Raw genomic sequence first — 115,343 nt, 5'->3', positions numbered from 1 at the left:
AGGTGTAATAACATCTTTCGTTGCAGAAAGTAGCGGCAACACAGCCCGCACATAACCACGGCTGAGCTGTTCAAGTTCTTGATAGGACAGTTCCGAAGGGTTGCAAATGAGTGCACCACTCGCCCCGCTGTATGGGAGATCGAGCATGCCAGCTTGAAGTGACGTGCGAATCGCTAATGCTTGTACATCGGTTTCATGAAACGTAGGATGTAAAATTACACTTCCAATAGCTGATCCTGCAGCATCATTATGTTGCACACGATACCCGGTAAAGACTTCCGTGCTTCCATCGTCCATCTTTACAGGAATGGATACTTTATAAGTACGAAAAGGCGAGGTCAAGATCTTTGTAAGGTCACTGGAATAGCCAAAAGAAGAAAGAGCATTCGAGACAATCTGTTGAAAGGCTTCTAATCTAGAGTTCACAGCCTTTTTTTGACTCGAGTCTGGATCCAGAACTGCCTGTTCTTGTTTTTGTTTATTCCCCATTGTGGGCCACCTCCATATAGTTAAGCCGGAGTCAAGGCTACTCCTGTAACTCCGGACGAGCACACCAATACACATCAATAAAAACACTATAATCTTACTATATTAAAGATCGATCTTTTTTCCACTTGTTTGTTTGGTTTATTATTAAAAAACACCATATTTAACCGGTCAACTGCTCCTGTTTCTATAAGCTGTCTGCCGTGTTCCTCAACAGCTACATGAGAGTAAGCACATACATCTCCGTATTCAGATATGATGGCAATAAAGCGATCATATCCTAAAAATCTTGTCGCTGTTGATGGAAAGTATAAATAATAACGATCTTGCATTGTGAGTAGCTTCCCGCTTTTTACACCTAAACGATGCAGCTGTTTCACGAGCTGAAGTACCGCTTCAAAGTCTTGAAATTTATAAAATAAGTCACGACGTTCGTCAACGGTAATATCCATTTCAATCATATCGTCTTCTTCTGAAATATCTTCTTCATTTTTTGATATGTGAATGACCATCCCTTGAGCAGGCAAAGAAAATACTTCTACCGATAATGCTCCATCTACTTTAAACCCAAAGGTCACATCTGCTTCAAGAATTAACTCTCGGAACAATTGATGAACTTTCGGTCGATCTACCAAAGATCATCTTTTGTCAGGCCGCGTTCTTTAAGATCATCAAACGTTAAAAATACCTTTATTTTATTGGCGGCAATTCTTTCAAGACGCATCGCCGGCCCTCCTTTTCCCTGTAGCAAATCGTGAAAGCAGTTCATTTCTATAAGCTATTCACGATGCCTTATCCGTGTTCTTTAACAGGAGGACATTGAAAGGCCCTTTTTACTCAGGAGGAGCGATCCGAATCAAGTGTACTTCAGCGGGAGCACCGAGGCGAAGAGGCAGTCTGCGTGTACCAAAGCCGTTACTAATTAACAACTGTCCAGCCCCAAACGGTTGCCATTTACCTGCCTCGCGAATGCCAAAACCGAAAATACGAATTTGCCCTCCGTGTGTATGCCCACTCAAAATCAAGTCATAGTCTTGGCTGTCCCTATACATTCTTGGTACGTTAGGATTATGACTGATAAGGACATTAATCGATGCACGTTTTGAAATTGGCTGCACAACGGCTTGTGAAGAGGTATGATCTTTCGTCCCAAAAACATGCAAACTGCCTTCGTTCATCCACGCATGTTCATTCTCCAATGTGCGCACACCATGCTTTTGAAAAAGACGTACGAGTGACGGTTTCGGAACATTCATGTCATGATTGCCATACACAAAAAATACGTCGTCAGCAATTTGTGAAAGTACACGCAAGTTTTCATCTGTTCTCGACAATGGAGTCCCTCTCTCTAACAAGTCGCCACCAATAATTACGACATCAACTTGTGACTCGATTACCTTGTTTACCCAATGCTCTTTAATGACCCGTCGGTGCACATCACTGATGAACAACAACGTTACCGGTTGAGACTGACCCGCAACAATGAGGTGATGTGTGCGAACACGGCAGCGCTTCGCTTCAACACCCATATATACGAGTAAACCGATCCCCATCACCAGCAGTAGCGCCCCTACGCCGAACATCTTATGCTACGCCCAGCGATCCATAAGTTGTCGCATTCCTTCACTAGCACTCATCTCCATCCACTTGTCAAAAGGGAAATCACTTGACTCGTGGTTTATATAAATTGTGTAACTACGGGCATATCCTGGCAGTTGATTTACCGGACTTACTTGCATACTCGTTCCAATCACGATCAAACAATCTGCTTCTTCAATTTTTTGGATAGCTTCCCCCCATACGCCTTGGGGGAGCATTTCCCCAAACAAAACGACATTCGGTCGCAACATTCCCCCGCACACCCGACAATGGTCACCTTGCATGAATGCTCCCTTGTCATGCGAAGTTTCACAATCATGGCAACGTATCGTTTGGATGTTTCCGTGCAACTCTAGAACGTTTTCATTACCCGCTTGTTGATGAAGACCGTCGACGTTTTGCGTAGCAAGCATATGTAATTTCCCTTGTTCTTCTAACTGGTTAATCAATCGATGTCCATCATGCGGTTCGATCGTCTCTAATTTTTTCATCCGTTCTCGATAAAAAGATTGAAACACATCTGGATGGTTCGATAGTGCTTGAACACTCGCCACTTCTTCGGGGCGAAATGACTGCCATAACCCTGTCTCAGATCGAAAATCTGGGATCCCCGACTCTGTAGACATTCCTGCACCGGTTAGAATTGCGACTCGCTTTACATCTGTTGGTATCATCAAATCTTCTCCTTCAGCCGTTCATGAAATTGCCATCACCTAACACTGGATGAGATAGGTCATTTCTCTTATAATTAAACTATGACAGAGTCAGTTTGAGGTGTGAGATGGAATATTTGATTTTTATTGTCGGAACAGCTCTTTTTGGGATTGGGTTTTTTTTATTGCTCTTATTAGTATACATGAAAAAAAAGATGACGGTTCCATTCATTATGATGGGTGCCGGCGTACTCTTATGCTTTGCCGGTCTTATACTCGCCCAAGATTTTTCTGCTAAATGACATAAAGCAACGAGGGTGGCAACCGTGCCACCCTCGTTGCTTTGGAAAACCAGGCATATGTCCGCTTTTGAATTATTGAATATTCAGTTATAATGAATGTATTGCACGGTAAGGAGGCGACACGATGAGACAGATGCTTATTTTTAATGAAGACTTACAATTTAATCAACGAGTCGGAATGCCAGTAAAAGTCTACTGCCGGACAAGGCAAAAGACACTTGCCCTTGGAGGATTCAGGCGATCACTCCGCACTTCATTAACGTTTCAAAAACGTGGTTCATGCGCCGAGATTATCTAATTATCGGAATTGCGCCAACAGAATGATTATTGATGAAAAAGGTTCACCCCATGCACACGCTCTAGCCACTCTAACGTTTCATAGCGATGATTCGGCTCGACGGTGGTTGGCCATAATTCATCGTACCGTTCGATGATTTCATTACGCAATGATTTATAATCTTTCTCCGCTTCATCGTACCGTCTCTTCACAATGGTTAAGTAGAAAGTCAACCCTCCTGCTATGACGAAGAGCGGGAGCACATACGGAGAATTCATCATGTATTCAATTACCGTGTACTCTCCTTGATTTGCAGCGAGAAAAAAGGTGCCTACCAAGATAGCCCAAGCAGCAGTAGATACCCATCCACAGAAGATGACGCGCTTTTCTTGCTTCTTTTCTTCATGTTTTCTCGAAATTAATTCTGTAAGTAAACGTTTAGCAAATGGTGACATCTGCTTGTTCACATCCACGACCACCCTAACCACCTCTTCCTATACTATATGCTGGCTAGGACAATGTATGAATGCTACTGAATGGCAAAAACGAGCGTGACAAACACAAGTAGAACAAAAACAATCGTAAGAATTTGTATGAGTCTTGGACTCTTTTTTTGTACCCTTCTTGTCGTTTCGAGTTGTTCGTTCTCATCCACGTCTTGGTCATCATAATTTGATCTTCTGGACTGCTTGCGATACGTATCCATTCTTCTGGGGGTGAGCGTTGCCGAAACTTCTTGCTCACTTTGTTCATTGTACTTTCGACTTCGGTACTTTTCCGCCAAGTAACCCACCCCTTTCGTTGCCATAAGTTACTTGTACAGTAACGTATTCCCGGTAATTTGACAAATATCCTGTTTCATCGTTTGTGTGAACACGTTGAAAAAAAACGATAATCATCATAAAATAGAAAGGAGACCAATTGTGGAGGGATAGTGAAATGAACATATACTCGATCGTTGACAAGGATACATGTATCGCTTGCGGCGCTTGCAGTCTATCTGCTCCCAACCTTTATGATTACGATGAAGAAGGCCTCGCCAGTTTCACACCTGACGATAATCAAGGAACAACCCCGATCTCTGAATCAGATGAAGATTGTTTCATGGACGCTTATGAAGGCTGCCCGTCAGATTCAATTAAATATGCGAATGAGCCTTTTTTCGGAGACCCTCTCCGATATGAATGACAAAACCCATCGAAACACTACCTCGAAGACGAGGTATTTTCATTCCCATTTTACTTTCGTGCGTCAGTGAATTAAACACATAGAGAAAAAGGAGATGGACCGATTGAGTCAGACCATTTACGTACTTGTAGCAGATCACATGAGCAAGGAAGGTTTAAAACCACTACACGATGAGCCTTTCATAGAGGTCGTGGAAAGTTCCCCAGATCAAGTTGAATCACTCGAAAAGTTCACTGCTTTGATTGTACGTAGTGCCACTCAAGTTGATGAAGCACTACTCCAAAGATTGCCGAATTTAAAAATTGTAGCCAGAGCAGGTGTCGGGATTGATAATATTGACCTTGACGCTGCCACAAAACATGGCGTAATCGTCATTAATGCTCCTGATGGGAACACCATTTCTACCGCTGAGCATACATTTGCGATGATGATTTCCTTGGCAAGGAATATACCGCAAGCCTATGTGTCTGTGAAAGATCGTGAATGGAATCGAAAAGCTTTTCAAGGAATGGAACTTAGAGGTAAAACACTCGGCATTATTGGCTTCGGCCGTATTGGTTCAGAACTTTCAAAACGAGCGTCCGCGTTCCAAATGAACGTCATCGTATTTGATCCTTTCTTAACGCCAGAACGAGCAAAAAAGGCCGGGGTGTCCCTCGTCACGTTTGATGATCTCTTACAAGATGCCGATGTCATCACTGTACATACCCCCCTTACTAAAGAAACAAAAGGGTTACTTGGTGAGAAGAACCTCGCGAGAACGAAGAAAGGTGTGTTGCTTCTTAACTGTGCACGGGGCGGCATCATTGATGAAGAAGCATTGCGTAAAGCGATTGAATCGGGTCATATTAAAGGTGCTGCACTCGATGTTTTTGAAAACGAGCCGACCGACCATTATGAATTAATTTCCTTGAAAGAGGTTGTGGCAACACCTCATATTGCGGCCTCTACAGTTGAAGCCCAAGAAAGTGTCGCCTCACAGGTTTCTGAGGAAATTGTACACGTCTTGCAAGGGGCGCCAGCCATTCATTCTTTGAACTTACCGGCAATTTCTGAAGACTTGTATGACAAAATTAAACCGTATTACAACCTTACGAAACTGATGGGGCACTTCGCTTCACAATGTGTGAAAACAGCAGTGAAGCATATTGATGTAACATTTAGTGGAACGATTGCTAATGAAGAAACTTCGGTACTCACGAGAAGCTTTATGGCTGGGTTCTTGTCGCCAAGAGTAGACGCAGGGGTCAATGAAGTGAACGCAGGGGTGATTGCAAAAGAACGAGGAATTTCATATAGCGAAATCCATAGCTCAGATGCGCACGGATATGCAAATATCGTAGAAGCTAACATTTCAGGCACAGCTGGAGAGTTTCTTGTTCGAGGAACACATGTCGATGCATACGGACCACGAATCGTACGCATCAATGAATTTAACGTTGACTTATTTCCTTCAGGTCACCTTCTCTATATTCGTCATAACGACCAACCAGGTGTTATTGGGGAAATGGGACAATTGATTGGAGAACACGGGTTGAATATTGCAACAATGCAAGTAGGAAGAAAAGAGGAAGGCGGAGACGCAATTATGATGCTGTCTGTCGATAAAGAAGTCCCTGATGCCGCCCTTCGTGATTTATTATCAATTGATGCCATCCTGGCGGCAGACCTTATTGAGTTATAATTTTCTTTTTAACGATACAAAAAAGACTCCTTTGCGGAGTCCTTTTTGTTGAACATATGCGTTGTGCGTTTTTACGGTTCAGGAAAGAAGTGATACAGAATCACAGCCAGTTGTGCTTCCTTTTTTTGCGATAAAAATCGCTCCGCTTCTTCTGTCAAATAGGCATGCTCGCTTGTCAGGAGGAGCCATTTTTCCTGATCTGCGACGCGATGGAAAAATTGATATAAGTTTACAGCCTTTGGCTTTTTATGCTCGAGCAACGAATACTCTAATCGTTCTTCGATGTGTTTCCAAAAGGATGCAGTCAATAAGCCATCTGTGTCTAAACGAACCGGTTGTTGACGACGAATCATCGTGAGCACAGAACGGAATAGAATTAATAGCCACGCTTCTTCGCTGTTTTTCTCCTGATCATTTAACCAGCGAAGCATTGCAGCCGGCATGTTCTGGGCTTCCATCCACTCTGACTCCTCTCGTACTTTTACTCGTGCAATATACTTCGCACCAAGCTTCCATCAATAATCGTCGTTTTCCCTACCCATACTTCGGTCGAGATGTAACTAAACTCTGGCTCTTCAATGAGTAGCACAAAGAAGTTCAAAAGAGACAAAAGTATTGATGCAAAAACAAACACCACGCACATTCTTTTTACATAATCCAGCACCTCATGCAGCTCCTCTACAACACACTTTACAACAGTGATGTATATGCAGCGTAAGCATGAAACATTAGTCTTTAAACACGATTGCACTTCTCTCATATGGAATATCGGCAACATCGAGGGAATGGTTAACGAACCTGGCAACAGTAAAGAAATAATCTGATAGTCGATTCATATAGGCAAGTACGGGCATATGAATCGTTTCAATTTCAGCCAGTGCAGCCACTTCACGTTCTGCTCTCCTCGTTTCCGTTCTGCAAACGTGTAAATTCGCTGACGCTTCACTGCCTCCAGGTAAAATAAATCGTTCAATTTTAGGGGAAAGACTCGTCCAATGGTCAATCCACTCTTCTAATTGAGCGGCGTTTCTTGCTGTTACTTTATACGCAGGGCCTTCCTTCACCGTTGCAAGATCACTCCCACAATCAAAAAGTTCGTGTTGAATGACGAGGAGTTCGCTCTCTATCTTATGAAATTCACTTTTTTTGGGCTACGGAGTGGCGCGCCTTTGCAACAAAGCTGTTCACTTCATCAATGCTCCCATAAGCTATAATTCGTTGGTCGTGCTTCTTTCGACGTCCACCGATTACACTTGTTTTGCCTTCGTCTCCGCCTCTAGTGTAGATCCGCATCAATCACTGACCTCCTATAATCACTTATGGCTTATATAGCGTCATCGTAAACGTCGTCCCTTTTCCTTCTTTACTTTGTACGACAATATCGCCACCGTGACCATCCACAATATTTTTCACAATCGCTAGACCTAACCCCGTTCCAGCGTTGCCCCTTGTTCTCGCTTTATCTGCTTTGTAAAAGCGTTCAAATACGAACGGAAGGTCGCTTTCAGGAATACCGCTACCCGTATCAATCACTTCAAATCTAACCGCGCTGTCTACATCCGTAATCTTACACACGATTTCTCCGCCTTCGGCTGTATGTCTTACCGCATTTGAGAGAAGGTTTGTTAACACTTGTTCTAGTCGATCGGGATCAGCGTGCAATTGGATGGGTGGGTCAGGAGAGACAAATCGCAATGTTACTTTTGCTTCCTCAGCCATTTTATTGAACTTAACCATCACTTTTCTCGCCAATTCGACAACTTCAATGTCTTGCTTCTCCAACGTTATATGCCCAGATTCCATTCTAGCAATATCCAATAGCTCATTAACGAGTCGACCCATTCGCAAGGATTCATCATAAATAATCTGAGTGATTTCATCTTTCTCTTTGTCTGTTTCAGCCACACCGTCCATCAAGCTTCGCTATACCCTTGAAGCATCGATATGGGTGTGCGCAGTTCGTGAGAAACGTTGGCAATAAAGTCTTTTCGCAGTTTATCGTGTTGGCGCTCTTCAGTCATATCACGAATGACGAGCACGACTCCGCGTACGTGAGATTGATCATATAAAGGCGTCATAAGAGACGCATACGTTCTGCCTTGAACCGTCACTTCTACCCATTGCTCTTGCTCTTGAGTAACGACTTTTTTAAACAACGCATCTAAACGGTCTGGTAAACGTGTCGTCTTGTCGTGATCTTCATACATGAACGCTTCTAAAAACCGTTCCGCAGGCGGATTCGTCACCATCATATCGCCACGGCGGTTTAATGTTATGACCCCATCAGCCATGCTGCTGAGAATTCTCGTAAGCTGCTCTTTTTCTTGATTCAGAGCATTAATATTATTATTTAACTGTCTACGCATCCGATTAAAAGCAATTGCCAATTGGCCAATCTCATCGTGTGTGAGCATCGGCACAGACGTATCAAACTTGCCTTTCGCAACTTCTAACGTCACTTGCCGCATTTTTCGCAAAGGTGCAGTTACCCTGCTTGAGAGGAAAAATGCAAAAAAAGTAGTCAACACAAGTCCAATCGCAGCTGCTAGTAAAATTAATCGTTTCGTTTCATCGGTTGACTCCTGCATCAACTCTAAAGAATTGTATAAGAAAATGGAATAGTCCTCAGACTCTGTAGATGCCGGGGCGCCGACGACGATGTATTCTGATGGGTCGCCACTGTATTGAGATTCGTAGGAAACGCGACTAATGACACGATCTTCCCCAGCAAAAACCGGCCGGAAACTATCATGATTGGAAAAGAACAACGGAGGGATGTACTGCCCTTCAGCAAGCGTTGCGTCCGTTGTCCAATACGGCACCTCGTCCCTAAAAATGACAATCTTCATTCCGTGAGTTCGCTCTAGTTGCCTGACTGAGCGAAAAGACTGGGGCTGGCCTTCGCCTTGCTCAATTGTTGAAACAATATATGAAGCATGGTTGCTTAAGCCATCTTCCATTTGTGAGAGGTGAAAGTTTTCGAAAAACTGATAAAGGAGTATTCCTAAAATCCCTAGGACGACCGTAACAAGAAGGAGAATGGTCATCCACAGTTTTCCGACGATACTCCTCCAAATCATTGCTTTTGTTTCACGTTTTCAAATTTGTAACCGATTCCCCAAACCGTCGTAATCATATCTCCCGCTTCTGTCGAGATGCTGTTGAGTTTCTCACGAAGCCGCTTTACATGGGTATCCACCGTCCGAAGGTCCCCAAAGAATTCATATTTCCAAACGTCTTTGAGTAGCTTTTCTCTAGAAAACACTTTGTCAGGTGAGCTTGCCAAATAATGCAACAACTCGTACTCTTTTGGTGTGAGCGATACTTCTTCATTTTGAACACTCACCCGGTGAGCATCGTGGTCAATCGTAATATAATCAAAAGCAAGTATGTTTTTCGTTTGTGTGTTCGTTTGTAAATACCGTGTTGATGACGTTCTACGCAGTAGTGCTTTCACACGTAAAATGACTTCTCTAGGGCTGAATGGTTTGACGATATAATCGTCCGTTCCTTCCTCAAACCCTTGCACACGGTTGGCTTCTTCGCCTTTAGCGGTAAGAATGGCTACTGGCGTCGCCTTTTCTTTACGCAGTTGTTGCAACACTTCAATCCCATCCATGCCAGGCATCATTAAATCAAGCAATATCAAATCATAATCTTGTTCTTTTGCAAGTTGCAAAGCGGCTTCACCGTTTTCTGCCTCTTCAACGATATAATGCTCTCTCTCAAGATACATCTTTAGTAACCTGCGAATACGATCCTCGTCATCTACGACTAAAATTTTTACATCATGGTCCATGTTACTTCCTCCTTCACACATCCAGTTAGAAACGTTATACAAGAAAGGGACGATCGATATGAACGCCCCTCCCATTTCATTCTTTTCTCATCCGATACCCTCTACGCGTACGAGTGCAAACCTGCAATCACGAGGTTAACAAAGATGAGGTTAAACATGATGATGGCAAAACCGATAACGGCGAGCCAAGCAGAACGTTCTCCGTGCCAGTTTCTAGACAACCGCAAATGTAAGTACGCGGCATAAAAGAAGAACGTGATGAGCGCCCACACTTCTTTAGGATCCCAACCCCAGAACCTTGTCCATGCAATTTGTGCATAGATCATTGCAAATGCGAGTCCACCAAGAGCGAACAGCGGAAAACCAATGGCAATGGCTCGGTAGCTTAACTCGTCCACAGTTTGCGGCTTAACACCTTTAAGTAATGGTTGCAGCATTGCACTAATGCGACGGTTTTTGCCGATAAGTCGAATGATCCAATAAAGTACGAAACCACTACCGAATGCCAGATGACGGTGTTTAAATCTTCACTAATGATCCAATCTGGCATGTTTACAAGGGGTGACATACGATCCTCCGTGAGGAGCACCCCTTCGTTAGGGCCCACAATGGCAGGAAGCCCGTACAATTTCTCTGCTTCTTCTCCATACTCGTTAATATACATAAACTCGGCTTCATAGTTAACCGCTTCAAACACGTTCGTAACAATGACGAAAGCAAGTGCTGAGAGCAACGTATACATAATGAATTCTATACCAAACGTTCGCTTCGTCATCTTCTTGCCACTAAGGTCTAACGTACGAACGAGATACACTAGACCCGCACCAAAACTAACAGCCAAAATTCCTTGAGCAACGGCCGTCGTGATGACGTGCAACGCGAGCCAGTTTGATTGTAAGGACGGAACTAGAGGCGCAATATCTGTTGAAAATACAGATGCATACGCAATGATTAGCATAACGATCGGAATGGTGAACAATCCGAGAACGTTAGACTTGTAAATGCCGTTAATGATAACAAATGCCAAACTAATACAAATCGCTAGAAACGCTGTATATTCAAACATGTTACTTACAGGCGGATGACCACCTGCAGCCCAACGTGTAAAGAAATAACTAAAGGCAAATACAACCGCAATAATTGTCGCAATGTAACCCCATGTACCCCAGCGATTGTTTTTAAATTCACCTTCTTTATTGCGAAATTTTCTTCCTGTAACCGAAACCGCATAACAAATGGTCGCGATTAGGTAGAAAACAAACGCAATGTACAGCAGATTACTACTCAACTCTGCTAATGAATTCATACAGGTACCTCCTAGTCATTGACGTATCGTCAATCACTGCCTTTTATAATCGATCTCTTTCCTCGTATTCCTCTTCATACTCTTTATCTGTTTGATCGAGTGGTTCTTCAAGTTCGGTCTCGTGTGCGAGTTCACGAATTTCTTTTTTAATGGACTCCCAGTTTTTATTCGTGTGAGCTGCAATCATAATGTTTTGTTCAGCGTCACGTTGGAGCCAAATTCTTCGGTGCGGCCAATAAGAACCTTGAACTAAACCAATTAAGAAAATAGAACCTCCGACAATTAAGAACGGGAGCGTTAAATCTTTTCGTACTTTGAGTCCAGTGACGTGGTTCGTGTCAATGCCTGCGAATGAAAAGGCGTACTGGTGGGGATCATCTTCCTCATCACGAATTTCGAAGTTCCGTTGAATCCGAATAAATGTCAGCTCTTCTTCGCCAGCATCATTTTCTGTTTGGAAAATAAAGGCCGGGTTATCAGGCACATTGTTCTCGGTTGTTGGAACGCCCTCGTCATTAATCATGAAGTTTGCAAAATAATCATAAATGTACACTTGATCGCCGTTGTCGAGCTCATAATAGTCTTCGGGGTTATTCAAGTCTACCGTAAACGTCCCTGCCGCTTCACCACTCTCTTGATCTTCCACCTCAAATGTCATCGCTTTAAGCTCATTCATTTTGTAATCCAGTTGGTAGATGGAGTAATTATCAAAGTAGAGTGGTTGATTCACTTCAATCTCGTCTTCAGAAAGAAGTTCTAGCTCACGTTCAGCACCTACGGTCGTATCTTCTTGTGCAAGATAGAGTGACGAGTGTGTTCGGAACGTCTCAATATGTTCTGCATCCGAGCCTTCCATTACACCTTGAAAACGCTCATCGGCTTCATCGTATAATTCCAAATCAAATTGTTTGTTCTCTAAGTAGTATTCTTTGGAAGTTCCTGGAATTGGCACGGTCTCTCCTTCACGAACCCACATGTTTTCGTCAATGTACATGCCTGGAAAGAACCGTAGCATTGCCCCGACAAGAAAGATGATAAGACCGATGTGATTCACATAAGGACCCAACGTGCCCAACGGCTTTTTTCAGCTAGGATATTGCCATTTTCTTCATAGATGTTGTAACGCTTCTTCTTAAGAAGCCCTTTTGCCTTGTTCATCGTTTCATCCGCATCTTCTACAGCGCTTGTACCAAATACTCTTTGGCGTTTCATGAAATTATGATGCCGGGTTACACGTTGTGATTTAAGCGCCTTGTATAATGGGAAAAATCGATCAATACTTGCAATTAAAATCGATACACCGAGTGCGGCGATTAAAAGCATGTACCACCATGATCCATACAAGTTATGGAAGCCGAGCATGTAGTACAACTCCCCAGCCCAACCGTATTCATCATAATAGAACGTTGCTGCATCTTCCCCTGGTGGAATAAATAATTCTTGTGGGAATATGGTACCGAGCGCAGACGCAAACAGCAAAATGACAATAATGGATATCCCTACTTTTACTGAAGAAAAGAAATTCCATATCTTGTCAATCATCGAGCGGTTATACGTTTGCGATCTTCTAGCAGCACCTTCATACCGCATGTTTAATAGTTCCTTGTTATCACCTGTAAGCGGTTTACCGCACGACGCACATACTTCTGTGCCGTATGGATTCGTGTGGCCGCATTCACATTTCACCTGTTCCAAAAAATCACCTCGTTCAGACTCGAGATGGCGAATATCCCAAGGAATATTATACCTGCAAAAACCCTGTCGTACCGCCTTTTTTCGCTAGTTTTTATGACGTTTATGTGACAGCCATTTCACGAAGTCTGGCGACTTCATATGGTTTTAATGGTCGGTAATCTCCGGGATTTAACTTATCTAATGTTAGAAAAGAATAGTGCTCTCTTTTTAACTTTAAAACGGGATGTCCGACAGCTTCAAGCATACGTCTAACTTGGTGATTTCTTCCTTCCGTAATGACAAGCTCAATAATGGACGTGTCGTTTTGCTTATTTCCAGACTTGAATGATGCTTTTGCTGGTAATGTTTTTCCATCCTCAAGCGTCACACCAGACGCTAGCTTTTTGAGCGTATCTTTAGAAGGCTTCCCTTGTACTTTCGCAATATACGTTTTTTTGATTTTGCTTTTTGGGTGCATCATTAAGTTTGAGAATTCACCATCGTTTGTTAAGAGAAGAATGCCAGACGTATCATAGTCAAGTCGCCCGACAGGAAAAATTCGTTCTTCCACGTCGTCAATGAGATCGGTCACGACTTGCCGGTCTTTATCGTCACTTACTGCTGATATTACTTTTCTCGGTTTATAGAGTAAATAATAAACAGGTGCTTCTTTTGTAATGAGCACACCATCTACCTCTATTTCTGCTTTCGCAGATACTTTTGTTCCTAATTCTTTGACCACATCTCCGTTTACTTTTACGCGACCTTCCGTAATGAACGTTTCGGCTTTTCGCCTTGATGTGATGCCTGCTTGAGCGATTACTTTTTGCAAGCGTTCCATCTTTTCACCCCAAGTTCTAAAATCTTGCTTTACTAAAGCTAAAGTTCCATTTTATCATACGCTTCATTTCTTGTTTTCACAAGCGACGGCGTTGAATGGGAAACAGTGCAAATCTTCCGTAAAAAAAGCCGACCCTAGGGTCGGCGACGATTACATATTACCAAACACGAGCATAACGAAGAAAATTGCTGCACATAGTCCACAAATATCAGCGAGTAAACCGACTTTTAATGCATCGCCGATTTTCTTAATGCCGACTGCACCGAAATAAACAGTAATGACATAGAGAGTCGTGTCGGTGCTTCCTTGCATCGTGGAAGCTAAACGACCGATGAAAGAGTCAGGGCCGTGCACACGAATCAAATCGCTCATAATGCCTAAAGCTCCTGTGCCTGATAATGGACGCATAATCGCTAGCGGAACAATATCTGCAGGGACACCAATGAATGCAAGCACAGGTTGGATGGCTGATAGCAAGAAATCTAAAGCTCCTGACGCTCGAAACACAGAGATGGCAACTAACATGCCGACGAGAGGAGGAATGATGGAGATGGCCAGTTGGAAACCATCTTTTGCGCCTTCAACGAATGTTTCATATGCTGGCACCTTCTTGTAAATGGCCACGACAAGGATTGTAAATAGTAAAGCGGGGATGAGATACATTGAAATGATGGAAAGGATATACATCGCTTACCTCACCCTCCCTAGCCGTGTCCGGCGCCAATGAAAATAACGGTCAATCAGGATCGCACTAGTTGCTCCTACAATTGTTGCGGCAATGGTCGTACCGATAATCTCACCAGGGTTTGCAGAACCGTACGTCATGCGAATGGCGATGACTGTCGTTGGAATGAGCGTAATGCTTGCCGTATTAATCGCAAGAAAAGTAATCATGGAACGACTGGCCTCGTCCGTGTTTCCATTTAACTTCTTTAGTTCTTCCATCGCTTTTATGCCCATCGGTGTCGCTGCATTGCCTAACCCAAAGAAGTTGGCGGTCATGTTTGACAAAATATACCCCATCGCTGGATGATCTTTTGGCACTTCTGGAAAAAGCTTACCGACGACGGGTGATAGTCGTTTTGAAAGAAATAAAAGCAAGCCTCCTTCTTCGGCAATCCTCATCATTCCAAGCCAAAATACGAGGATGCTTATGAGTCCAAAACAGAGCGTCACCGCTTGTTCTGCCCCTTCAAAAACGGCCGCGTTCACTTCTTCCATTCTACCAGTGAACACCGCGAATACTAGGCCTATGATCAACATACTCATCCATATCCAATTAATCATCTGCTCACCTCAACATCTGATGAATCCTCGACTTCAAGCGATCCCACCAAGAAGCAGCGGGCTCTTCTACAAGCGGTCTGTAAAGCGGCGCTTGGGTAATGACTTCACCGTCGAGCATGAAGCGTATGTCCGCAGCATGAGGATCTTCAGACGTTTCGTCTATCGGTTTAATTCTTGGTACAACTCTAGGCATCTCTTCCTCTGTCAGAGGAAAATCAATTTGGTCGTGCACTTCATAATCAATCGATTCATCGGAAGGCTGATGTTGCCGACTTAATGGGCCCTCTTTTACGAGTGTTTTCATTTGATACGTATCAAAACCAAATTCAAACATCCGAATGTGATCGTCCCAATCAGAAGGGGCATTCAGCGTGACCGCAATGAGCTCCATTCCATCTTTTTCTGCTGAAGAAACGAGTGTTCGACGAGCGCGCTTCGTGAAACCCGTTTTTCCCCCCGTACTATATTCATATCTTTCGGTTAACAACCGGTTTTTGTTCTTCCATACACGGTCCCATGACTCGTTCTCATTCGGTGCTCGGTGCACTTCTGTTCCCGATATATCACGAAACTCGTCCGATTGCATGGCGGCTTGCATAATGATTGCCATATCATGGGCACTTGAGTAATGCTCTTCATGATCATCTAACCGTGGGGGTTTGCAAACGTTGTGTGCTCTAATCCAAGCCTTCTAACTTGGTCATTCATTAAATATACGAATCCCTCAACACTTCCCCCGATATGTTCAGCAATCGCAACGGCGCTATCATTACCAGACCGTAACATGAGCCCATAAACCAAATCACGCAGGGTTACTTTCTCCCCTGCACGAAGGTACAAAGACGATCCTTCGGTACCTTCAGCATTCGTCGATACCGTCACGACATCATCCAAGTTCCCTTGTTCTACCGCAATCATCGCTGTCATGATCTTTGTAATACTTGCAATCCGCTTTTCACTTTCAGCATCTTTTTCATATAACACGCGACCCGATTCAACCTCAATAAGAATTGCCCCTTCCGCAGACACTGAAAATGGGGCTTCTTCCGCTTGTTCAGCTGTCGCTTCTGCACTCACGAACAACATCCCTACACAAACTAAAATCACATGGAATAATCGACGCTTCATGTTACGACCTCCTGCCGTCCTCACGACCGCTACTGTTACTGAAAATGTATGCAGGCTTGGCCAAAGTATGAACGAAGAATGAAAATGCAATTAAAAGGAACGATAGATTAGACATCGTTTTATAGAGAGGGAGTTTGAGATGGAAAATATATTTGCAGAAACAATTATCGTTCTTTCTCGAATAATTACGATCTTACCGTTACTTCTCATCATTACGCTATTCATGGGCAAACGATCCATCGGTGAACTTCCAGTATTCGATTATTTGATTATCATTACACTCGCTTCCGTTACCGGTGCTGATATAGCCGACCCTTCCGTTCCTCATTTCCATACCGTGTTTGCGATCATCGCTATCGCTGCTTTACAGAAAATATGGACAAACCTCTCCCTTCGCTATCCGAAGTTCGGTAAGAAAGTAACCTTTGCCCCAACAGTCGTGATGGTTCATGGGAAGTTTCTACCAAATAACATTCGCTCAATACAATATTCGATCGACAATGTGATTTGTATGCTTCGTGACAAAAATGTTTTCTACTTTCAAGAAGTGCAATACGCCATCATTGAAGCAAACGGTCAACTGAGCGTGATGAAAGAAGAACATGCGCAACCTGTGACGAAAGAAGACATGAACCTCCCAAATAACCCATCAAACATTTCATATCCTTTAATTTTAGATGGTCAGTTCGAAGATGAAAATGCGATGCGCTTTTCCATGAACGAACGAAACTTGATCGATCTGCTCGCCCGCCGAGGCATTAAACGACTAAAAGACGTCTATTATGCGGAAATACATACAAATGGCAACGTCGTTATTACGACACAAAACGGGGAATTGACACGGACGTCTATTCATCATTAACTTTTCTTTGATCTTTAAAAAGGTCCTTGCGCGCGAATTGAGGTGACAGGAAAACGGGAGTCAGGAGAAATGTTCGGTGTGTGAGCGCACACAGATTTAGAAGATGCAACATCCACCGTGTTTTCTTTACATTCCAAAGTACAAGGGCGACATCCGTTGGCTGGTAGCCGCACCTCAGCTCGCTAAGGCTTTATAGAGAGGCTCCAATCGTCACAGAAACTGATTTTTGTTACGGTTGGTCAAGAAAACAGTCATCATTCTCCCCCGAATGCTCAGATAAACGTCACCAACTGTCACAATAAGAAATATATGAGGCGTTTTGAACCTTAAATCAACCCGTTCACATAAAATATTCAGAGAGTAACAGTCCTTGTCCTTTATGATAGGATCACAGTTCATATCTTTTTTACAGGTGGACAAAAGTAGTACGTGTGCCTACAACGAACTCGGGAACTAGCAACGGTTAGTACCGAAGGTGTTGAAGTGAAGCTAGAAGGGTTTAGTTAGCAATCATGTTAGCGTTTAACACCGTAGTTCAGTGAATTTATTGAATTGAACTCATATAGGTTCAGACGCTTAAACATCATCACAAGATACCCGTTAGCTCGTTCCGTTTCCGAGCACGCGCACAATGGAGATAGATTAAATCCGAGGGGCTATTCCACTCCCTTACATTCACTTACAAAAAATGAACAGCCTTCGTGAATTAACCCAAGGTTGATTGACACCCACTCTTTTTCAGCACCGCGCAAAAGACATTGCATTCACTAACCGTTTTAACCCATCAAAAAACAACACGCCTTCCTGAATCGGAATGCGTGTTATTCATTGTGCTGTTATCCTTTCGGACGAAATACGAGTGCCGCTAAAAATGAAAAAATGATGGCGGCAGAAATACCTGCACTTGTAATCTGAAAGATCCCGGTAACGACACCAATGAGTCCTGTTCTGTCAGCTTCTGCTAATGCACCGTGAACGAGCTGATTGCCAAAGCTTGTAATCGGAACGGTTGCACCGGCACCAGCAAAGTCGATCAGTCGTTCGTAAACACCAATTCCATCGAGTATTGCTCCGACAACAACTAAAGTGGCCATCGTATGTGCTGGCGTGAGTTTCAGTCCGTCCATTAACAATTGACCACACACACAGATGATTCCACCAACGATAAACGCCCAGAGAAAGATCATGAGTTATCCCCCTCTCTTCTCAATTGCAACCGCATGAGCGATACAAGGGATCGATTCTTTTTGCTGAAACGTAAGCGGTGATAATAACGCACCTGTTGCACAAACAAGGATACGGTTATACACCCCTTTTTCCATGTCTTGAAGGATTTTGCCGAAAACGACTGAAGCTGAACATCCTGTGCCGCTCGCCCCTGACATTGCTTCAGGTTCATCGTCATAGATCATCAGCCCGCAATCTTGAAACTTACTTTCAGCCAAATGTACACCTTGTTGCCGAAACCATTCTAGTGCGATTGAGCGTCCAAGTTGACCGAGGTCACCTGTCAGTATTAAATCATAAGCACTCTCATCAATCCCAAAATCCTGGAAATGTGCTTGAATTGTATCAACCGCTGCAGGAGCCATCGCTGCCCCCATGTTAAAGGGGTCTTTAATGCCATTGTCCACGACTTTTCCGATTGTCGCTTTCGTTACGACAATGTCCGAGCCTTCAGAAGCGACAACGGCAGCTCCTCCTGCTGTAACGGTTCTTTGTGATGTAGGGGGGCGTTGCGCTCCGTATTCAATTGGATAACGAAATTGTTTTTCTATGGCGCCGTAATGACTTGCGGTACCGGCAAGCACCGGGGATGCCCCTTGCTCAACGGTGAGTGCGGCCAAAGCCAAAGCTTCCATTGATGTTGAACACGCACCAAACAATCCGAAGTACGGAATCCCAAGTGTTCTAGAAGCAAAACTTGTTCCGGTAATTTGATTAATCAAGTCCCCTCCAAAAAGAAAAGCGATGTCTTCGGGCGTTTTTCCTGCTTTTTTAATCGCTTGTTGGCACGCTTCTTCCATTAGCTTTTTTTGCGCTTGTTCGAAACTGTCTTCATTCATCCACAAGTCGTCGTACACTTTATCAAAGGTTTGACGTAAGGGCTTTCGCCTCTGTAGGCCCTGCCACCACACCTGTAGAGAGGATACAAGGAGATGTTGGATAGGCGAAACTTCTCTGTCCTGTAAACACTACATCCCCCCCCATTGCTGTGTGGCAATCGTATAGATTACACCAATAACGAAAGCGGCGACAGTACCAAACACAATGACCGAACCAGCAAGCTTAAACATGTTACCACCCACACCGAGAACATATCCTTCAGTCTTATATTCAATGGCTGTTGAAGCCATCGAGTTTGCAAAACCTGTAACAGGAACTGCCGTACCTGCACCGGAAAATTGGGATAACTTGTCATATACACCAAACCCTGTTAAAAGCACTGAAATAAAAATCAATGTAGCGACTGTAGGTGCACCAACTGTCGCTTCACTAAAATTGAAAAACGACAAATAAAATAAAGAGATGCACTGCCCAATTACACAAATGAAACCCCCCACGAAAAATGCTTTCAAACAATTGAGGAAGATCGGGCGTTTAGGCTCCAACCGACTGGCCACTTTTTGGTAGGCTTCCTTTTCCATTGACTCCTTAGTTTGCTTCTCTTCCATATCATTTACACCCCTTTCAAACCGGTTTCATGAATTCTTTTATTTTTAGTAACCGTTCATGCAAATGCCATCCGTCTACTTTCTGTTCAACAATGTCTTCTTCTAAGTTCTTGAGCTCCTTAAAAGCTTTCAGATCCGTTGAAAAGTGTATATCTGCATCAGACGGCAACTGTTCTTCGAGCTCGGTTTCGGCTTGTTTTTGTACATCTTTTAAGTTCCACCTCGCATGGTGCTCCACTGCTGCGGAGATGAATACATGATTCTCCAAAGATACAGCATGAATTTCGGTAATATGTTCCATTTCAGAAATTGCATCTTTCGCTGCGTCAGCGAGCTGTTGCTCTTTTGCTGGTGTTGCATTTTCATGAGGGGAATTCGTCAATTCGACGACGTGAGGGTGTTCCGTATGATGGGAGATTGCACTTTCCCCGCTTTCTTCACTGTCGTTTGTGCACGCACTCATCATGAGACACAATGCAACGGCAACGGTTGTTGATAGCACGCGTGACACACGCATAACATCAAACCTTTCTATCAGTCATTTCTGTTATTATTTGTGAACAAAGATCTTCAATACATAGCAATCATTTCCTCAAAAAAAAGACTGAACACGGTAGGTTCAGTCTTTTTCGTCATCAAGTTGTTCTTTATAGTTGGAAAGAAACAGATCCATCTGTTCTTCTCCTTCATCACTTGCCGATTCATCAATCTTTGGAAGCGACTCTAAGGATTCGAGATGAAACACATCGAGAAAGCGCGTCGTCGTTTGATATAATATCGCCCTGCCGGCACCTTTTACTCTACCCGCTTCTTCAACGAGCCCTCTGTTCACTAATGTATGTAATGCCCGGTCTGCTTTGACCCCGCGCACCTCTTCAACATCAAGCCGGGTTACGGGTTGGCGATAAGCAACAATCGCCAACGACTCAAGCGCCGCTTGGGACAGTACAGATCTTTCAGGTGGTTTTGCGTATTTCTCAACATAAAGAGAAAATTCCGGTCGTGTCGTCAGCTTAAACGTTTCGCCTACTTGAACAATTTGAAGTGTTTCTCCGTGCTCTTCATATTCTTGTTGCAACCGTTTTAACTCGCTAACAATTCTGGATTGATTGGTTTCTAATGACTCAGCTAAACGGAGCGTATCTAGCCCTTCGTCACCACTGATGTAAAGAATCGTCTCTACAATGCCTGTGAGATCTTGCTCCATGCTACACAATCCGCCTTTCAATATAAATATCGGAAAAATTATCGTCTTGGTAACAAGATACGCGTCCATCTTTCATGAGTTGTAACAGCGCAATAAATGTTGTGACTTGTTCATTCACCGGCCCGTTTGTAAATGTCTCTTGAAAAGATACACGCGTATGCACTTCTGAAATACGTGATACAATTGTGTTCATTTTCTCTTCAATGGTCCATTCCTCTGCCTGCATTGTTGCCTCTCTTGGCTTCTCAAATCGAATGCGCTGATTCATCCGTTGAAAGGCTTGAATGAGGTCGGTCATCGATACATCTAACGGGTCATTCATTTGCTCGGTTTCAGACACGTCAATGTCAACATCTGTTGGCGACTTGCTATATAATTTGGCCCGTTCCATCTCTTTTTCTTTTAGATGTTGGGACGCTTCTTTATACTTTCGGTACAACACAAGTTGCTCTGCTAATTCTTCTCTTGGATCCTCTTCCAGCCACTCTTCGTCTACGAATTGTTCGTCGTACAAGTCAGGTTTTGGCAATAACATCTTGCTTTTGATCGCTAGGAGTGTTGAAGCCATGACTAGATATTCACTTGCCACATCCAACTCCAGCTGTCTCATAGCACGTATGTATTTCATATATTGAGCGGTAATTTCAGCGACCGGTATGTCATATAAGTCAACTTCAGCTTGTTGGACAAGGTGCAACAACAGATCTAGGGGGCCTTCAAAGCCTTGCAGCTTCACATGATAGGGCTCCATGTGCATTCCTCCATCGGAAAAGCTCCTCGTTTACATACGCAACGGGGAGCTTTTATAGTTACGTTTCTAAATTTGTACGATGGCTTTGGCAATTGTTTAGAAATGGCTCTGTACTTTCGTTTCCAATGAACTTTGCATCTAAACGGTCTTCTAACGTACACACCATTTTCACACCAATACCTTCGGAACGAATGATGGGTTCACACACACGTGCTCCAGAAGTCGAGTTCCGTCTGCTTGTTCAGTGAACCCGATGACACCGACAAAGTCATCGTCTTTTTTCCATAGATACAACTTGCTTTTCTCATCTTCTTCATAACGATGAATGGTTTCGGTTAGTGTTTTTATATCTTTAAGATCCGGCATATAGGATAATAACCCCATCGCGATCTTTTTAAAGGCTGATTTGTATTTGACTAGCATCGGCCTTACTCCCCCTCTTTACCAAGAGATCACATTCAATACATTATTCCCGTTTCAAAAAAAACGAAAACATGGACACGCCATGTTTTTCGCAAATTTATCTTAGTCAATAATGTTCTATTATACAGATGCAAGGCTCGAACCTCAAGTTTTCTTCATTTCCCTTATAAATGCAAGTCGTATTGTGTTAGATCTTTGTAAGATTCTCTTCTCACGACAAGCTGATGCTTGCCGTCTTTAATGAACACAACAGGTGGTCTTGGCAAACGATTATAGTTACTTGCCATGGAATATCCATAGGCACCTGTAGAATATACAGCCAACACATCCCCAGGTTGCGCTTCTTTGAGTTGAATACGGTCAATGAGCATATCCCCACTCTCACAAGCTTTTCCAGCAATCGCATACGTCCGCATTTCTTCGGTATCACGATGATGAAACAACGTCGCTTCGTATTTCGCATCATAAAGTGCTGGTCGAATGTTATCACTCATTCCACCATCAACACTAATGTAATGTCGAACATCTTTAATGTGTTTCTCTGCACCTACTGTATATAAGGTTGTCCCTGCCTCTCCTACGAGAGAACGCCCAGGCTCAATCCATATTTCAGGTATTGGAAGTTGCAAGCGTTCACTTTCTGATTGGATTTCTTTCACAACCGCATGAACGAATGCTTGCGGATGAATAGGATTATCTTCATTCGTGTACCGAATGCCAAACCCTCCGCCTGTGTTCATTACTTCAGGCACAAAGGAGAATTCGTCATTCCAACTCTCAATATGTTTGTACAATACTTGAACAGCTTCTTTAAACCCAGCTGTCTCAAAAATCTGTGATCCAATGTGGCAATGAAGCCCAAGTACATGTAGATTCGTATCATGAGTTGCTTTTTTCACAGCTTCCAAGGCTTGCCCACCCGTGAGATCGAAACCAAATTTCGAGTCTTCCTGACCGGTAGATATATATGCATGCGTGTGTGCCTCGACACCAGGCGTAACACGGAACAGCACGTTGGCAACACTCCCCAGCCGTTTGCTTTCTTCAGATAATATGTCGAGCTCATGGAAATTGTCGACGACAAAACAACCAATATTTGCCTCTAAAGCTTCAACAATCTCTTGTCTGCTTTTGTTATTTCCATGAAAATGGATCTTTTCTGGTGGGAAACCTGCCAATTGCGCAGTGTATAGTTCACCACCGGAGACGACATCTAAACTAAGACCAAGCTGGTCGGCAAGCTCGACCATTGCTACACAACTAAATGCTTTGCTGGCGTATGCCACTTGATAGCTTACACCTGCTGTTTCAAACGCTTCTTTAAATGCTTTTGCCTTCTCTTCGATCATTGCCGTGTCATATGCATACACAGGCGTTCCATAAGAGGCGACGATCTCATCTACATCCACGCCTCCGATCGTTCGTTCAGTTTTTTCTACATTTTTGGACATGCCCTCACCTCTTACATTTCATGCCCATTATTGTATCATCTCCACATCTCAAAAAGAAGCGTTGTTACTTGTTCCCTTGTTTGACCACATCTTTTGGATTCACAATCTTTGGTCGCAACTTCATACTGGGTACGGTCGTTCTCGAAACAATTTGCCACATCCCAACAGGATCAAACGGTAAAAACGGCCATAAATACGGTTTGTGAAAGGGTTTCATTCGTACCATCCAAATAAAGGCAATCGTGAGTGACAACACGAAACCATATGCGAAAAACAAACCAGTTGCAATAATAAAGAAAGATCCTCAAGATCTTTAGCGCCACGCCAAGCTCCGCACTCGGAACTGCAAAAATCCCGACAGCCCCTAAGGAGATGTACAAAATAACTTCAGGAGTTAACAGCCCGACTTGAATCGCAATATCGCCAATGAGTAATGCAGCAACGAGACCAAGAGCTGTCGCAAGGGGGGACGGTGTGTGGATGGCTGCCATTCTTAACAGTTCAATCCCAAATTCCCCAATGAGTACTTGGGCCAATAAAGGAACATTGTTTTCCTCCTCCACCCCTAAATAACTGAGTGTTTCTGGAATCATATCCGGTTGCAACACGAGCAAAGTCCATAACGGTACGATTAATACAGCGGAGAGTATACCGATAAATCTTACCCAGCGCAAAAACGTTCCGACCGCTGCAGACTGTCGGTATTCCTCTGCGTGCTGTACATGATGAAAAAACGTAACCGGTAAAATAATGACAGACGGTGATGTATCAACAAACAAGACGATGTGACCTTCTAATAGATGCGTGGATGCTACATCGGGTCGTTCCGTATATCTGACGAGTGGAAATGGATTCCACCCTTGGTCAACGATGTACTCCTCGATCGTTTTGTCAGCCATTGAAATTCCGTCAATATCAATACTCTCAAGCTCTTTTTTTAGAATGGTTACAAGATCTGGGTCTACAATTCCGTGTATGTAGGAAATGCAGATATCGGTTTTTGAACGCACACCGACTTGCATAATTTCATTTCGTAAATTCTCATCACGAACGTGCCTTCTCGTAAGCCCTGTGTTCTCGATGATGTTTTCTGTGTACCCGTCTCGTGCACCACGAACGACACGCTCAGTATCTGGCTCTTGAGGGGAACGTCCTGGATAATTTCTAACATCTACGACGAACGCCTGATTTTCCCCTTCTAGCGTGATAAAGATCAAACCAGAAAGCATGTAAAAAATACAATCCTCAATCGTTTCCGTGTACTCCACTTGCAAATGAGTGAGGTGATTTTCGATCGTCTCTTGAACTGTCGTTGCCTCAGCATCTAAATGATCGAGATGCATGAGTTCTTTTAACACTTCAATAACGTTTTCAATATTCGTAAGTCCGTTACAATAGTAGATTTGAATTTCTTTTTCTAATACATTGAGTTTACGTACGCCGACATCAAAACTTTCTTCCATACCGAGCCGTTGTTTGAAGATCTTTTCATTTTTATGAATGTTGGTCGAGAGCGGTGTATGTTCTCGTTTTGATTTTTCTTCCATCGATTTAGCCACTCCTTTCCAATATTAGACTTAACGCTCGCTGCGTGACAGGTGAGCCGTGATGAGGATGATCTTTGCCGCCCATTTTCCCTAAATCACCTACACCAACGATAATCGGTAAAGCCAATTGATCTAAGATGTAGACTGTATCCCCGTATACTCGGTGGTCATCAAGCTCTTCGATTCCTTCTTTATCGACCCCGTTGGACACAAGGTTTCCGTAACGGTCAATGGACACATCAACCTCGTCCAATCTCCAGACCGATTCGCTGAAGAAACAGCCAATGCCCCGAGCACTTGAATTTGACCCTCTTCAACAAGTCTTTTCATTAATTGCTCACCAGGTCCTTCGCTCGTCGTTCCTGCATCATCAAACATAACGACTGTCGTGTCATGCTTACTGTGCAAAATCGCCTTATGAAGATCTTCATACGTGCACACAGAGGGATTTCCACCAGACAAAATAATACACCCGAGATGGAGAACTTTTGTAGCGGCTAGAACGGCCTTTACAGCAATTGCATCCCCGTCCGTGACAAAAATCGCTTTGCTCATCGTCATTATCCTCTCTCTAGTCTTTCCTATTATGATTCAAGACGTTTTGATTCATGCAGAGATTATGAAACAATACGGTATGTGAAATTTCATGACGATGCACAAAAATCCTCCAAAGTTCCACAATTCATGTGGGGCCTTGGAGGCGAAGATCATTCTACCATTTCTTTTCGCATTTTTTCTAATATTTTTTTCTCAAGTCTAGACACTTGCACTTGGGAAATACCGAGGCGTTCAGCCACTTCTGATTGTGTTTGATCTTTGTAATACCGTAAGAATACAATTAATCTTTCCCTTTTTTCCAAATGTGTGACCACATCTCGGAGAGCCAGCTCTTCAAACCACTTCGCATCATCTGGGTCTGACAGTTGATCCATTAACGTAATCGGATCCCCTTCATTCTCATATACCGTTTCATGAAGAGATGACAACGTTCGTGTTGCCTCGTTTGCAAATACAACATCTTCTGGTGTGATGTCTAACGATTTGGCAATTTCATTTAAAGTCGGAACGCGCCCTAATTTTTTCGTTAACTCTTCTTTTTCTTTTCGAATTTTGTGATTTAATTCTTTTAATGATCGGCTCACTTTAACCGTGCCATCATCGCGGATAAATCGTTGGATTTCTCCAATAATCATCGGCACGGCATATGTCGAAAACTTCACTTGATATGTTAAATCAAACTTATCGATTGCCTTCATTAAACCGATGCAGCCAATTTGAAATAAATCTTCTGCTTCATATCCACGGTTTAAAAAACGCTGAACGACAGACCATACGAGTCGTGTGTTTTTCTCGACGAGCTGATCTCGTGCCGTACGATCGCCTGCTTGACTATCCTCAATCCATTGTCTGACCGTTTCATCGGAAGGTTGTTTTCCTTTTTTTGTTTTTGTCTCCATAACAACGCCCCTTAATGATTAAACACTTTATTCTTGGACAGCTGTTTCTTGACGTAGACGGTTGTTCCTTTACCAACGACAGACGTAATGTTCATTTCATCCATAAAGTTTTCCATGATGGTAAAGCCCATACCCGAACGTTCCAACTCGGGTTTTGAAGTATACAGCGGTTCCCTCGCTTGGTTCACATCCGGTATGCCGCCCCCTTCATCCATCACCGTAATTGCGATCACATCTTCTTCTAAATGAACAGCAATTGTGACGGTCCCTGCAGGGTTTTCATCATACCCGTGAATAATTGCATTTGTGACGGCTTCAGACACTACCGTTTTAATTTCTGTTAGCTCATCCATAGTCGGATCAAGCTGGGCAATAAATGCACCGACACTTACGCGGGCAAACGATTCATTTTGACTTTGTGCGGAAAATTGGATTTGCATTTCATTTTTCATTTATACGGCCTCCCCCAATGTCCGTAATGCCTGTGATTCTCGCTCCTCGACGTTTAGAACTTTAAATAACCCTGCCATCTCAAACAAACGATGAACCGGTGGGCTTACACCGCAAACGACGAGCTTTCCATCTCGCGCTTGCAATTTCTTATACCGACCAAGTATGACACCAATGCCCGAACTATCCATAAACGTAAGTCCTTCAGCATTTAAAATAATATGGCGAGTAGCTGGGTCGTCCAACTCGGCATCGACGACCCGTCTTAGCTCACTTGCCGAGTGATGATCCAATTCCCCGTGAATCCTCACACAAAGAATGTTGTTCCTTTTTTCAATGTCCACCATAAAACTCATAACCGCTCCTCCGTTCTCTGAACTGCACTAGACCAATTGTGTCTCATGATAACATTCAACGTAACTTTATGACTTCCTTTTCAGTTGACAAAAGCAGTGCAAAACTTCTCCCGTTGCTCATGATTCGTCAGAAATCGCCCCGTCATCTGTGTTTACACCGATGATCTTTAACGCTGAGCGTTTAAACAATTCCCACCAAGACGCACTATCTACCGATTCTGCAGCAACAATTTTGGAAGAGGCTACTGGCTCACCATTTTGAACTAATTGAAATTCTCCAATCGTTTCGCCCTCGGCAACTGGCGCTTTCACGTCATTCATTTGGATGCGCTCTTCAACTTCTTCAGATTCTTGATTCTTCTTCAGCAATAGACTGATTTTATTATCCAGCTTGCCAACGACCGAGTTTTTCGTGCCTTTCTCAACAGGAACAGTCGTTACCGCTGCCCCTTTATCAAACAGCGATTCTACTTGATAGTTACTAAACCCATGATTCATCAAATCGGTAATCGTGTTATTTCGCACTTGTGGGGTTTCAGCGCCCATAACGACTGCAATTAAGCGCATATCATCACGCTTTGCAGTTGCGGTTAATCCGTATTTTGATTCACTCGTATACCCTGTCTTTAACCCGTCCATCCCTTCATAAAACTTAATCAGTCGATTCGTGTTTACGAGCCAAAATTCATCTTCTGTGCCTTGCCGTAAATAATCTTCATAAATACTTGTAAACGTTGTGATTTCCTCATGCTTTAACAGCTCTCGAGCTATTTTCGCTAGATCATATGCACTCGTTTCATGACCACTTGAAGGCAAACCGTTCGTATTATGAAACGTCGTATTTTTTAAGTCGAGTTCCTTCGCTTTATCATTCATCATCTCTACAAAATCTTCTTCTGTCCCTGCCAAATGTTCAGCCATGGCAACCGATGCATCATTACCAGAAGCTACAGCAATCGCTTTAAGCATATCGCGAACACTCATTTCTTCTCCCACTTCCAAAAACACTTGAGAGCCACCCATGGATGCTGCTTTTTCGCTAGTGGATACCATATCTTCATACTCTAGTTCGCCTTCGTCAATCGCTTCCATAATTAAAAGCATCGTCATAATTTTAGTCATGGACGCTGGCGGAAGGGCTTGGTCCGCATTTTTCTCCATTAGAACTTCTCCAGTATCTGCTTCAATGAGTATGGCAGACTTTGCATCATCAATCATAGATTCCTCGACCGCTAGTGTTGGTTTTGCGCCACTTGTGAACAGCAAAACAACTGCAACAAATAATAGTGCCCCTTTACGTATCATGTGTTTACGCTCCTCCGTTTTTTTTACTAGTTTCACCAACGAAGAGACGTTCTATACACATCTTTTGTAGCTTTATAGACTTCAATTAACGGGTTTATCTTGACGTTAAACAAACAAAAATCCAAGAAGCAAAAGCTTCTTGGATCGGTGTTCTCTACATTTCATCTAAAATAAGTGGCCTCGCTTCAACACGTTGCTCTGTCATTTCATAGCTTTCTTGAATAAGTGCCTTTACAGTGGCAACGTCTTCTGTATTGCTGTGCAAGTACACGAGCGCTTCCCCTTTTTCAACATAGTCGCCACGCTTTTTCTTTACTTGTACACCGACACTATGATCAATCGGGTCATCTTTTTTCATTCTCCCAGCACCGAGGTGTCCGGCAGCTTGTCCTATTTTTGCTGCATTCATTTGTTTTACATAACCGCTCGACTGTGCAACAACTTCAATGACGTGTTTTGCAGTTAAGAAGTCTTCTGGTTGGTCAACGAGTTCACCTTGACCTCCTTGACGGACAACAAACTCTTTGAATGCTTGTAACGCTTTTCCAGAGTGAATGAGATCTTTTGCAAGCGCTTCTCCTTCCTCTACATCTTTCACCCGATCAGCGAGAACGAGCATATGAGCGGCCAAACGAATGCTCAACTCCCTCACATCCTGAGGTCCTCCACCTTTTAATACGTCAATGGCCTCTTTCACTTCTAATGAGTTGCCGACCATCTCACCTAACGGCTGGTCCATATCTGACAATACCGCAACCGTCTCCCGGCCGAGTTCATTCCCGATATCGACCATCGTAGAAGCAAGTTCTCTTGCAGCTTCAATATCACTCATAAATGCGCCGCTACCGACTTTTACATCCAAAACGATACCGTCAGCACCCGCTGCAATTTTTTTGCTCATAACAGAACTTGCAATGAGTGGCATTGCATTGACCGTCGCTGTCACATCTCGAAGGGCGTATAATTTCTTATCTGCAGGCGTCAAGTTCCCTGTTTGACCTACGAGAGCAAGTTTATGGTTATTCACTGTATCAATAAAGTCTTCGACTTGCATTTCTGTTTGGAATCCAGGGAACGCTTCAAGTTTATCAATTGTACCGCCGGTGTGCCCTAAGCCCCGTCCTGACATTTTTGCAACCGGCACACCTGCAGCAGCAACAAGTGGCGATAAAATGAACGTCGTTTTATCGCCTACTCCGCCTGTAGAATGCTTGTCTACTTTTTTCCCTTCGATATTGGAGAGGTCTAGTTTGTCACCAGAGTCTGCCATTGCCATCGTTAGTGCAGCACTTTCGCTTTTCGTCATGCCTTGAAAATACACGCTCATCGCCCAAGCCGATGCTTGATAATCCGGGATGATGTCCGTTGTGTATTCACGAATAAATTGTTTGATCTCTTCATCAGTGTGCGCTCCACCGTCTCGCTTTTGTGCAATAAAATCTACCATTCTCACGACGATCACTCCTGTACTTATAATTTATATTGAACGAACAATGGCTCGTACAAGTGTTAAGAAATTCCCTTTGACTTCGTTCGTCGTTTCAATCACTTCTTCATGGCTAAGCGGTTGATCTAAAATGCCAGCTGCTGCATTTGAAATGCAAGAAATGCCAAGCACACGCATGTTTCGATGCACAGCAACAATCACTTCGGGTACAGTGCTCATGCCAACAGCGTCTGCACCAAGGGTACGAAACATCCGAACTTCAGCTGGCGTCTCGTACGTCGGACCCGTCGTTCCAACGTACACGCCTTCTTTTAGTTGTAGTCCCAGTTTTTCGGCTTCTTGTTTGGCGAGTTGTTTATACGCCCGGTCGTATGCTGTAGACATATCAGGAAAGCGCGGTCCAATTGTATCATCATTTGGCCCAATCAGTGGATGACTGTGCATATGGTTAATATGATCATCAATAAGCATCAAGTCTCCGGGTGAAAAATTAGTATTTACACCACCAGCCGCATTGCTCACAATTAACGTCTTCGCACCAAGGTCTGCCATCACTTGAACAGGCAATACGACATCACTCATCGGATAACCTTCATAAAAATGAAACCGCCCTTGCATCGCTATAACTGACTTTCCTTCTAGTGAACCGATAACAAACCTTCCGGCATGACCAGACACCGTAGAGCGTGGAAACCCGTCTAATTCTTCGTAAGGAATGATTGTATCTGCTTCGATCTTGTCACCTAAATCACCAAGGCTGATCCGAGAATGATGGCAATTTCTGGTACAACATCGGTTTTTGATCTCATGTATTCAATCGTTTTTGCAGTCGTCTTCATGACGGTTGATTCCCTCCTAACAAGTCCAAAAAGCTCGTCCCATACTCAGGCATCTTCACACCAAAATTATGCGCAATTGTCGCACCAACATCGGCAAATGTATCTCTTGTGCCTAAATTGACTGACTTGTGCTGTCCTTTTTGGTAAACGAGCAACGGCACTTGTTCTCTCGTGTGATCAGTGCCTCGGTACGTGGGGTCATTCCCGTGATCAGCTGTAATCATGAGTAAGTCGTCGGCATTTAAGCTCTCAAACAGTTCAGGCAGCCGCTCATCAAACTCTTCAATCGCCTTTCCATATCCGTGCGGATCTCTTCGATGCCCAAATAACGCGTCAAAATCGACAAGGTTTAAAAATGATAATCCCGTAAACGATTGTTTCGTTGCTTCGATTAACTTATCCATACCATCCATATTTGACGACGTTCTCATCCGATCGTTAATGCCTTCTCCATCAAAAATATCATCAATCTTTCCGATCGCTTGTGATGTAAATCCGCCTTCTTCAAGCGCATTCAAAGCGGTCGGTTGAAACGGCTTCAATGCATAATCATGGCGGTTCGCCGTTCTTTCAAATGCCCCTTTTTCACCAATGAACGGACGTGCAATAATACGACCGAGCATGTACGGTTCATCAAGTGTGAGCTTGCGTGCTTTTTCGCAGATCTCATACAACTCTTCTAGTGGAACGACTTCTTCGTGAGCTGCAATTTGTAATACCGAATCCGCGGATGTATAAACGATAAGGCTCCTGTGTCGACATGTTCAGCACCAAGTTCTTTAATAATCTCCGTTCCTGACGCAACACAATTGCCGATAATTTTCCTGCCCGTTTCTTCTTCTAATTGGGAAATGAGGGCATCGGGGAATCCGTTCTCAAACGTTCGAAATGGCTTGTCCACAAACAGACCCATAAGCTCCCAATGTCCTGTCATTGTATCTTTGCTTTTGGATAGCTCATTCATTTTGCCAAAATCTCCAAGCGGAGTTTCTACTTGCTCCAAGCCAGGGCCATCTTTTAAGTGACCGAGCCCGAGCTGGTTTAAATTCGGGATACGAAGACCTCCAACAGCACGTGCAATGGAGCCGAGCGTGTCCGATCCCTCATCTCCGTATTCTAAAGCATCGGGTGCATTTCCAATGCCAAGAGAATCCATCACGACTAAAAAGACTCGGTTGTATTTACGTTCACTCACAAAAATCTTCCTCTCTGTTCAATCTACGCTCGTGGATGATGATCCACATACACTTGGCGTAAATGTTTTTTCGATACGTGCGTATAGATTTGCGTTGTTGTAATGTCCGCATGCCCTAGCATTTCTTGAACAACGCGCAAATCGGCACCGTTTTCAATTAAGTGTGTAGCAAAAGAATGCCGTAACGTGTGCGGTGTCACTTCTTTTGATATGCCCGCCAGTTGTACAGTTTTTTTCAAGATCTTCCAAAACCCTTGCCGACTCAACCGTTTACCTTCTCGGTTAACAAACAAATATTCATGCGACTCGTTTTTCGTCATCATTGGTCTTGCTTTATCCAAATACGTACCGATCGCTACTTTTGCCGGCTTGCCAAGAGGGATGATTCGTTCTTTGTTTCCTTTTCCAATACAGCGGACAAATCCCATCTCCAAATGAACATCTTTAAAGCTGAGTTCACACAATTCCGTTACGCGAATGCCGGTCCCGTACATGAGCTCTAGCATCGCAACATCACGGAGTTGAAAATGACTTTTCAACTCATCGGCTGCTCCAATGAGTTTTTCAATTTCATTGATCGACAAAACAACAGGCAGTTTCCTCCCTGCTTTTGGTGTCTCCACTAAATCTGATGGATCATGATCTGTCACATGGTCTCGAAGTAAAAACTGGTGGAATGCCCGAACCGACGACAACACCCGAGCGAGGGAAGACGTCGTTCTTCCATCATTTTTAAGTGAATAAAAAAAATCTAAAATATGAGTGCGCTGCACATCATTCCAGTGCGTAAAATGGTACTCCGCTTTCATATGTTGCGCGTAAAGAAGCAAATCCCGCCGATATGCTGCTATCGTATTGTCAGCTAACCTGCGTTCAACAATGCAATAGTGTAAAAAATCTTCAATCGGATCGTTCAGCAACGCCTGCTCAGCCATTTATTCACCTCGCTGCCAGAAATGCCACAACCTCTCTTGAAAAGTAGGCTGTTGACTCACATCACTTTCAAACACTTTAATTGCATTTCCTTCAGGCTCATCAAATCGATGATCGCCTTGGTATTCTGCCATTACAAACAGGATACCATAGTAAAACATGGCTGTGCATGCCACAAAAACAATTAAAATTTTCAGGCCATTCCAAACAGCTCTAGTCGTAAAAACATCGCCGTTGCCTCCTATTAGTAAACATTCGGACTCGTACCATCTTATGCCCAAAACCGTCCGAAATATACGTTTGAAGACGACAAAAAACCTTATCCGGAGCTGGATCCGGATAAGGTTTACTCTTGACCGACGGTCTCTTTTTGATGTGATTGCTCAGCAGCTTTTGTCTGGCAAGCATTGCACACCCCATGAAAGGTCAATCGATGATCTTTTATTTTGAAGTTCCATTCTCGTTCGACCTTCGTCTCTACTTCTGCAAGCAAGTCTTCTTCAATCTCTGAAACGTCGCCGCACTGAATGCAGACGAGATGGTGATGCGAATGGTCAGCCCCTTCTTTTCGCAAATCGTAGCGGGACACACCATCACCAAAATTAATCTTATCAACAATCTCAAGTTCATTCAAAAGCTCTAACGTTCTGTACACGGTTGCAAGGCCAATTTCTGGGGCTTTATCTTTGACGAGTAAGTAAACATCTTCAGCACTTAAATGGTCTTCTTCATTCTCAAGAAGAACTTCAACAGTTGCTTCCCGCTGGGGTGTCAGCTTATAACTTTGAGAATGCAACTGCTTCTTTATAAAGGTCATACGCTCTTCTACAGCCATAATCTCCCCCCTTGATGTCTATCGTTATTATAATGATTCAAAATAACACTGTCAACACTAATCGATAATCATTATCGTTTTCAAATTGTAATCATTATAATTTAATAGTTATTCAAAGGAGTTGTTCGGTCACATAAGAGAGCAACGACGGTGACACAAACGCTTCAATTGCTGCAGCCCCAACAATGACAACGATCGCAACAACCATGAACATACATATCCTTACAAAATGCGGGAAGATTGGCTCAGGGCGAATCGTCTTAATAAACTGTTGGCGGATCAACCTCAATGAGAATGCCACTGATAAAACAGCAGAGATCATAATGATTGGCACGAGCAATATATTTTGGGGTAATACGGTGACAAGGGAAAGCACAAATCCCTCGATTCCCATTTGATTCACGAGAAAACCGACCGTAAACCCAATCGCAATTCCTTTTAAGAATAATAGAAGCAAGATGAGCGGTGAACCAATGACCGACAACCCAAGAACGAACATGAGTCCGATGTATTTAATGTAATGAACAAAACTCTCCCAAAACAAATCACCATCAGCGGTAAGCTGACCATCTCCAACTTGTCCAAAAAATTGCTGCAAGTAAATGAACAAATCTTCTTTTTGGGATAGACTCAAACTGTTCACGACGATTGCACCGAAGATAATGCCCATAAAAAATAGAACAGCTGAAAACACGTATAATGATCGATATTCGGAAATATGAATATGGATTTGCCTTTCAACAAATGGCTTCAACTTCATAATAAAAAACCTCCTCTACCCGTTACTAGAACGTATGAGAAGGTTCATAGATTTATGACGAAGAAATAATAGAGTGTTTGTTCGCTGCTAGATAGAGCAAACTATACGCGGTTTTGGCATCCCGGAACTTCCCTTCCATTGCCTCGCCCAGAGCTTGATTCAGTGACCACATTTCAACGGTAACGTATTCATCTTCATCAAGAGCCTGCTCTTTTTGTTGGAGGTTTTCGGCAAGAAATACGGTAATAAATTCATCAGCAAAACCAGGCGATGTGTAAAAGCCGCCAATTTCCGTTAGCGAGCCTGCCTGCCATCCTGTTTCTTCTAGCAATTCTCGTTCTGCTGTCTGGATGGGTTGTTCACCTGGTTCACATTTCCCAGCGGGTATTTCTAGTAACGACTCTTCAGGCGCTTTGCGGTATTGGCGCACGAGAGGCACCCGCTCGTCATCGGTGACAGCAATTACGGCGACAGCACCTGGATGCTTGACGACCTCTCTCACTCCATTCTTGCCTTCGGGTAATTGTACGTCATGAACTTCTAATCGAATGATTTTCCCATCAAATACCGTTTTCTTCGTGATCGTTTCTTCATTGTTTGTCATCTCGTCATCCTCCAACGTTAACGTATATTCCTTCTCTCACCTGCATAAAACTGATAGGACTAATCGAGCAAGGGGGTCTTGTGATGAAAGTGTACGTACAACCTAAGCAAGTGATCATCCAAGGAAAGAGCTGGCAAGTGCTCTATCAGTTGAAAAAATACCAAAAACATTACCGGACTGTGCAAGAATGGTGCGAAGCTACTCAGTCACCGACGAAAAAACAATAACTAAGCATCGGCTGCCATTTTCTCTTCGATATGAGCATAACCCTCGCTTCAATGATTTGCTCATCAACTTCACCTACAATAATGTCAGCGATAATGCCATCTTCATCAATCACATAAGTGGTCGGCAGCCCTTGCAGTGGATACATGTCAAGAAAATCACCATCATAATCCATAAGTACAGGCATTTCCACTGGGTGTTCCTGCAAAAATTCAAAGGCATTTTCGATTTGTCGTTCACGAGTTGTGAGATTGTTGGCGAGTACTACGACGCCTTCATCTTTATACGTTTCGTGCAAGTCACTCAGTAAAGGTAGCTCATCCACACACGGCTCACACCATGATGCCCATAAATTAAGAATTACTAGATTCCCTTGTTGGTCCGATAGACTCATTTCTTCTCCGTCACCGTCGGCAAGCTCTAGAGAAAACTCTGGGGCTGCCATTCCGTGGTTGACACCAACGGGTGGAGAGGATACATTTTCATAGACGATACTTACGATAATGATGGCGGCTATCGCAACAGCTGAAATCGTCATCCATTTTTTCATTGGTCATTTCACCTCAATATGAATACAATTGGTTTACTTACGGAAGGAGTAACAGGTTATGTCGGTTTTTGAAGCAATTATTTTTGGAATTGTACAAGGGTTAACAGAATTTCTACCGATATCAAGTACTGCGCACCTTGTCATTCTACAATTTATTTTTGGAACAAACTTTGAAGGCTTAACATTTGAGATTCTCTTGCACGTCGCTTCGATGCTTGCAGTCGTTCTGTTTTTTCGAAAAGATATCCTCGCAATCGTCACAGGCAGCTTGCGTTTTATGTTTGAAAAGAAACGTGAAGACCGTGGAGCCTTTCTTTTTGCATTATACCTTATTATTGCAACAGCCATTACGGGAGCACTCGGACTTATTCTCGAAGACGCGGCGGAACAATTTCTTAAATCACCGTTCGTCATCGCTGGAGCGTTGTTTTTAACAGGGCTATTTCTACTAATCATTGAAAGAATTAAGTTTACGCATACCCGCTCCGTTAACGAGATGAACTTCATTGATGCGATTGTTGTTGGTTTAGCCCAAACACTTGCGGTCATTCCTGGCGTATCACGCTCTGGCTCAACACTCATTGCGTCTTTAGCTTTAGGCATTGATAAGAAGACCGCCATTCGCTTCTCATTTTTGTTATCGATTCCGGTTATTCTCGGTTCATCGGTGCTTGCGATTGGTGACCTTTTCCAAGGCGGCATGAGTGATGCAGGCACTGTGCCACTCATCACAGCTTTCGTCGTTACATTTATCTTCTCGATTATTGGCATCAAGTGGCTTATTGGTTGGCTTGAAAAGAGCAAGTTATTCTATTTTGCGATCTACTGTTTTATACTTGCCATTTTTGTCGCTGCCTTTTTAGAACCTGCGCACATCTAATCTCCTTTACGATAACGAGCGAAAGCTCGGATGTCAAAGAAGATTGTTACAGCTAACGAAACTGTCATAAAACCTTCAAAGAGTGAGAGCCAAACCGCCTCTCACTCTTTTTTGTTTGCAAATTCCTCACATTTCCATCTTTCCAAACAGATCGCGCATACGTTATAATTCTACAATATCTACCACTCGTATAACCGCAAGGATTGGCTTGCAAGTTTCTACCAGGAAACCGTAATTTCCTGACTACGAGTGAACATTATCGTGCTTTTTTGGCGACTTGTGTTCACTTCTGTGAACACAAGTCGCTTTTTTTGTTCATAAAGCACTTCGGGGGTTTTAGACAAATGAAGCAACTAGAAGACAGAATTAAAACAGATGGTACAACTTTAGGGGCAGGTGTTCTGAAAGTTGACGCTTTCTTAAACCATCAAGTTGACCCAGAGTTAATGGACGGGATGGCTAAAGAATGGAAACATCGTCTAGGTGACGCACCCGTTACAAAAATTGTCACATTAGAATCTTCAGGGATTGCCCCTGCACTTATGCTCGCGAAACATTACGGAGTAGACATGGTATTTGCGAGAAAGCAAAAATCGATTACGATGGATGACTCTGTGTACACAGCAGAGGTCTACTCTTTTACGAAACAAGTTTCTAGAACGATTACAATCTCTAAATCATTTCTCCATGCGGATGACCACATCGTCATTGTCGACGATTTCTTAGCGAATGGTGAAGCGGCAGTAGGTTTATGCCAAGTGGTTGAACAAGCTGGAGCTACAGTTACCGCGATCGCCATTGTCATTGAAAAATCGTTCCAACCTGGGCGCAACAAACTAACCGAGCAGCACTACCGTGTTGAATCGTTAGCAAGAATTGCTTCTTTAGACAAAGACAACATCCAATTCATCCAACAATAAGGAGCTTTTGTTTTGACACACCAAACTGTGCAGTACCCACTTTTCAAAAGACAAGACATCGATGCTTTTTTTGCCCTCTTCCAAAACAATCTCGCGAACTTCGTTATTATCTCAGCAACGATGCTTGCCATCGGCTTTCCTGCTGATATTGTTTTTGGGAAAGTCATCCCTGGTGCTGCAATAGCGGTTATTGCTGGCAATTTGTATTATGCTCAGCAAGCAAAACGGTTGGCGGTTAAAGAAAATCGCACGGACGTAACAGCGATGGCTTATGGGATTAGTACGCCAGTCATGTTTGTTTTCCTTTTCGGTGTACTCGCCCCTGCGTATACACTAACAGAAGGAAATGCGGAGTTGGCTTTTCGAATTGGACTTGCTGCCTGTTTGCTTAGCGGCTTAATTGAAGTCATTATTTCTCTAAGTGGAAATTGGTTAACGAAACACTTGCCAAAACCAGCGATGCTCGGCGCTCTCGCCGGCGTTGCGCTCACCTTTATTGCTGGTGAGATGCTGTTTGAAATCTTTGCGGTTCCAATGGTCGGCCTTGTTGCCCTCTTTATTATTCTTATGGGCGTCCTTGGAAAAGTAATGCTTCCATTTCGTATCCCGTCCTCATTATTTGCGATTATCGTTGGAACGTTACTCGCTTTTTCAATCGGTGAAATTACGGTTGCTGAAGTTCAGGACGCACTTGCTCATGTTGGATTTTATCCATTTATCCCTACATTGGAAGTATTCTTTGGCTTTCAAGCATTGTTCACAACATTCGTCGGTTTACTAGCGATCATCTTACCGATTACACTTTACAACGCCATTGAGACGATGAACAACACGGCGGCTATGGCTGCTGAGGGGGATCGCTATGATGTGCGAGAATGCCAAGCTGTTGATGGTGGTGGAACGATACTAGGCACATTTTTTGGGGGCGTGTTTCCGACGACCGTTTATGTTGCTTCCATTGGCTCTAAATGGATGGGAGCCGGACGAGGCTACAGTTTGTTAAACGGCATTGTGTTTGCAATAGCGGCAGTATTCGGCTTAATTGGGGCACTTTCTTCTGTCATTCCAACCGCAGCTGTTGCCCCCATTCTCGTTTTTGCAGGGGTCTCGATGCTTGCCACTGCTTTTCATTCGAACGCAAAGAAATATTACCCTGCCGTTGTGATTGCCATCTTGCCTTACGTGGCCAATTACATTATGACGCGCTTCCAAAATGACGCTCCAGAAGTGATGGAAAGTATCTCACTAGGCTTATTGCCCCTTGGGCAAGGGGCGATGTTTACAGGTATTGTGCTCGGTGCACTTACAGTATTTATTATTGATCATAAATTTGCCCATGCAACCATTTATAGCGGCATTGGCGCGCTGTTATCATTCTTTGGATTCACCCATGCGCCAGAGCTTTCCGTAAACGCTGCGCCTAGTTTTACGATGGCCTATTTTCTACTCGTACTCTTCTTTGGGTATTATGCGATACTGGCGAAACGAAAGAGAATTGTACAAATCTAAAACATTTATGAATAAATCGGATGTGAACAACCATAGAGATGATGTGAGGTTATCGTCTCTATGGTTTTTTATGCTCACATAAGGAGAATGGTCTATGCGTAGAAACGAATGGAAAAACTTTGGGGAAGCGATGTTGTATATGCTTCCTGCACTCATCATTCTCGGAATATTCTTATTTTATCCGATGATAATGACGGTCATCTACAGTTTGTCGGAGACGAGCCCAAGAGGTGAAGTGCTTTCATTTGTCGGCCTTGAAAACTATTGGCAATGGATGCAATCCTCTCAGTTCATCCAAAGTATGAAGAGCACATTTATCTTCACGCTTCTCACCGTGCCAACAACCGTTGTGCTTGCTCTCTATTTAGCTGTGCTCGGCAACGAAAAACTTAAAGGGATCGCTTTCTTTCGGGTGTTATTCTCCTCAACGATGGGCGTGTCCGTTGCCGCTGGCGCAGCCATTTGGCTGTTTCTATTTCATCCGAGTCTCGGTGTTTTCAATGAATTTTTACGATTTTTCGGAGCTGAAGGCATTCCTTGGCTCACATCTTCGACGTATGCCATCTATTCTGTGGCGATTACGACTGTTTGGATGAACGTCGGCATTTGTTTCATTATCTTACTTGGGGGTTTGCAAAACATTTCTGATGAGCTTTACGACAGCAGCAAAATTGATGGGGCTGGATATTTTCAGCGATTGTTCAAAATTACGATTCCGATGCTTTCACCGACATTATTTTTCGTGTCGACCATTACCCTCATTAACTCGTTTCAATCATTTGGGCAAATTCATATCCTTACAGGTGGGGGACCGAACCAATCGACGAACGTCATTGTGTACTCCATTTACCGAGAAGCTTTTGAGTTCGCACGCTTTGGGACAGCTAGCTCACAAGCAGTCATCTTATTTTTCATCATACTACTCGCCACATTTTTACAATTTAAGTTCGGTGAGAGGCGGGTGCACTATCAATGAAACGAAAAATTTTTCTCTATGTTTTACTCGTTATCTCAGCGTTTTTACTCACCTTCCCGTTATTATTTGCCTTGCTTGCGAGCTTTTTAAACTCGGGAGAGTTACATCGTGGCGTCTACATTCCAGAAAGTTTTAATTTCAATAGTTATGTGCAAGCATTTGCTTCCATCCCGCTGTTTCGGTTTTTAATTAACAGTTTGATCGTAAGTGTTAGCGTAACAATCGGGCAACTCGTTCTTTGCAGTCTAGCGGCTTTCGCGATTGTGTTCATCCCGTTTAAAGGTCGGAATTTCTTCTTCTTTTTATTTATTTCAACGCTACTCGTTCCTTGGGAATCAACGGTTGTCCCCAATTACGTAACGATTTTGAATGCAGGCTGGCTAAATACGTACCAAGCATTAACGCTACCGTTTCTAGCTACAGCATTTGGCATCTTTTTACTCCGACAACATTTTATGACCATCCCAAAAGAATTGTATGAATCTGCAGAGATCGACGGGTGTAGTCGCTTTCGCTTTTACCGTTCATTTGCCTTACCGTTGTCCAAACCAGTCCTTGTCGCTCTTGGTGTTTACGGGTTTTTAACGACGTGGAACATGTATTTGTGGCCACTGCTTGTCACGAGTGATACGACCGTAAGAACGATTCAAATTGGCATTAACATGATGATCTCTCAAGAAGCTTCTACGAACTGGAGCATGGTCATGGCTGCGGTCGTCATTATTTTGATACCGACGTTGCTTTTATTGTTTATTGGCATCAAACACATTCAACGAGGTTTGACGTCAGGAGCATTGAAAGGATAATCATTTTTTTAAGGGGGATTTAGATGAAAGATAAAAAGCGTTTAATGACAGCTCTATCCATTCCTGCATTGATTGCTGCAGGATGTAGTGGTCAAACATCAGACATTGCTTACACAGAAGATGATCGAATTATCGTCGATTTTTGGTACGCACTTGGAGGCTCTGCAGGAGAAGCGGTGGAAGCAATGGCAGATGATTTTAATGAATCCCAAGATGACATCTATGTACAGGCCAATTATCAAGCAGTTATGAGGAAGCCCTCACCCAAATACGACAGTTAGCGGGAACGCCCGATGCACCTGCCCTCATGCAAGTTTTTGAAGTCGGCACGCGCTATATGATTGATTCTGGATTTGCCGAGCCGATGCAAACGTTTATTGATGAAGATGGGTTTGATGTATCAACACTTGAAGAGAATATTCTTAGCTACTACCAGTACGAAGATGAACTGTACTCGATGCCTTTTAACACGTCCAACGCCTTAATGTTTACAACAAAGATCTTTTGAAGAAGCAGGATTAGACCCTGAAGACCCACCCCAAACATTTAGTGAAGTACAAGAATACGCTGAACAACTAACGGATGGAGATACGTACGGGTTTTCCCTCCTCATTTACGGATGGTTTATTGAACAATTACTCGCCAACCAAGGCGCCGAACTTGTGAACGAAGAAAACGGTCGTGCTGGTGATCCTAGCGAAACGTTTATTAATGGCGAAGAAGGCTCGCCATTTACACGTGGATTGAAGAAATGATTGCGGATGGCACTCTCGGAAACTTCGGCAGAACGTGGGATGACATTCGCGCTGCTTTCATTGCAGAAGATGTTGCGATGTACCTTGATTCAACAGCAGCAACGTATGACAATATTACATCACCAGACTTTGAAGTGGGTACAGCAGCGATCCCGCACCCAGATGGTCAAGACCCAGAGGGGGTTATCGTTGGTGGAGCTTCCGTATGGATGATGGCGGACATTCCTGAAGAAGTTCAAGAAGCCGCTTGGGAATTCGTTAAGTACACTGTCCAACCTGACGTGCAAGCCGAATGGTCAGCGGCAACTGGATATTTCCCTGTCCACACCGACGCTTATAATGAACCGGTTTTAGAAGAGCTCTATGGAGAATTTCCGCAATTTTTAACATCGGTGGAACAGTTGCAAAATACGACCCCTTCTCCTGCCACACAAGGGGCACTCATGGATGCTTTTCCAGAAGTGCGAGAACAAATCATGATATCACTTGAGCGGATGCATGAAGGGATGAGCGCAGAAGATGCTTTAAACGAATTGGAGTCAGAAATCAACGCGATTATAAATTAACAGCAACGACACTTTCTAAAAATGGTTAACCCCATCTGAATAACAGCTTAGAAATGTAGCGGTCACGCCACGATTGAGAAAGTCATATCTACTTTCATCCTATGAAAAAGCGTCTGGAAAAGCTGGGGAGTCCAACATCAATACGTCTTATAAAGGCTATCGAACTCCATTTAACTGACGAACGTAACCACCTACACGCATTGTTGCAAGATACTCAGCCTACCTAAAACTCTGGAAAAACTCCAGAGCGTTTTGCTATTTTACCCGTCTATTCGTTTCCAAACGTCCCACTCACCGGAATCCGTTGGTTTCTCTCCACGAGTCCACCATTTCGCCTCATACAAATTCCCTTCGTATGAAACGACATCTCCAGCATGGTACGTGATCGTCTCACCCCAAACCTGTACACCTTCTTCTTCATCTTGACAATCTTTTACTAGTTGCCAAACGTCCCAAGTTCCTGATTGCGTCGGATTTTCACCCGTCGTCCACCATTTCGCTTCATACGTGTTCCCTTCATGTGACACCCGGTCGCCAGCCGTATATACAACCTGACCTGACCATTCTTCATACACACACTCAGGTCCCGGTCCCGACTCGGTGACCCACTCATATCCGGTTGGACTTCTCATACCCGGCGTTCCAAAATACGTATCGAGTTCACCGGTAATCGTCACATGCTCACCTACATGTTCCGGGTGAGCAACAAGATTTAACCCATGTCTAACCGGTGTATTGTTGACGAGTTGCACAGGTAGCATTTTCTCTCGATCCGTTTCACTCGGATCGTCCGCTAAGAGTAGATTCGACGGTGCGTGCGTTCCTTCACCAAGAATCACTTCTTGATTGTTAATGCTCCCGACAATGTATCCTCTCACATTTCGAATTCCTTGATTGTTTTCCAGTGCTTCTTGTACACTGATTGCACCTGTTGGGTCTGGTTCAACGTCTGCGCCTTCAATCGTAATGCGGGAGCCTTCTTCATAGTTAATCGGTCCATCGTAGTCGGTTACAAAATCAACGACCGCTTGCCATACCGGTCCGAAACTTTCAAGCTCGTCACCAAGATTATAAAAGCTATTCGCATGCATGAAGTCATTATAAGCAACCGTATACTGCTCATCGTCTATAAACGGCTCACCATTGACGCGTTCAATGTGAATATCATCAAACCCATTGCCTGATTCCGCAGGAATTAACGTATAGTCGAGACCAGCAATTTGCAAGTCAACGCCTTGGTGATAATTGGACTGCTCAAGAATCATTTCTTCAATTCGTTCCCCCGTCGCTTCAACGAGTACGATCTCGTTTCCAAACGCATCTAGCGATTCAATCTGCTCATCCGTAATTTCACCAGGAGGAATTTGCCCAGTCACAGATGAACCATTCAGCATGGCAATTTCAGCATCGGTACGTTCGATGAGGCTATCTGTGTACAAATTACCGATCCCTGTGTCTTGCAGACGCTTGTTTGCTGAATACAAACCCGTTTCTGTAGCACCGATGATCGTTCCTGGCAACGGCCCTTCTGGATCAATGGTGATACTAATTCTACCTTCTTGCTCATAATCGAGCGTTTCTCCGGCATCGGTAAGACTACGTGCCCATTGGGTCATCGCATCCGTCATGAGTCCAATCGTTTCTGAAATTACTTCACCTTCGAATTCATATCCAGACCCGCCAGTACCGATATAATCCGCAACGGCAACCGTATACGTCGCCTGTTCATCGACCAGCTCACCATCGATCGTCATTTGCGTGTCTAAATAGTTGCCTGTCATTCCGGTGACAATTTCGTATTCCATCCCTGATACTTGTAGATCAATCTGGTTTCTTTGATCTCTAGAATACGAATACTCCAACACATTTTCAATCGCCTCGCCTGTCATTTCAATGAGCATAATCTCATTGGCAAACGGTTCAATCGTATAGATCTCATGTAACGTTACATCACCGCTCGGAATGCTATCTCGTATCCCCCCGTTGTTCGTAAACGCAATGTCAGCGTCTCCGAGCGAGCGCATCGCATCTGTCCAAAAGTTGCCGAGAGGCGCATCCCCATTAAACCTGCCATCACGCGAAAGCCCGTTCTCTGAATAGCCGATCACTTCGCCCAGTATTTCGTCCATTTCATCATTGTACTGATCAATAATTGGCTGCACATTCTCATCCACTTCTTCTAATGTGTCTACGGAAATGAGCTCAGCTTCGACATTTGTAACCTTGCCATCATTGAGCGTGAGGACGGCATCCCCGACGTGACTCAAATTCGCACCTGCCTGGAGAATCGGCGTGCCGTTCACAACACGAGGCTCTTGAAGTGTTGTATGGGAGTGACCGCCAATAATCAAGTCAAAATAATCAACATCTTCAGCAAGCGCGACGTCTGCATTCACTCCGATATGTGTGAGTGCTACAATGACGTCTGCTTCACGTTCGAGTTCTTCTTGGTACTCATTTGCAACTGCAGCATAATTAGATTCAAATGCCATCCCCTCAACATTACTTGGTGCTGTTGCAGGGGGCGCTTGCGTGATTCCTAATACACCAACCGTCGTTCCGTTAACATCAAATAATTCATACGGTTCAGGATTTTCAACACCTGTCTCTAACGTATCAACATTTGCCCCAAGCCACGGGAAATCCGACGAGTCCATATTGTTGATTAGGTGGTCCTGTCCGTAGTCAAATTCATGGTTCCCGATCGTAAGCACGTCAAGTTCTGCTGCATTAAACACATCCACCATTGGAATCCCAAAGTTCAAGTCAACGACAGGATTCCCGCTCGCATAGTCACCAGCATCCATATACAATACGTGATCATCGGTTTGTCTTACATCTTGGATATAAGCAGACGCTTTTGCATAATCATCAAAAGAAGCATGAATGTCATTCGTATGAAGAATTCGAATCTGCTCTGGTGAATCTGCATCAATCGTAGGCGTGAGAATTGCCGATGCCACCAACACCCCTGCAGAAACTCCTAGCCCTTTTCTAAACCTATACTTCATGAGATACTCCCTTTCTTTTCATAGATTGTAAGTATCCCAACAATAACAAAAAATGATGGATTCTCCGTAAATTCTGTGTAAAATTTTGCGATATTGTGACAATCAAGAGGATCGTCCTTGTAGAAGTGTTGTTCCTTTTTCCTATACGCAACCTTCATTACAACAATGGTCATTTTTGTTCAACAATTGTTGCAACGCCTTCATACATCATGACTGTACCGATGAGCGTAATATGAACAAATATATGAATGTGTTCATCGTCGATCGCTTCCTCATATACATTCACTTTTGCACTCATTCGCTTTGGCAATTTTACATACCGACCGAACAATCGTATGAAACTTTGTTCAGATGTGATGAGTAGCGCTCCATTTGAAGTGACCGTGAACACTAATGGTTGCATAAACCTTCCTGACCGACCAAGTCGATCAAGAATTTGCTCACTCGACGCATCCCAATACATTCGTGCAAAAAACGTTCGCACATTTTTTTGAAAATAAAAGGTACGATTCCAATCGACAACTTGCGGCGACGGGTGATACGTATTTGTAATCGTGAATGGTACGTTCTTTCCTCTTTCAGGAAATAAAAAATCATCCCTTGCAAATATTCGGGCAACAGTCGATAGACGACCGACCCTCGAATGTGATTCATCGTACCCGTTGCTGTAAGCGCACCTAATTGTTTTCCATATTTCTTCTTAAGCAATGGATGCAATTGCTCAAACCGTGCACCGATGGCTTGTTCATATATTGATTTCACGTTCATTTATGGCCTCCGTTTGTTTCGTCTCGCTCGAGCAACACCGTTAAGATTCACCCAACCAATGAATGTCAATGCAATCACACCAACGTTTAACGTAACCATATTGAAAGGTTCGTTTAACACTCCCGTATGAGCGCTCACTGCAGCCCCACCGAGGACGACCATAAGTATGGCTGTCACAGTGAACATCACCTTTTTGTTGACCGGCAACAAAAACAACATTGCCCATAAGATTTGTGCGCTGCCAATGATCGCAACGACCTGACGTTCAAAGCCGTTTATGAACGAAACCGTTGAGACGAGGTCCAATTCACCGGTTTCAGGAAATAGTAGTTTTGGAACGAGACCTTGGTAGAAAAAAATGATAAAAAGCGCAAAACAAATGATTGAATGAATCTTCAGTTTTTGCAATGTTTGTTCCGGTGGAATACTCTTCTCTAACCAGATCTTCATTGCGTCGAAACTCCAAGCAGTTGCCCAACCGATAATCGGACGAAACATGAAGCGGTCAATCACTCTCCCGAAAAAGCCAAAACGAACGGAATAGTCATATTGGGTAAGAAAGCGAATCCCCTCCCCAGTATCTTCATATTGCCAATACCCGCGTCCTTTTTTTATTAAAGATATCGGCATCTCACTCGAAAATTGCAAACCCGATGTTCTCTTGCCACCCTCTCCAGTAACATCTCCTGTCGCCATCCCTCTGCCTTTCACCTTTAAAAATGCAAGTTTCGTTTCGTAAGTAAATGAAGCTTGGTCACGATTTGACTGTTCCTCGTCATAATCTATGTGTGTAAACCGCAAATCCCATCTCTCATGCAGATGCGGCTCTTGAGTAGTGCGCCACAATGTATCCATATCGGTATCAATTTTCGTCTCAACATAAACAGGTTTCCTTTGCACAATTCCCACCTCCTTCCTTCCAACATACCACTATTTGTAGAATCACGCCTGTTACGCATCGAATTTTCTATATGAGTTGAACAATAATAAAAATTATACAGCCCTTCATGTTCGCTTCCCCATTGTGCTGAGCGAGAATTCCCGACATTCATGAGTACGAAGAAGTTTAAGTGTGCACATGCTCTCTTCCGACGTTGACGTAGTGTTTGCTCACTAACACTTCTAGCTGGATCACATCTGGGAAAGGTTAGGATATTTGCGATCTAGATCACCCCGAAACGATCTAGATTACGTTAAAACACCGAATTTTCCAATTTTTTTGGCGATCTAGATCGTATATCAGGTGATCTAGATCGCTTTTCATTGGTTTCGGCACCGCAGGTCGCGATGGTCGTCTTATTTTTGGGATTTTTTACGGGATTAGCGATCTAGACCGCGGCTTTAACGATCTATATAAAATAAACTTAACATTATCCTGATTACGCAGTTTGTTGTTGCTTTCCACTGAAGGCTGATGCTTGCACTCCAGAGCACAAGTGCAACATCGGTGGTCAAAGATCGACCACCGTGTTTTCTATGCACTCCAGAGCACAAGTGCAACATCGGTGGCGAAAAGACGTCCACCGTTTTTTCTTGACACTCTAGAGCATAAGGACGACACGATTCACGTTTCTGCCTACTGGCTAAGGTGTGTGGAAAGAAGTCCAAATGCCCCATACATTCATTAATGTGACACTTGAGAAAGAAAAATCATCATTTTAAACGTGGATGCGCACATAAACGGAGTTAACGGTCACAAATCGTGCAATTTGTGACAGTTGCGTATCGAAAGTGCCCGGTTTGAGGGCTGGATTGTCACATAAGTGACAGGTCATCACATGCTTGCGCCAGGTGGTGACCATCGGTCACGTCTTTTTACCTTTCGGCATACGTTTTCCCGTGTTGCCCGCAACCCTTGGAGTGACGAATAACGATCGGCAACGATGTTGTCGAAGTGAGATGAACTTCAAAAGACAATAGGTAGGCATTCACCTGCAAACAGCGATCTCGATCATTGGATTCAGTGAGATTGAGCAAACTCGGTAACAGATTACCAGGTTACGTGTTTAATCACCGCCCCGAAGTCCCAACAAGCTGTCGGCGCGAGCCGCGCCGAACCGAGTCCGATTTGGCATCGGCCCCAATGGGGCCGACCGGTTACTCGCTTATTGGCATTGAATCTGCGCCCCAGTTGGAACAAACTGTGCGCAAGTTTAGCGGAATGAACCCCAAAATCGTTAAACTAGGCAAACTTGCGCGCAGAACTCGCAAACTCGCGCGCAAAATGGTACACAGCACCCCCTTCTATCCAACTGCCAACAGCGCAAACCAGGAAAATCTTACGTTCATTCTAGAGCTACCAACCATCGCACCAGAGGTGCCGATGATAAACCGATGGGTCGTCGGTATGACTCCTGCCGACATCACTTCTTAGCCATAGAAAAGGGTCGTACAATTTCTTACGCCGAGCGAATGAAACAAAGATTTGATGTAGTAACAACATTAAGAACGAGTGAATTTCTTTAATGCAACTTATATAAAACTTTCGATAGATTGCCCCCTTAGTGACCCGGGCTTATTTCTCATGATTGTGCATACGTTCCTCGCTTCATTTGCGGGCTTAAACTTCGGTTCACTAGCTTAGCCTGCAGCACTTTCATATTCAACCTCCCCGCCTCGCTTAGCCCTTCAATTATTGAGTCCAAACCAAGCGAAAATCGTACCATCGAATAAAATTCAGCCGATAGATCGACACTCGATCGCTAACTCATCCACACACCGTAAGAAAAAGGCAAGAAGAACGGGTGCGCTCTTCTTGCCTTTTCGTTACGCTACATCATAACCTAGATCTTCAACGGTATCTTTTAGATCTGCTTCTTGAACTTGACTTGTATCAAAAGAAATCGTAACGAGCCCTTTCTCTAAATCAACGTTTACAGAATCAACACCTTCTTTTGAGCCAACACCGTTTTCGATTGACGAAACACAATGTCCACAAGACATGCCAGTCACTTGTAATTCGATCGTTTTCATGTTAATTCTCCTTACTCATCTGTTGGATGAAAGATTGAATTTTATTTTCGTTTTGCTCATAACCGGTAAAAACAATCGGCTTTTTTAATTGGTTTCGTATTCCCTTTTGCTTAAACACAAGACCTGGAACAATTCTTGTTCCGGTTTTCTTCTTTAGCACGTGCTCTTGTTCTGGTTGTTCTTCGAGATCTTTTTCAATAAAACTGATGTTCACTCGTGCAAGATCTTCTTTTAACTTCGCACAATCTGAACACATCGGACGTGTATAAATCGTTAATTGATACATGTTTACCCCTCCGTTACTGAACATCGATCACGTAAGGAAAAGCAATGACTCCTGCATCTTCAAACTTAAATTCTGCCCACAATTTGTACTTGCCTGGTTGAGTGAAGTGTGCTTCAAAAACCGTCTCATCATCAGCCACAGGATGTACGTGAATAAATTGTTCTCCGGCCTCGTCGATGACGACGACGTGACCGAGGGCACCGAGGTACGGCTCGAGCGCGTCCGGTTCTTCTGTGTTAAACGTTAGCGTAGTGACGTCACCTGACTGTAGACCATCAAATTCCAGCTCGACTTCTTTCCCTTGCACACTTTTCACATGGTCTGTATCTGTCGTTAAGTTTGCTTCACTCGTCATCACATCGCCGACTTGCACGTCGATCGGTTCTAGTTTGTAGCCCAAGTTTTCAGGAGAAATATCAACAAAGATTCGGTACGTTCCAGGAGAGAACAAATGGTCGACTTTGTATATGCCATTTTCCACACGCTCCGGATGCAGATGATGATACGTTGCTAAGTCGTTTGAAACAGCGATCATATGCATTTCCTTCTCATGATGAACCGCTAATGCAGGTGCGTTTCCATCGGCGTCTTGCACCGTTACCGTAAGTTGTTGTTCGTTTTGATCCACAATGACTTCAACCTCTGACTCGGTAGACTCATGATGATCGTCATGCGCATGTTCATTCATTTCATCTTCCTCCTCATATTCAACAGCTTGTGCTTCATGTTCCCCATGATCTCCACCGTCAATGACCGAATTTCCGGTAATGACCGCATAACCGACAACGACAATGGTCAAGTAAACGAGTCCACTGATAACCCACGTTTTGATTTTCATGATGAACGTTTCACTCCTTTAAACGACATGCGCTGTAAACGAAGGGCGTTACCAACAACACTTACAGAACTAAAGGCCATCGCCGCTCCTGCGACCCAAGGCGCAAGTAAGCCTGCCGCCGCAATTGGAATTCCAACAGAGTTGTAAAAGAACGCGAAAAACAAGTTTTGCTTAATGTTGCGCATCGTCTTGTTACTAATGACAAAACTGTCGGCCACACTGTGAAGGTCCCCGCGCATTAATGTCACGTCAGACGCTTCAATGGCAATGTCGGTTCCTGTACCAATCGCCATACCGATATCAGCAACCGCAAGTGCAGGCGCATCGTTAATGCCATCCCCGACCATCGCGACATACTTATCTTTTGCTTGTAGCTTTTCAATTTCTTTCGCTTTTTGTTCAGGAACGACTTCTGCGATCACACGATCAATGCCTACTTGTTTCCCAATCGCTTGTGCAGTACGTTCATTGTCTCCCGTTAGCATAATCACTTCCAGACCGAGGTCTTGCATCCGTTCGATCGCATCAACTGACGTTTCTTTGATCGTATCTGCGACAGCAATGACACCAGCGAGTTCATCATCGACGGCAATTAACATCGCGGTTTTGCCGTCGGATTCAAACTGTTCCATTTCTGCTTGGAAGAACTGTAGATCGACGCTTTGTTCACGCATAAGCTTTCTCGTTCCAACCAACACTTGCTTGCCTTGAACCGTTGCGCTAATTCCAGCACCAGGCAATGCTTCAAACGTATCAGGATTGTCAAACGAAATGTTACGTGCTGCAATCCCTCTAACAATGGCCGATGCCAACGGATGTTCTGAACTTTTCTCAGCTGCCGCGACCATTTGTAAAATATCGGCTTCGTTAAACCCGTCGGCAACGCGAACATCTGTCAGTTCAGGTTCGCCTTTTGTAATCGTTCCTGTTTTATCTAGAACAACCGTTGTTACTGATCGTGTGTTCTCAAGATGTTCGCCGCCTTTAAAGAGAACACCCATTTCCGCCGCTCGACCTGAACCTGCCATAATTGACGTTGGTGTCGCTAACCCGAGTGCACACGGACAAGCAATCACGAGAATCGTAATTAACGGCACGAGTGCCGAGCGAACGTCACCTGGTTCAATTAAGAAATACCATGCTAAGAATGAACCGATGGCAATCAAAACAACAATCGGTACAAATACACCGGATACGCGGTCAGCCACCCGTTGTATGTCTGCTTTACTTCCCTGCGCATCTTCGACAACTTTAACGATTTGCGCGAGCGCCGTATCTTTGCCGACACGTGTCGCTTCAAACGTTAAACTTCCGTTTTTATTCACCGTTGAACCAATAACCGAGTCACCTGTGTTCTTATCTACAGGAATACTTTCACCTGTAATCATTGACTCATCAACGGCTGAGCTTCCAGCTTGGATCGTACCGTCTACCGGAATCTTTTCTCCTGGCCGAACGATCACACGATCACCGACAACAACGTCTTCAACAGCCACTTCGACTTCCTCGCCATCGCGTACGACCATGGCTGTTTTTGCTTGCATATTTAGCAGCTTCTCAATTGCTTTTCCGGTACGGCCTTTCGCACGTACTTCAAACAATTTCCCGAGAATAACGAGGGTAATAATGACCGCCGCGGCCTCGAAGTACAACTCTGGCATCCCTTGTTGCCCACCGACATGCCATTCATACCCAAGGAAAATACTATAAAAGAATGCGGTTGTCGTACCGAGCGCGATGAGTACGTCCATGTTCGCGCTTTTTCCTTTTAGTGCTTTGTATGCACCTTCGTAAAACTGGGCACCCGCGATAAACTGAACGGGAGCGGCAAGCGCGAGTTGCACCCAAGTTCATAAACATCTCTGGCATATAAAGAAACGTAGTAAATTCAAAATGCGTCACCATCGTCCAAAGGAGCGGTAAAGTTAGTATTGCTGCAAAGATAAACTTCCCGGTTTGGTGGCGAATTTCTTTCTCTTTCGCATCGATGGTTTCTTCTTTCGATTGTTGTTCGTGCAAGGAATAACCAATCTTCTCAACAGATTCAATGAGCCTTGTTTGTTGACAACCCCTTCATTGTAGTCAACGGTGACGTTCTCAAGCGCAAAATTGACGCGCGCCTTGTTTACTCCGTCTGTTCTAGATAATTTCTTTTCAATCCGGCTTGCACATGCCGCACACGTCATACCCGAAATATCAAACGTGATGGATTCAAGCTGCACGTGATAACCAAGTTTTTCTATCTTATCTTCGAAAGCTTTAGCATCTACTTGTTCAGAATCATACGTGACATTAGCTTTTTCGACTGCAAAGTTCACATGTGCGTCTTCTACTCCGTCCATACGTTGTAAACCTTTTTCAATTCGATTCGCACATGCCGCACACGTCATGCCTTGGATGGGCAATGATATGTCTTGCTTCGCCATCGCATTTCCTCCTAACTGCTCACAGTCAGCGAGCTTCTACAATGATTGCTACAGTTATCATGATACAATACCCCAGTAGGGTATGTCAAACATTAATAATTGTTCACACAGCCACTTACATGTGCATGCTTTACTTGCGGATTGCAGCGACACCGTAACTCCTCTTTTTCGCTAACTTCCTTCTCTGGTTTAATCCATCGGTCGGTTTCAACGCGATACCAAAGAACAATGGCTCGAATGACAATATCAAGTCCGATGGCAACCCATACACCTGCAATACCCCAGTTTAATTGAACCGCTAACACATAGACGGCGACTGTTCGAACGACCCACATACCTATTGTCGTTAAATACATCGGGAATTTTGTGTTGCGCGCACCTTGATAAGCGCCCGTTAACGTGAGCACAATCGCTAGAAATGGTTGAAAGAACGCTGCAATCATTAATGCTGTGCCAATTTCTTGTATAACAACAGGATCATCGGTAAATAGCTGACCAATGGTCCCGCCAAAAATGAAGAGCAGTGCACCCATTCCAACCATAAATACTGCTGAAATGATGGCAATTAACTTCGCGTACTGCTTCGCTTGTTCATATCGCTGGGCGCCGACAAGTCGACCGACTAAAATCGTTGCCGCTGCGGCAAAGCCATAGGCGATCATATAAGAAAATGTTTCGATATTCCCAGCAATTTGATGTGCTGAGAACGTCGTTGTACCTAATGCGACAATAAATCCAAAGTAAACGACTTGTCCAATTCGCATCGCCAGCCGCTCACCAGCGGCTGGGGCTCCTAGTGAAAGTAACGCTTTTTGATCTTTACCATTAAAGCGAAATTGGCTTCGCGTAAACGATAGACTTGAATTTCTTTTCATATAATAGAGTAACATAGCTGTTCCGGCAATTCGTGATAAAACGCCTGCAAGCGCTGCACCAACGATACCTAGTGGAGGTATAAACAAAAACCCAAAAATCAATACATAATCTAAAAACATATTTACGATGTTGGCACCAATCACTGCCTTCATCGGTGCTCTCGTATCTCCTGTTCCTCGCAAGATGCTACTAAATACGAACATGAGTGCCATAAGAATTGAAGGGACCGCAAGAACCTGGAAGTAGACAGTCGCAATTTCAAGTACTTGTTGGGTGACACCGAGTACTTGAATCATCTGTTCTGCAAACAGCAATGTAGCCATCCCTAGTAATACCCCAACAATGGTTGCTTGAATAATGCCTTGTTGTGCGATGGTGAATGCTCGTTTTTGGTTACCGTCGCCGATCGCATTGGCCATAAGGACATTTACTCCTACACCGATCGCCATAAATATCGCAAAATAGATGGCAAGAATGGCATTTGTCACACCGACTGCGGTTACTTCTTCTAAGCCAATTTGGGCAACAAATAACGTATCAACAAACCCGAGTAACATTTGAAAGAAATTCTCGATCACTGCGGGCATAGCGATAATGAGTATGATCTTTATTTTGTCCGTCGTTTTTAATCCTTCTTCGAGTACGCGATCAGCCATGTTCATACGCTTCACCTTCTCTGTTGACAATCAATATAAATATACCCCCCTCAGTATACAAAAGTAACATTTCCCAATTTAAATCAAAACGAAACATGCAAACAGGTAAAACGCATACCTTTTGTTGAATAGCCCTTTATACGTAAAAACAACAACGTTGTGCCTTATTATGAACGTGCGTCCTCGTCATCATACTTTCTGAAGGTGCTCTCCTGAAAGAACCGCGTTTGGAGTTTTATCAGCCAATTAGAAGTACAAACGGTTGCATCTAACTGTCTGCTCGGTGTGCGAATTCCTACTTGGTTTCTGATTTGGTATTTACATGTGCCCGCATGCAAAAAAATCCGCATGTTTACTTATGCGGATTGATTTGCTTATTTAATTTTGACGTTATGCAGTTTCATCCACTCGTTCATTTGCCAAATATAAGCGAGCAATTGAGGGCCGGTCATTAACTGTCCGAAAAACGGCGTATCTACTTTTTTTGCCCGTGTTCTTACAAGCTCAGTGAGAACCGTGCGATCGAGAAATTCATGAACAGGGGCATCGCCATCTTCGAGCATCTGTTCACAAAGTGTGGCCACCATTTCCGTATACTTCGGATGATGGGTTTTTGGATACGGACTTTTCTTTCGATAAAGTACATCATTAGGAAGCACACCTTCTAACGCTTTTCGTAGCAGTCCTTTTTCCCGGTCTTGGTACCGCTTCATCTCCCATGGGATATTCCAAACGTATTCGACGAGTCGATGATCGGCAAATGGAACCCGTACTTCAAGCTTGCTGCCATACTCATCCGATCTTTTCGGTCTAGCAGTGTCGTCATAAACCAGATCATATTCAAGTAAAACATTTCTCTTCGTTGCCGGTTTTCCCCGGTTTCACCGTCTAAATGTGGTGTCTCAGCAATGGTTTTGTCGTATTGGGCTTTGGCGTATTCCTCTAACGGAAGTTTCTTTTTCCACTTTTCATTCAATAAGCCTTTACGCAATTCAAGTGATGACATCCACGGAAACAGAGGTCGGGACAATAACTCTTTTTTGTAAAACCATGGGTAGCCACCAAAAATCTCATCCGCACACTCTCCAGAAAGTGCGACTGTTGCTTGCTTTTTAATCTCTTTACTAAACCATAACAACGAACTGTCCACGTCTGCCATTCCTGGAAGATCTCGAGCGATGACGGCATCTTTAAGATGGTCTTTTAACCGATCAATCGTAATAATTTTGCGATGATGCACCGTACCGAAAGCATCTGTCATTTTCTCGATATACGATTGATCATCATCCGGTTGAAATGCATTGCTTTTAAAATGAAGGTCATTGTCTTCATAATCAATTGAGAATGTATGGAGTGGCGCCTCTGCTGTTTGAGTATTCGCAGCAAATGCGGTAAGTGCACTCGAATCCAATCCCCCGGACAAAAATGAAGCGACGGGCACATCAGAGACGAGCTGCCGTTCGACCGTATCCTTGAGTAAATCGTGTATCGCTCCCGCGGTCTCTTCTGCATTTGCCTGATGAACTTCACTTTTCACTTGCCAATACCTCTTAACATCACAACCATTTCGATCAAACGAAAGGTAATGGGCAGGGCGAAGCTCTTCTAGCCCATCAAATACACCAAACCCTGGTGTTCTTGACGGGGATAAACTCATTACTTCCGTCAAACCTGTTTCGGTTAGGCTAGCCTCAACATCGGCATGCGCCAAAATTGCTTTTATTTCTGACCCAAAAATCATTCCTGAAGATGTTCTTTTATAAAATAACGGCTTCACACCGAGACGATCTCTTGCAATAAAGAGTCGTTCGCCATCCCAAACTGCAAATGCAAAAATGCCGTTTAACCGTTCTAAACACGCTGCCCCCCATGCCAAATACGCATGAAGTAACACTTCTGTATCGGAATGTGTCGTGAACGTTCTTCCTAACTGCGTCAATGCTTTTCGAACTTCATCTGTGTTGTACAACTCACCGTTATACACGATGGTACCCGTACGATTTTCGTGTGTTCTCGTCATTGGTTGCGACCCACCACTCGGGTCAATTACAGCAAGCCTTGTATGCCCAAGCAAAAGATGTTGATCGGTCCAAATGTTTGAAGCATCGGGACCCGGTGTGCCAACACATTCGTCATCGTTTCAATTTGCTCGACTTGTGCGCGCAAATCTTTTTTCCAATCTAGCCAACCCGCAATACCGCACATCGTCATCCTCCCTTTCAACGGTTGTGCGAAGATCGCTCTTCACCCAGTCACTTCTCTACACTATGCAAACACACTAGAAATCGTCATTCTCACACACAAATGGCGAGGATGAGTAAGGCTTTTCTTCAAGCGATGGCACAGGTCAGGAGCGGGCGACTCATTCTACAAAAAAAACCGAAAACGAGTATCAAAAAACTGATGCCCGCTTTCGTCGTTTAATTCCCATACTTATTAAGAATCCGGTTCACTGCCGGTACATACATTTCACCAAACATCATCACATGAACGAGCAAGAAATAAAGTTGATACACGTCAATCGCTGAAGCGCTTGGGGCTCCGATCGCCTCTTTGTATAAAGCCCAACCGTCTTCAGGGAATTCGCCGAACAACTGAATCATCGCCACGTCATAGGCCGGATCACCGTAAAAAGAACACGGATCAATAAGGTATGGCAATCCGTCTCCATCATACACCCAGTTTCCTGACCATAAGTCTCCGTGCAACAATCTTGGCGATGCAGGCTCATCAATTAGATCAGATAACCGATCGCTTAAGCGACCCAACTGTACAACTTGTTTTTCACTAAGCTTATTCGCTCGTACGAGCAGTTGCTTTTGTACGAGTAACCGCTTTTCCCGGAAAAAACAAATCCACGAATCGTACGTGCCATTCGGTTGCTCAACTCGACCGATGTAATGATCTTCTTCCAAGCCGTAATCGTTTGCTTCGTGAAGGTGCATCTTAATTAGCTCACTGGCAAACGCCTCGGACTGAAGCGTCGCTTGCCCCCCATCCACCCACGCGGTAAGAAGAAACTCCTCGTTTTGGTCGATAATGCGAGGCACTCGAACACCCGCTTCATCTAATCTACGTAAACTATTGGCTTCTTTTGCTAACGCGTCAGTGGGACCGCTATGCTGTTGTTTTAAGCAGTAAAAGTGACCAAATTGATCGGTAAGCTTTGAAACGGTCTGCCAGTCGTTTTTACTCACACGTTCTGATTGTACAACCCACTCAAATACGTTCATTACGATACGAGCCACCGATTTCGAACATCCGCCAACAGATTCTCACAACTCTCAGAAATGAGCGCATACACTTCCTCAAAATCCCCAGTAAAATAGGGATCAGGCACATTTTTATCTCTTTGCTCGGGTAAATAATCGAGCAATAGAGAGATCTCGACGTCATCTTCAACTTTCCGCATGTTTTGTAAATCTGAAAAGTTTTGCTCATCCATTGCAATGACGAGATCATACTGCTTTAAATCATCTCTCGTTACTTGCCTGGCAATCAAGTCATCGTGTGCGATCTGCTTTTGTTTTAGAAGCCAAGCGTTCCTTCGTGGGCATGCTTTCCAATGTGCCAATGACCTGTACCTGCAGAATCAATTTCGACTTCATTTAAAAGACCAGCTTCGCTTACTTGACTCCGAAAAATTGCTTCTGCCATTGGCGAACGGCAAATGTTGCCTAGACAAACAAACAACACAGCTACCATAGAAAAAACTCCTTTCTAACCGTATAAATTGACTAATAACCCTTCAATCTGTCCCACTTGTTGCAAAATATGCAAGTGTGGTCGTTCAGCATCCAATATGTCTCTCGACAAGTCGAGTAACTTTTGATCTACTTCTTGTACGAGTAGGTATGTCTTCGATTGCCCGCGATGATTAAATCCCGATTGCTGCTTCGCATCTAACCCTTCATCAACGACTTCTTTTACAAACCCTTTGACTAATGCCTTATACGCCTGAAGTTCTTTTAACGTTCTGTTTTCAGCAAGGCGAATGCCTTGTTCTTTTATTTTGGAGAATGATTCATTCAAACGTGCGACGTACTGATCCATCTTCTCTTTAGCGAGTATGTTTTGAAAACCATTTGATGAGTTCGCCCTTGCCGCACGGGTTGTATGGCGTGCTGGAATGGTTAGACTTGCCTTCGTGCCCACTCGTTCAATGTCCATGACAGAAACTCCTTTACTTCTTGGCATCCTCTCTTTACTATATCGGTCATTCGTGTTCAAAATCAACAGTAAAGAAATTGGACTTGTTCCAAACGTAATTAGGCTTTACAATAGAAGTAATGAATTTAGTGGAGGGATCGAGATGCCTCGCAAACGTATCTTCCAAAAGGTCATCATTTATACGATGATTTTTGTACTCGTTGTCGGCACATTCTTTGCCGGAGCAGCTTCATTTATGTAAGGATAATGTTCATACAAAGAGGCATGAAATGTTCCCATTTCATGCCTCTTTGTTTTGTTTATTCATATAAGAGATTCAACTCCCCAGCAATCGTAGCGATTGACTTGTGCTGTTCAGCGCCTACCCACACGCGTGTTCCGACAGGGGCTTGGTCAAATAAACGAATTACATCATCGTTACGTAAACGAATACACCCATTGGAAACATACTCAGATATTTTTTCAGGTTCGTTCGTTCCATGAATGCCATACATTCTACCGTCCGTTCCTTTAGCGTCAAATCCAAGCCAGCGACTGCCGAGTGGATTATCCTTTGATCCACCTTCAATGTCGAGCTTTCGGTAATACGGATCCTTCGCTTTAACAATGAGCGTAAATTCACCTTCAGGCGTTAAATCCTTCGTGCGTCCAGTGGCTGCAGGAAACACGTCTTGTACGTTCCCGTCATTGATCCAACCGACTTCATTACTCGCCTTGTTTACAATAATGTATGGGTCTCCTTGTTCAGGGGGCACGTCCATCGGCCACAAAGAAGACATCAATACGGTAATGATCAGTAAAACATTCACGAATCTATGACACCTCCTATGAAGACACGCCTTTTCTTTTGAGTTTCTTCTTTTTCTTAATCATATGTGTTCGATTCTCATCGGGTTTAAACATCTGCTTAATCGTCAAATACTCTTCCATCTCATGAATGATGTAGAAAAGCGATGCGCGTGTCGTAAACTCAACATGATTTTTCGGTAATTGGTGTTCTGAGAAGTTATGTCTAAGCACATCCAATTCCTCTAAAAAATGACCAGCCGTATTGCCTGGGTTTACTGCACCACTTAATCGTTTTAAAAATGACGCCATCTGTTTCCCTTCTGACGTTGTTTCCAATGTCGAGATAAACGGCAGAATGCGTTCGAGGATGGCCAACTGCTTCTCTCTCATATCAAAGTAATGATAAAAATAGTCATCATGACGCAAAAAATGATTGTCAATCGCCCGAAGTGCCTTCGCTTTTCCGTTCTTAATTAAATCCCCCGCAGCGTTAGTTCTTTTCCATCCCAATCATCATCTTTGTTATAAAGATATTTGGAATACTCTTTTAGTATTCGTTCAAAGTATTCCTCTAACTGAATCTGATCCTCATAAATATCATCATCTAAACTAGGCATATACAAATTCATGATGAGTCCTACGGTAACCCCAATGACGATAAGCAAAAATTCATTCCAAAGGATTGTAAATGATACTGTACCTACCGTGTAGATATGGAGCAAGATGACAATACTCGTTATAATGCCGTCAATGGCTTTTAAATTTAAGTAATGCTGGGATGAACAAAACGATGAGTACCGCTAAAGATAGCGGATGATAACCTAGCACCTCAAAGATTACTACGGCAAAGAACAACCCCGTCATCGACGCTACAAAAAGTTCCCAAGCTTTCCGTAACGACCCTTTTTTCGTACCGCGAATGCAAAGTACAGTTATAATTGCAGCAGCAGCAAAAAAGTCTAAGTTTAGCCACTGTGCAATAAAAATTGCTACCGCTGCACCGATGGCTGTTTTTAACGTGCGATACCCAAAAAACACTTGTTCCCGTTGCACAAGCTTCACGTTTGCGCAACAGTCCCCCCCATCTTCACCATCTTTAGTTATGATGCATCCAGATTCGTTTTGCTATTCAATAAAAAAGCACGTCAGTATACTTACCGAAAGGAGAGCAACAGCTATACATCCTCAAAAGCTAATTTCTTTTGAGGAAGCTGAAACGTTCGCCGATGGAAAGCATTTGCTGATCGTGCTTCTAATTTATTGTATGTATGGGTACTCGCCCACTCATGGTACTGATTGGCGCGCCTACAGGATTCGAACCTGGAATACGAGAACCGGAATCTCGCGTGATATCCCTTTCACCATAGGCGCATGAAACAGACAACTTATATTATATTGGAATATAAGAACGTCTGTCAATCATATTCTAGGAATCTTTCTGATTTTCTTCGCGCTCTTCTAACATTTCATGAAAACGCTCATTAATCTGCTCATCTGTATACCCTAAAGCAGTAAGACGTTTTGTAATGTTTTGCGCCCAAAGCTTCATACGTTCGTTCATTCGCTTATATTTCTTTACTTCTGGACCTTTACGTATCTCTTTCGCACGGTTGGAAGAGTTGGATGCAATGCTTTCCACAACGAGTAGGCCTTTCCACAAATTCTCCTCTTCCAAGTCTTGTCCTTCTGCTTGTAAATAGTCTGTGACTTTCTTGTAGTACGCTTGGAATTCTTTAAAGTCAATTTCTTCTTCCATGTTTAAGTAATCTTGTACTCGTTCATACAGTTCATTCATCATTCTTTAATTCGACTCCTCTATCTACATCATGAAAGCCGCTAAGAAGCGGCTCAGATTGTAATTAACAATGGTCATCAAAAGCTTTTTCAAGTTTTTGTACAACTTCAATAGGCTCATGTCCTTCAATTTCGTGACGCTCAACCATCATTTTAATTTCTCCATCTTTCACTAGTGCAAAGGATGGTGAAGATGGTCCAAAGCCTTTGAAATAAGAACGCGCGTGATCTGTTGCTTCACGGTCTTGTCCTGCAAATACGGTTGCAAAACGGTCAGGCTTTGTTTCATAATTTCTCATGTACGCCGCTGCCGGACGCGCAATCCCACCTGCACAACCGCATACTGAGTTTACCATAACTAGAGTTGTTCCTTCTTGCGTAAGTGTTTTATCAACATCTTCTACGGATCGTAAATGATCGTAGCCAGCTTCAGACATTTCTTCACGTGCAGCGTTGACTACATCGTTCATAAAATATTGAAATTCCACGTTGATGCCCCCTTTAATCAATCTTTATACATTGTAACGAGTTCGAGGGAAAAACTCAAATCTCTTGCTCAATTTACTCGTGTGAAAATGACTCTAGTTCGTGTTTAACATCTTGTAAAAATCGGCCTGCAGCTAAGCCGTCGAGAACTCGATGATCAATGGATAAACATAAGTTCACCATTGAGCGAATGGCAATGCTGTCATCTTTTTGTACGATCGGTCGTTTGACAATCGATTCTACCGACAAAATCGCAGCCTGTGGGTGATTAATAATCGGTACCGATTGAATCGACCCAAAAGATCCGGTGTTGTTAATCGTAAACGTACCCCCCGCCATATCCGTGTTGCTTAATGTATTGCTTCTCGTCTTATCGGCGAGTTCATGCAACTTCCGCGCAAACCCATTCACGTTTAACTCATCTGCATGATGGACAACCGGCACGAATAATGCATCGTCAGTGGCGATGGCGACAGAAAGATTGATCTCTTTCTTGTAGACGATTGCATCCTTATCCCACGTTGCATTGAGCACAGGGTGTCTTTTTAATGCTTGTGCAACGGTCTCCATAAAGAATGGCATGTACGTTAACGAATAGCCTCTTTTTCTTTCCAAGATCCTTTAATGCGCTCACGGTAACGAACGAGGTTCGTCACATCGACTTCAACCATCGTCCAAGCATGAGGGATTTCTTGAACACTTTGCGTCATGCGATTGGCAATGGCTTTACGTACCCCACTAACCGGCACGCGCTCGTCACCTGCACGTAAAGACTGGGGCTCTTGGCGCTGTTCGCTCACATCCGATGGTGCTGATTTTGCTTCTTGTTTTTGCGGTGCGCTCCGAGTTGCGCTTCCTGCTACATATGCTTCTACATCTTTACGGGTGATCCGTCCACCGCGACCTGTCCCTGTAAGTTGCTGCAAATCGATGCCATGTTCCCCTGCGAGGGCAAGAACAGCTGGAGAATAACGAGTTTTCATGGACGAATCCCCAGTTTGCTCTTTCGTGCTCGGTGCTTCTTTAGGCTCTTTGTTTTCACGTTCTTGCTCACGTTCTGGTCCTTCTTCATCATTTGTTTCAATATAAGCAATCAGATCGCCAACAGCAACCGTTGTGTCTTCTTTCACGACGAGCTCTTTAATGGTCCCACTAAAAGAAGAAGGAACTTCCGCGTTCACTTTGTCCGTCGTCACTTCAGCGAGTGGGTCATATTTATTCACTTGATCGCCTACTTCCACGAGCCAACGATCGATTGTCCCTTCAGTTACACTTTCGCCCAGTTGCGGCATCGTAATTTCCTTCGCCATCCGAACCCCTCCTAGAACTCAGCAAGTTCTTGAATTGCTGATTGGATTTTATCTTTTGTAACAAGAAATTGTTTCTCAAGCGGCGACGCATAAGGCATTGCAGGAACATCTGGCGCTGCAAGTCGCTCTACAGGGGCGTCGAGGTCAAATAAACACTCTTCAGCAATAATAGCTGCAACCTCACTCATAACGCTTCCCTCTTTGTTATCATCTGTGACCAGAAGGACTTTACCTGTTTTCTTAGCAGCATCAACAATGGCATCTCGGTCCATCGGATACACGGTTCTAAGATCAAGGATATGTGTGCTTATTCCTGTTTCTTCTAACTCCTTCGCCGCTTGTTCGGCAAAATGGACGCTCAGTCCGTACGTAATGACCGTCACGTCTTCTCCTTCTTGCTTGAGGGCAGCTTTGCCGATGGGCAGTGTGTAATCCTCTTCTGGCACTTCACCTTTTAAAAGGCGGTACGCACGTTTATGCTCAAAAAACAAAACCGGGTCTTCATCTCGAATGGCGGCTTTTAAAAGACCTTTTGCGTCATACGGGCTTGACGGAATGACGATTTTAAGACCCGGAATACTATTAAACATCGCTTCCATCGATTGAGAGTGATACAACGCCCCGTGGACCCCTCCGCCGTATGGCGCTCTTACAGTTAATGGTACGTGAAAGTCGTTGTTTGATCGATAGCGAATCTTTGCAGCTTCTGAAACAATTTGATTGACAGCAGGCAACATAAAGTCAGCAAACTGCATTTCAGCAACCGGCCTCATCCCATACATCGCAGCGCCAATCCCGACACCGGCAATCGCTGATTCTGATAAAGGTGTATCAAGTACACGGTCGCCAAATTGTTCGTATAAACCTTCGGTTGCAAGGAATACGCCCCCGCGCTTGCCGACATCTTCACCGAGAATGAAAACCTTTTCATCTCGCTCCATCTCTTCTTTGAGTGCAAGATTAATTGCTCCGAGGTAATTCATCATCGCCATAAGAAAATCCTCCTCTATTGATCATACACATGCAACATCGCAGATTCTGCATCAGCATACGCCGCTTGCTCTGCGTGATCTGTAGCTTCATCAATTTCTGTCTGAATCTGTTTATGGATGGTTTCTTCTTGTTCATCGGTGAGCAACTTCGCATCTTTCAAGTATTTCGTGAATGTCACAATTGAATCTTTTTCTTTTGCCGCTTTCACTTCTTCTGCTTCTCGATACGTTAGCTCGTTATCATCGCTAGAATGGGCAGTCAATCGATACGATACGGCTTCAATCAACGTTGGCCCTTCTCCTTTTCTTCCGCGTTCCACTGCCCGGCTTACAGCTTCATAAACCGCTAATGGATCGTTTCCATCGACGGATACACCATCCATCCCATACCCTGCGGCACGATCGGCAATGCTCTCACAGGCGAGTTGACGATCAGCTGGAGTTGAGATTGCATATTTATTATTTTCACAAAAGAAGATGACGGGTAAATCGTGTACACCTGCAAAATTCGCTGCTTCATGAAAGTCTCCTTGGTTTGAAGAGCCCTCCCCAAATGAAGTGAGGCAAACAAAATCTTTCCCTTCCATCTTGCCAGCTAGTGCATAACCTACCGCATGAGGCACTTGGGTTGTCACCGGTGATGATCCGGTCACTATGCGAAGCGCTTTGCTACCATAATGCCCAGGCATCTGACGTCCACCTGAGCTAATGTCTTCAGCTTTTGCAAAGTTAGCCATCAAGATGTTTTCGGTCGTCATACCAAAGTGCATGACCATCGCCATATCTCGGTAATATGGAAGCAAATAATCTTTTTTGCCATCAAGTGCCATCGCGGCTCCTACTTGCATCCCTTCATGCCCTTGGCAAGAAATGACAAATGGGATTTTACCCGCACGATTTAATAGCCATAATCGCTCATCTACTTTCCTTGCTCGAATCATAGATTCGTACATATACAAAACGTCAGTATCAGATAATCCTAACTGTGCATGCTTGGATGCGGACATGTAAATGCCTCCTTTTAGAAATGAATCGCTCTCGAATCAATGGCGAGTGCAGCTTCTTTCATGACTTCAGAAGATGTTGGATGCGGATGAATCGTCTCGGCAATTTCAACGCCAGCTGCATCGACAAACAAAGCTAAAGCCGCTTCGCTAATGAGCTCAGTCGCATGAGAACCGATGATGTGAACACCTAATAAATCGTTGTTGTTCTGATCCACAATCACTTTACAAAAACCTTCAGCATCCCCATTTATGAGCGCTTTTCCAATTGCTTTAAAAGGGACTTTTTCAGTCACAATCTCATACCCTTTATCTTTCGCCTCTGTTTCTGTAAAACCAATCGCTGCTGCTTCCGGTGCACTATATATACAACGCGGAACATAAAAACTGTTCAACGGGGCAGGGTCTAGGCTAAACATATGCTCAACCGCTGTCACGCCTTCATTGGACGCGGCATGCGCTAGCTCTGGGCCCAAAACGATATCCCCAATCGCATAAATATGATCTTCTGCGGTTTGACCGAACGTATTCACGTTGATTTTTCCTTGTTCACTTACGATGTCTGTGTTTTGTAGACCAATGTCTTGAATGTTGCTCTCTCTGCCGACAGAAACAAGCAGCCGCTCTGCTTCATAGTCACTTCCATCATCAGCTTGGACACTCATTTTGGTGTCTTTTTCCGTGTATGTAGATACATCGATGGAAGTTCCGGTCACGATGTTGACGCCTCTTGCTTTTAGTTGCTTTGTCATCTCGAGCGCCACATCTTCATCTTCGGTCATTAGAATTCGTGGAGCAGCCTCAATGATGGTCACATCCACGTCAAAGTCGACAAGCATTGACGCCCACTCTGTTCCAATCACACCCCCACCTACGATGACGACAGAAGCAGGTAACGCTTCTAATTCAAGCGCTTCATCTGACGTCATGATGAAAGGAGATTCGGCGTTTAATCCTGGTAGATGACGCGGTTTAGAGCCTGTCGCTAAGATGAGATTCTTGGGTACGAGGATGGCATTTTCTTGGTCCCCAGACAATTCAACAGAAATACTACCAGCACTCGGTGAGAAAATTGACGGGCCGAGCATGCGGCCGTATCCTTCATAAAGATCGATGTTGTTCTTTTTTAGAAGGTGAAGCACCCCTTTTTGTAACTGATTGACAATGCCATTCTTTCGTTTTTGTACTTCTGCAAAATTAAGTGTGATCCCACTCGCTTCCACACCAAACGTTGCTGCCTCTTTCATTTCTCGATACACGCCTGCGCTTTTTAGGAGTGCTTTACTCGGAATACAGCCCCGGTTTAAGCACGTGCCACCAACCGTACCCGCTTCTACGATTGCGACCTTCTTCCCTAACTGCGCGGCGCGAATGGCGGCAACATAGCCACCCGTTCCAGCTCCAAGTACGACAAGATCATATTCTACAGTCATAAGAATCCTCCTCCCAGAAAGAAACTACTTATGCAAATAGGTTTTTTGTACAGCACCAATGCTTCGAATTCTTTCTTCAGCCATGCGATCTGCGGTTGATATGACGGGATATTGTCTCGCTTTGACACTTCAAATACTCTCGTCATTGAATGATACAGCTCTTCGACTTTTTTCATGACACGCTCTCGGTTGTATCCAAGCAATTCATCATACACATTGATGACGCCACCAGCATTTATGACATAGTCAGGTGCGTAAATAATGCCTTTCTCATGCAAAACGTCTCCGTGACGTTGCTCTTTTAGCTGGTTATTCGCTGCACCCGCAATGACTGCACTTTTTAATCTTGAAATTGTATCGTCATTAATGACAGCTCCAAGCGCACAAGGAGCAAAAATATCACATTCTTGATCATAAATATCTTCTGGGGCAACAGCGGTTGCATTCCATTCGTTTACCGCACGGTCCACTGACGGTTGATGAATGTCACTTACAATCAGCTTTGCTCCTTCTTTGTGTAAGTACTTTCCAAGTTCAAACGATACATTGCCGACTCCTTGCATCGCTACCGTTCTCTCTGAAAGTGAATCGGTCCCGAACGCTTCCTTCGCCGCTGCCTTCATCCCAACGTACACACCATAAGCGGTTACAGGTGAAGGGTTCCCTCCTGATCCAAACGCTTTTGACTTTCCGGTTACATAGTTGGTTTCTTGGTAAATGGTGTCCATATCCGCTTCTGTTGTCCCCACATCTTCAGCCGTAATATACCGGCCGCTTAACCCTTCAATGTATCGACCAAACGCACGGAACATGCCTTCATTTTTATCTTTACGCGCATCGCCGATAATGACAGCTTTCCCACCACCTAAGTTCAAGCCAGCCGCTGCATTTTTATAAGTCATTCCTTTCGCTAGACGCAAAACATCACGGAGTGCATCTTCTTCGTTGTCGTAGTTCCACATTCTCGTCCCACCTAAAGCAGGACCAAGTGTTGTATCATGAATGGCAATAATCGCCTTTAAGCCAGACGTCTTCTCCTGACAAAAGATCACTTGCTCATATTGATCGGTTTGCATCTCCTCAAACAATTCCATCGTCCATTCCTCCTCTTACGTTGAGCTTCTTGTTGTCTATAGTAGTTGCAAAAACTGTGCCAACCGTTATGTCTAGAAATTCGCCAAATCACCCTGCAGAATATTGCACATGCGCAAATTATTGCAGGTCACTTTCTGCAAGCTGGTGCTTCTCCAACTTATAATATAGATTTCTTATCGAGATTCCAAGCGCTTTTGCTGCCTGCGTCTTATTTCCGAAATTTTCTTTCATTGCTTCAGCGAGCAGCTGTTTCTCATATACACCTAATTGCTCGTCTAACGTCCCTCCTGTTTTACTGGATGTTTGGAGCGTACGAGACGAAGGTTTTTGCATGAGTGAAGATGGAATCTCTACATTGTTCATCACCGCTGAACGATAGTCTAAATGGATAAGCGCCCGTGCGATCACATTTTCTAACTCTCGAACATTCCCTGGCCAATCATATCTTTGCATGCTTCTTTGATTTTGTTCAGTAATGGACTGGACGAACCTTCCGTACTCACTGTTTAGCTTCTCTAACAAATGATGGCTAAGCGGCTCAATATCCTCTCTTCGTTCGCGAAGGGAGGGAATATGAATTGGCATCTTATTTAATCGGTAAAACAAGTCAGAACGAAAATCACCATCGCTCATTGCCTCTTCTAATTTCACATTTGTTGCTACAATGACGCGCGTATCAATGGGGATCGACTTCGTACCCCCAACGCGTACAATCTCTTTCTCTTGAAGGACTCTAAGAAGCTTCGCTTGCATTGGCTTAGGTAACTCACCAATCTCATCTAAGAAAATACTACCTTTATGAGCTTCTTCAAACAACCCTCGTTTTCCTCCGCGTTTCGCACCACTAAATGCTCCTTCTTCATAACCGAACAGCTCACTTTCTAACAAAGAAGGAGCTAAAGCGGCACAATTCACACGAATAAACGGCTCGTATTTACGGTTACTTTCATTATGAATCGCGTGTGCAAACAATTCCTTACCTGTGCCCGACTCCCCTCGTAAGAGTACATCAACCGGAGTATTCGCACTTACCCTGGCCTGTTCTTTAGCTAACATGAGGGCATCGGAGTGGCCAACAATGTCATCAAACGTGTATTTAGCCTCTAACGTGCGTATTCGTTGCTTTGCCTCTTCAAGTTGAACGGTAAGTTCACGAATTTCGGACACATCGTGCAAAACACCTACGCTACCTTTTAACTCTCCATTCACGAGGATAGGAGCTACGTTTACAATCACATCCCGACGGGCAATGCCTACTTTCATTTGCGTACCACGCACAGGCTTACGAGTACGTAACGCTTTCATATGCATGCTTTCGCCTTCAGCAATGTCTTTCGTTGCAGGTTGTCCAATCACTTCTTCTTCTTTTAATCCAGTTAACCTTGTGTAAGCTGGATTAATCATAAACCCTGTGCCTAGTTCATCTACGACGGAAATGGCCTCATCTGATGAATGGATAATCGCTTGTAGCATACGTTGAACACTTTTCAAGTTCGTAATTTCTGCTGTGATTTCTACATGCTCGGTAATGTCTTTAAATACGGACAATGCACCTATACAACGTTGGCCATCCCAAAGAGGAACACGTGTTGTAATAATTTGCTGACCGTTTTCAAGTTGTTGTTTTTGGTGATGCTCGCTTTGTTTCGTTTCAACAACTCGAGGCAAGCGACTGCTGGGCATGTCTTGGACGAGTGGTCTTCCAAGCATTTGCCGTGCGCTTAGACCTGTCATCGCTTCTGCGCTAGGATTAAAAACCGTCGTCATACCCGCTTCATCAATGGCAATCATCCGTCGTGGGTAGATTGTAAAATCGCCCGGTGCAAGCGTTGGTTTGCATCTTTCTCTGTGAGCATTTGGTAGAGTAAATTACAGACGTGAGCGGGCACAATCGCAGCGGTATGACGAACATGATTTTGCAATGATCGAAGCGCTTCTGTGTCTCCTGTCGCTTCAAAAATAACATCGGGTTTGACATCTTCATATAAAGCAATTGCATCCGTTCCCGTTTGTATGTTCTGCTGTTTAGCTAAAACAATTCCTGGAGCGTGTTTATTTAAGTCTGCAACGGCACACACTCGCATCTGTTCATACTGCAACAGTAGATGGTACAACGCCGTCCCTCCACGACCTGCCCCGACAATTAACGCTTTCTTCACTCCATTCACCCGCCTCACTTAACTACGTATCCTCTCCCTCCACTATCCATGAACTTTTAAGAATACGCAAGTAAGCACCCAAAGACGAGTTGTACGATTTGTGCTATGATAAGAGCGTACACTTTTGCTGTAGGAGGGTCTTCTTTTGCGCCTAATTGCCTTGATCGTCTTACTCATTCCTGTTTTTCTCGCAGGTGTGGGTATTAAGTGGATGCGGGATGTTGTTTTCGCTGTCCAAGTGAACCCTTTCCCGAACTTCACACTACAATTTATTGCCGGGCTCTTGCTATTTGTCCTTGGCATGGGCTTTATTGGTGGGTTTATCTTTCATCGTGATCGTAAAAATGGCAAACTCGCACCACGTTTCCAAAACAAAAAAGAAGCGACGAATGATTAATACCATCCGTCCGCTCCAGACATAAGCGCTCTATTTTTTATCCACTCTAGTGGATCTTCTCGTAATCCTGCGCCTAATAGAGAAGCGATTGAAGTTAACGAATGAATTCGCTTCTCTTCCATTAGAAATAAAAGCCCCATTTCTGAATCGTCAATAACCCTTCGATCTGTTAACGTCCACACAGCCCCACTCGTCATTTGTAATGCGTACAATAACGCTGTACTCATTGATGACCCGGCCCCTTCATGAATTCGATAACTAAGCTCCCTTTTCTCTGCTTCCATAACTGATGCTGTGTCTTCTTTAGCAAGATGAAGCGTACGATTTTCATGAACACTTTCATATAAAGTGATCGCATCCATTAACGTTACTTCCCCAAACACCATGTCCGGCCTTATGCTGCGCTTTCTAAGATCTGGAACGATATCGTTAACAGCTATGATGATGGGCGCAAGTTTCCGAATGTACTTTTTGATGATTGTAAGATCACGTAAAACGTTCGCATATCGCTCAACGATGAGAATGGGCCGATCAACCATAGCTCATTCGCCAATTTCATGGAGCGAAGCGCCTCTCCCATATGTACCAATTTTTGTTCAACTGTTCGTTGCTTCTCCCATACTTCCCTTTGTTTTGCACTTTCTATTAGTCGCTCCACACGTTCTGGGTCATAATATTTAATATGACCTAACATGTCCCATTTTCCCGATCTTCGAATGTGCAATGAACCATTTTTCACGCGTACTTTACGGTTTTGCTGAATCTGCTTTACATCACCACGATGCACCAAATCAAACACAGGAATATGATTGGCAATCAGTTTTTTTACACCTTGATGCCACTTTCTCCCCGTTAATGACGCTCGTGCATTAATGACAGCAACGGTTCGTTTTTCTATGAAATCAAGTGCTCTTAGTTCTGTAATGTCCTCCTCTTCAATCACAACAATTCTTTGATAAGGAATCTCTTCACGGTTTGTCGTCAGTAGCCGACACACAACGTCTTCAATCATTCCGACAAGCATGTTTCAAACCTCCTCCAGACATGTTCCTCCTTACTATGCCCGAAGCCGATATAAATCATCAAAGATAAATAAAGAACAGCCCTTCATGCGGACTGTTCTTTTCGTTCTTGTCGACAGCAGAAGAAACGTTAAGCTCTTTGAAGTTCTCTTTACGTTAACTTACCTTATGTTCAATTCGTAACTTATCAGCAACCATCGCGATGAATTCACTGTTGGTCGGTTTCGCTTTTGACATACTGACCGTATAGCCAAAATAATGTGAAATCGAGTCAATGTTTCCTCGACTCCACGCAACTTCAATGGCATGGCGAATCGCTCGTTCCACGCGGCTCGCCGTCGTGTTAAATTTCTTGGCAATGTCTGGGTAAAGCTCTTTCGTAATGGAGCCGAGTAACTCAATATCGTTATAGACCATCGTAATGGCTTCGCGCATATACATATAGCCTTTAATATGCGCAGGGACGCCAATTTCGTGGATGATATTCGTAATTCTTTGATCCAAATTTACGGTCGGCTGTTTAATGGTATTATAACTACTTCTCGTGTGTGAGACGTTCATATGTTCCGTTTCAACACCGTTTAACTCGCGAATCTTATCAATGAGTACTTCCATATCAAACGGCTTAAGAATATAGTAAGAGGCGCCGAGACCGACGGCTTTCTTCGTTACATCTTCTTGACCAAATGCGGTTAGCATAAGAACTTTTGGCATTTTTGGTAATGCCTTTTTCTGTAAACGCTCTAATACTGCCAACCCGTCTAAGTATGGCATAATAATATCAAGTATGAGTACGTCTGGTTCTTTCTCTTCTACGAGCGTGATACAGTCTTGACCGTTATAGCTGATGCCTGAGACTTCCATATCTTCTTGATTCGAAATGTATTCCTCGAGCATCTGCACCAACTCACGATTATCATCTGCAATACAAACTTTAATTGAATCCAAAATGGGTCCTCCTCTGCCTCATGTGTTATTATGGTTTTGGGCTTGTTGTTGTAATTTCGTTTCTCATATGGAATTATCCTTTAAATAAACAGAAAATCAAGGTAATTTCGGAAAATCCGTTATTATCATCCAACAAGTTACAACATTCTAAATAATTCGAGGGCAAATGTCGAATTTTGTCGTTTTTCTTATGTATTGGAAAGGCAGCTGTTCAGCTAGCCTTTCTTTCATCATTTTCTAGAGGAACACCGGCTTCTTGCAACATCCATTCAATATGGGAACCGTACCCAGATGACGAGTCATTCACAAATACATGGGTAACTGCACCAATAATCTTTTCATCTTGAATTATTGGGCTGCCACTCATCCCTTGAACAATGCCTCCGGTTTTGTCTAATAGCCGCTCGTCTGTAATCCGTATGACCATTCCTTTTGTTGCTGCGTGTTTTTGCGGTGATGACCGAACAATTTCAATGTCGAATTCTTCTACGGTTTCATCTTCCACCACTGTTAATATTTTCGCTGGACCCTCTTTAACTTCATCCGCAAAAGCAATTGGCATAGATAGTCGTCCTTCATTTACAAGATCATGACCGTGATGCAACACCCCGTAAATACCAAACGTATTGTTTTTAGTAATGGTACCTAATACGTGTTGAGAAGTCGTTAATGACGCTTGTTTTTCACCTGGTATTCCATTTTTGCCTTTAGCAATTGAACGTACGGATGACCGCACAATTTCTCCTTTGTGAATCGCAACAGGCTCTTTCGTATCAATGTCTGAAATCACGTGGCCTAACGCCCCGTACTTTCCAGATAATGGCTCATAAAACGTCATCGTTCCAACGCCAGCAGCAGAGTCGCGAATATACATCCCCAATTGACCGATGCCTTCTGAAGCGGTAATGCTTTGGTCAATCGTTTTTGTTAACGTCTTTCCATTACGAATCACTTCCACTTCAATTGGCTGCGCTTCATGGGGCGCACGAAGGATTGTAGCGACTTCATGCATATCTTCAACCGGTTGTTTATTTAATTTAACGATGATATCCCCTTTTTGAATACCCGCGGATTCGGCAGGTGATTTCTGACCATCCATCGTTTCAATTAAATGAAATCCTACAACCAATACCCCTTTTGCGTTTAATCGAACGCCAATTGACTGTCCGCCAGGAATGACTTCAATACGTTCTCGACGGTCTTTGTGAATCTTCTTTACCGGAAAGTCTCCGGCAGCCACTGTAAACGCTGCTTCATCTTCGGTATGAATAGAAAATAATGACGGTAACGAATCTTTAACTTCATCAATATTTGCATCAACCGGTACACTCACTTGCTCAGGCAACATCATCCACTGTTGAATCGGTGTTGAAAAACCGATCGCAACGAGGGCTACTAAAACAATTGTACCGATAATCTTACGGTATCTCTCGCTGTTCACATCATCTCACACTCCTAACTCCCGACCGTACTTTTAGTACGTACTTATAATGTTGCCTCTCTCGGACGTTTATATAACTGGCAAAACACAAAAAACCGACCACAAATGGGCGGTTTTTTTAGGAATGGCAATATTTATAGCGGTATGATTACGCTTTTTTGCTTGAGAGCATCTCTCTTGCCGTTTCTTTCGTGTTGGTTGTGATCTCTGAACCAGAAAGCATTCTTGCCAATTCGTCAATTCTTTGATCATCGTTTAGTTCCTCAACTTCGGTGGAAACTCGATTGTTGGTCTCTCTTTTTTTAATGTACATATGTGTGTTCGCTAACGAAGCGACTTGAGGTAAATGAGTGATGCAAAGCACTTGTGACTCATTAGAAATTGCATAGATCTTTTCACCGATTGCACCAGCAACTCTACCGCTAACACCCGTATCCACTTCATCAAAAATCAAAGCCGTGCGCTCTGATCTGTCGGTTAGGATACTTTTTAATGCAAGCATAATTCTTGATATTTCTCCACCAGAAGCCACTTTTGAAAGCGATTTTTCTGGCTCCCCTGGATTGGATGACAAGTAAAATTCCATCCGTTCCAAACCTTCTTCATTTAGCGTAAACACCTCTTCACCTTTTTCGACAATAATGCCGCGACGATGAGGTTGAAATTGAACCGTAAAACTTGTTTTCTCCATAAATAAATCTTTCAGTTCCATTTCAATGGCTTCTTTTAATTGCTTCGCCGCATGCTTTCGCGACTTAGAAAGTGATTGCGCAAGTGATAATGCTTGAGCTTTATGGGTGTGGAGATCCTTCTCGACAGATTCAATTTTTTCATCTAAGTTACTCAGTTCTTCTGCTTCTTTTGTAATTCGCTCTGCATAAAGAAGGACTTCCTCAATTGTCGATCCGTATTTACGTTTAAGGTGATTGATCTCATCCAATCGATTCGATATAAAATCAAGCCGATTAGGGTCATAATCGAGTTGTTCGACATGATCGCGAATTTGAAATGTGACTTCTTCTAGCATGTAGAAGTTGTTCGTTAACGAATCATTTATCTCTTCAAGGGATTGATCAATACTCGCAGATTCTTGAAGGGCGACCATCGCTTCACGTACGAGTTCTAATCCTTTTTCATCACCGTAAAGGGCTTCATATGCTAGTTGCATTTGCGAAAAGAGCTTTTCCATATTGGCCAATTTGTATTGTTCTGCCGTCAGTTCTTCATCCTCTTGTTGCTTGAGCTTCGCCTCTTTAATCTCTTCCAACTGGTATTCAATCAGATCCAATCGTTGGACATTTTCACGGTCATTGTCCTTTAAATGCGATAACTGCTCTTCAAGACCCATTACTTGGCGAAACTTTTCCTCATACTGCTGCTTCTTCTCATACAATTGATCACCAAAAACCCATCGACCATCGCACTATGTTTATCAGGCTGTAACAAATCTTGATGCTCGTGCTGACCGTGAATATCAACAAGCTGTTGTCCGATCGCTCGCTGCATTGTTAATGTTACAAGCTCACCATTAATTCGACAGACGCTTTTGCCTTTCTCATTGATTTCTCGCTTTAGAATGATCATATCATCTTCTATATCGATCCCGGCTTCTTCTAACACATTGACCACTTCGTGTTCGGAATGAATGCGAAAAAGACCTTCAATCTCCGCCTTTTTTGTGCCATGACGAACGAAGTCAACAGATGAGCGTCCTCCAGCAAGTAAACCTAGTGCATCAATAATAATTGATTTACCTGCACCCGTTTCTCCGGTTAAAACCGTCAACCCTGAAGAAAAGGATAGGGTTAAGCGATCAATAATTGCAAAATTACGTATCGAAAGTTCTTCCAGCATCTCAACCACCTCGATCTATTACAACATATCTAAAAATCGATTCGAAATTGCAGGTGCTTGTTCGGCATCCTTACATATCATTAAAATGGTATCATCGCCACAAACCGTTCCCATAATTTCATCCCAATCTAAATGATCAATTAATGATCCAATCGCTTGGGCATTTCCTGGCAATGTTTTCATAACGATAAAATGATTTGTCTGGTCAATACTTACAAAGCAGTCAAACAGGTTTCTTTTTAATTTTTGTTCAGGATTGAAGCGTTGGTCTGCCGGCAAACTATATTTGTACGTACCATCTAGTGTAGGAACTTTTACGAGGTGTAATTCCTTAATATCTCGTGACACCGTAGCTTGGGTCACATTAAAACCTGCCGCTTTTAATTCATCTACGAGATCTTCTTGTGTATCAATGACCTTCGTATGGATAATCTCTCGAATCTTTACATGTCGTTGACCTTTCGTCACGCTCTCTACCTCCTTATTCACGCAAGGGAAATACACACACATTAGTTTTCCCGTTCTTTAATGATAATTATACTGCTGTTTGTATAAATAAACAAATGTTAGGGAATTAAGCACTGTGCGCATTTTTAATAACGAGAGCAATGCGTGACGCATCAATTTGACGCGAAGGATTGGCATTTTTTCGAAGGTGTAATAAAAACTCGATATTTCCGCCGGTCCCAGTAATTGGAGAAACATCAAGACCGATCGGTTGCAGACCACTTTCATCTGCAAAATTCAACACATCCTCAATGACCCGACGGTGTACATTTTTGTCCCGGACGATTCCTCGCTTACCGACTTCTTCTCTTCCAGCTTCAAATTGGGGTTTAACGAGAACAATGGCATCCGATTCATCTTCTATGATGCGCTGCATCGGTGGAAAGATGTGCTTTAATGAAATAAAAGAAACATCACACACGGCGAATTGGGGCAAGCCATGTGTGAAGTCTTCTTGATCCGCATATCGAAAATTCATTCTTTCCATAACCACGACCCGGTCGTCGGAACGAAGCTTCCAGTGCAATTGATTGTAACCAACATCAACGGCATATACTTGATCTGCGAGATGTTGCAAAGCACAATCAGTAAAGCCACCAGTAGATGCACCTACATCAAGGACAACTTTGCCTTCAATCGACACGTTAAAAACATCGAGTGCTTTATGCAGCTTCATGCCACCTCGGCTCACTTAAGGACACTCTTGACCTTTTACAAACAGTGGCGTATCTCTGTCGATCTTTGTGCCCGGTTTATCAATTCGCTCACGTTCGGTATGAACAAGCCCTGCCATAATTGCTCGTCTTGCTTTTTCTCGTGTTTCACTAAGTCCTTGCTCGACGAGCAAAATGTCAACGCGTTCTTTCTTACCATTCATATTGGTTACGCTCTTTTCTTTTTACTCGGAACGATTTCTTTAACGGTGTTAGCTACTTCCGTTGCGGTTAAACCTAACTCTTCGTAAATCAAGTCAACACTACCGTGCTCAATGTAGCGATCTGGAATTCCCATTCGCTTCACTTGCATAGACGCAATTCCACGGTCGTGCAGGAATTCAAGAACTGCACTTCCGAAGCCACCTTGTAAAGCAGCTTCTTCCAACGTTAAGATCGGACGGTTTTCCTCCCCTAACTTTACGAGCAACTCCTCATCAAGTGGTTTTACCGAGTTCGCATTCACAACCCGAGCGGATACACCCGTTTTTTGAAGTTGTTCAGCCGCACTCTTTGCAATTGGAAGCATCGTACCAAAGGTCAAGATCGTTACATCCGAACCTTCTTGTTCAATGTTCCATTTCCCGACCGGCACTGCTTGTAAGTCTTCGTCCATCGTGACACCATAGCCATTGCCACGAGGATAACGAACAGCCATCGGGCCGTCATCATTTTTGTAGGCTGTATAAATCATATGCTGAAGTTCATTTTCATCTTTCGGCATCAAAATCTTCATGTTCGGCAAGTGCCTCATGTAATTGATGTCAAATACCCCTTGATGTGTTTCCCCATCACCACCAACAAGACCTGAGCGATCAATCCCAAAGACAACGTTTAAATTTTGACGACAAACGTCGTGTACGAGCTGATCATAGCCACGTTGTAAAAACGTTGAATACACACCGAATACTGGCTTCATGCCTTCAGCTGCCATACCTGCAGCCATCGTCGTTGCATGCTGTTCAGCAATACCAACATCATACATGCGATTTGGGAACTTTTTGGCAAACTTGTCCAATTTTGTTCCGCCTGGCATTGCCGCTGTAATTGCAACAACTCTTTCATCACGCTCAGCAATTTTGGCGACAGTATCACTGAAAACTGCACTATAAGCAGGGGGACCCGCTTTCTTTTTCATGTCACCTGAGTCAATTGCATACGGTCCTGGTCCATGCCACGCACCGCTTGCATCTTCCTCAGCAGGCTGATAGCCTTTTCCTTTTTTCGTAATCACATGCAGCAACACCGGACCTTCCGTCCGTTTGGCATACATTAAGTTGTTATGAAGGTCATCAAAGTCATGACCATCAATAGGACCGTAGTACGTGAAGCCCATTTCTTCAAAGAACATCCCTTTGCTAAGCAAGTATTTAAGGCTGTCCTTCATTCGCTCTGCTGTGGAGCTAAGCGGCCCACCGAGTGCTGGAATCTTCTTGATTACGTACTCCAAGTCTTCTTTTGCACGGCGATAACCACCCGTTGAGCGCAAACGACCTAGCACATTGTGAAGTGCGCCTACATTAGGAGCAATTGACATTTCATTATCGTTTAAAATAACTGTCACATTCGTTTGCTCATGACCGATATGATTCAACGCTTCAAGCGCCATCCCACCTGTCAAAGCACCGTCGCCGATAATCGGCAACACGTGGTTGTTCTCAGACTTGAGATCTCTTGCAGCTGCCATACCCATCGCTGCTGATAATGACGTTGAGCTGTGTCCGGCTTCCCAAACATCATGCTCACTTTCGCTCATCTTCGGATAGCCACATAGACCTTGATACTGTTTAAGTGTATCAAAACGGTCTGCTCTGCCAGTCAGAATCTTGTGTACGTATGCTTGATGGCCCACATCAAAGATCAACTTATCCTTTGGGCTATCGTACAACTTATGGAGCATCAGCGTAAGCTCAACAACCCCTAAATTCGGGCCAAGATGTCCTCCTGTGACAGATAGCTTTGAAATGAGAAATGAACGTATCTCTTCTGCAAGTTGTGAGAGTTGCTTTTTTGAATAGCTTTTTAAAAATCCGGGATCTTGAATGGCTTCTAAGTCCATGCCTGATATCCCCACTTTCATTAAAAAAAATGTGTTTTTCATAGTATTTCCGATGGATGTAAATCCATGTGTGATCTTTATTGTACTTTCTATGTGGATAAAAAGCCAATAAAACAATTATCGATCTCGTTTTGCCACATACTGCAAGATGCTCAGTAGCGCAGATGAATCGCAGCTTACAGTTCTTAGTGCATCGGCAGCCGTTTGAATATGCGCATCTAACTTGTTTTTCGCTTCACTTAATGTAAGTAAGCTAGGATACGTACTCTTTTGATTATCTGTGTCGCTTCCGACAGGCTTTCCGATAATCTCTGCGTCCCCTTCTACATCTAAGATATCGTCTTTAATTTGAAAAGCGAGGCCTAAATTCTCCGCATAAATCTTTAAAGCGGCAATGTCCCCCTCAGGCGCGCCCCCTAAAATTCCACCAGCTTCAACGGCAAATTCTAGTAATGCTCCGGTTTTGTGACGATGAATCCATTCTAACTCTTCGAGACGAAGTGCGCGGTCTTCACCTTCAATATCAGCTACCTGACCACCGACCATCCCCCGAATCCCTGCAGATTCTGACATCCGCCGTGTAATGTGAACGATGTCTCGTGGGTGCATATCGTCTTCAGAAATATCACTCACTAGTTGAAAGCTTTCTGTTAAAAGAGCGTCTCCAGCGAGAATGGCTAACGCTTCTCCATATACACGGTGATTGGTCGGTTTGCCACGACGATAATCATCGTTATCCATGCTCGGCAGATCATCATGGATAAGCGAATATGTGTGGATCATCTCCAATGCTGCCCCTAATTTATACGCGGAGTTTGTTACAGGTTTATAGCTTTGTGCTGCCATAATTAAAAGCAACGGACGAATACGCTTCCCACCGGCGTTTAAAGAATAGAGCATCGCTTCTTTAATGCTTTCAGGGCAAGAGGCGCTTTCAATTTGAGAATGAATGACATTCATCAATGGGGGTACATGGCGTTCAATCATATCTTCTATTGTTTGTTCCGTTTGCAAATTTAACCCTCCTCATGAAGGGAGAACGGTTCTGTCTCTCCATTCTCAAGCACAATTTTGTCCATTCTCTTCTCGACTTTTTGCAGCTGGTCATGGCATTGTTTTGATAGCGTCATACCTTCTTGATACATATCGATCGCTTTCTCCAATGGCACATCACCTTCTTCAAGCTTAACAATAATCTCTTCGAGTGATTTCATCGCTTCTTCAAAGCTTTTAGGCTCTTCGGTGTCTACTTGCTCTGTATTCTTTTCATTCGTCATCGATCGGTTCTCCTTTCAGCGCGAGGGACTGTTTTTCACTTACCGTTTGTACCTCACTCGTCACTTGACCATCATGAAGATGCAACGTTAGCGGTAAAGACGATTGTATATGTTTAATAGAGGATACAAGCTGCTCCCCTTGGTACGCCACATTATACCCTCTGCGTAACGTATTGAGTGGGTTCAAGATCTCTAGCTTACTTAGCCGAGTGTCAAAAGCTGTTGACTGCTTTTGAAATACCTCTTTCATGCTACGTTGCAACCGTTCTTTCAGCTGTTGGCAATCTGAATGTTTTTCTTTGAGCATCACACCTGTTCATACGCTCCAGCCGGTGTGAAACGTCAACGTATGATTGTTTTTTGTCACCCATGTAGCGCTTCATAAACCGGTGCAAATACTCAAGATTGCGATCAAGTTCTTGTTCCTTTTGTGTGACGAGTTGTTCAGGATATTTGAAAGCATACGATTGCCTAAGTTGTTTTAATTTAACTTGTCGCTGGCGCAGCAGTTGTTTACTTGCTACAGTTAGCCGCTTCTGAATGGATATGAGCTTGTCCGTCCACTCTTTCATTGAAGGTACGGCAAGTTCAGCTGCAGCAGTTGGTGTGGCAGCTCGAACATCCGCTACAAAATCGTGAAGTGTGACGTCTGTTTCATGGCCAACCGCTGATATGATCGGTGTTGTAAGCATTGCTGTTGTTCGTACGACCTGTTCATCATTGAACGCCCAAAGTTCTTCAATTGAACCGCCACCACGCCCTGCAATTAAGACGTCTAACCCTGCCACATCCGCTCGTTTGAGTGCGTTCACAATCGATGGGACCGCCTCAGGTCCTTGTACAGCAACTGGATACAGATGAATCGCTGCTTGGGGATACCTTCTCGTGATGGTCGTGTAAATGTCTCGAATGACAGCCCCTGTTTGCGACGTGACTACGCCAACTCGTTTTGGAAAGCTCGGTAAAGGCTTCTTTCGCTCATTGGCAAATAAACCTTCGGTTTCAAGCTTCTTTTTTAGTTGTTCATAAGCTAAATACAACTGCCCTAAGCCATCGGGTTCCATATTTCGTACGTACAACTGGTATTGCCCATACGGCTCATAAACTGAAATATTCCCTTGTATGAGTACTTTCATACCATTTTCTGGATGAAAACGGAGGGCGCGATTATTACCAGCAAACATGACTGCTGAAATTCGCGCCCGATCATCTTTTAATGTGAAGTACATATGCCCACGGCTATGATGCTTAAAATTAGAGATCTCGCCATAAAGCATGACATGATTCATTTGTTCATGCTGTTCGATAATTCTTTTCAGTTCTTTCGTAACTTGTGTTACAGAAAGATAGGAATGATTAGCTTCCACTCGCCATCATTCCTCTCGCAGCTTCTACCGTGTTATGCAAAAGCATCGTAATTGTCATCGGTCCAACTCCACCAGGTACTGGCGTAATCCAACCGGCAATGTCCTTCACTTCGTCAAACTGTACATCTCCAGTGAGCTTACCGTTCGCCATACGGTTCACACCAACATCAATAACAACGGCCCCTGGTTTAATCGCTTCTGGGCCTAGCATATGTTCTTTACCGACTGCTGCAATCAACAGATCGGCTTCTCTTGTAATACTCGCCATGTCCTTCGTTTTTGAATGACATACCGTCACCGTCGCATTTTCATTTAAAAGCAATTGACTAAGCGGTTTACCGACGAGATTACTCCGCCCAACGACAACCGCGTGTTTACCTTCAATGTCTATGCCAGTCGTTTTTAACATCTCAATAATCCCCAAAGGGGTGCAAGGAGTAAAACCCGCCTCACCTAACATTAAGCGTCCGACGTTATTCGGATGAAAGCCATCCACATCTTTCTCTGGTGCAATTTGGTTGATTACCCGTGTTTCTGTAATATGGTCAGGCAACGGAAGTTGCACGAGAATTCCATGAACGGACGGATCGTTATTAAGTTCTTGAATCTCTTGCAAAAGTTCAGACTCGGTAATCGTCGTCGCTCTTCGCCTTACTTCGGAACGGATCCCCGCTTCTCTACAAGCCTTTTCCTTACCTTTTACATAGCTATGAGAAGCGGGGTCATCACCGATTAGAATGACTGCAAGGCTAGGATTCACACCGGTTTCTTTCAACCGGCTTGCCTCGATAGCAATTTGGCGACGCTTCTCTTTGGCAATCTCTTTACCATCAATGATGCTCGCTGTCATTGTTTTCTCCCACTTCCTCGGCGTAGCCTTTTAACACATTCGAGAGGACACCATTTACAAACTTACCCGCGTCATCCTCACCAAATGCTTTAGCTGTATTAATCGCTTCGTTTAATGTGACATGAGGTGGAATCTCATCGTAGTGCAGAAGTTCGTATACGGCAAGGCGCAGTACAGCAACATCGACATTGTTTAATCTTTCCATTGTCCAATGCTCCAGCTGTTCCTCAATTCGAGCATCAATGCTCGTTTTATGTTCAACAATCCCAGGCAATACGCGATGTAAATATTCGTCGCTCTCCTCATGCTCATCTAAAGCAAATTGCAAGGCTTCTTGCCAATGTACACCTGTCATTTCAACCTGAAATAGAGCTTGTACTGCCCTAATTCGCGCCCATCTTCGATTCATGCTTAACTCCTTTTCCTATCACGGCGCTTGTAGCGCTCCTTATTCAGATAATCGCTCTGCGCTCGCAAGCTCCAACGTCGTCTCTTCTTCTTTTTCAAAATGAATACCAACAACATGTACGTGAATGCCATCCAAGGAGATCGCGGTCATCGTTTCCAGTGCTTGTTGAATGTTTTTTTGCACTTGCATTCCAATTTCAGGTACAGAAACTCCGTAATATGCAACCACAGACACCTCAATCGTAACCCCGTTCTCACCGAGTTCAACTTTGACACCTTTCCCATGATTTTTCTTACCGAAACGCTCTGCAACATCGTTTGCAAAGTTCCCACGCAGTGCAGAAACACCTTCAATTTCTGCTGCAGCAAGTCCAGCAATAACTTCAATAACTTCTGGGGAGATCTCCACACGGCCAAGGTCGTTCTCTTGTTCTTCTAAGTCTAACAATTGATATTCATTCATCGTGATCCCTCCTGAATTCTATTCTTGTTCGTTCGCTTGTTCTTCATTAGCTTGCTCAGCTTTTAACTGCTCTTCCCGTAACCGCTCCATACGGTAATGTCTGAAAACCGGGTATTCAGATAGGTTGTCGGGAATCTTACGATTTTCCAAAAGAATAATTTTCACGATGGACTTGTTTCTCGCCATATGATAACTCTCATCGTATTCGTTTTCTTGTGTGTAGCGTTTCAAGCTATCATAATCTTCCTCTTGAATCGATACAGGATGCGGATTTTCTTCTGTTGCTTCTTCTTGATAACCCACTTCAAACTCTACGATTTGAATATTGTCGTTTTTAAGGTTTCTCGTTTGTTCCAATACGGCTTTAGCGCCTTCTGTTAAATGATTCCATTCCATGAAGTGACATCTCCTAACTTCATTCCATTACATTGTTTTGTCATCAGTTGATTATATCATGTAAAAAATGCGATTTCACCTCTTAGCTTGGGATCCTTTGTTTTTTGAATTATACATCATTTGTTAACGTCGATGAAATGATGTCAACTTAGAAATCATTGAAGGCTATGGGCTTACGAGTAATGTGAACGACCCTATGTATACAGAAAGCATTTGACCTTTTGTGAAAATAATGTTGGGGAGTGATTAGACCGTCAACATTTACGATTTGCCATATGCTCGGCGTGAGAAATTCATTGGACACCAGAATGTAGAGTTTGCTTCGGAATTTCTTACGATTTGTATTTTATGACAAACAAGTCTTCATGTCCCTTTCGCGTAGCGGAAACACTCCAATTGTGTTATACCGAGTGGGCAAGGCATCGTTCGCATTGTGTGCGCTGGTTTACACTTTCTGCAGTCAAGTTTGCTCTTTTTAGCGATTTTAGCGCTCATTTCGTAAAACTTGCGTGTAGTTCAGACGAAACCTAACACCTTACGATCTGTCGGACCAGTGGCGGCCGACAGATTTTTGGATTTTCACCTCGAGATTCGAGGCAGGGCATGCGTGTCAATCTTCATACGGTTGAGAGAAAGAACATGAACGTCGCTTAGGAACGATATTGTCGTTCATATACTTTAACGTGCTGAATCTAGTTCCATAAACGGACGATCGGAACGAGATGCCGATCGATTGGTAGTAGAACGAGGCAAAATGGCCACACTTGAGCGAATTTGATTCCACTCAATGATCTTTGGAACCATTTCTTTCTTTTCACGATTAAAACTCGGCAGCGCAGAAAACACAGACCACATTGTAAGTTCCCTTTCACCGAAATGAGCGGATCCGGGGGAACATAACAAGTTGCAAATAATCATGAACCCCTTATAGAACCGATAATAGGTAATTTGTAATTCTCAACAAGCAAAAGTACTTGTATACATCTTCCAATTCTCCTTTGCATCGCCCTCCCCATCACCCATGCTGAGCAACGAGCAAGATGATGGGCTGAAACCTTACCATAGAATGAACAATGGTAAGATTTTAGCTATATAAGTTGAACGAAATAATTTCACTGAATCGGATGACCGAGATGGGTCTTTGCGGGTCTTTGCTTGCATATTGTCTGTTGAAATTCATCTCGTTGCCGATCGTTGTTCGTCACTGCAAGGGTGGTGGGCAACACGAAGAACGTTTGCCGAAGGGTAAAAAGTCGTGACCGAGGCTCACCAACTGCACAAGCATGTGATGGCCGGTCACGTATGTGACAATCCAGCCTCAAACCGGGCACTTTCGGCACGCAACTGTCACAAATCGCACGATTTGTGACAGTTGACACCGTTTATGTGCGCATTCACGTTTAAAATCATGATTTATCTTTCTCAACTGTCACATTAATGAATATATGGGGCATTTGGACTTCTTTCCACACACCATAGCCAGGAGGCAGAAACGTGAAGCCTTATGCTCTTTGGTGTAAGCATCCGCCTGCAGTTGAAAGCAAGCACAGACAGGACAAACTCAGAACATGTATCGTTCATCCTTTATAGCATTTGCAATGCTTTTTTTAGTATTAACCTATAAGAAAAACGCAAAAAGAAAACCCGGTGAATGTTTTCACCGGGCCGCTTGCTATTCATCAATATGATAAGAAACGGCTACTGCTCGGTTTCCGATCTGCTCGTGAGCAATTCGGTTAATTTCCACAACCTCCGTTTTTGAAAGTTCTTCGGTTTTTACGAAGATGCGTACTTCATCGTTATCGGTCATAACGAGTACATCTTCGTATCCTTGTGATGCAATTCTTTGTTCAAGTGTCGATTCACTTTCTGTTAACGTTTTTAATTGTTCATTTTGCTCATGCGCTTCATTTTTTTCTTCAGCAGATGCATCACTTGATGCAATCGTATTTGTGTTCTCTTCACGCGCTTCACTTCTTAGTTCCTCGCGCTCAATTCTAAGTGCGCTGAACGTTTCACTACCACTCAACCCTGCGGCCACATCAACGCTGTCGGTCTCTTCATTTTCTTCACCGTCACCTGCTTCTGGGTCCTCCTCATCTGAACCTTCAACTTCACCGTTCCATTCTTCAACGACAACCGCTTGATCTGGGTTCTCCTCTAAATATTGCTCCCAAAGTTCCCCTTCAAAGTCTTCTAATGACTCATGATCGTTAATTAACGCAGCTTCTTGTGTCGTTGGGCTATCGGGCCCGAAAAAGTAGACTCCGAGTACCGCAACCAAACTTAACATTGTTAAAAGCCATACTGTTTGCTTTTTCAAAACCAAATCACTCATCCTCTCCCATTTGTTTTGGTAATACTGACACCCGATGTGCATCCACATCTAACGTTCTAGTGACAGCTTCAATGACCCATTCTTTTCTTTGCATACTCTCGACGCCATTGGCGACGACGAGCACACCTGATACATCTGGCTTCTCCATACGGATGAGTAGCGGTTCCTCACCACTCCCCTGCTGAACGAGCACGAGTGTCTCTTCTTGCGTACCCTCATCTAATGTCCGGTTCCCACCCTCAGTATCTGCCTCATCTGTTGTTTGTTGCCGTATGCTACGGTCTTTTTCGTACACTTTGCTTTCTGTTTCTTTGACGTTCACGACGACCTCAACATTAGACAAACCATCAATCTTCTCTAGCGTTTCTGCCAACTGATTTGAATACGCTTGTTCAATCATTTGAAAGTCAGAAGAAGTGTTACTTACAGATGATTCTTCTTCGTTTTCTTGGTCACCATTTACAAACACCGGCTCTTCTGACTGTTCGCCAACAATTGAACCGCCATCATCGTCTGTACCGATATTCCCGAGTAACATGAGAAGCACACCTACGAAAAAAAGTCCTGCAATATAATACCACCGAAAGCGTCTAGGGCCGTCACTCTTTGGAAGAAAATTGCTAAAGGGATTTTTATTTTCAGCCATTCGAATCTTCCTCCTCCATACGAATTTGTATGGAGCTCTCTTCCACTTGCCATACTTGTGCAAGACGGGCCCTTACTGCATCCAGCGAGACCGGATGATCACTTTGCTGTCTTGACTCTGTTGTATTTACAACCACTTCTTTAACCGGCTCCACTGTCGTATTTGTTTGTTCATCCCCTGCCTCCACCAACAAGACGTTAATCCCTCCCGACTCAGAATGTGAATTTTCATCGACAGAAATTCCACTAAACGAGAGCTGAAACTCTTCCTTTAGCATCTGTTCTGCTTCACTGCCTAGACGAGCAGCTACTTGTTCTGAGATATATGCATCATGAGCGGCTTGTATTTCTCTTTTTTGATCATTTATTTTATTTTCCATCTCATCTGCCCCTTCACGAACGTTAAAATTGTCAAGATCAAACCATTCCGATGGATCGGTATGAATGAAATCAAACACTGGTTGTAAGATCAACACCGTCATCATCAGCCCAAGCACGAGATCTGCGTAACGCTTCATTGTCGATGTTGGTAACAAGAGCTCCAAAATAATGGCTAGGAGCAAAAAAACAACCAACGTCGTAATCCAATCATTAAAATACTCCACCGAATTCACCTCACCATGAGTGCTAGATTCCCTGCTGATATGATGATTGTAATCGCTAAGAAAAACATTAAGCAGACGACGGAAACCGCAGCAAACATAAACATGACTGTTCGTGCAAAGAGACTCATTACTTCTCCGAGCGCCCCGCCTCCTAGCGGTTGCATAATGGCAGACACAATTTGGAACGTAAGCGCAAGTACTAGAATTTTTAACGCTGGGAACACAGTAATCACAAACAAGATGAACAAGCCTGCGATGCCGACAGTATTTTTTAAAAGAAGAGAAGCGCCTATCACTGTATCGGTAGCATCGGTAAACATGCGACCTACAACAGGCACAAAGTTACCGGCAATGTATTTAGCGGTCCGTAACGTCACTCCATCACTAATCGCTGACGTTGCACCTTGGACGGATATAACCGCCAAAAAGATCGTTAAAAATGCGCCGAGCGTTCCCATTGCAACATTTCGTATTAAGGTTGCTAGCCTCGTCAACTGGAATTTCTCGCTCATAGAGCTTGCTACGCTTACAATGGCAGAGATGAATAGTAAAGGGAGAACAAATCGTTCAATTAACAGCCCGCTTGTGTTGACGAGGACAATAATTAACGGGTGAAACAGTGCAGCCGTTGTTGTTGCGCCTGTAATGGCTAAAAGTGCGAGTACCATAGGCAAAAGCGCAATCATGAAATGAACCATATTCGCCACTGCTTCTTGGGCATAGCTCATCGCAATGTAAAAACTATTCATACTAATGACAATCAACACCGTAAACGTGACACTGTATGCCACTTTACTTACCGCCGCATGCTCAAATGCGTTTTGCAGTGCCTTTAGCACCATACTAAATACAGCAAGAAGGATGAGTGTACCGAGCAAATTAACATTCGCTGTCAGTTCATGAAACAAAAAATTTAAGAGTGCCCGTCCCCACTCCGTTGGACTAAACTGTTGATCTCCATCCAAAAAGTCTGTAAAAGATCCTTTTTGACTTTCAGGGAGAAAAGATTCATAATCTCGACGGATATCTTCCCAAAACTGTTCAATTTCTGTAAAACCAAGCCGATCTAACTGCTCGTCCATCTGTTCTTCAATCAAATCCGAGACATCTTCTTCACTGACGCTCTCGTCTTCGATCGGCAGTCTGGGATCAAGGTTTGGGTCATCATCAAGAGCAACGGCTTCTATGGAGAATGTGAGTAGAACGACGATACCGACCACGCATGAAATGAATGCTTTCATTACGATCCCTCTTTCAGCCTGGAATCAAGGAAATGACGGTTTCAATGAGTACATTGAAAATGGGTATGGCCATCACGACGATTAATACCTTTCCAGCTAGTTCAATTTTTTGCGCGATGGCGCCTTGGTCAGCGTCTCTCGCAATTTGCGCCCCAAACTCTGCAATGTATGCAATGCCAATGATTTTGAGCATCGTTTGCAAATACACCATGTTAATGTGTGCATGGTTTGCCAAAGTTTCAACGAGTTGAAACGCCATCACGATATAATCTAGCAAAAACAAGAAAATCATGGCTCCGACAACTAGTGTGAGCAAAAAAGCAAACGCTGGCTTTTGTTCTTTAAGAATCATCGCTAAAAAGGCTGAGATTAGACCAAAGCCGACAATCTGAATCATGTCAATCGACATGTGATTATCCTATATACAAAAACACGCTGCGTATTTTTGTGAACAGGTCATCAACGATGGTTGCTACCATGTACAACACGACGATAAACCCGATGAGTGTCACCCAATGTGCCCAATCTTCTTTCCCCATCTGTTTTAGTACGGTGTGAATCATAGCGACGACAATGCCAATACCAGCGATTTGAAAAATGGTATCTACGTCATACCCCACCGTCATCCCTCCTTTTTGTGTTAGATCATCACGATGATTGCAAGCAGTCCTCCCAAAAATCCGAGCGACTTTGCCATACGTTCATATTTTTGCTGTTCTTCTCTAGCGTCAATTTCTTCTGCTTTTAGATGAGTGAGTGTTAATTGAATATATTTTTGCTGTTCAAACCGGCCGTGTTGCCCTAACGTTTGCCCAAATTGAAGCAGCGCTTCCTTCTCTTTTGCTTTCATTGATGTTTCCGTCCAATGTTTGTTTAAGCTCTCTTCCCAAGCGGTTTTTGCTTCAATATTTCCGGCTGTTAGACGAGCGGAAAATTCGGAAAAAATACGGGCTACTGGTTTTGATAAAGTGGCTGACAGTTTCGTTGTCACATCTTTTAATGGTGTGTGGCCAAACATCACTTCCGCTTCAAACATTTGCAATGCGGTCGTTAGCTCCCGAATTTGCTTTGACCGAAGCGTCAGTCTACGTGACCATTCAAACCCGCCGACGGTCATCGATATGAGAACGACGAGCGCTCCAATCCAACGCACGATGGATCTCCTTTCCTGAGTAGTACGTGCCGCGTTTATCGTGATCAAGCATAATTATTCCATCAAACAATCCTCGAACGAAAATATCACGGTCGTACAAATTCTCAAATGTCTTGGCATGAGCTGTGCACAATATGGAGACCCCTGCACGTATGGCTTCCTTTATGGCCACTTTATCGGTGTCACTCCCGATTTCATCGACTATGATAAGGTCTGGACTCATCGACCGTACGAGCATCATCATCTTCAGCTTTCGGGCAGCGATCGAGCACGTCGGTCCGCTCGCCAATATCAAATTGCGGCACTCCTTCAAACGATGCGGCGATTTCAGAGCGCTCATCAACAATCGCGACTTTACTCGGTGGGATTTGTTTCGCTTTCCAACCGTCACTCGCTACTTTGGCTACGTCTCTGAGCAGCGTCGTTTTCCCTGACTGAGGGGGGCCGGCAATGAGAATGTTGTTCCACCCATGATGGAATAAGTGATCTACATAGGGCTCGCATACACCGTGGATAGACCGGCTGATGCGAATGTTGAAGGAACGAATATGTTTGAGCGTTTTCACTTTTCCCGCTTCAACGACCGCTTCGCCTCCTAATCCAACTCGATGACCACCCTTTAACGTGATGTATCCATGCTTTAGCTCTTCTTCAAACGCATACACTGAATGTTGGCTAAGCTGATTGATCACATACACCGCATCGTCAGAACTAAATAAGAAATCGTCCAACAGCTTCCGGCCTCGCCTCGTAATGAGTTCAATTTTTCGTCCTGGCCGAAAACGAATTTCTTCAACCTGTTCTTTTGTTAATTCATATTCAACGGATGAGCGTGCTTCATGCGGGACGAGTGATAAAATCGAATCTCGATTGAATGGCACGTGTTCCGAGAAGCAATTCATCAGACATCAACTCCATTCAAACTTGCAAACTTTTGCTAACACCCTTTGCTTGTACACTCTATTCTCAAATCAAAGATTTAGAACAATTCACCACCGCAACCTCTTCAATTGTCGAAACAGGTCGTGAAAATAATGTAAATTCAATCATGCTAACATTTGAATTGACACACTTTTCCATCAGATGTTAATTTTTAATCAACCTTTAGGTTCATTCTCTTTTAAAGGAGTGATTTGCAATGAGTTATGAGCGTGTCCTTTTATGTATAGACGGTGAGGAAACTCCTTCAAACGACGCTTACAAGCATGCGATTCGATTTGCCCGCAAAAATAATGCCACATTGTATCTGTGCACGGTAATTAACCCTAAACCTTATGGTACGTTGGCTCGTTTTGACCGTTATGTCGTTGATAAAGTTAAAAAGGCAGCACAAATAAAACTCGAGCAGTTCTTGCTCCATACTCAAGCGGAAGGTATTTCTTCTCAAACAATACTCGAAACTGGTGTGCCTTCTATAAAAATTAGTAAGCAAATTGTGCCTGCATATAATATTGATTTAATTGTTGCTGGTGCAACAGGCGGGACGAAGCTTGAAAAAGCTCTTCAAGGGAGTGTGACAAGTGCCATTATTAAAAAAGCGAAATGCGATGTTTTTGTCGTCCGAACAGAGGAACGAGAAAGAGCAAGTGTATAAGACAGATACGGATCCCGTGCTCATCTTTTTGGATTTTCATGAGGAGGCTCTATCTTGCGTAACAAAGGGGGCAACTATTGCCGAGGCTGAGGGAAGAGACATTGTTCTACTTCATGGGATTGATATGAGAAAATACACGGTCGTGGAACGAAACGATCCAACACTTCGTACACAGATCATTTCTGAACGTACAGAATGGTTAAAAACATTTGAACACCAACTTCGGCAAAACGGCCAACACGTGCGGGCGACTGATTTGACGTTTAAGGATCCGCGTAAGATCATTTCTGCACGGTATGCGCCTTTCATCGTAGTTGCGTTAAAACGGGTGCATCGTTCTGCCAAAATTCAAAAGTCACTCAGCGATGTTCTCATCGATCGTCCGCCATGCGATATGCTGATCGTCCATGCTCAAAGCTCCTAACAGAGGAGCCTTGTTTTTCAAAAAAAAGTGCGCCAGGATCACTACTCATCCCGACGCACTTTTTGTTATGCTCTTGATACGTATTCACCTTTTCTTGTATCAATTACAAGCTGGTCGCCCTCATTAATAAAGAACGGTACGTTCACTTTAAAGCCTGTTTCAAGAGTAGCTGGCTTGTGACCTCCAGAAGCCGTGTCTCCTTTAATCCCTGGATCTGTTTCAGACACTTCAAGTTCTACTGTGTTCGGAAGCTCCACGCCAAGTGTTTCTGTGCCATACGTAATCATATGCACTTCCATGTTTTCTTTAAGAAAATTCAACTCGTATTTGATTTGGTCAGTCGGAAGCTCCATCTGGTCAAATGACTCCATATTCATAAATGCATGCTCGTTACCATTGGAATATAAATACTGCATTTTGTTTCGTTCGATATGCGCTTTGTTTACTTTTTCTCCGCCGCGAAACGTCTTTTCTTGGATGCTTCCCGTCCGAAGGCTTCTCAGCTTTGAACGTACAAATGCCGCACCTTTTCCAGGTTTTACATGTTGGAACTCAAGAACTGTCCAAATATCGTTATCTACTTCAATTGTTAGCCCTGTGCGAAAATCATTTACTGAAATCACGAATAAGAACCACCTTTATTATAATTATTTACCGATATGACGTAGCGATTTATCCGAGGTTGTCAGTCGCTCATTGCCATCTGCTGTAATGACAATATCATCTTCAATTCTTACGCCACCTACACCTGGCAAATATACGCCAGGCTCGACAGTCACAACCATACCCGGTTTGAGTACGACGTTGCCTTTCGGGGATACACCTGGACCTTCGTGCACTTCCATACCAAGCCCATGGCCTAATCCGTGGCCAAATTTCCCTTCGTAACCCTTACTGTAAATATAATCACGACAAATCTGGTCTGCTTCTTTACCCGTCATTCCTGGTTTAATTTGCTCTACTCCAAGAAGCTGGGCTTCCAAAACGGTTTCGTACACTTTTTTCATTTCGTCCGTCGGTTGCCCAACAGCAACCGTTCTCGTTATATCTGAGCAATACCCTTTGTAGTAGGCGCCAAAGTCCATCGTCACAAATTCGCCCTCTTCGATGACTTTGTCACTTGCCACACCGTGAGGTAAAGCGCCCCGTGAACCAGAAGCGACAATGATCTCAAATGAGGAACGATCTGCTCCTAAACGTCTCATTGTAAATTCTAATCGATCTCTTACTTCTGTTTCTTTCATTCCCGGTTTTATGTAGTCGACAATATCATAAAATGCTTGGTCGGCAATTTCTGCTGCTTCTTTCATAATTGAAAGCTCTTTCTCATCTTTGAACATGCGAAGCGATTCCACAAGCCCAGCGACAGGGATGAGCGGTATGCCTGTATCCTTGTACACTTCATATTTTTCAAAAGTCGTATAAGATTTTTCAAAACCAACAGAAGTTATGCTGTGCTCTTCAACTAATGCTTTGAGCTCGTTACTGATTGACCCTTTATGCTCAACAATTGTAAAGCCTTCGCACTGATTCTTTGCTTGTTCTACGTAGCGAAAATCGGTAATAAAGTACGCTTGATCCGATGTAATAAATATAACACCCGCACTTCCTGTAAACCCTGATAAATACCGACGATTTGCATCACTCTCTACAATGAGTGCATCAATCTTTTCAACTGTGAATTGATTTCGAATTCCTTCTAAACGCTTCATGCTAATTCCTCCTCACCTTAACAATCATCGTTTCTATCTTAGCATAAGTCGTTAAGCGCTTGCCATTAAGTTCCTGTATACTTCTCCATCTCGTACTCATACGAAATGGAATACCCGATGAATAACCCATAACAGACAAACAACGATAATGTGCTCACAATTGTAATCCCGCTCAAATCAGGCACCGAATCTAGCCCGATAAACAAAGGATTACTAATGTAAAAAATAATTACCCAAAGAAGAGCCCCAAACCCTACTCCTGCCCACATGCTCGTAATCTTTGCGAATACATACCGGTAAAAAAACGCCACCCCAATGGACAGAATCGCTAATAGAGAAATTGCGATCCATTGTCCGGTTGCTTCTTCGCTCCAACTTCCAAGTGTCCACGCCTTCCATAACAAATTCGGTCCAACGTCCGTAAAATTAAAAAAGTAAGCCACGTACCAAATGATCCCCCAAAAAAGGCCGCCGACAAAACCTGTAATCAGTACTTTTAAGCCTAAAGGCAAATCTTGATTCGCCTTTTTGGATTCGTTATTCTCTTCACTCATGAATATCACCTCCTTCCTATTATGGTTTTTGCACAGTAAATCATTCTTACCGAAGGAAAAAACGTCTGCTTATGGAGGTTCATGGACACATGATGTAGAATAGTCATGAGGTGCAATCGAACTTTTTGAGAAAGTAAGGTGTCAGCATGAGTGAGGAAACAAAGGAAACCGAACAGGCTCAAAAGCCTGCCTATGGTGGACAAGCGCTAATTGAAGGCGTCATGTTTGCAGGAAAAGAAACGACGGTCAGTGCGATCCGTAGAAAAAACGGGGAAATTGAATACTTCGAGAACTTAAAAAAACCTAAACCCGTATTACAAAAACTAAAAAAGATTCCTTTTGTACGAGGCAGCATTGCTTGATTGAAGCCGCAGCGCTCGGCAGTAAACATATGAATTTTGCTTCAGATCGTTACGATGTTCATCCTGATGATGATAAAGACATCGTTCCAGAAGAAGAGCGTTCAAAAATCGCTGCAACAATTGGTGTAGCAGCGGTGAGCGTCGTGGCCTTTATCATCGGGACCATTATCTTTACGCTCGTTCCTGTATTTCTAGCAGAAACTCTTTCAGGACCGTTTCCTGGACATGTGGCACAGAACTTGCTCGAAGGGATTTTTAAAACCATCATACTTGTCGGCTATGTGTATTTAATTTCACTCACGCCGCTCATTAAACGTGTGTTCCAATATCACGGGGCGGAACATAAAGTGATTAACGCTTATGAAGCCAACCGCTCATTAACGGTTCAAAACGTGCAAGAATATTCACGCCTTCACTATCGTTGTGGAAGTAGCTTTATGCTCTTTACAGTCATTATCGGGGTCATGATCTATTTGCTCATTCCTTTTGATAACCTATTTGAACGAATTGTTCACCGGCTATTGCTCATTCCTGTCGTTCTCGGTGTTTCTTACGAAGTGTTGCAAGCTACAAACAAATTACGGAATATCCCTGTGTTAAAATGGTTAGGCTTACCCGGTCTTTGGTTACAATTATTAACGACAAAACAACCAAAAGACGATCAAGTCGAAGTGTCGATCCGTTCGTTTGAAAAGATGCTAGAACGCGAGGATGAAATTCACAGAGAGAAGACAGACGAACGTCTTGTGTAATGAATGGGAGGCAATACGTTGAGAACAATTTTTCGAAATCCATTTGTTTTAGGGATCGTTCTTCTAGCGATTGTAGGTCTAGTGAGCCAATTGTTCACAAACCCTAGCGGTCTCATGCTCACATTTCTTCTGATGGCTTTGTTTGCCTTTTTGTTTTATTTTATTTTTACTCGCTTTGTTTCCAAAAGAACTCGAGTTGATCCTCAGTATAAACGGGCGCTCAAACAAGATCGAGAGCGGCGTAAATCAACAGCAGTAAAAAACAAAGATCAAGTGAGTGTCAAGAAAAAACGGAACGGTCACAATTTAAAAGTCATCCAAGGAAACAAAAAAAATGCGCGACGATAGACGTCACGCAACCTTTTACCTGCTCCATGTTTTCAAAAAATCCATTGTCGTATGAAACCCAAGTTCAATCAGTTCTGTACGATCAGCATCGGATAAGGAGAAACTTGTCGTTTTCACCTTTTCTACAGGAATAAAAACGACATTATCGCCATGACCTGCGTCAACAAATCGTGAGTCATGGCTTTTTTGCATCGTCTCAAAGATGGAACCGTACAATTCCAATGCGTTGTTAATGTGTTTGTACTCTCCTTCGTGTGGCTCTGGATTCAATTGAAATCCGAGCAATGGCCGTTTTGATCGATGCCTTCGAAATAGCCACATCGGGAAGTTACTCAAGATCCCCCCATCAACAATTAACGACGATGATCCATTTTTATCAAATAACTTCACAGGTTGAAAGAAAAATGGCAAGCTACAGCTCATACGCACAGCTCTTGCTACAGGGAAAGAGTCAGGGATTAACCCGTAGTTTGAGAGGTCATCTGGGAGCACGAGCATTCGTTTCCTCGTAATATCTGCCGCCACCAACCGAAGTGAGTGATCTGGAAGATCCGCAAACGTTCGCACCCCTTTTGCCTCTAGCTTTTCGCTCAACCATTCCTCAAGTTTGTTTCCTTTATATAAACCTAATCCCCAATAGACGCCTACCCACTTTAGGAGATGAGGAAATGTTCTTGCCCAAGCTGTTGGATCTAAAAACATGTCTAATTCGACGTCTTCGAACATTTTTTTAATCTCTTTGCTTGTATATCCTGAAGCAATAAGACTACCCATAATTGCACCCGCACTTGTTCCAGCAATGCGAGAGAATTGAAAGTTTTTCTTTTCCATTGCTTCCAGTGTACCAATAAATGCGAAGGCTTTTGCTCCGCCGCCGGCAAAAACTCCGTCGATCAGCATCGGTCACACCTTCCTCTCCACATCTCTACACTATGCAAAAAATGCTCGGATTGCGTGTTGTCCCTTTGGAAAAGACAGGAGAAAAATCCATCACGATACTAGGCAGAGGAGATCATTTACGGGCACGCTAATCTGAAGGAGGTATGATTGATGGAATTGTATAAAGCAGGAGAGACATTATATGTGATTCACCGTAATCCACACACACAAGATGTCGCGAATATCCGAGAAGCAACGGTCGTAAACGATCCGGACGCAAAAAATGCCCAATCCATCTTTCTGATGGATGAGTTTTACCCACTCACCGAAGAGCTGGCGGTGTTCAATAGCTACGAGGAAGCCGAAGAGCTTACGCCTATTACTTTGAAACAGATCCTGAACCCTACTAGAGGTGACAAACATTGAAAGCATTTATGCCTGAGCGCATTTATATAGAGCCACGCGCCTATGAATATCCACTAGGTAAGAAATTGTATGATTATTTTTCTGAACGTGGTGTAGAAATTAACGAAACAACTTCACACAACCAAGTTCGCAACTTACCCGGAGATAATGACTTCCAAAAATATCGAAATGCAAAATCAACACTCGTCGTTGGCGTGCGGAAAACATTAAAGTTCGACACGTCAAAGCCATCGGCAGAATATGCATTGCCACTCGCAACGGGTTGTATGGGGCATTGCCATTATTGTTACTTGCAGACGACGATGGGTTCCAAACCGTATATTCGTACGTATGTGAATACCGATGAAATCTTGGCTAGAGCTGATGAGTACATGAATGAGCATGCTCCAAAGATCACTCGCTTCGAAGCATCGTGTACGTCTGATATCGTCGGCATCGACCATCTCACTCATTCACTAAAAAGCACCATCGAACATATGGCTAAAACTGACCATGGTGTTTTGCGCTTCGTTACGAAATTTGAACATGTTGATCACCTCTTAGATGCTGACCATCGTGGAAAAACCCGCTTTCGCTTTAGTGTGAATGCAAATTTCGTCATTAAATATTTCGAACCTGGCACGTCTTCATTAGATAAACGGATTGAAGCTGCCGCTAAAGTTCAAGAAGCGGGCTATCCCCTTGGATTTATCGTCGCCCCAATCTATATTCATGATGGGTGGCAAGAAGGCTATGAACAACTCTTTAAAACACTTTATGAAAAGTTGCCGGAAGGTGGGCGCGACGACATTTCTTTTGAATTTATTCAACACCGATTTACGCAACCTGCGAAACGAGTTATCGAAAAAAACTATCCGATGACAAAGCTCGAGCTTGATGAATCGAAAAGACGACGAAAATGGGGTCGCTACGGCATACACAAATACGTTTATGAAAAATCACAAGAAGAAGAGATGAAAACGTTTCTTTATCGTCTCACCGATCGTTACTTTCCTGAAGCAAAAATCGAATATTTCACGTAAAGAATGCAGTGACATCTTCTGCATACGGATGTGCGAAAGGCAATATTCAAGCCTTTCGCATTATTTTTGTGTAGTTATTCGCCGGTTATTGCCGACAAACAATAAATTCTTTCTTAATCTATGGAGTTTTTCTCCATTTCCTTAAAGATTCGTTTTACAACAGCACATTTGCCGTATAATATAGAAGTAGATCATTACCTGCAACGACCGCTCACTTCATGAGCGAAGGAGGACCCTTTGTTTAATAAGACCATTGTCAGACGGATTTTAATCGGGATTGCCCTTATTATTGGTGGACTGTTCGTCTACTTTAACTTTTCAGCGCTAATGCCGCTATTATTGGCATTACTCACAGCGATGATATTCGAACCGTTTGTTCGGTTCTTTAAAAAGCAATTAAAAACAGAGAAAAGACTTCTGCCTGTGACGATTGTTTTTTTACTTTTTGTCGCAATTAGTTCCATCGTTCTTTACCTTTCGATTACAAGGCTCATGAAAAGTATTGTCGAATGGTCACAAGAACTTCCGCAGTACGCCATTCAGCTGCAACGTCTGGCGAACGATTTAATTATTCAATTTAACCAATTGCTAAGAGATTTGCCACAAGGATATCAAATTGCTCGGGAACTCGAACGCTTATCAGAGGATGCGATTGACTTTGCTCTAAGCATAACAACGAACCTTGTTGGCTTACTCGGCTCATTTTTATCATCGGTACCGAATATGCTTTTTGTTGGTCTCATATACTTAATTACGTTGTTCTTATTTAGTCTTGATCTACCAAGACTTTTAGGTAACTTCTTTAACTTCTTCAAAAAAGAGACCTCTAACAAATTGCGCTACGTTTTCCACCGCATGGGTAAAGTTTTCCTCGGTTGGTGGAAAGCCCAGTTCATTCTAAGCCTTGGTGTGTTCATCCTCACTTACATCAGCTTGCTTTACATTTCACCGGGGCCTGCTTTTATCATGAGTGTGGTCATCTGGGTTGTAGACATCATTCCTCTGTACGTAGGCCCAGCACTCGTCCTCGCACCTTGGGGGATCCTCGCGATGATTCTCGGAGACGTGACGATGGGTATTCAGTTAAACATTCTGGCGCTTGTCCTACTAATCATTCGACGAATTCTCGAACCAAAAGTGCTCGGTGACTCGATCGGAATGAACGCACTGCCAACCGTTTTGTCGATGTATTTTGGTTTTGTATTCTTTGGTGTCATGGGTCTCATTCTTGGACCTTTCGTTTATATGGCCATTCTTTCTGCAAAAGAAGCCGGGCTGTTTGAATTAAACCTAAAAGATGATGAGGAAAAACCTGAGAAAAAAGATGATCCACCAATGAAAGAGACGTAACGAAACACCATTGATATGCTTTGGACACCTGTTCCCTCTTTTACACAACCATGATTACCGGCAAGTTTTAAGCATACGTTTAAACCGTGTTCTCAATAAACATGAGAACACGGTTTTTTATTCCTAGCAGCAAATAACAAAAACCCAAAAAGTACGATTCGCATCTTGACCTTTTGGGCGGGGTACTCGTTGCAAGATTTAAAAGCTTTGGCGAAGAACACATCATCGTAGGCACGGTTGGGTGTTCACGTCTTTTAAGATTCTGTTTTGTTTTGATTTTGAAGTTCGGCTATTCGCTTTGGATCTTCCTTAAAGTACTGCACCAAATCGCCAATGCGATCAATCGCATCCCAACTCAAGTGATGTTCAATTCCTTCTACGTCCGTGTAGATATATGACTCGTCAACACCAATGAGGTGTAAGAAATCTTCGAGTAATTCATGCCGATATACGAGGCGTTTCCCGATTTTATTTCCTTTTGCTGTAAGGATGAGGCCCCGATATTTCTCATAAATAACATAACCACTTTTGTCTAGCTTTTGGACCATTTTTGTCACTGAGGACGGGTGCACTTCTAGTGTATCTGCAATATCGGATACACGAGCATACCCTTTTTCTTCAATGAGTTGATAGATACGCTCTAAATAATCTTCCATACTGGCTGTAGCCATGTAAGCTCCCCCATTCAAATCACGTTGCGGGCATTATGTACAGTCATGTTTCGCTATTGTCATTGCCGTGTGTATTACCTTTATATTGTACATAATTGCTCCGCTACAAACAACGGGTTTATTCATAATCACCCGTCTTCTCCATCCTGTAGTACAATACAAGTTAGATTTGTCATGTTGCTAGCAATTGAGCGACAAGTCCTTTTTAAATCGCTGACAAAGCGTGTTATGATTACTGTATAACCGTTCATTTTAATCTAAGGATGTGGCAACCAATGGCAGAGAAGGTTCTAATGGGAAAAGAAATCATTGCACGCAATGAGGCCATGTTTTCATTTGATGACAGAAGTATGTATTTTGGCGATGGGATTTATGAAGTCGTCCGCATTTACGGTGGACACCCGTACCAAATGGAAATGCACATGCAACGACTACAAAGAAGTGCTGAAGAAATGGATATTCCGTTTAGTACTGAAGATAAGCAAACGTTAAGCGCTTCTTTAAATGAGCTGAAAAATGAGAATCATCTACAAGAAGGCATTTTATACGTGCAAGTTTCTAGAGGTGCAGCAGAACGAAACCACCTGTATGAGCGTCACGAAGAGCCCGTCGTTTTCGCGTTTACTAAAGAAATGCCAAGACCGTTAGACCAGCTCGAATCAGGGATTGCTGTATATCTTACTGAAGATGAGCGTTGGCTCCGCTGTGACATCAAATCTGTTAATTTGCTTGGCAACGTACTGGCAAAGAGAAAAGCCGCTGACCACGACTGCCAAGAGGCTGTGTTACACCGTGGAAATGAAGTGACCGAAGGATCTTCTTCAAACCTTTTTATTGTAAAAGATAATGAACTACAAACTCATCCTGCAACGAACTTAATCTTAAATGGCATTACTCGGCAAGTCGTCTTGCAGTATGCAGAACAGCTCGGTAAATCCGTGCGCTATGACCCAATTGATATTGAAGATCTTGCCGGCGCGGATGAAGCGTTCATTACGAGTACCACGAATGAAGTGACACCCATTACTGAATTTCGAGGAACAAAACATGTACAACTCAAAGTCGGGGAAATTACGAAACAATTGCAAGAGCGATTTGAAGAAGATGTAAAAAAAACCGAGAGCGGGACGTAAAATGTGTGGGCAGCGTCTAAGCTGCCCACACATTCCATTACCTTCGGTAAAGCCATTCCGTTGAACGATACCGTTCATTGGCTAATTTCTGTACTTCTTCTTCTTCTTTGTGAGTGAGTCTCCGAGGCTTTAGCTCAATGTCTAAACCTGTTTCAAACCCTTTGGAGAATGCCGAGCGAATGTGGTCAACTGTAAATTGTTGGTCTGTTAAATCGTTAATTCCGACCGCCTTCGCTCGAAATGCTTGTTGCATCTTCTCACGTACACGAGCATTTTTAAAAATAAATAGATCAAATAATTGCTCTTCATTAAATGTGAGCGCAATGGCACCGTGTTGGAGAATAACTCCTTTTTGTCTCGTTTGGGCACTTCCTGCAATTTTACGCCCTTCTACGACAAGTTCATACCATGATGAAGCGTCGAAACAAACCGAAGAACGAGGTTTTTTTAACGCTTCTGTTTGTTCTTTTGATTCTGGAATGGAAAAACCTGCATTCAAACCGAGATCACGGAATCCATGAAGCAAACCTTCTGAAATGACACGATACGCTTCGGTTACTGTCGCTGGCATCCGTGGATGCTCTTCAGAAACAATTACGCTATATGTAAGCTCTTGATCATGCAAGACACCACGGCCGCCTGTAGGGCGCCTAACAAGCCCTAACTCGTGACGATGAACAGCGTCGACATCGATCTCTTGATTGATCTTTTGAAAATAGCCAATGGATAGCGTCGCTGGATTCCATTCGTAAAATCGAATTACAGGCGGTATGCGACCTTCACTATGCCATAGTAAAAGGCATTCATCTAATGCCATATTGTAATACGGATCTCTAGCACCTGAATCAATGAGCCACCAAGTTTCTTTTTTCATTTTTTCATCTACTCTCCTCATTGTCACTAGTGTAGCAACGAAGAGATATTTTGTACATCCGCTGTTTTTATTCTTTGCGTAACCGTGCATTCACACTTATAATAGATAAGGATGCATAAAAGCTTTCTTACCAGCTTTTAGTAGTAAAGGGGAATTGTAAACGTATGGAAATTATGAGTATCATTAGCTACATTCTATGGGGTCTAATCATCGGTACCATTGCGGTATGGCTATTCCGTAGACTCTCAACACCTAAATATCTTGATTCACTTTCACAACGTCAATTTATCGAAGGTTACCGTAAATCTCAACTGATTGATGTGCGGGAGCAGCGTGAATACGACGGTGGTCACATTTTAGGCGCACGTAATATTCCACTCTCCCAACTCAAACAACGCCTTTCTGAGTTTCGAAAAGACCAAGACATTTATTTGTATGATCACTCAGGAGCGAGAAGTAAACAAGCTGCACGATTAATTAAGAAAAAAGTCGGTACCGACCGTTTATTCTACTTAAAAGGCGGATTTCGTAAATGGACGGGGAAAGTGAAGAAGAAATAAGCAAATGCCCTTTCTCAGCATAAGAAAGGGCATTTGCAGGAATGATATGCGCGTGTTATCATTTCCTTCACGCAAACTAAGGGAAAGGATGAAGCCGATGATTCCAATCATTGACAGAATTAATGAACTAGCCAAGAAATCAAAAGAAGTAGGCCTGACTGAAGATGAGAGAACGGAACAATCAAAACTTCGTCAAGAATATTTAAGCTATATCCGAGGGCAAGTGAAGGACACGATGTCAAATGTAACCGTTGTCGATGAAAACGGGGACGACGTTACACCAAAACGCCTCAAAGACGATCAAGAACAAAGAAGATCCCATTAACCAATACGGATGAGAGAAAACAGCGGATGTTCCTAAAGGAACTTTAGGCATATCCGCTGTTTTCTTAATTAGTATACGAAAAAGCGGACAAGGATTCGTTCCAATCCTTGTCCGCTTTTTTTTTAAGAGTTCTTTCCTTATTGCTCTTTTTCAAAACGAAGTACAGGTTTTCTAGCTGCTTGCGTTTCATCTATCTTGAGATGACTGTATCATGAGGAGCTTCTAATACTTGATCTGGATTTTCTTCTGCTTCTTTACTAATCGCAATAAGCGCATCAGCAAAGGCATCTAGCGTCTCTTTTGTTTCTGTTTCTGTTGGTTCGATCATCATGCATTCTTCTACATTTAATGGGAAATACATCGTTGGTGGATGATATCCATAGTCGAGCAATCGCTTCGCGATATCGAGAGCACGAACGCCCATTTTCTTTTGGCGCTTTCCAGAAACGACAAATTCATGCTTACAATATTGCGGGTATGGCACATCGTAATGAGGTTCCAATCGCTTCATCAAGTAATTGGCATTGAGAACGGCATCTTCAGATACTTGACGTAAGCCTTCAGGTCCCATCGTTCGGATATACGAGTACGCACGCACATTGATACCGAAATTGCCATAGAACGGCTTCACGCGACCAATGGCCTTCGGACGGTCATAATCCCACGTGTACTGATTTTCTTTTTTAATGAGCAATGGTTTTGGCATGAATGGCAATAGTTCCTTTTTCACACCTACTGGGCCACTGCCAGGTCCCCCACCCCCGTGCGGACCGGTGAATGTTTTGTGTAAGTTAAGATGGACAACATCAAAGCCCATATCTCCTGGACGTGCTTTATCAAGGATGGCATTAGAATTCGCGCCGTCGTAATACAATTTTCCACCTGCACGATGGATAACGTCGGCCATCTCAACGATATCTTCTTCAAATAACCCTAATGTGTTTGGATTCGTTAACATGAGAGCGGCTGTATCTTCACCCGTCACTTCACGCAAATGCTCGAGGTCAACGAGACCACGTTCGTCGGTCTTCACTGTCACCGAGTCAAACCCTGCTACACTCGCCGATGCAGGATTCGTTCCGTGCGCAGAATCAGGAACAATGACTTTCGTTCGCTTAAAATCTCCGTTCGCTTCGTGGAAAGCACGGATCATCATAAGCCCAGTCCATTCTCCTTGCGCACCTGCCGCTGATTGCAACGTTACTTCATCCATGCCAGTCATTTCAGCGAGGGACTCTTGCAAATCGAACATGAGCTCTAATGCTCCTTGCACTTGATTCTCTGGCTGATATGGGTGAATGTGCGCAAATCCTTCTAGCCTAGCAATCACCTCGTTAATCTTCGGGTTGTACTTCATCGTACAAGATCCTAACGGGTAAAACCCAGAATCCACGCCGAAATTACGATTAGACAGTGCGGTATAATGTCTCACGAGTTGCAGCTCCGAAACCTCTGGTAAGTCTGCGTCATCTCGCCGAACAAACTTTGAGTCGAGAAGATCTTCAACAGCTACCTCTGGCACATCATTTTCTGGTAAGGAATCCCCTTTACGTCCAGGTCGACTCAGCTCAAAAATTAACGCTTGCTCTTTACGGTTCATTTGATCTCCTCCAATGCACTTACGAATTGATCAATTTCCTTTTTCGTACGTAATTCCGTCACACAGACGAGCATGTGTGTTTCGGTCTCCCCTGCAAACCTTCCGAGGTCAAGGCCACCGATTAATCCGTGTTCCAAAAGTTGCTCGTTCACTTGACGAACGTCCTTCTCGACATCAATGACAAATTCATTGTAATGAGGACCGTCGTTTACAATCGTAATCCCTGCATTTTGAAGTGCGGTTTTTGCGTAGTTTGCTTTTTGTAGGTTTTGCAAAGCAACTTTCTTCAGCCCAACTTTTCCTAAAGCTGTCATCGCTACTGATGAAGCTAGCGCATTTAAGGCTTGATTGGAACAAATATTTGATGTCGCTTTGTCTCTACGGATGTGCTGCTCGCGTGCTTGTAACGTGAGCACAAACCCTCTTTGGCCATCTTCATCAACAGTCTGACCGACGAGTCGTCCAGGCACTTTTCTCATTAATGCTTTTTTTTGTTGCAAAATAGCCACAGTGAGGCCCTCCGTATTGACTTGGGATGCCAAATGGTTGCGTATCGCCGACAACAATGTCTGCACCGAAATGACCTGGAGGTGTTAAGACGCCTAACGCAAGCGGGTTGCTTTTCACGATCATCATCGCTCCTGCCTCTTCGCTTACTTTACGAATCTCTTCAAGATCTTCAATACCCCCATAAAAGTTGGGATACTGGACGATAACCGCCGCTACATCTTCACTGATGGACTGCGTTAACGCATCAATATCTGTACAGCCATTTTTACTCCCAATACGCTCAAGTTCAAGCCCTGGCCCATTTACGTATGTTTGCACGACATCGATGGCTTCAGGATGTACCGTACTCGAAACGAGAAGCTTTTTTCGTTTCATTTTTTTGTGACTAGCCGCCATTACCCCTGCTTCTGCAAGAGCTGTATGGCCGTCATACATTGAAGAATTCGCAAGATCCATACCCGTAATCTCTGCGATCATCGTTTGAAATTCAAAGATGGCCTGCAGTTCACCTTGGGAAATCTCTGGTTGATAAGGCGTGTACGCAGTATAAAACTCTGAACGAGAAATGACCGCATCTACTGTTGCTGGGATGTGATGATCATATACTCCTGCTCCTAGAAACGAAGGCAAAGATTTGATTGAAGTGTTCTGATTGCTTAAGGATTGAAAATAATTAACAAGCTCTGCCTCAGGAAGTGCTGGCTGAATACGCATCGGATTTTTTGGTCGAACCGACTCTGGAATATCGGCAAATAGTTCTTGGACAGACTTCGCCCCTACAAGTTCTAACATTTCTTTACGATCTTGCTCTGTCATTGGCAAAAAGCGGTGTTGTGACATGAATTTCCCCTCCATCTTTATCGCTTATAAAAAGGTGTTGCAACGACGTTTCCTTCAACCATACGTTTCCGAACCCCAACGACGACAGCTGTTCCAACCTCGCTATACGCTCGATCGACGAGCATTAAGCCGATGTTTTTGCCAAGTGTCGGCGACTGAGTCCCTGACGTGACGACACCAATTTCAACGCCATCCGTGTTGTACACTGGATAATCGGTTCTTGGAATTCCTTTTTCCGTTAATTCGACACCAACGAGTAATCGTTTTGGTCCTGTTTCTTTTTCTTTTTGTAAAAGTGATTGTCCGATAAATGGCGATTCTTTGTTTACTTTTACTGCAAATCCTAGCTTTGCTTCTAACGGGCTAATTGAATCTGTTAACTCTTGACCGTAAAGTGGCAATCGCGCTTCTAGACGCAATGTATCACGAGCACCTAAACCACATGGGCGTAATCCTTCAATGTCAGTGTCTAAAATCTCGTTCCAAAGACTTTCGACCACCGAGTTTTTTACATACAGCTCAAAGCCATCCTCTCCGGTATAACCACTTCGCGAAACGATGACCGGCTCTTCATGAAAATCTCGCTCTGTCGCTTCAAAAAAGCGCAATGTTTTCACAGCTTCGCCGAATATTCGTTCTGCAATTTGCTCTGCATCTGGTCCTTGCAATGCAAGTAAGGAATAGTCGTCCGACACATCTGTGATGACCGTTTTATCGTTGGCATGTTTTTGAATCCATTGAATATCTTTGTCTCGGTTGGCTGCATTCGGCACAACAAAATACCGCTCTGCATCAAGGCGATAAACGAGTAAATCATCAATTGTACCGCCGTTTTCGTTGCACATCACTGAATATTGCGCTTTGCCAACGGCTAGTTTGGAAACATCGTTGGTCATTACCGTTTGCAACGTCTCTAATGCCCCTTTTCCTTCAACAAACGCTTCTCCCATATGAGAGACATCAAAAAGGCCTGCATGCTCTCGAACAGCACGGTGCTCTTCCTTAATCGAAGAGTATTGGACAGGCATCTCCCATCCTCCAAAAGGCACCATCTTTGCTCCAGCATTCACGTGTGTTTCATACAATGTGGTTCGTTTGTCAGCCATACGTTTACTCCCCCTATACTCATTTCCCGGATACTCACATAGAAAAAGACAGAACTCTCCAACATCCGTTGAAAAGCTCTGTCCATATACCAGAAAGTTTCCTCTTGCCCGAAAAAAGGTGCAAGGCTGTCTTCGTGGGTGGCTCGAATATTGAGCGCTCTCCAGAGTTGCGTCAAACAGAAGTACTTTTGCCTGAGAGATTCACACTAGGCTTGCTCCTTCGGCGCCGCTTCATCGGAATAGACTCCGACTACGGACTCTCCCTCTGTTCTCATCCGCGTATTTGGTTTTGAATAGATTGGTGATCGTTTGACACATACTAAAGAAACATGTGGCACGGTCTAACTTACTTCAAGTTTAGCACTAAGCTTTTCAACTGCCAATGATTTTTGTCGGAAATAGAGGAGAGAACATGTACATCGACATCGATTTTTCTATTGAGTGGGAAGAACAATTCCAACAACGTCTCGACCAAGATGGTCCTTTTGCATCGTGGGAAATGTTCAACCTTGCGTATGAAGCAGAAGAGTATCAAGCCGTTCCTTCATTTGATGGGCTTGTTGCTCCGACATACTTACCCCAATTACAACCGTATGATCATCAATTGGAAACCGCACGAAAAGTGGTGGAAGAATTGAACGGCAAAGCCATTCTCGCAGATGAAGTTGGACTTGGTAAAACGATCGAAGCAGGATTGGTTCTTAAAGAATATATGATTCGTGGTCTTGTTAAGAAAGTGTTAATTCTAGCACCTGCATCCTTAGTAAATCAGTGGGCAAGTGAACTGAATGAGAAATTCTATATTCCTGCTGTTCCACAGAAAAAGACATACGTATGGGAGCAAGCAGACGTCGTCGTCGCATCAATGGATACAGCCAAACGAGAGCCACACCGAGATATTGTATTGAATCAACCGTATGACCTCATTATTATCGATGAGGCTCATAAACTCAAAAACTCAAAAACGAAAAGCTATGCGTTTATCAAACAATTAAAGAAGCGTTTTTGCTTACTCTTGACAGCGACTCCTGTTCAAAATCGCATTGAAGAGCTCTTTCATCTCGTTTCGATATTAAAACCAGGTCATCTCGGTGACGAAAAAACATTTAAAGCAAAATATAAACGAAGTCGTGGTGAGGATGCACACGAAGACATTCAGTCTCTCGTTCGTAGTGTAATGGTTCGAAATCGAAGAGCAGATACGAACATTGCCTGGAAGAAGCGAAATGTCGAAAACTATAAAGTGCTGTTTTCAGATGAAGAACGGGCGCTGTACGAAGAAGTAGACAATCTGCGTTCGAGTTTTAAAGAACTTCACGGATTCTCACTCACTACATTGCTAAGGGAAACGTGTTCTAGTAAACAAGCCTTAGGTGTGACGCTTTCAAATATGATGAAAAAAGGGTTATTAAACGAAGAAGTTGTCGCCCCGATCGTGGAGCGAATGCAACAAGTAACGAGCAATGCCAAAGCTGAACACGTATTGCGGCAACTAAAACAGAGTGGTGAGAAAACCATTATATTTACGGAATACCGAGCCACACAAGCTTACCTGCAACACTTTCTTCAACAACATGGCATTAAATCCGTTCCATTCCGCGGTGGATTCAAACGGAGCAAGAAAGATTGGATGCGGCAACTGTTCCGAGACTATGCGCAAGTATTGATCGCAACCGAGGCTGGAGGCGAAGGCTTGAACTTGCAATTTTGTCATCACATGATTAACTTTGATTTACCGTGGAATCCAATGCGTGTCGAACAACGTATCGGTAGGATTCATCGACTTGGCCAGGACCAAGACGTGCATGTGACCAACTATGCTGTTGAGCAAACGGTTGAAGATCGAATTCTTTCCCTTCTCTATGAGAAAATATCGATGTTTGAAGGGGTTATCGGGCAACTCGACGACATCCTTGAACGTGTGAATGAAACGAAGCTCGAGTCATACGTGCACGAAGCACTTCAGTTTGACGATACTGAACAAGCCCGAGAACGACTCTCCCATCTCACTTCCATCATGCAACGAGAGGAGCGAAACGAAGATGGACCAGCACAAAGTTCATAACTACATGTTTCGGTACCTTGAAGCGTGTGGCGGCACATTTCTTCAGACCGATCATACGAACATCGAAGTACAATTAAATCGTGATTTAGATGAAGAACTAATGAATCGCCCTTTTTACTGGCACTATTTAGAGAAAACGGGAAGAACACCTGAACCGATGATAATGCGTCTTACGACAGATATGAATAGCACGTCAGGTTATGAGAGAGTTCATTTTGGATCGCCACGACTCCATCAAATCTTTCAATCTGCGGGAAAAAAAGGAGCGCACACGCGACTGTATGAACAAACAAATCAAGGCACAAATACGCCCCTCTATCCGTGGTTAGGGTTAAACGTCCGTATCTCCTATACGTGCCACCGTCGGCGAGATGATCTTCGCTCTTTTGGAGTACAACTAATTAGCGGAGAGACGGTCGATGGTTTATGGATACACTCCGAGAGAAAAACCTTGTAAATTCAATACCTGAGCTATCGTTTAAAATGGCTGGCCTCGTCCAGCCAACAAGTGCAGTAAGAAGGATAAAACAGTATTTACTCGGTGACATCTCAAACCGAAAGCATGAGTGGGCAGATGAAGCAACAAAACGGATGAATGAGGACTTAATTCTTTTAGACCGTTTTTATGAGGAAGAAGAGGTTCGTGAAGACTATGACCTGGAAAAAAAGGCGATTCAAGAACAGTATCAACCTGCCATCGAATTAAGCTTTATTAACGGCGGCATCTTCTACTTGCAAAATGATACCCAAAAAAAATAAACCGGAAGACATTGTCTTCCGGTTTATTTTAGGCTTCTGGTGCGCCTGAAATCAGGGTCATCACACCGAAAAATCCAAATACGAGGATGCTAGCGAAAGAGAAACCTACACCAATAAAGTTCCGGCGTTTCAACTCTCTAAAAAAAAGCAATTACAGATAAAATTGCTACAGCCAAAGTAATCGCTGCCATTGCCATAATTGTTCTCTCCTTATTAGGAATTTTATTTGAGTTTCTTAAAACAGCACGCATTTGCGTCGTTGTGACCTTCTTTTCAAACCGATTCATCCTGTGTACAATGGACGAGAAAGAATGGAAAGGAGTTATTACTTCATGAAATGGTCACAAGTCCCTTTAGGACCGATTCAAACGAATGCTTATGTGCTTCAAAGTAACAACCAAGAAGCGATTATATTTGATCCTGGCGGTGATGGGGAAGCGTTTGAAAAAGCCATTCGCGACGCCTCTTTAAAGCCACTAGCCATCTTGTTAACTCATGCCCACTTTGATCACATCGGAGCGGTTGACCACATCCGTGATGCGTTCTCCGTTCCTGTGTATGTGCATCAAAACGAAGCGGAATGGCTAATGGATGACGAGCTCAATCGTTCTCGCAATTTCTTAGGCGGCAATGGGTTCACCGTTAAGCCCGCAGATCAAATCATTAAAGAAGAGGGTCAACTTGACATCGGTGATTTTACGTTTCAAATACTTGAAACACCCGGCCATTCTCCAGGAAGTGTTTCGTATTATCACTCTTCATCCGAAACCGTATTCTCTGGCGATGTCTTGTTTCAAAGTGGAATCGGCCGCACCGATTTACCTGGTGGCGATGAGGGAACCCTCATGACGACCATCCACCAAAAGCTAATCACTCTTCCAGAGTCTACACATGTGGCTCCTGGACACGGACCTGCTACGACCATTGGATCAGAAATGGATCAAAACCCATTCCTCAATGGATTGTAAGACAGGTGAAAAAGGCGGAACTCCACCGCCTTTTTATGTATACCTTAGTGACCGAATGCAGGCTCCATAATGAAAATTGTATACACTGAAAACACAACCATAAATAAAGTAAGGTACGCGCCGAAAATGTATACATAATTACGCTCTGACAAGTTCATAAACCCTAGACCTACAAAAGCTGCCGTTTGCGCAAAGAATATAAGTGCCATTTCATACATGTGTCCAACAAAGAACAAGACAGCAAAAATACCTGTCCAGAATCCCATGACTCTAAACATGCGGCCCATTTCGTTGTTCATTTTGTTCCCTCCTTAGCTGCAGAACTCAAAAGATTGTCCTTCTCGATACTCCCATTATATATGAAATGAATTCTGCTTGTAAATCACTTTCCCCTTTTTCCTGCTAAGATCAAACGTGCCCCTGGTTTTTTCTTTGCACGACGGTAGCTGATCTTCATTGCAGTGGGAATTAACCCAAACATTGTAAACATTCTTAGCTTTCGTTTCTTCCTCGCCTGCCTGCGTTCTCGGTATGTGGTTTCCGAAGAAAAGAAGTTCTCCATACCACGTAAAAAGGTTTCAACCAAATATTTTAAATAAGGATTCGGGTTCATCTTTATCATCTCCTCACCTATATAATTGCCAAATAACGATGATATTATGCTCGTACACGACAAAGGACAGCGACGTTAATCGCTATCCTTCTTCCCTTCTATACGCCCTGAAATACGTGAATCATCTTCATCTTCTGGAGGAAATTCGGTCTTCACATGAAATCGATGTTGAAGAATAATGTCCTCACCCGTCTCAGCAAAGAAATTGACCGCTTGATAGCCTTCACCGTATGTTCCTGTCATCGTGTACCGGAATCTTCCTCCAGTAACTTCCCACTCATCAGCCATCGTAGTTTGTCCGCTTTCATAAAGCTGCCACCATCTCTTCTCACCTGCTTTTAATATTAACGTTGCTTGATGAGATGATTGATACGCTGCAAACATCTTCACTTCGGTGACAAGCAGCAACGCTTGGGCACCAACATAAGATGAGCACAAGAACCCAATAATAAGAACAAGTGGCATCATTGCACCCTTTTGACCGATATAAATTCTCCTTCCAAGACGGTTGATCTGTCTAGCACCTGTTTATGCTCTCGGTTGTGATTTGTTATCGTCACCCGAACGCCTCCATCGTTAGAAGTTTCCACTAAAAACCGATCAATGTTCGTTAGCAAAATTGTGTGACCTCTTCCATCGACTTGCTGGACAAGGTTACCGTTTCTCATGCGGATCATTCGCTCTGTTCCATCGGTATCCACCATCGTGAGTAAGTGGCGGTTGTGAACGATGTACTCTTTCGTATGCATCGCCTCTCTTTGCAATTGTTGAAACCATACAAACATCTCATGCTGGTGATGCAATCGCTCCATACCGAGCGGTTGAACAGCCTTCATGGCCAGCGGAATGACAGCAAGTACAGAGAATAAAATCATCATCGCCACCATCGTTTCAAGCAACGTAAACCCTCGATCGTCTAAGGCTTTTGCATGCATACCTCCCTCTCCTTCCCTGATGAATCATTCCACGTTACACACCCATTCGAGGCACTTCCTTTACGCACATATTTCACGCCATTTTCTTCTACAATGCCCTTTTGTTCTTCATAAAGAAGAAGGTGGAGAGCATCATAAGAACGGGATACAGCTTCCCGTTCTTCGTGTAATTGCGTAGCAACCGGAATCGTTCCAGCTGTGATGATGACCAACACTAAAAGGGCGGACACAACTTCAATGAGTGTAAATCCTTTATCTTCGAACATAATAAAACCTCCCCGAACCAATCAAAAAGGTAAATTGAAATCGCGCATGATCTGCATACACTTCAAAGCTCCCCGAATAGCTCAAGTTGCCATTGCGATTGAAGATAATTTGGTCCGGACGGATGGTCGAGCCGCTAAATATAACGTACTCCGGCACTTCAACCTGCTTTACAATCTCGTTAGCTACCATTACGCGATACCGGTGGTTATCAGGCTGAATGTACAATCTCGCTGAACGGTTACGCGTCAACGCCAATTGCTGTGTATAATGTAGATCTTCCACTAAGCGGTCAACAAATGTCGTAATTTCTTGTTGTTTCGTCACAGATTGAAAATGCAAAAGCGGCAACAGCAAAAAGATCGAAACAATGAGTAGTACTAACGACATCTCCATCAATGAGAAACCTTGATCCCGCTTAATTCGAACCGATCTCCAAATCTTTTAATGAGATCGTATCGCCATTCGGACACGTAATGCGATCGACTAACCCTTCCGATTGCAAGTCTTTTAAATCTGTGAGTGGTTTCCCGAATTGAACTTCATAGCTACCTGCTTGCGCTCTTAGCAAATCAATCGTTGCTTCACAACTTTTGGACTGCGCGACCTCACTGTTTTTCACCATATTTGGAATGGCGATGAGTAGTAACACTGAAATAATGAGCAAGACGATCATCATTTCTATCAATGTAAACGCTTCCTGTTTTTTCCAAAACTGTTTCATGACCGCACTTCCTCCTTCTTCTTATATAAAATTGTGACAATTTTTTCGGTGTCATCATGCTGCTGATATTCTAATTTCTCAATGTATTTCTGAAGACGTTCAAGTTCGTATTGAACGTGCATCAATCGTTTTTCTAATCGTTCAATCTGTTCATTCTTTTCCAAGGGATCATCTCCTTTTATCCGTCGATGGACGTGATGAGCTGAAAAATCGGAATGAAAATGGACATGAATAATAACAACATCGCCATCCCAATGACGAGAAACATAATGTTGAATTGAAAATACGAGCTGTTTTGTCCGTTCATTCATTTCTTCAAATAGCATTTCACTATAATGGACGAGGTCATCCGCTAACTGACCTGCTTCTTGGCCGTGACGAACGATGGCAGGGAACTCTTTTGTATATATTCCCCCTTCTAAAAACGCTTCATCAAGTGAAGTTCCACTATCAAGCAACTGTTCAAGCGTTTGCCTTCCTCTGAGAACAGTGAGCGTTTTTCGTGAGAAATGAACACACGTAACACGTCATGAGCGACAAGTCCACCTCGTAAAAGATGGCCAAACTGCAAGCTGATTGAATAGGTGACGTAAATACGAAGCAACGTACTTACAAACGGAACACGGGAAAAATAGTGGAATTTCTCAATGGCGGTTTTGGATTTGAACCAAAGCTGATACGCAACAAATCCAAGCAAAAAGATAAACACGAACACTAATAAAATGTATGGGATGGACTGAAATAGCGCGAAGGTAAACGTCGTGATGAGGGGATAATCAATATTCATTGTGCTGAACAAGCTTTCAAATTGAGGAAAAACGAAAAACGTCATAACGAAAAACAACAGCATAATGACCCATAATAGAAGGATGGGATAACGCAGCACCGAACGAATTATCGTTTTTACTTGTTCTCGTTCATGTAACATTCTTCCTGCAAAATAAAATCCGTTCGCGATCATGCCGTAACGTTCTGAGAAATGCAGATATGCTTCAATATCACTTGGAACTTGTAATGCCTTAATGGCTTCTTGCCATGGCTTTCCTTCTTCCAAGCTCACAAGCCATTCATCCGTTCGAGCTTTGGCAATGTCGCCTCCATTATAACTTAGAAGTTTTGCCCCGTGGTTCAACGTATACCCACGACGCAGCAAACGACCAAGGTTCAAGAAGAATTTCGCTTTTTTGGCTTGGGGCCATTTTCGTTTCATGTGTTCACCTTCCTACTGAGTAAGGGATTGATGACGATGGTAACGCTTCACCTGCAAAACGATGTAATTCCTCTCTTAACTCGTCTCCAGTTAAGAATTGATAATCAGCTTTTCGTTGATGCACAAACGCATCTCTTTTCGTATCTGTGTAAACGAGACGTTGAGCGATGACCGCTACGAGGCTTTCCGCTAGATAATTAGGTGGCACACCAAACTCCAGCAATCGAACGAGAGCACACTCGTATGCCTAGTATGAAGTGAGGTGAGCACAAGATGACCAGTCATTGCGGCACGCACCGCAATTTGTGCAGTTTTTTCGTCTCGAATTTCTCCGACCATTAGAACATCTGGGTCGTGACGCAGTGCCGCTTTAAGTGCTTCGCTGTAATCCAAGCCTGCTTGCTCGTTTACTTGAAGTTGGGTATACGTATTATGAGGCTTCTCAATTGGGTCTTCCACTGAAATGATATGGCGGGAGTCAATCGCAACGAGGTGTTGAAGCATTGCATAAAGCGAAGTCGTCTTACCTGAACCCGTCGGTCCAGTAAAAATAACGAGGCCATCTGGCAAATGACAAAGGTTTTGAAGCTGTTGAACAGGTTGGGTAGTTGTTGGAAGTTGAGATAGGTGAATGTCTGTGCTGAGGGGGAGAAGTCTAGCAGCCATCCGTTCTCCATTTCGGAGCGGCACCGTTGATAAACGTATCGACAAGCTGCCATCGCTAAGGTGAAAGGTAATCGCTCCGTTTTGGGGGAGCCTGCGCTCGCCAATATCCATTCCAGAATGGAATTTCAAGTGGGCGACAATTCGTTCTGCTGTCTGTTTCTTCATTCGTTGATGCTCTCGCATCATCTTCGATTCGAAACGAAACAATCGTCTCTTTTTCGAGTGGATGAAAATGAACATCAGTTGCGTAAGCTTGATTCGCCTTTTCAAACAAACTTACGCATTGCTCTGTTGTGGACACATTCAATGGTTCACCACCTTCAATTATACTATTCGACTCTCTCACTACGAAGATTCGACACGTTTTGTTCTTTTCCTTCTAAAAAATTAAAAAAAATTTATAAATCATTCATGTGCAACATGAACAAGTGTAAACATGTAGCTGTTCAAGTAAGTCGATGACACCTTCTAGTATATTTCAATTTATATAAGTTGAACTAAAGAAATTCATTGAATCGGATGACCGAAATGGGTCTTTGCGGGTGAGTGCTTACATATTGTCTGTTGAAATTCACCTCGTTGCCGATCGTTGTTCGTCACTGCAAGGGTTGCGGGCAACACGAAAAACGTTTGCCGAAGGGTAAAAAGTCGTGACCGAGACCCACCACCTGGCACAAGCATGTGATGGCCGGTCACGTATGTGACAATCCAGCTCTCAAACCGGGCACTTTCGGCACGCAACTGTCACAAATCGCACGATTTGTGACAGTTCACACCGTTTATGTGCGCATTCACGTTTAAAATCATGATTTATCTTTCTCAACTGTCACATTAATGAA

At 43.5% G+C, this 115,343-nt stretch carries 119 protein-coding genes, 1 tRNA gene, 22 pseudogenes and 2 riboswitches (1 of these 144 running past the window's edge); of the genes and pseudogenes, 29 read left to right on the top strand and 113 right to left on the bottom strand.

All coding sequences use genetic code 11. From position 1 onward, the window contains the following. The 5 genes from JCM19039_RS22110 to JCM19039_RS12235 form a co-directional block, all read right to left on the bottom strand. Positions 1-489, bottom strand: partial view of a Glu/Leu/Phe/Val dehydrogenase dimerization domain-containing protein gene (locus JCM19039_RS22110; protein ID WP_052398756.1) — the 5' portion only. 183 nt of this gene lie to the left of the window's left edge; 489 of the gene's 672 nt are visible here — the first part of the coding sequence; the start codon lies at positions 487-489; its stop codon lies beyond the left edge, outside the window. 86 nt (positions 490-575) lie between these two features. Next, positions 576-1,121 carry an adaptor protein MecA gene (locus tag JCM19039_RS12245; protein WP_052398755.1) on the bottom strand — a complete coding sequence of 182 codons (546 nt, stop codon included), beginning with the start codon at positions 1,119-1,121 and terminating at the stop codon, positions 576-578. Then, positions 1,115-1,210: an adaptor protein MecA gene (locus JCM19039_RS27335; RefSeq protein ID WP_307190238.1), complete on the bottom strand. Its 96-nt coding sequence runs from the start codon at positions 1,208-1,210 to the stop codon at positions 1,115-1,117. Before JCM19039_RS27335 ends, JCM19039_RS12245 begins: the two co-directional genes overlap by 7 nt. A 109-nt stretch (positions 1,211-1,319) precedes the next feature. After that, positions 1,320-2,069 (bottom strand): metallophosphoesterase, encoded by a 750-nt coding sequence (locus JCM19039_RS12240; RefSeq protein ID WP_042427506.1) that lies wholly within the window; start codon positions 2,067-2,069, stop codon positions 1,320-1,322. A 6-nt stretch (positions 2,070-2,075) separates the two neighbouring features. Continuing rightward, entirely contained in the window at positions 2,076-2,759 is a 684-nt protein-coding gene (locus JCM19039_RS12235) for an NAD-dependent deacylase (RefSeq protein ID WP_042427503.1), read from the bottom strand. A gap of 107 nt (positions 2,760-2,866) precedes the next feature. Between JCM19039_RS12235 and JCM19039_RS24435 the strand changes: the two genes are divergently transcribed. Together JCM19039_RS24435 and JCM19039_RS24430 are read left to right on the top strand one after the other, a co-directional pair. Next, positions 2,867-3,040 (top strand): hypothetical protein, encoded by a 174-nt coding sequence (locus JCM19039_RS24435; protein ID WP_193744227.1) that lies wholly within the window; start codon positions 2,867-2,869, stop codon positions 3,038-3,040. A 124-nt stretch (positions 3,041-3,164) separates the two neighbouring features. After that, entirely contained in the window at positions 3,165-3,338 is a 174-nt protein-coding gene (locus tag JCM19039_RS24430) for a hypothetical protein (RefSeq protein ID WP_193744226.1), read from the top strand. 26 nt (positions 3,339-3,364) lie between these two features. On the opposite strand, the gene JCM19039_RS12230 is transcribed toward JCM19039_RS24430, so the two are convergent. Then, positions 3,365-3,796 carry a DUF2663 family protein gene (locus tag JCM19039_RS12230; RefSeq protein WP_042427500.1) on the bottom strand — a complete coding sequence of 144 codons (432 nt, stop codon included), beginning with the start codon at positions 3,794-3,796 and terminating at the stop codon, positions 3,365-3,367. Positions 3,797-3,846: 50 nt separating this feature from the next. Then, entirely contained in the window at positions 3,847-4,101 is a 255-nt protein-coding gene (locus JCM19039_RS12225; protein ID WP_042427497.1) for a hypothetical protein, read from the bottom strand. A gap of 155 nt (positions 4,102-4,256) precedes the next feature. Here JCM19039_RS12225 and JCM19039_RS12220 point away from each other — a divergent pair, with 155 nt between their 5' ends. Both JCM19039_RS12220 and serA read left to right on the top strand, forming a co-directional pair. Beyond that, positions 4,257-4,505, top strand: a complete 249-nt coding sequence (locus JCM19039_RS12220; RefSeq protein WP_042427494.1) for a ferredoxin — start codon at positions 4,257-4,259, stop codon at positions 4,503-4,505. A 94-nt stretch (positions 4,506-4,599) separates the two neighbouring features. Continuing rightward, a complete protein-coding gene (serA, locus tag JCM19039_RS12215) occupies positions 4,600-6,189 on the top strand; it encodes a phosphoglycerate dehydrogenase (protein WP_042427492.1) in 1,590 nt (529 codons plus the stop codon). 71 nt (positions 6,190-6,260) lie between these two features. Here serA and JCM19039_RS12210 read toward each other — a convergent pair whose 3' ends face one another. The 11 genes and pseudogenes from JCM19039_RS12210 to JCM19039_RS12160 all read right to left on the bottom strand — a co-directional run bounded on the left by JCM19039_RS12210 (position 6,261) and on the right by JCM19039_RS12160 (position 16,182). Further along, positions 6,261-6,647 (bottom strand): hypothetical protein, encoded by a 387-nt coding sequence (locus JCM19039_RS12210; protein ID WP_042427489.1) that lies wholly within the window; start codon positions 6,645-6,647, stop codon positions 6,261-6,263. 23 nt (positions 6,648-6,670) lie between these two features. Continuing rightward, positions 6,671-6,853, bottom strand: coding sequence for a hypothetical protein (locus JCM19039_RS12205; RefSeq protein WP_042427486.1), 183 nt, complete (start codon positions 6,851-6,853; stop codon positions 6,671-6,673). 64 nt (positions 6,854-6,917) lie between these two features. Further along, positions 6,918-7,482 (bottom strand): annotated as a pseudogene (locus JCM19039_RS12200) (cob(I)yrinic acid a,c-diamide adenosyltransferase). Between the two features lie 24 nt (positions 7,483-7,506). Then, a pseudogene (locus JCM19039_RS12195) lies at positions 7,507-9,269 on the bottom strand (ATP-binding protein). Then, positions 9,266-9,988, bottom strand: a complete 723-nt coding sequence (locus JCM19039_RS12190; RefSeq protein WP_042427483.1) for a response regulator transcription factor — start codon at positions 9,986-9,988, stop codon at positions 9,266-9,268. The pseudogene JCM19039_RS12195 and the gene JCM19039_RS12190 overlap by 4 nt, the downstream one beginning before the upstream one ends. A 101-nt stretch (positions 9,989-10,089) precedes the next feature. After that, positions 10,090-11,294: pseudogene (ccsB, locus tag JCM19039_RS12185) on the bottom strand (c-type cytochrome biogenesis protein CcsB). 43 nt (positions 11,295-11,337) lie between these two features. Further along, a pseudogene (locus tag JCM19039_RS27325) lies at positions 11,338-12,836 on the bottom strand (cytochrome c biogenesis protein ResB). A gap of 253 nt (positions 12,837-13,089) precedes the next feature. Continuing rightward, positions 13,090-13,809: a pseudouridine synthase gene (locus JCM19039_RS12175; RefSeq protein ID WP_042427480.1), complete on the bottom strand. Its 720-nt coding sequence runs from the start codon at positions 13,807-13,809 to the stop codon at positions 13,090-13,092. 150 nt (positions 13,810-13,959) lie between these two features. After that, entirely contained in the window at positions 13,960-14,496 is a 537-nt protein-coding gene (locus JCM19039_RS12170; RefSeq protein ID WP_042427477.1) for a spore maturation protein, read from the bottom strand. Between the two features lie 3 nt (positions 14,497-14,499). Further along, on the bottom strand, positions 14,500-15,096 hold the full coding sequence (locus JCM19039_RS12165; protein WP_042427473.1) for a nucleoside recognition domain-containing protein: 597 nt from the start codon (positions 15,094-15,096) through the stop codon (positions 14,500-14,502). 4 nt (positions 15,097-15,100) lie between these two features. Further along, positions 15,101-16,182: pseudogene (locus tag JCM19039_RS12160) on the bottom strand (D-alanyl-D-alanine carboxypeptidase family protein). Between the two features lie 181 nt (positions 16,183-16,363). Between JCM19039_RS12160 and JCM19039_RS12155 the strand changes: the two are divergent. After that, positions 16,364-17,086, top strand: coding sequence for a DUF421 domain-containing protein (locus JCM19039_RS12155; RefSeq protein WP_042427471.1), 723 nt, complete (start codon positions 16,364-16,366; stop codon positions 17,084-17,086). An 836-nt stretch (positions 17,087-17,922) separates the two neighbouring features. Here JCM19039_RS12155 and spoVAE read toward each other — a convergent pair. The 22 genes and pseudogenes from spoVAE to JCM19039_RS12045 form a co-directional block, all read right to left on the bottom strand. Next, entirely contained in the window at positions 17,923-18,273 is a 351-nt protein-coding gene (gene spoVAE / locus JCM19039_RS12150) for a stage V sporulation protein AE (RefSeq protein ID WP_042397537.1), read from the bottom strand. 3 nt (positions 18,274-18,276) lie between these two features. Next, on the bottom strand, positions 18,277-19,152 hold the full coding sequence (locus JCM19039_RS12145) for a stage V sporulation protein AD (RefSeq protein ID WP_307189706.1): 876 nt from the start codon (positions 19,150-19,152) through the stop codon (positions 18,277-18,279). A 129-nt stretch (positions 19,153-19,281) separates the two neighbouring features. Continuing rightward, entirely contained in the window at positions 19,282-19,761 is a 480-nt protein-coding gene (gene spoVAC, locus JCM19039_RS12140) for a stage V sporulation protein AC (protein ID WP_042427469.1), read from the bottom strand. Positions 19,762-19,777: 16 nt separating this feature from the next. Beyond that, positions 19,778-20,278, bottom strand: a complete 501-nt coding sequence (locus tag JCM19039_RS12135) for a YhcN/YlaJ family sporulation lipoprotein (RefSeq protein WP_042427467.1) — start codon at positions 20,276-20,278, stop codon at positions 19,778-19,780. A gap of 102 nt (positions 20,279-20,380) precedes the next feature. Next, the gene (gene scpB / locus JCM19039_RS12130; protein WP_042427466.1) at positions 20,381-20,968 is read right to left on the bottom strand and encodes an SMC-Scp complex subunit ScpB; all 588 of its coding nucleotides are present in this window, start codon (positions 20,966-20,968) and stop codon (positions 20,381-20,383) included. A 1-nt stretch (position 20,969) separates the two neighbouring features. Further along, positions 20,970-21,719, bottom strand: a complete 750-nt coding sequence (locus JCM19039_RS12125) for a segregation/condensation protein A (RefSeq protein ID WP_042427463.1) — start codon at positions 21,717-21,719, stop codon at positions 20,970-20,972. Between the two features lie 168 nt (positions 21,720-21,887). Next, positions 21,888-22,142 (bottom strand): hypothetical protein, encoded by a 255-nt coding sequence (locus JCM19039_RS12120; RefSeq protein WP_052398753.1) that lies wholly within the window; start codon positions 22,140-22,142, stop codon positions 21,888-21,890. 164 nt (positions 22,143-22,306) lie between these two features. Next, positions 22,307-23,593 (bottom strand): diaminopimelate decarboxylase, encoded by a 1,287-nt coding sequence (gene lysA / locus JCM19039_RS12115; protein ID WP_042427461.1) that lies wholly within the window; start codon positions 23,591-23,593, stop codon positions 22,307-22,309. Between the two features lie 64 nt (positions 23,594-23,657). Continuing rightward, positions 23,658-25,140: pseudogene (locus tag JCM19039_RS12110) on the bottom strand (spore germination protein). Between the two features lie 4 nt (positions 25,141-25,144). Beyond that, positions 25,145-25,695: pseudogene (locus JCM19039_RS12105) on the bottom strand (stage V sporulation protein AE). Positions 25,696-25,847: 152 nt separating this feature from the next. Then, positions 25,848-26,597: an RNA polymerase sporulation sigma factor SigF gene (gene sigF, locus JCM19039_RS12100; protein WP_042427459.1), complete on the bottom strand. Its 750-nt coding sequence runs from the start codon at positions 26,595-26,597 to the stop codon at positions 25,848-25,850. 11 nt (positions 26,598-26,608) lie between these two features. Next, a complete protein-coding gene (gene spoIIAB, locus JCM19039_RS12095) occupies positions 26,609-27,049 on the bottom strand; it encodes an anti-sigma F factor (RefSeq protein ID WP_042397515.1) in 441 nt (146 codons plus the stop codon). After that, entirely contained in the window at positions 27,050-27,403 is a 354-nt protein-coding gene (gene spoIIAA / locus JCM19039_RS12090) for an anti-sigma F factor antagonist (RefSeq protein ID WP_042427456.1), read from the bottom strand. 117 nt (positions 27,404-27,520) lie between these two features. Then, complete coding sequence (locus tag JCM19039_RS12085; protein ID WP_042427453.1) at positions 27,521-28,708, bottom strand: D-alanyl-D-alanine carboxypeptidase family protein; 1,188 nt, start codon at positions 28,706-28,708, stop codon at positions 27,521-27,523. Between the two features lie 154 nt (positions 28,709-28,862). Then, positions 28,863-30,161 (bottom strand): pyrimidine-nucleoside phosphorylase, encoded by a 1,299-nt coding sequence (locus JCM19039_RS12080; RefSeq protein WP_152550195.1) that lies wholly within the window; start codon positions 30,159-30,161, stop codon positions 28,863-28,865. A 24-nt stretch (positions 30,162-30,185) separates the two neighbouring features. Further along, positions 30,186-30,994 (bottom strand): annotated as a pseudogene (locus JCM19039_RS12075) (purine-nucleoside phosphorylase). Next, positions 30,991-32,150: pseudogene (gene deoB, locus JCM19039_RS12070) on the bottom strand (phosphopentomutase). Before deoB ends, JCM19039_RS12075 begins: the two co-directional pseudogenes overlap by 4 nt. A 62-nt stretch (positions 32,151-32,212) precedes the next feature. Continuing rightward, positions 32,213-33,106: a site-specific tyrosine recombinase XerD gene (xerD, locus tag JCM19039_RS12065; RefSeq protein ID WP_042427570.1), complete on the bottom strand. Its 894-nt coding sequence runs from the start codon at positions 33,104-33,106 to the stop codon at positions 32,213-32,215. An 18-nt stretch (positions 33,107-33,124) separates the two neighbouring features. Continuing rightward, the gene (locus JCM19039_RS26555) at positions 33,125-33,403 is read right to left on the bottom strand and encodes a DUF4227 family protein (RefSeq protein WP_255343658.1); all 279 of its coding nucleotides are present in this window, start codon (positions 33,401-33,403) and stop codon (positions 33,125-33,127) included. A 65-nt stretch (positions 33,404-33,468) separates the two neighbouring features. Next, positions 33,469-33,957 carry a Fur family transcriptional regulator gene (locus JCM19039_RS12055; protein WP_042427450.1) on the bottom strand — a complete coding sequence of 163 codons (489 nt, stop codon included), beginning with the start codon at positions 33,955-33,957 and terminating at the stop codon, positions 33,469-33,471. Between the two features lie 112 nt (positions 33,958-34,069). Then, positions 34,070-34,717 (bottom strand): stage II sporulation protein M, encoded by a 648-nt coding sequence (spoIIM, locus tag JCM19039_RS12050; protein ID WP_042427447.1) that lies wholly within the window; start codon positions 34,715-34,717, stop codon positions 34,070-34,072. A gap of 52 nt (positions 34,718-34,769) precedes the next feature. After that, entirely contained in the window at positions 34,770-35,321 is a 552-nt protein-coding gene (locus JCM19039_RS12045) for an NUDIX hydrolase (protein WP_042427445.1), read from the bottom strand. Positions 35,322-35,404: 83 nt separating this feature from the next. Between JCM19039_RS12045 and mciZ the strand changes: the two genes are divergently transcribed. Beyond that, the gene (mciZ, locus tag JCM19039_RS12040; protein ID WP_042427442.1) at positions 35,405-35,548 is read left to right on the top strand and encodes a Z-ring formation inhibitor MciZ; all 144 of its coding nucleotides are present in this window, start codon (positions 35,405-35,407) and stop codon (positions 35,546-35,548) included. Here mciZ and JCM19039_RS12035 read toward each other — a convergent pair. Continuing rightward, entirely contained in the window at positions 35,524-36,096 is a 573-nt protein-coding gene (locus JCM19039_RS12035) for a TlpA disulfide reductase family protein (RefSeq protein ID WP_042427439.1), read from the bottom strand. The two genes, mciZ and JCM19039_RS12035, sit on opposite strands and share 25 nt — an antisense overlap. A 58-nt stretch (positions 36,097-36,154) precedes the next feature. On the opposite strand from JCM19039_RS12035, the gene uppP reads away from it, so the two are divergent. The 8 genes from uppP to JCM19039_RS25550 all read left to right on the top strand — a co-directional run bounded on the left by uppP (position 36,155) and on the right by JCM19039_RS25550 (position 42,508). Beyond that, positions 36,155-36,976, top strand: a complete 822-nt coding sequence (uppP, locus tag JCM19039_RS12030) for an undecaprenyl-diphosphatase UppP (protein ID WP_042427436.1) — start codon at positions 36,155-36,157, stop codon at positions 36,974-36,976. Positions 36,977-37,142: 166 nt separating this feature from the next. Further along, positions 37,143-37,242: riboswitch (purine riboswitch) on the top strand. Between the two features lie 78 nt (positions 37,243-37,320). Then, complete coding sequence (locus JCM19039_RS12025; protein ID WP_042427432.1) at positions 37,321-37,896, top strand: xanthine phosphoribosyltransferase; 576 nt, start codon at positions 37,321-37,323, stop codon at positions 37,894-37,896. Between the two features lie 12 nt (positions 37,897-37,908). Continuing rightward, positions 37,909-39,405, top strand: a complete 1,497-nt coding sequence (locus JCM19039_RS12020; protein ID WP_042427429.1) for a uracil permease — start codon at positions 37,909-37,911, stop codon at positions 39,403-39,405. 94 nt (positions 39,406-39,499) lie between these two features. Then, a complete protein-coding gene (locus JCM19039_RS12015) occupies positions 39,500-40,381 on the top strand; it encodes a carbohydrate ABC transporter permease (protein WP_042427428.1) in 882 nt (293 codons plus the stop codon). After that, on the top strand, positions 40,378-41,187 hold the full coding sequence (locus JCM19039_RS12010) for a carbohydrate ABC transporter permease (protein WP_042427426.1): 810 nt from the start codon (positions 40,378-40,380) through the stop codon (positions 41,185-41,187). The genes JCM19039_RS12015 and JCM19039_RS12010 overlap by 4 nt, the downstream gene beginning before the upstream one ends. A 23-nt stretch (positions 41,188-41,210) precedes the next feature. Continuing rightward, a complete protein-coding gene (locus JCM19039_RS25560) occupies positions 41,211-41,468 on the top strand; it encodes a hypothetical protein (protein WP_238545025.1) in 258 nt (85 codons plus the stop codon). 26 nt (positions 41,469-41,494) lie between these two features. Beyond that, complete coding sequence (locus tag JCM19039_RS25555) at positions 41,495-41,695, top strand: hypothetical protein (protein WP_238545024.1); 201 nt, start codon at positions 41,495-41,497, stop codon at positions 41,693-41,695. Positions 41,696-41,938: 243 nt separating this feature from the next. Next, entirely contained in the window at positions 41,939-42,508 is a 570-nt protein-coding gene (locus JCM19039_RS25550) for an extracellular solute-binding protein (protein ID WP_255343657.1), read from the top strand. Between the two features lie 260 nt (positions 42,509-42,768). On the opposite strand, the gene JCM19039_RS12000 is transcribed toward JCM19039_RS25550, so the two are convergent. From JCM19039_RS12000 to JCM19039_RS11935, 12 genes and pseudogenes are all read right to left on the bottom strand, one after another. Next, positions 42,769-45,519, bottom strand: a complete 2,751-nt coding sequence (locus JCM19039_RS12000) for a 5'-nucleotidase C-terminal domain-containing protein (RefSeq protein WP_052398752.1) — start codon at positions 45,517-45,519, stop codon at positions 42,769-42,771. 169 nt (positions 45,520-45,688) lie between these two features. Next, entirely contained in the window at positions 45,689-46,129 is a 441-nt protein-coding gene (locus JCM19039_RS23215) for a DUF4166 domain-containing protein (RefSeq protein ID WP_238545030.1), read from the bottom strand. Positions 46,130-46,287: 158 nt separating this feature from the next. Next, positions 46,288-47,187 (bottom strand): DoxX-like family protein, encoded by a 900-nt coding sequence (locus JCM19039_RS11985; protein WP_052398751.1) that lies wholly within the window; start codon positions 47,185-47,187, stop codon positions 46,288-46,290. A 1,866-nt stretch (positions 47,188-49,053) separates the two neighbouring features. Continuing rightward, positions 49,054-49,260, bottom strand: coding sequence for a copper ion binding protein (locus JCM19039_RS11975; protein ID WP_042427419.1), 207 nt, complete (start codon positions 49,258-49,260; stop codon positions 49,054-49,056). A gap of 1 nt (position 49,261) precedes the next feature. Further along, positions 49,262-49,546, bottom strand: a complete 285-nt coding sequence (locus JCM19039_RS11970) for a glutaredoxin family protein (RefSeq protein ID WP_042427418.1) — start codon at positions 49,544-49,546, stop codon at positions 49,262-49,264. Between the two features lie 13 nt (positions 49,547-49,559). Continuing rightward, on the bottom strand, positions 49,560-50,384 hold the full coding sequence (locus JCM19039_RS11965) for a hypothetical protein (RefSeq protein WP_052398750.1): 825 nt from the start codon (positions 50,382-50,384) through the stop codon (positions 49,560-49,562). Further along, positions 50,381-52,810: pseudogene (locus JCM19039_RS11960) on the bottom strand (heavy metal translocating P-type ATPase). The gene JCM19039_RS11965 and the pseudogene JCM19039_RS11960 overlap by 4 nt, the downstream one beginning before the upstream one ends. A 92-nt stretch (positions 52,811-52,902) precedes the next feature. Then, positions 52,903-54,348, bottom strand: coding sequence for an MATE family efflux transporter (locus JCM19039_RS11955; RefSeq protein ID WP_238545023.1), 1,446 nt, complete (start codon positions 54,346-54,348; stop codon positions 52,903-52,905). 368 nt (positions 54,349-54,716) lie between these two features. After that, positions 54,717-56,547 (bottom strand): annotated as a pseudogene (asnB, locus tag JCM19039_RS11950) (asparagine synthase (glutamine-hydrolyzing)). Positions 56,548-56,762: 215 nt separating this feature from the next. Beyond that, positions 56,763-57,590, bottom strand: a complete 828-nt coding sequence (locus JCM19039_RS22105) for a fructosamine kinase family protein (protein ID WP_152550194.1) — start codon at positions 57,588-57,590, stop codon at positions 56,763-56,765. After that, positions 57,575-57,999: pseudogene (locus tag JCM19039_RS11940) on the bottom strand (low molecular weight protein-tyrosine-phosphatase). The gene JCM19039_RS22105 and the pseudogene JCM19039_RS11940 overlap by 16 nt, the downstream one beginning before the upstream one ends. A 63-nt stretch (positions 58,000-58,062) precedes the next feature. Further along, complete coding sequence (locus JCM19039_RS11935; protein ID WP_042427416.1) at positions 58,063-58,512, bottom strand: YaaR family protein; 450 nt, start codon at positions 58,510-58,512, stop codon at positions 58,063-58,065. 142 nt (positions 58,513-58,654) lie between these two features. Here JCM19039_RS11935 and prli42 point away from each other — a divergent pair, with 142 nt between their 5' ends. Beyond that, positions 58,655-58,753 carry a stressosome-associated protein Prli42 gene (prli42, locus tag JCM19039_RS24420; RefSeq protein ID WP_193744223.1) on the top strand — a complete coding sequence of 33 codons (99 nt, stop codon included), beginning with the start codon at positions 58,655-58,657 and terminating at the stop codon, positions 58,751-58,753. Positions 58,754-58,811: 58 nt separating this feature from the next. On the opposite strand, the gene JCM19039_RS11930 is transcribed toward prli42, so the two are convergent. The 13 genes and pseudogenes from JCM19039_RS11930 to JCM19039_RS11880 form a co-directional block, all read right to left on the bottom strand. Continuing rightward, positions 58,812-59,291, bottom strand: coding sequence for a L,D-transpeptidase (locus tag JCM19039_RS11930; protein WP_042427548.1), 480 nt, complete (start codon positions 59,289-59,291; stop codon positions 58,812-58,814). Positions 59,292-59,337: 46 nt separating this feature from the next. Beyond that, positions 59,338-59,811, bottom strand: coding sequence for a hypothetical protein (locus tag JCM19039_RS23820; protein WP_052398748.1), 474 nt, complete (start codon positions 59,809-59,811; stop codon positions 59,338-59,340). After that, entirely contained in the window at positions 59,775-60,023 is a 249-nt protein-coding gene (locus tag JCM19039_RS26545; protein ID WP_052398747.1) for an aromatic acid exporter family protein, read from the bottom strand. The genes JCM19039_RS23820 and JCM19039_RS26545 overlap by 37 nt, the downstream gene beginning before the upstream one ends. A 25-nt stretch (positions 60,024-60,048) precedes the next feature. Next, entirely contained in the window at positions 60,049-60,363 is a 315-nt protein-coding gene (locus JCM19039_RS26540; RefSeq protein WP_052398746.1) for an aromatic acid exporter family protein, read from the bottom strand. A gap of 235 nt (positions 60,364-60,598) precedes the next feature. Continuing rightward, positions 60,599-60,672, bottom strand: a tRNA-Arg gene (locus JCM19039_RS11920). Between the two features lie 55 nt (positions 60,673-60,727). Further along, on the bottom strand, positions 60,728-61,099 hold the full coding sequence (locus JCM19039_RS11915; protein WP_307190237.1) for a hypothetical protein: 372 nt from the start codon (positions 61,097-61,099) through the stop codon (positions 60,728-60,730). 61 nt (positions 61,100-61,160) lie between these two features. Beyond that, positions 61,161-61,589, bottom strand: coding sequence for a BrxA/BrxB family bacilliredoxin (locus JCM19039_RS11910; RefSeq protein ID WP_042427542.1), 429 nt, complete (start codon positions 61,587-61,589; stop codon positions 61,161-61,163). A 67-nt stretch (positions 61,590-61,656) separates the two neighbouring features. Beyond that, positions 61,657-62,891, bottom strand: a pseudogene (locus JCM19039_RS11905) (dihydrolipoamide acetyltransferase family protein). 11 nt (positions 62,892-62,902) lie between these two features. Next, a complete protein-coding gene (locus JCM19039_RS11900; protein ID WP_042427414.1) occupies positions 62,903-63,883 on the bottom strand; it encodes an alpha-ketoacid dehydrogenase subunit beta in 981 nt (326 codons plus the stop codon). Positions 63,884-63,897: 14 nt separating this feature from the next. Then, entirely contained in the window at positions 63,898-64,890 is a 993-nt protein-coding gene (locus JCM19039_RS11895) for a thiamine pyrophosphate-dependent dehydrogenase E1 component subunit alpha (protein ID WP_042427412.1), read from the bottom strand. 14 nt (positions 64,891-64,904) lie between these two features. Beyond that, positions 64,905-66,320: a dihydrolipoyl dehydrogenase gene (gene lpdA / locus JCM19039_RS11890; protein ID WP_042427410.1), complete on the bottom strand. Its 1,416-nt coding sequence runs from the start codon at positions 66,318-66,320 to the stop codon at positions 64,905-64,907. Positions 66,321-66,344: 24 nt separating this feature from the next. Continuing rightward, positions 66,345-67,414 (bottom strand): annotated as a pseudogene (locus JCM19039_RS11885) (Leu/Phe/Val dehydrogenase). Between the two features lie 118 nt (positions 67,415-67,532). Then, a pseudogene (locus JCM19039_RS11880) lies at positions 67,533-69,574 on the bottom strand (sigma 54-interacting transcriptional regulator). A gap of 145 nt (positions 69,575-69,719) precedes the next feature. Here JCM19039_RS11880 and JCM19039_RS11875 point away from each other — a divergent pair. Then, on the top strand, positions 69,720-69,971 hold the full coding sequence (locus JCM19039_RS11875; protein ID WP_042427408.1) for a DUF2627 domain-containing protein: 252 nt from the start codon (positions 69,720-69,722) through the stop codon (positions 69,969-69,971). On the opposite strand, the gene JCM19039_RS11870 is transcribed toward JCM19039_RS11875, so the two are convergent. From JCM19039_RS11870 to spoIIIAA, 26 genes and pseudogenes are all read right to left on the bottom strand, one after another. After that, the gene (locus JCM19039_RS11870) at positions 69,968-70,354 is read right to left on the bottom strand and encodes a hypothetical protein (RefSeq protein ID WP_193744222.1); all 387 of its coding nucleotides are present in this window, start codon (positions 70,352-70,354) and stop codon (positions 69,968-69,970) included. The genes JCM19039_RS11875 and JCM19039_RS11870 overlap by 4 nt on opposite strands. A gap of 53 nt (positions 70,355-70,407) precedes the next feature. After that, positions 70,408-70,995, bottom strand: coding sequence for a hypothetical protein (locus JCM19039_RS11865; RefSeq protein WP_042427404.1), 588 nt, complete (start codon positions 70,993-70,995; stop codon positions 70,408-70,410). A gap of 154 nt (positions 70,996-71,149) precedes the next feature. Next, positions 71,150-71,941, bottom strand: coding sequence for a sporulation transcription factor Spo0A (spo0A, locus tag JCM19039_RS11860; RefSeq protein WP_042427402.1), 792 nt, complete (start codon positions 71,939-71,941; stop codon positions 71,150-71,152). Between the two features lie 211 nt (positions 71,942-72,152). Beyond that, a complete protein-coding gene (spoIVB, locus tag JCM19039_RS11855; RefSeq protein ID WP_042427400.1) occupies positions 72,153-73,382 on the bottom strand; it encodes a SpoIVB peptidase in 1,230 nt (409 codons plus the stop codon). Positions 73,383-73,530: 148 nt separating this feature from the next. Next, positions 73,531-74,775 (bottom strand): DNA repair protein RecN, encoded by a 1,245-nt coding sequence (locus JCM19039_RS11850; protein WP_307190236.1) that lies wholly within the window; start codon positions 74,773-74,775, stop codon positions 73,531-73,533. Further along, positions 74,730-75,236 carry an AAA family ATPase gene (locus JCM19039_RS27320; protein ID WP_307190235.1) on the bottom strand — a complete coding sequence of 169 codons (507 nt, stop codon included), beginning with the start codon at positions 75,234-75,236 and terminating at the stop codon, positions 74,730-74,732. The genes JCM19039_RS11850 and JCM19039_RS27320 overlap by 46 nt, the downstream gene beginning before the upstream one ends. Before the next feature lie 18 nt (positions 75,237-75,254). After that, positions 75,255-75,704: a transcriptional regulator AhrC/ArgR gene (gene ahrC / locus JCM19039_RS11845; protein WP_042399390.1), complete on the bottom strand. Its 450-nt coding sequence runs from the start codon at positions 75,702-75,704 to the stop codon at positions 75,255-75,257. Positions 75,705-75,810: 106 nt separating this feature from the next. Then, positions 75,811-76,620, bottom strand: a pseudogene (locus tag JCM19039_RS11840) (TlyA family RNA methyltransferase). Positions 76,621-76,625: 5 nt separating this feature from the next. Beyond that, positions 76,626-78,515, bottom strand: a complete 1,890-nt coding sequence (gene dxs, locus JCM19039_RS11835) for a 1-deoxy-D-xylulose-5-phosphate synthase (protein WP_042427540.1) — start codon at positions 78,513-78,515, stop codon at positions 76,626-76,628. Between the two features lie 117 nt (positions 78,516-78,632). Beyond that, positions 78,633-79,502, bottom strand: coding sequence for a polyprenyl synthetase family protein (locus tag JCM19039_RS11830; protein WP_052398761.1), 870 nt, complete (start codon positions 79,500-79,502; stop codon positions 78,633-78,635). Positions 79,503-79,531: 29 nt separating this feature from the next. After that, positions 79,532-79,792 carry an exodeoxyribonuclease VII small subunit gene (gene xseB, locus JCM19039_RS11825; protein ID WP_042427399.1) on the bottom strand — a complete coding sequence of 87 codons (261 nt, stop codon included), beginning with the start codon at positions 79,790-79,792 and terminating at the stop codon, positions 79,532-79,534. Further along, entirely contained in the window at positions 79,782-80,042 is a 261-nt protein-coding gene (locus JCM19039_RS26535) for an exodeoxyribonuclease VII large subunit (RefSeq protein WP_042427397.1), read from the bottom strand. The genes xseB and JCM19039_RS26535 overlap by 11 nt, the downstream gene beginning before the upstream one ends. 1 nt (position 80,043) lies before the next feature. Beyond that, positions 80,044-81,159 carry an exodeoxyribonuclease VII large subunit gene (gene xseA / locus JCM19039_RS11815; RefSeq protein WP_255343656.1) on the bottom strand — a complete coding sequence of 372 codons (1,116 nt, stop codon included), beginning with the start codon at positions 81,157-81,159 and terminating at the stop codon, positions 80,044-80,046. Next, positions 81,149-82,009 (bottom strand): bifunctional methylenetetrahydrofolate dehydrogenase/methenyltetrahydrofolate cyclohydrolase FolD, encoded by an 861-nt coding sequence (gene folD / locus JCM19039_RS11810; RefSeq protein ID WP_042427395.1) that lies wholly within the window; start codon positions 82,007-82,009, stop codon positions 81,149-81,151. The genes xseA and folD overlap by 11 nt, the downstream gene beginning before the upstream one ends. Beyond that, a complete protein-coding gene (gene nusB, locus JCM19039_RS11805; protein WP_042427394.1) occupies positions 81,990-82,418 on the bottom strand; it encodes a transcription antitermination factor NusB in 429 nt (142 codons plus the stop codon). The genes folD and nusB overlap by 20 nt, the downstream gene beginning before the upstream one ends. 39 nt (positions 82,419-82,457) lie before the next feature. Beyond that, entirely contained in the window at positions 82,458-82,880 is a 423-nt protein-coding gene (locus tag JCM19039_RS11800) for an Asp23/Gls24 family envelope stress response protein (RefSeq protein WP_042427391.1), read from the bottom strand. A gap of 18 nt (positions 82,881-82,898) precedes the next feature. Continuing rightward, the gene (locus JCM19039_RS11795; RefSeq protein WP_042399401.1) at positions 82,899-83,276 is read right to left on the bottom strand and encodes a hypothetical protein; all 378 of its coding nucleotides are present in this window, start codon (positions 83,274-83,276) and stop codon (positions 82,899-82,901) included. Positions 83,277-83,954: 678 nt separating this feature from the next. Continuing rightward, positions 83,955-84,131 (bottom strand): hypothetical protein, encoded by a 177-nt coding sequence (locus JCM19039_RS24415; RefSeq protein ID WP_193744221.1) that lies wholly within the window; start codon positions 84,129-84,131, stop codon positions 83,955-83,957. Positions 84,132-84,948: 817 nt separating this feature from the next. Next, complete coding sequence (locus JCM19039_RS11790) at positions 84,949-85,599, bottom strand: SpoIIIAH-like family protein (RefSeq protein ID WP_193744220.1); 651 nt, start codon at positions 85,597-85,599, stop codon at positions 84,949-84,951. 7 nt (positions 85,600-85,606) lie between these two features. After that, positions 85,607-86,260 carry a stage III sporulation protein AG gene (spoIIIAG, locus tag JCM19039_RS11785; protein WP_042427384.1) on the bottom strand — a complete coding sequence of 218 codons (654 nt, stop codon included), beginning with the start codon at positions 86,258-86,260 and terminating at the stop codon, positions 85,607-85,609. Beyond that, positions 86,253-86,864 (bottom strand): stage III sporulation protein AF, encoded by a 612-nt coding sequence (gene spoIIIAF / locus JCM19039_RS11780; protein WP_042427381.1) that lies wholly within the window; start codon positions 86,862-86,864, stop codon positions 86,253-86,255. Before spoIIIAF ends, spoIIIAG begins: the two co-directional genes overlap by 8 nt. Before the next feature lie 5 nt (positions 86,865-86,869). Further along, positions 86,870-88,105, bottom strand: coding sequence for a stage III sporulation protein AE (gene spoIIIAE, locus JCM19039_RS11775; RefSeq protein ID WP_042399412.1), 1,236 nt, complete (start codon positions 88,103-88,105; stop codon positions 86,870-86,872). Positions 88,106-88,118: 13 nt separating this feature from the next. Then, complete coding sequence (gene spoIIIAD, locus JCM19039_RS11770) at positions 88,119-88,514, bottom strand: stage III sporulation protein AD (RefSeq protein WP_042427378.1); 396 nt, start codon at positions 88,512-88,514, stop codon at positions 88,119-88,121. 4 nt (positions 88,515-88,518) lie between these two features. Then, positions 88,519-88,725: a stage III sporulation protein AC gene (spoIIIAC, locus tag JCM19039_RS11765; protein ID WP_152550189.1), complete on the bottom strand. Its 207-nt coding sequence runs from the start codon at positions 88,723-88,725 to the stop codon at positions 88,519-88,521. A gap of 20 nt (positions 88,726-88,745) precedes the next feature. Continuing rightward, on the bottom strand, positions 88,746-89,258 hold the full coding sequence (gene spoIIIAB / locus JCM19039_RS11760; RefSeq protein WP_307190234.1) for a stage III sporulation protein SpoIIIAB: 513 nt from the start codon (positions 89,256-89,258) through the stop codon (positions 88,746-88,748). Next, a pseudogene (gene spoIIIAA, locus JCM19039_RS11755) lies at positions 89,203-90,160 on the bottom strand (stage III sporulation protein AA). Before spoIIIAA ends, spoIIIAB begins: the two are co-directional and overlap by 56 nt. Before the next feature lie 236 nt (positions 90,161-90,396). Between spoIIIAA and JCM19039_RS11750 the strand changes: the two are divergent. Continuing rightward, entirely contained in the window at positions 90,397-90,852 is a 456-nt protein-coding gene (locus JCM19039_RS11750) for a universal stress protein (protein WP_042427372.1), read from the top strand. Next, complete coding sequence (locus JCM19039_RS11745; protein ID WP_042427369.1) at positions 90,845-91,276, top strand: universal stress protein; 432 nt, start codon at positions 90,845-90,847, stop codon at positions 91,274-91,276. Before JCM19039_RS11750 ends, JCM19039_RS11745 begins: the two co-directional genes overlap by 8 nt. Before the next feature lie 65 nt (positions 91,277-91,341). On the opposite strand, the gene efp is transcribed toward JCM19039_RS11745, so the two are convergent. The 3 genes from efp to JCM19039_RS11730 form a co-directional block, all read right to left on the bottom strand. After that, positions 91,342-91,899 carry an elongation factor P gene (efp, locus tag JCM19039_RS11740; protein ID WP_042399427.1) on the bottom strand — a complete coding sequence of 186 codons (558 nt, stop codon included), beginning with the start codon at positions 91,897-91,899 and terminating at the stop codon, positions 91,342-91,344. 24 nt (positions 91,900-91,923) lie between these two features. Then, positions 91,924-92,988, bottom strand: coding sequence for a Xaa-Pro peptidase family protein (locus JCM19039_RS11735; protein WP_042427366.1), 1,065 nt, complete (start codon positions 92,986-92,988; stop codon positions 91,924-91,926). 65 nt (positions 92,989-93,053) lie between these two features. Then, positions 93,054-93,542, bottom strand: coding sequence for a YqhR family membrane protein (locus JCM19039_RS11730; RefSeq protein WP_042427362.1), 489 nt, complete (start codon positions 93,540-93,542; stop codon positions 93,054-93,056). Positions 93,543-93,688: 146 nt separating this feature from the next. On the opposite strand from JCM19039_RS11730, the pseudogene JCM19039_RS11720 reads away from it, so the two are divergent. Together JCM19039_RS11720 and JCM19039_RS11715 are read left to right on the top strand one after the other, a co-directional pair. Further along, positions 93,689-94,656: pseudogene (locus tag JCM19039_RS11720) on the top strand (DUF1385 domain-containing protein). 18 nt (positions 94,657-94,674) lie between these two features. Continuing rightward, entirely contained in the window at positions 94,675-95,004 is a 330-nt protein-coding gene (locus JCM19039_RS11715) for an SA1362 family protein (protein WP_042427356.1), read from the top strand. Positions 95,005-95,019: 15 nt separating this feature from the next. Here the strand turns inward: JCM19039_RS11715 and JCM19039_RS11710 are convergent, their stop codons facing one another. Then, positions 95,020-95,904, bottom strand: coding sequence for a patatin-like phospholipase family protein (locus JCM19039_RS11710; protein ID WP_042427352.1), 885 nt, complete (start codon positions 95,902-95,904; stop codon positions 95,020-95,022). Between the two features lie 150 nt (positions 95,905-96,054). Between JCM19039_RS11710 and JCM19039_RS11705 the strand changes: the two are divergent. The 3 genes and pseudogenes from JCM19039_RS11705 to ytvI all read left to right on the top strand — a co-directional run bounded on the left by JCM19039_RS11705 (position 96,055) and on the right by ytvI (position 98,681). Further along, positions 96,055-96,293 (top strand): annotated as a pseudogene (locus JCM19039_RS11705) (transcriptional regulator SplA domain-containing protein). A 24-nt stretch (positions 96,294-96,317) separates the two neighbouring features. Further along, on the top strand, positions 96,318-97,331 hold the full coding sequence (splB, locus tag JCM19039_RS11700; protein WP_042427527.1) for a spore photoproduct lyase: 1,014 nt from the start codon (positions 96,318-96,320) through the stop codon (positions 97,329-97,331). Between the two features lie 237 nt (positions 97,332-97,568). Beyond that, positions 97,569-98,681, top strand: a complete 1,113-nt coding sequence (gene ytvI, locus JCM19039_RS11695; RefSeq protein WP_042427350.1) for a sporulation integral membrane protein YtvI — start codon at positions 97,569-97,571, stop codon at positions 98,679-98,681. A 254-nt stretch (positions 98,682-98,935) separates the two neighbouring features. Here the strand turns inward: ytvI and mntR are convergent, their stop codons facing one another. Next, positions 98,936-99,352: a transcriptional regulator MntR gene (gene mntR, locus JCM19039_RS11690; protein WP_042399436.1), complete on the bottom strand. Its 417-nt coding sequence runs from the start codon at positions 99,350-99,352 to the stop codon at positions 98,936-98,938. Between the two features lie 275 nt (positions 99,353-99,627). Between mntR and dat the strand changes: the two genes are divergently transcribed. Continuing rightward, positions 99,628-100,485, top strand: a complete 858-nt coding sequence (dat, locus tag JCM19039_RS11685; protein ID WP_042427347.1) for a D-amino-acid transaminase — start codon at positions 99,628-99,630, stop codon at positions 100,483-100,485. Positions 100,486-100,522: 37 nt separating this feature from the next. On the opposite strand, the gene JCM19039_RS11680 is transcribed toward dat, so the two are convergent. Continuing rightward, entirely contained in the window at positions 100,523-101,359 is an 837-nt protein-coding gene (locus JCM19039_RS11680) for a biotin/lipoate A/B protein ligase family protein (protein ID WP_042427345.1), read from the bottom strand. Positions 101,360-101,532: 173 nt separating this feature from the next. On the opposite strand from JCM19039_RS11680, the gene JCM19039_RS11675 reads away from it, so the two are divergent. Both JCM19039_RS11675 and JCM19039_RS11670 read left to right on the top strand, forming a co-directional pair. After that, a complete protein-coding gene (locus JCM19039_RS11675) occupies positions 101,533-101,919 on the top strand; it encodes a rhodanese-like domain-containing protein (RefSeq protein WP_042427524.1) in 387 nt (128 codons plus the stop codon). 97 nt (positions 101,920-102,016) lie between these two features. Continuing rightward, positions 102,017-102,244, top strand: coding sequence for a DUF896 domain-containing protein (locus JCM19039_RS11670; protein WP_042427342.1), 228 nt, complete (start codon positions 102,017-102,019; stop codon positions 102,242-102,244). Between the two features lie 137 nt (positions 102,245-102,381). On the opposite strand, the pseudogene gcvPB reads toward JCM19039_RS11670, so the two are convergent. The 3 genes and pseudogenes from gcvPB to gcvT form a co-directional block, all read right to left on the bottom strand. After that, a pseudogene (gene gcvPB / locus JCM19039_RS11665) lies at positions 102,382-103,844 on the bottom strand (aminomethyl-transferring glycine dehydrogenase subunit GcvPB). Further along, positions 103,841-105,194: pseudogene (gene gcvPA / locus JCM19039_RS11660) on the bottom strand (aminomethyl-transferring glycine dehydrogenase subunit GcvPA). The pseudogenes gcvPB and gcvPA overlap by 4 nt, the downstream one beginning before the upstream one ends. A gap of 17 nt (positions 105,195-105,211) precedes the next feature. Beyond that, a complete protein-coding gene (gene gcvT, locus JCM19039_RS11655) occupies positions 105,212-106,300 on the bottom strand; it encodes a glycine cleavage system aminomethyltransferase GcvT (protein WP_042427339.1) in 1,089 nt (362 codons plus the stop codon). Positions 106,301-106,470: 170 nt separating this feature from the next. Next, a riboswitch (glycine riboswitch) is annotated at positions 106,471-106,575 on the bottom strand. A gap of 137 nt (positions 106,576-106,712) precedes the next feature. Here gcvT and JCM19039_RS11650 point away from each other — a divergent pair. Beyond that, complete coding sequence (locus tag JCM19039_RS11650) at positions 106,713-108,365, top strand: DEAD/DEAH box helicase (RefSeq protein WP_042427336.1); 1,653 nt, start codon at positions 106,713-106,715, stop codon at positions 108,363-108,365. Next, positions 108,343-109,124 (top strand): annotated as a pseudogene (locus tag JCM19039_RS27970) (YqhG family protein). Before JCM19039_RS11650 ends, JCM19039_RS27970 begins: the two are co-directional and overlap by 23 nt. Positions 109,125-109,152: 28 nt before the next feature. Here the strand turns inward: JCM19039_RS27970 and JCM19039_RS27315 are convergent. After that, positions 109,153-109,257 (bottom strand): DUF2759 family protein, encoded by a 105-nt coding sequence (locus JCM19039_RS27315; protein WP_307190233.1) that lies wholly within the window; start codon positions 109,255-109,257, stop codon positions 109,153-109,155. Between the two features lie 199 nt (positions 109,258-109,456). Between JCM19039_RS27315 and JCM19039_RS11640 the strand changes: the two genes are divergently transcribed. After that, positions 109,457-110,092 carry an MBL fold metallo-hydrolase gene (locus JCM19039_RS11640; RefSeq protein ID WP_042427332.1) on the top strand — a complete coding sequence of 212 codons (636 nt, stop codon included), beginning with the start codon at positions 109,457-109,459 and terminating at the stop codon, positions 110,090-110,092. 44 nt (positions 110,093-110,136) lie between these two features. Here JCM19039_RS11640 and JCM19039_RS11635 read toward each other — a convergent pair whose 3' ends face one another. The 11 genes from JCM19039_RS11635 to JCM19039_RS11590 all read right to left on the bottom strand — a co-directional run bounded on the left by JCM19039_RS11635 (position 110,137) and on the right by JCM19039_RS11590 (position 114,744). After that, entirely contained in the window at positions 110,137-110,379 is a 243-nt protein-coding gene (locus JCM19039_RS11635) for a DUF2626 domain-containing protein (RefSeq protein ID WP_042399557.1), read from the bottom strand. Positions 110,380-110,474: 95 nt separating this feature from the next. Beyond that, a complete protein-coding gene (locus tag JCM19039_RS11630; protein ID WP_042399442.1) occupies positions 110,475-110,705 on the bottom strand; it encodes a hypothetical protein in 231 nt (76 codons plus the stop codon). A gap of 75 nt (positions 110,706-110,780) precedes the next feature. After that, positions 110,781-111,170, bottom strand: coding sequence for a hypothetical protein (locus JCM19039_RS11625; protein ID WP_152550188.1), 390 nt, complete (start codon positions 111,168-111,170; stop codon positions 110,781-110,783). After that, positions 111,170-111,640 (bottom strand): competence type IV pilus minor pilin ComGF, encoded by a 471-nt coding sequence (locus tag JCM19039_RS11620; RefSeq protein WP_042427326.1) that lies wholly within the window; start codon positions 111,638-111,640, stop codon positions 111,170-111,172. Before JCM19039_RS11620 ends, JCM19039_RS11625 begins: the two co-directional genes overlap by 1 nt. Next, the gene (locus JCM19039_RS11615) at positions 111,622-111,906 is read right to left on the bottom strand and encodes a type II secretion system protein (protein WP_042427323.1); all 285 of its coding nucleotides are present in this window, start codon (positions 111,904-111,906) and stop codon (positions 111,622-111,624) included. Before JCM19039_RS11615 ends, JCM19039_RS11620 begins: the two co-directional genes overlap by 19 nt. Beyond that, positions 111,893-112,327: a competence type IV pilus minor pilin ComGD gene (comGD, locus tag JCM19039_RS11610; RefSeq protein WP_255343659.1), complete on the bottom strand. Its 435-nt coding sequence runs from the start codon at positions 112,325-112,327 to the stop codon at positions 111,893-111,895. The genes JCM19039_RS11615 and comGD overlap by 14 nt, the downstream gene beginning before the upstream one ends. Next, the gene (gene comGC / locus JCM19039_RS11605) at positions 112,323-112,628 is read right to left on the bottom strand and encodes a competence type IV pilus major pilin ComGC (RefSeq protein ID WP_042427315.1); all 306 of its coding nucleotides are present in this window, start codon (positions 112,626-112,628) and stop codon (positions 112,323-112,325) included. Before comGC ends, comGD begins: the two co-directional genes overlap by 5 nt. Then, entirely contained in the window at positions 112,625-113,086 is a 462-nt protein-coding gene (locus tag JCM19039_RS11600) for a hypothetical protein (RefSeq protein WP_042427313.1), read from the bottom strand. The genes comGC and JCM19039_RS11600 overlap by 4 nt, the downstream gene beginning before the upstream one ends. Next, the gene (locus JCM19039_RS11595; RefSeq protein ID WP_042427311.1) at positions 113,047-113,838 is read right to left on the bottom strand and encodes a type II secretion system F family protein; all 792 of its coding nucleotides are present in this window, start codon (positions 113,836-113,838) and stop codon (positions 113,047-113,049) included. The genes JCM19039_RS11600 and JCM19039_RS11595 overlap by 40 nt, the downstream gene beginning before the upstream one ends. A gap of 4 nt (positions 113,839-113,842) precedes the next feature. Continuing rightward, positions 113,843-114,046, bottom strand: a complete 204-nt coding sequence (locus JCM19039_RS22075; protein WP_052398742.1) for a hypothetical protein — start codon at positions 114,044-114,046, stop codon at positions 113,843-113,845. Beyond that, positions 114,028-114,744, bottom strand: a complete 717-nt coding sequence (locus JCM19039_RS11590) for an ATPase, T2SS/T4P/T4SS family (RefSeq protein WP_081834482.1) — start codon at positions 114,742-114,744, stop codon at positions 114,028-114,030. The genes JCM19039_RS22075 and JCM19039_RS11590 overlap by 19 nt, the downstream gene beginning before the upstream one ends. Between the last annotated feature and the right edge of the window lie 599 nt (positions 114,745-115,343).

The organism is Geomicrobium sp. JCM 19039 (assembly GCF_000698145.1).
GTDB lineage: Bacteria > Bacillota > Bacilli > Bacillales > Marinococcaceae > Geomicrobium_A.
This window is presented reverse-complemented; position numbering and strand designations above follow the sequence as displayed.

What these genes read in the sequence shown, in the direction of transcription:
- JCM19039_RS27335 (WP_307190238.1), bottom strand. Translation starts at nt 1,210, where the DNA reads ATGCGTCTTGAAAGAATTGCCGCCAATAAAATAAAGGTATTTTTAACG.
- JCM19039_RS12240 (WP_042427506.1), bottom strand. Translation starts at nt 2,069, where the DNA reads ATGTTCGGCGTAGGGGCGCTACTGCTGGTGATGGGGATCGGTTTACTC.
- JCM19039_RS12235 (WP_042427503.1), bottom strand. Translation starts at nt 2,759, where the DNA reads ATGATACCAACAGATGTAAAGCGAGTCGCAATTCTAACCGGTGCAGGA.
- JCM19039_RS24435 (WP_193744227.1), top strand. Translation starts at nt 2,867, where the DNA reads ATGGAATATTTGATTTTTATTGTCGGAACAGCTCTTTTTGGGATTGGG.
- JCM19039_RS24430 (WP_193744226.1), top strand. Translation starts at nt 3,165, where the DNA reads ATGAGACAGATGCTTATTTTTAATGAAGACTTACAATTTAATCAACGA.
- JCM19039_RS12220 (WP_042427494.1), top strand. Translation starts at nt 4,257, where the DNA reads ATGAACATATACTCGATCGTTGACAAGGATACATGTATCGCTTGCGGC.
- serA (WP_042427492.1), top strand. Translation starts at nt 4,600, where the DNA reads ATGGACCGATTGAGTCAGACCATTTACGTACTTGTAGCAGATCACATG.
- JCM19039_RS12210 (WP_042427489.1), bottom strand. Translation starts at nt 6,647, where the DNA reads ATGGAAGCCCAGAACATGCCGGCTGCAATGCTTCGCTGGTTAAATGAT.
- JCM19039_RS12190 (WP_042427483.1), bottom strand. Translation starts at nt 9,988, where the DNA reads ATGGACCATGATGTAAAAATTTTAGTCGTAGATGACGAGGATCGTATT.
- JCM19039_RS12175 (WP_042427480.1), bottom strand. Translation starts at nt 13,809, where the DNA reads ATGGAACGCTTGCAAAAAGTAATCGCTCAAGCAGGCATCACATCAAGG.
- JCM19039_RS12170 (WP_042427477.1), bottom strand. Translation starts at nt 14,496, where the DNA reads ATGTATATCCTTTCCATCATTTCAATGTATCTCATCCCCGCTTTACTA.
- JCM19039_RS12165 (WP_042427473.1), bottom strand. Translation starts at nt 15,096, where the DNA reads ATGATTAATTGGATATGGATGAGTATGTTGATCATAGGCCTAGTATTC.
- JCM19039_RS12155 (WP_042427471.1), top strand. Translation starts at nt 16,364, where the DNA reads ATGGAAAATATATTTGCAGAAACAATTATCGTTCTTTCTCGAATAATT.
- spoVAE (WP_042397537.1), bottom strand. Translation starts at nt 18,273, where the DNA reads ATGATCTTTCTCTGGGCGTTTATCGTTGGTGGAATCATCTGTGTGTGT.
- JCM19039_RS12145 (WP_307189706.1), bottom strand. Translation starts at nt 19,152, where the DNA reads ATGAATGAAGACAGTTTCGAACAAGCGCAAAAAAAGCTAATGGAAGAA.
- spoVAC (WP_042427469.1), bottom strand. Translation starts at nt 19,761, where the DNA reads ATGGAAGAGAAGCAAACTAAGGAGTCAATGGAAAAGGAAGCCTACCAA.
- JCM19039_RS12135 (WP_042427467.1), bottom strand. Translation starts at nt 20,278, where the DNA reads ATGCGTGTGTCACGCGTGCTATCAACAACCGTTGCCGTTGCATTGTGT.
- scpB (WP_042427466.1), bottom strand. Translation starts at nt 20,968, where the DNA reads ATGGAGCAAGATCTCACAGGCATTGTAGAGACGATTCTTTACATCAGT.
- JCM19039_RS12125 (WP_042427463.1), bottom strand. Translation starts at nt 21,719, where the DNA reads ATGGAGCCCTATCATGTGAAGCTGCAAGGCTTTGAAGGCCCCCTAGAT.
- JCM19039_RS12120 (WP_052398753.1), bottom strand. Translation starts at nt 22,142, where the DNA reads ATGCTAGTCAAATACAAATCAGCCTTTAAAAAGATCGCGATGGGGTTA.
- lysA (WP_042427461.1), bottom strand. Translation starts at nt 23,593, where the DNA reads ATGTCCAAAAATGTAGAAAAAACTGAACGAACGATCGGAGGCGTGGAT.
- sigF (WP_042427459.1), bottom strand. Translation starts at nt 26,597, where the DNA reads ATGGAGACAAAAACAAAAAAAGGAAAACAACCTTCCGATGAAACGGTC.
- spoIIAB (WP_042397515.1), bottom strand. Translation starts at nt 27,049, where the DNA reads ATGAAAAATGAAATGCAAATCCAATTTTCCGCACAAAGTCAAAATGAA.
- spoIIAA (WP_042427456.1), bottom strand. Translation starts at nt 27,403, where the DNA reads ATGAGTTTTATGGTGGACATTGAAAAAAGGAACAACATTCTTTGTGTG.
- JCM19039_RS12085 (WP_042427453.1), bottom strand. Translation starts at nt 28,708, where the DNA reads ATGATACGTAAAGGGGCACTATTATTTGTTGCAGTTGTTTTGCTGTTC.
- JCM19039_RS12055 (WP_042427450.1), bottom strand. Translation starts at nt 33,957, where the DNA reads ATGGCTGTAGAAGAGCGTATGACCTTTATAAAGAAGCAGTTGCATTCT.
- spoIIM (WP_042427447.1), bottom strand. Translation starts at nt 34,717, where the DNA reads ATGAAGTTGAAGCCATTTGTTGAAAGGCAAATCCATATTCATATTTCC.
- JCM19039_RS12045 (WP_042427445.1), bottom strand. Translation starts at nt 35,321, where the DNA reads ATGACAAACAATGAAGAAACGATCACGAAGAAAACGGTATTTGATGGG.
- mciZ (WP_042427442.1), top strand. Translation starts at nt 35,405, where the DNA reads ATGAAAGTGTACGTACAACCTAAGCAAGTGATCATCCAAGGAAAGAGC.
- JCM19039_RS12035 (WP_042427439.1), bottom strand. Translation starts at nt 36,096, where the DNA reads ATGAAAAAATGGATGACGATTTCAGCTGTTGCGATAGCCGCCATCATT.
- uppP (WP_042427436.1), top strand. Translation starts at nt 36,155, where the DNA reads ATGTCGGTTTTTGAAGCAATTATTTTTGGAATTGTACAAGGGTTAACA.
- JCM19039_RS12025 (WP_042427432.1), top strand. Translation starts at nt 37,321, where the DNA reads ATGAAGCAACTAGAAGACAGAATTAAAACAGATGGTACAACTTTAGGG.
- JCM19039_RS12015 (WP_042427428.1), top strand. Translation starts at nt 39,500, where the DNA reads ATGCGTAGAAACGAATGGAAAAACTTTGGGGAAGCGATGTTGTATATG.
- JCM19039_RS12010 (WP_042427426.1), top strand. Translation starts at nt 40,378, where the DNA reads ATGAAACGAAAAATTTTTCTCTATGTTTTACTCGTTATCTCAGCGTTT.
- JCM19039_RS25560 (WP_238545025.1), top strand. Translation starts at nt 41,211, where the DNA reads ATGAAAGATAAAAAGCGTTTAATGACAGCTCTATCCATTCCTGCATTG.
- JCM19039_RS25555 (WP_238545024.1), top strand. Translation starts at nt 41,495, where the DNA reads ATGCAAGTTTTTGAAGTCGGCACGCGCTATATGATTGATTCTGGATTT.
- JCM19039_RS25550 (WP_255343657.1), top strand. Translation starts at nt 41,939, where the DNA reads ATGATTGCGGATGGCACTCTCGGAAACTTCGGCAGAACGTGGGATGAC.
- JCM19039_RS12000 (WP_052398752.1), bottom strand. Translation starts at nt 45,519, where the DNA reads ATGAAGTATAGGTTTAGAAAAGGGCTAGGAGTTTCTGCAGGGGTGTTG.
- JCM19039_RS11975 (WP_042427419.1), bottom strand. Translation starts at nt 49,260, where the DNA reads ATGAAAACGATCGAATTACAAGTGACTGGCATGTCTTGTGGACATTGT.
- JCM19039_RS11970 (WP_042427418.1), bottom strand. Translation starts at nt 49,546, where the DNA reads ATGTATCAATTAACGATTTATACACGTCCGATGTGTTCAGATTGTGCG.
- JCM19039_RS11965 (WP_052398750.1), bottom strand. Translation starts at nt 50,384, where the DNA reads ATGAAAATCAAAACGTGGGTTATCAGTGGACTCGTTTACTTGACCATT.
- JCM19039_RS11955 (WP_238545023.1), bottom strand. Translation starts at nt 54,348, where the DNA reads ATGAACATGGCTGATCGCGTACTCGAAGAAGGATTAAAAACGACGGAC.
- JCM19039_RS11935 (WP_042427416.1), bottom strand. Translation starts at nt 58,512, where the DNA reads ATGGACATTGAACGAGTGGGCACGAAGGCAAGTCTAACCATTCCAGCA.
- prli42 (WP_193744223.1), top strand. Translation starts at nt 58,655, where the DNA reads ATGCCTCGCAAACGTATCTTCCAAAAGGTCATCATTTATACGATGATT.
- JCM19039_RS11930 (WP_042427548.1), bottom strand. Translation starts at nt 59,291, where the DNA reads ATGTCTTCTTTGTGGCCGATGGACGTGCCCCCTGAACAAGGAGACCCA.
- JCM19039_RS11915 (WP_307190237.1), bottom strand. Translation starts at nt 61,099, where the DNA reads ATGATGAATGAACTGTATGAACGAGTACAAGATTACTTAAACATGGAA.
- JCM19039_RS11900 (WP_042427414.1), bottom strand. Translation starts at nt 63,883, where the DNA reads ATGGCGATGATGAATTACCTCGGAGCAATTAATCTTGCACTCAAAGAA.
- JCM19039_RS11895 (WP_042427412.1), bottom strand. Translation starts at nt 64,890, where the DNA reads ATGTCCGCATCCAAGCATGCACAGTTAGGATTATCTGATACTGACGTT.
- lpdA (WP_042427410.1), bottom strand. Translation starts at nt 66,320, where the DNA reads ATGACTGTAGAATATGATCTTGTCGTACTTGGAGCTGGAACGGGTGGC.
- JCM19039_RS11865 (WP_042427404.1), bottom strand. Translation starts at nt 70,995, where the DNA reads ATGCTTGTCGGAATGATTGAAGACGTTGTGTGTCGGCTACTGACGACA.
- JCM19039_RS27320 (WP_307190235.1), bottom strand. Translation starts at nt 75,236, where the DNA reads ATGCTGGAAGAACTTTCGATACGTAATTTTGCAATTATTGATCGCTTA.
- dxs (WP_042427540.1), bottom strand. Translation starts at nt 78,515, where the DNA reads ATGGACTTAGAAGCCATTCAAGATCCCGGATTTTTAAAAAGCTATTCA.
- JCM19039_RS11830 (WP_052398761.1), bottom strand. Translation starts at nt 79,502, where the DNA reads ATGATTGAACGCCATGTACCCCCATTGATGAATGTCATTCATTCTCAA.
- xseB (WP_042427399.1), bottom strand. Translation starts at nt 79,792, where the DNA reads ATGACGAATGAAAAGAATACAGAGCAAGTAGACACCGAAGAGCCTAAA.
- JCM19039_RS26535 (WP_042427397.1), bottom strand. Translation starts at nt 80,042, where the DNA reads ATGAAAGAGGTATTTCAAAAGCAGTCAACAGCTTTTGACACTCGGCTA.
- folD (WP_042427395.1), bottom strand. Translation starts at nt 82,009, where the DNA reads ATGACAGCGAGCATCATTGATGGTAAAGAGATTGCCAAAGAGAAGCGT.
- nusB (WP_042427394.1), bottom strand. Translation starts at nt 82,418, where the DNA reads ATGAATCGAAGATGGGCGCGAATTAGGGCAGTACAAGCTCTATTTCAG.
- JCM19039_RS11800 (WP_042427391.1), bottom strand. Translation starts at nt 82,880, where the DNA reads ATGAATGAATATCAATTGTTAGACTTAGAAGAACAAGAGAACGACCTT.
- JCM19039_RS11795 (WP_042399401.1), bottom strand. Translation starts at nt 83,276, where the DNA reads ATGGAATGGAATCATTTAACAGAAGGCGCTAAAGCCGTATTGGAACAA.
- JCM19039_RS24415 (WP_193744221.1), bottom strand. Translation starts at nt 84,131, where the DNA reads ATGTGGTCTGTGTTTTCTGCGCTGCCGAGTTTTAATCGTGAAAAGAAA.
- spoIIIAG (WP_042427384.1), bottom strand. Translation starts at nt 86,260, where the DNA reads ATGGCTGAAAATAAAAATCCCTTTAGCAATTTTCTTCCAAAGAGTGAC.
- spoIIIAE (WP_042399412.1), bottom strand. Translation starts at nt 88,105, where the DNA reads ATGAAAGCATTCATTTCATGCGTGGTCGGTATCGTCGTTCTACTCACA.
- spoIIIAD (WP_042427378.1), bottom strand. Translation starts at nt 88,514, where the DNA reads ATGTCGATTGACATGATTCAGATTGTCGGCTTTGGTCTAATCTCAGCC.
- JCM19039_RS11750 (WP_042427372.1), top strand. Translation starts at nt 90,397, where the DNA reads ATGAGTTATGAGCGTGTCCTTTTATGTATAGACGGTGAGGAAACTCCT.
- JCM19039_RS11735 (WP_042427366.1), bottom strand. Translation starts at nt 92,988, where the DNA reads ATGAAGCGTTTAGAAGGAATTCGAAATCAATTCACAGTTGAAAAGATT.
- JCM19039_RS11730 (WP_042427362.1), bottom strand. Translation starts at nt 93,542, where the DNA reads ATGAGTGAAGAGAATAACGAATCCAAAAAGGCGAATCAAGATTTGCCT.
- JCM19039_RS11710 (WP_042427352.1), bottom strand. Translation starts at nt 95,904, where the DNA reads ATGCTGATCGACGGAGTTTTTGCCGGCGGCGGAGCAAAAGCCTTCGCA.
- splB (WP_042427527.1), top strand. Translation starts at nt 96,318, where the DNA reads ATGCCTGAGCGCATTTATATAGAGCCACGCGCCTATGAATATCCACTA.
- mntR (WP_042399436.1), bottom strand. Translation starts at nt 99,352, where the DNA reads ATGGCTACAGCCAGTATGGAAGATTATTTAGAGCGTATCTATCAACTC.
- dat (WP_042427347.1), top strand. Translation starts at nt 99,628, where the DNA reads ATGGCAGAGAAGGTTCTAATGGGAAAAGAAATCATTGCACGCAATGAG.
- JCM19039_RS11680 (WP_042427345.1), bottom strand. Translation starts at nt 101,359, where the DNA reads ATGAAAAAAGAAACTTGGTGGCTCATTGATTCAGGTGCTAGAGATCCG.
- JCM19039_RS11675 (WP_042427524.1), top strand. Translation starts at nt 101,533, where the DNA reads ATGAGTATCATTAGCTACATTCTATGGGGTCTAATCATCGGTACCATT.
- JCM19039_RS11670 (WP_042427342.1), top strand. Translation starts at nt 102,017, where the DNA reads ATGATTCCAATCATTGACAGAATTAATGAACTAGCCAAGAAATCAAAA.
- gcvT (WP_042427339.1), bottom strand. Translation starts at nt 106,300, where the DNA reads ATGGCTGACAAACGAACCACATTGTATGAAACACACGTGAATGCTGGA.
- JCM19039_RS11650 (WP_042427336.1), top strand. Translation starts at nt 106,713, where the DNA reads ATGTACATCGACATCGATTTTTCTATTGAGTGGGAAGAACAATTCCAA.
- JCM19039_RS11640 (WP_042427332.1), top strand. Translation starts at nt 109,457, where the DNA reads ATGAAATGGTCACAAGTCCCTTTAGGACCGATTCAAACGAATGCTTAT.
- JCM19039_RS11635 (WP_042399557.1), bottom strand. Translation starts at nt 110,379, where the DNA reads ATGGGCCGCATGTTTAGAGTCATGGGATTCTGGACAGGTATTTTTGCT.
- JCM19039_RS11630 (WP_042399442.1), bottom strand. Translation starts at nt 110,705, where the DNA reads ATGAACCCGAATCCTTATTTAAAATATTTGGTTGAAACCTTTTTACGT.
- JCM19039_RS11625 (WP_152550188.1), bottom strand. Translation starts at nt 111,170, where the DNA reads ATGCCACTTGTTCTTATTATTGGGTTCTTGTGCTCATCTTATGTTGGT.
- JCM19039_RS11620 (WP_042427326.1), bottom strand. Translation starts at nt 111,640, where the DNA reads ATGCATGCAAAAGCCTTAGACGATCGAGGGTTTACGTTGCTTGAAACG.
- JCM19039_RS11615 (WP_042427323.1), bottom strand. Translation starts at nt 111,906, where the DNA reads ATGTTCGAAGATAAAGGATTTACACTCATTGAAGTTGTGTCCGCCCTT.
- comGC (WP_042427315.1), bottom strand. Translation starts at nt 112,628, where the DNA reads ATGAAACAGTTTTGGAAAAAACAGGAAGCGTTTACATTGATAGAAATG.
- JCM19039_RS11595 (WP_042427311.1), bottom strand. Translation starts at nt 113,838, where the DNA reads ATGAAACGAAAATGGCCCCAAGCCAAAAAAGCGAAATTCTTCTTGAAC.
- JCM19039_RS11590 (WP_081834482.1), bottom strand. Translation starts at nt 114,744, where the DNA reads ATGTTCATTTTCATCCACTCGAAAAAGAGACGATTGTTTCGTTTCGAA.